Source organism: Pseudomonas sp. TUM25319 (assembly GCF_056388475.1).
Genome location: NZ_CM150751.1, coordinates 6,678,483 through 6,788,933, shown reverse-complemented (window position 1 = coordinate 6,788,933; position 110,451 = coordinate 6,678,483). Strand labels below are relative to the sequence as shown.

Below are 110,451 nucleotides of genomic sequence, written 5' to 3'. Positions count from 1 at the left end.
CGGCGGCGGGCTGATCGCCGGCATCGCCGCCTACGTCAAATACCTGCGCCCGGAAATCCGCGTGATCGGCGTCGAGCCGGACGACTCCAACTGCCTGCAGGCCGCCATGGCCGCCGGTGAGCGCGTGGTATTGCCGCAGGTCGGGCTGTTCGCCGACGGCGTGGCGGTGGCGCAGATCGGCCAGCACACCTTCGATATCTGCAAGGACCATGTCGACGAGGTGATCACCGTCAGCACCGACGAGATCTGTGCGGCGATCAAGGATATCTACGACGACACCCGCTCCATCACCGAGCCTGCCGGCGCCCTGGGCGTGGCCGGGATCAAGAAGTACGTGGAGCAGCGTGGCGTCAGCGGCCAGACCCTGGTGGCGATCGACTCCGGCGCAAACGTCAATTTCGACCGCCTGCGTCACGTGGCCGAGCGCGCCGAGCTGGGCGAGGGCCGCGAAGCCATCATCGCCGTGACCATTCCCGAGCAGCCGGGCAGCTTCAAGGCGTTCTGCGAAGCCATCGGCAAGCGCCAGATCACCGAATTCAACTACCGCTACCACGCGGACGGCGAAGCGCACATCTTCGTTGGCGTGCAGACCCACCCCGACACCGATCCGCGCAGCGCGCTGCTCCAGCACCTGAGCGAACAGGGTTTCCCGGTGCAGGACCTGACCGACAACGAACTGGCCAAGCTGCATATCCGTCATATGGTCGGCGGTCACGCGGCGCGGGTCAGCGACGAGCTGGTGCTGCGCTTCGAGTTCCCCGAGCGGCCGGGCGCGCTGTTCAACTTCCTCAACAAGCTGGGCGGGCGCTGGAACATCTCCATGTTCCACTACCGCAACCACGGCGCGGCGGATGGTCGCGTGGTGGCCGGGCTGCAAGTGCCGGAGGACGAGCGTCACCTGGTGCCAGCGGCCCTGGCCAAGATCGGCTACCCGTACTGGGACGAAACCGACAACCCGGCCTACCGGCTGTTCCTCGCCTGAACGGCTACGCTTTGAGCAACGCCTGAGGAGCTGATGCCATGGAACCGCTGATTAGCCTGAAGATCGCCCACGTGGCGGCCACCGTGTTGTTGCTGGGCAGTGCCCTGGGACTGGCGTGGTGGACGGTGCGGGCGCGACGGGCGGGGGATGCGGCGGTCTACGGGCGTCTGCTCTCGCGGCCGCTGGGGGTCGTCTGGTTGCTGATGGGCGTGTGCCTTGTGAGCATGCCGTTCACCGGCTGGTGGCTGGTGCACCTGGTGGGCTGGCCGCTGGGGCAGACCTGGGTGCTGGGCTCCAGCCTGCTCTATACCGTCGGCGCGCTGGCCTGGTTCTGGCTGGTGGCCCGCCTCAATCGTCTGCGAACCGCGCCGGGCGCGGGTAAACCGGGGTTTACCCTGGCCCTGGCGCTGTTCAGCGGCGTCTGTTTCATCGCCATCGCCGGCCTGATGGGGGCCAAGCCGGTCTGAGGCCGGTCAGCTGCGCAGGTCGAGGATCGGCCAGCCGCGTTTCTCGGCTTCGGCGCGCAGGTTCGGGTCGGGGTTGACCGCAACCGGGTGGTCAACCTCCTCCAGCAGCGGCAAGTCGTTCATCGAGTCGCTGTAGAAGTAGCTGCCTTCCAGATTCAGGTCATTCTCTTCCAGCCAGCGGCGCAGGCGGGTCACCTTGCCTTCGCGGAAGCACGGCACGTCGACGCTGCGACCGGTGTAGCGGCCTTCCACCAGCTCGCATTCGGTGGCCAGCAGGTGTTCCACGTCCAGGCGCTTGGCGATAGGGCCTGTGATAAAGCGGTTGGTAGCGGTGATGATCACCAGCTTGTCGCCTGCGTCACGGTGCTGCTTCAGCAAGGCCAGGGCCTTGGGCAGAATGATCGGCTCGACGCAGTCGCGCATGAAGTCGGCGTGCCATTCGTCGAGCTGGGCCATCTCGGTGGTGGCCAGGATTTCCAGGCTGAAGTTCAGGTAGGCCTGCAGGTCCAGCTTGCCGGCCAGGTAGTCCTGATAAAACGCATCGTTGCGGTTCTGGTACTCCACCGGGTCGAGGATGCCACGGGCGCACAGGTAGTCGCCCCACGCGTGGTCGCTGTCGCCGCCGAGGAGGGTGTTGTCCAGATCGAATAAAGCCAGGCGCATTGAAGAGTCACTCGCATAACATCTGAAAAGTCCCACAGAATACGGACTTTTCACAACGCTGCACATAAGGTATGGCCGGCGCGTTGCTGGCCTTGCTGGCTTTGTGGAACAATGCGGCGACATGCGTTTGCGAGGTTGCTGCCGTGATCGACCCCGATGGTTTTCGCCCCAATGTCGGGATCATTCTCACGAATGATCTTGGACAGGTGCTATGGGCTCGACGGATCAACCAGGATGCCTGGCAGTTTCCCCAGGGGGGCATCAACCCCGACGAGACGCCAGAAGATGCCTTGTACCGCGAGCTCAACGAAGAAGTAGGTCTGGAGCGGCAAGACGTTGAAATTCTTGCCTGCACCCGTGGCTGGTTGCGTTATCGTTTACCGCAACGCCTGGTCCGCACCCACAGCCAGCCGCTGTGCATCGGCCAGAAACAGAAGTGGTTCCTGCTGCGTCTGGTATCCAACGAGCAGCGGGTACGGATGGACTTGACCGGTAAACCGGAATTCGACGGCTGGCGTTGGGTCAGCTATTGGTATCCGCTGGGCCAGGTGGTGACATTCAAGCGCGAAGTGTACCGCCGCGCGCTCAAAGAGCTTGCCCCGCGCCTTCTGGCGCGCGACTGACGACGGAGTTCGACCCCGAGCCATGCTCAATACGCTGCGCAAGATCGTCCAGGAAGTTAACTCCGCCAAGGATCTCAAGACGGCGTTGGGGATCATTGTCTTGCGTGTCAAAGAGGCCATGGGCAGCCAGGTCTGCTCGGTCTATCTGCTCGACCCGGAAACCAACCGTTTCGTCCTGATGGCCACCGAGGGTCTGAACAAACGGTCCATCGGCAAGGTCAGCATGGCGCCGAACGAGGGCCTGGTCGGCCTGGTCGGCACCCGGGAAGAACCGCTGAACCTGGAAAACGCTGCCGACCACCCCCGTTATCGCTATTTCGCCGAGACCGGCGAAGAACGCTTCGCTTCTTTCCTTGGTGCGCCGATCATCCACCACCGCCGCGTGGTCGGGGTTCTGGTCATCCAGCAAAAGGAGCGTCGTCAGTTCGACGAGGGCGAAGAAGCCTTCCTCGTCACCATGAGCGCGCAGCTCGCCGGCGTTATCGCCCATGCCGAGGCCACCGGCTCGATCCGCGGCCTGGGTCGCCAGGGCAAGGGCATCCAGGAGGCCAAGTTCGTCGGCGTGCCGGGCTCGCCGGGTGCTGCGGTGGGTACCGCCGTGGTGATGCTGCCGCCAGCCGATCTGGATGTGGTGCCGGACAAGACCGTCACCGATATCGATGCCGAACTGAAACTCTTCAACAACGCCCTCGAAGGCGTGCGCAGCGACATGCGCACCCTCTCGGCCAAGCTCGCGACCCAGTTGCGGCCGGAAGAGCGGGCGTTGTTCGATGTCTACCTGATGATGCTCGACGACGCCGCGCTGGGCGGCGAGGTGGTCCAGGTCATCAAGACCGGCCAGTGGGCGCAGGGCGCCCTGCGCCAGGTGGTGGGCGAGCACGTCAACCGCTTCGAACTGATGGACGACGCCTACCTGCGCGAGCGTGCGTCCGATGTGAAGGACCTCGGCCGGCGTCTGCTGGCCTATCTGCAGGAGGCCCGCCAGCTCTCGCTGGTCTACCCCGACAACACCATCCTGGTCAGTGAAGAGCTGACCCCGGCCATGCTCGGCGAAGTGCCGGAAGGCAAGCTGGTCGGCCTGGTGTCGGTGCTGGGTTCGGGCAACTCCCATGTGGCGATCCTCGCCCGCGCCATGGGCATTCCCACGGTGATGGGCCTGGTCGATCTGCCGTATTCCAAGGTCGACGGCATCCAGATGATCGTCGACGGCTACAAGGGTGATGTCTACACCAACCCCAGCGAGGTGCTGCGCAAGCAGTACGCCGATGTGGTCGAGGAAGAGCGCCAGTTGGCCCAGGGCCTCGATGCCCTGCGCGAGCTTCCCTGCGAAACCACCGACGGCCATCGTATGCCGCTGTGGGTCAACACCGGCCTGCTGGCCGATGTGGCGCGGGCGCAACAGCGTGGCGCCGAGGGTGTCGGCCTGTACCGTACCGAAGTGCCGTTCATGATCAACCAGCGCTTCCCCAGCGAAAAGGAACAGCTGGCGATCTACCGCGAGCAACTGGCGGCGTTCCATCCGCTGCCGGTGACCATGCGCAGCCTGGATATCGGCGGTGACAAGGCGCTGTCCTACTTCCCGATCAAGGAAGACAACCCGTTCCTGGGCTGGCGCGGCATTCGCGTTACCCTCGACCATCCGGAAATCTTCCTGGTCCAGACCCGCGCCATGCTCAAGGCCAGCGAGGGCTTGAACAACCTGCGCATTCTCCTGCCGATGATCTCCGGCATCCACGAACTGGAAGAAGCCCTGCACCTGATCCACCGGGCCTGGGGCGAAGTGCGCGACGAAGGCACCGACGTACCCATGCCGCCAGTGGGCGTGATGGTGGAGATTCCGGCGGCGGTGTACCAGACCAAGGAACTGGCGCGGCAGGTGGACTTCCTGTCGGTCGGCTCCAACGACCTGACCCAGTACCTGCTGGCGGTGGACCGCAACAACCCGCGGGTCGCCGACCTCTACGACTACCTGCACCCGGCGGTGCTGCAGGCGCTGCAGCACGTCGTTACCGCGGCCCATGCCGAAGGCAAGCCGGTGAGTATCTGCGGCGAGATGGCCGGTGACCCGGCGGCGGCGGTGCTGCTGATGGCGATGGGCTTCGACAGCCTGTCGATGAACGCCACCAACCTGCCGAAAGTGAAATGGATGCTGCGCCAGATCAGCATGGGCAAGGCCAAGGAAATGCTGGCCCAGGCCATGGATATCGACAACCCGCAGGTTATCCACAGCACCTTGCAGCTGGCCCTGAAGAACCTGGGCCTGTCGCGGATGATCAACCCGGGGCCGACGCAGAATCTCTGAAGCATCCGATCAGTCAGGCATCGCGTTGTTCCTGCTGGCCTCATCGCCAGCAAGGCTGGCTCCCACAGGTATCGAGTCAGGCCTTGGTGCTGCGGCTGGCTCAAACTTTGTGGGAGCTGGCCTTGCCAGCGATGAGGCCCTGAGTCTTTCAGAGCACCCGTTCAACTTCTCCCAGGCGCCCGCCAAGCGGCCCGAAACTCCGCTCGACCAGCCTGCGCCTGCCATCCGCCTCGACGATCAGCACCGTACTCGCCCGCGTCCCATAGTTCTGGCTGGCAATGAACACGCTCGACAGCAGCCGCTCGGTCGCAAGACCCACGCCGGTGCTTGGCAGTTCGCTGTCCGCCGCCTGTGTGTTGTCGGCCAGTAGTGCAAAGAGCTGTTCCGGCTCTGGGTCGTCCAGTTGCTCCCGCAACCCCTCGCGGGCCTTGAGCAGCTTGGGCCATGGCGTATCCAGCGCGGCATTCGACAGGCCGTAGACCCCCGCCCCGAGCAGCTTCGGCACTGCGTCTGCGCCGTGCAGGTAACCCAGCCGCTGGCCGTCGCCCACCAGCAGGTTGAAGCCGGAATAGTGCTGCGCCTCGCTGGCCACCTTCTCCAGATAAGCCTCCACCGACAGCTCGCCACGCAGATAGCCCGCCACCAGTTCGCCCCGTGAGCGGGCACCCGGCGGCTGGCCGGGGTCGCGGATATTGGTCAGCGCGGCGAAGCGCCCGTTGGGGCCGACCCCCAGCCAGCTGCCGCCGGCTTCCAGGTCGCGTCCGGCATGCACGCCGGGCGCCTCGTCCCAAGGCGCCAGCGCCAGGGTCGGGCGGGCGTAGAACTCGTCACGGTTGGCCGCGACGATCAGCGGTCGGGCATGCCCCGGCCGCCAGGCGAAAACGATCAGGCACATCGTGGTTCCCGTCGATCTTGTCGGTAGTAGCGCCACTGTACCTCAGACGACCCTGACAAGGTCTTCATCCTCCATGAGTAGAGGCAAAGGCCCACCTTCCGTTACCATGCCGGACTGAATTTTCCGGGGGCGACAATGGAATTCGTGCTCTATCTGCTGCTGGGCGCCTGTGCGGGCGTGCTGGCCGGGCTGTTCGGCGTGGGGGGTGGCATCATCATCGTGCCGGTGCTGGTCTTCAGCTTCACCCTGCAAGGCTTCGATGCATCCGTCCTGACTCACCTGGCGGTGGGCACTTCGCTGGCGACCATCGTCTTCACCTCGATCAATGCTGTGCGCGAGCACCATCGCAAGGGCGCGGTGCAGTGGCCGATCTTTGCCTGGATGACCCTGGGCATCCTGATCGGCGCCGGAATCGGGGCCAAGACTGCCTCGCTGATCCAGGGCCCGCACCTGCAGAAGATCATCGGCACCTTCGCGCTGATCATCGCCGTGCAGATGGCCCTGGACCTCAAGCCCAAAGCCAGTCGCAGTGTTCCTGGCAAGGCTGGCTTGACCGCCGCCGGCGGCGTGGTCGGCTGGGCATCGGCGATCTTCGGCATCGGCGGCGGCTCGCTGACCGTGCCGTTCCTGACCTGGCGCAGCCTGCCGATGCAGCAGGCGGTCGCCACCTCGTCGGCCTGCGGGCTGCCGATTGCCCTGGTCAGCGCCCTGAGCTTCATGATCCTGGGCTGGCATGACGAGCACCTGCCGCCCCATAGCCTGGGCTTCGTGTACTTGCCGGCAATGATCGGCATTGCCGCGACCAGCATGTTCTTTGCCCGCTTCGGCGCACGCCTGGCGCACAGACTGTCGCCGCGCCTGCTCAAACGCCTGTTCGCCGCGCTGCTGTTCTGCGTCGGCCTGAGCTTTTTGCTTTAACGAGAGGAGTCACCATGCTGCCTTACCCGCAGATCGATCCCGTGGCACTGGCCATCGGGCCACTGAAAATCCATTGGTATGGCCTGATGTACCTGGTCGGCATCGGTGGTGCCTGGCTGCTGGCCTCGCGCCGGCTGAACCGCTTCGACCCGACCTGGAGCCGCGAAAAGCTCTCGGACCTGGTGTTCTGGCTGTCGATGGGCGTGATCGTCGGCGGACGGCTCGGCTACGTGCTGTTCTACGACCTGAGCGCCTACCTCGCCAACCCGACGCTGATCTTCGAGGTGTGGAAGGGCGGCATGTCGTTCCACGGCGGGTTCATCGGCGTGATGCTGGCGGCCTTGTGGTTCGGCAAACGCAATAACAAGTCGTTCTTCCAGCTGATGGATTTCGTCGCGCCGATGGTGCCGATCGGCCTGGGTGCCGGCCGCATCGGCAACTTCATCAACGCCGAGCTGTGGGGCAAGGCCACCGACGTACCGTGGGCCATGGTCTTCCCGCCGTTCAGCGACCCGGCGCAACTGCCGCGTCACCCGTCGCAGCTGTACCAGTTCGCCCTGGAAGGCGTGGCGCTGTTCCTGATCCTCTGGCTGTACTCGCGCAAGCCGCGGCCAACCATGGCGGTATCGGGGATGTTCGCGCTGTTCTACGGCATCTTCCGCTTCATCGTCGAGTTCGTCCGCGTGCCGGACGCCCAGCTCGGTTACCTCGCCTGGGGCTGGCTGACCATGGGTCAGATTCTCTGCGTCCCGATGATCGCCGGTGGCCTCGCCCTGATCTGGTGGGCCTATAATCGCAAGCCGACGGCCACACCCGCCGTCTGATTTTCCACGGCAGGGGCGATCCCCCTGCCGTCTTCGTTACAGGAACGCTATGAAACAGTATCTGGATCTGGTCCGCGACGTTATCGAGAACGGCACCCTGCAGGAAAACCGCACCGGCGTGCGCACCATCAGCCTGCCGGGTGCCATGCTGCGTTTCGATCTGCAGAAAGGCTTCCCGGCCATCACCACGCGCAAGCTGGCGTTCAAGTCGGCCATCGGCGAGATGGTCGGTTTCCTGCGTGGCGTGAAGAATGCCGCGCAGTTCCGCGAGCTGGGCTGCAAGGTCTGGGACCAGAACGCCAACGAAAACGCCCAGTGGCTGGCCAACCCGTTCCGCCAGGGGCCTGACGACCTCGGCGAGATCTATGGCGTGCAATGGCGCCAGTGGCCGGCCTACAAGCGCATTCCCCTGAGCAACCCTGCCGCCATCGAGCTGGCGCAGAGCCAGGGTTTCGCGAAGATTGCCGAGGCCGAGGAAGACGGCGAAGCCTTCGTCGTGCTGTACAAGGCCATTGACCAGATCCGCCAGTGCGTTGACACCATCGTCAAGGACCCGGGCAGCCGCCGCATCCTGTTCCACGGCTGGAACTGCGCCCAGCTCGACGAAATGGCCTTGCCGCCGTGCCACCTGCTGTACCAGTTCCACCCGAATGTCGAGACGAAGGAAATTTCCCTGACCCTCTACATCCGCTCCAACGACCTGGGCCTGGGCACGCCGTTCAACCTCACCGAAGGTGCTGCGTTGCTGTCGCTGGTGGGCCGCCTGACCGGCTACACACCGCGCTGGTTCACCTATTTCATCGGTGACGCCCACGTCTACGAAAACCACCTGGACATGCTCAACGAGCAACTGCGCCGCGAGCCGCTGGACGCGCCAAAGCTGGTGATCAGCGACCGCGTGCCGGAGTTTGCGAAGACGGGTGTTTACGAACCGGAGTGGCTGGAGAAGATCGAGCCGAGTGATTTCAGCCTGGAAGGGTACGAGCACCATCCGCCGATGACGGCGCCGATGGCGGTGTGATATTTGCCCGGGAGAGGTGCTCATCTGCCTTCCCTGGCTTCCAGTGCCAAGGCTTTATAGGGCTGCCTGGTGCCTCTGTGCTCCAGGCCGCTACAGGGTAGGGCCACTTCTGCAACTCGGGCCGAGAAGTACGTGTCAAACGGCACCCAGTCCTGAAACTCTTGAGGTGCGGCGCTCAGTGCCGAAAGCCGGCCAATCAGACCGCATATCCAGTCGGCGCACTGAAGGGTTTGAAACAGGTGGCTTTCGCCTTGCAGGGGTGGCTCTATCAACGTCCTGCATTTTTCCGAAGCGTCTTCGAACATGGCCAGCGTGCAGGCCTCGACGTTCTTTTCTCGCCACTCGTTACCGGCTTTCTGTTCATCCAGCATCAGGATGAAGGTGTCGCCATTTTCAGTACAGAACCGGTCAATCTTCCGCACGGACTGAAGCAACTGGCGTTGAAAGGTCTCGGTGGCATTGTGGATGTCGGGGTCTTTGGCTTTGTGCTCGCCGGTGTAGAAAATGAACCCGCCAATTCTTCTGATGTGGTTCAGCAGGCGAAATGTGGATCTGCGCAACTGCGCGTAGTTTGTTATGTTGCGTAGAGAATAGAGTTGAGAGCCCTTTTTCTCCCACTGGTAGGCCGGTAGCTTCTTCGGGTTGCTATTGGCGAGATCCCAGGCCAGGAGTTGGCACTTGAGTTTGTAGAAGTAGATCGCGAACTCTCGGATTTCCTGGGTTGGCAGGATGACGCCACCGAGTCCGAAAACCGGGCTGGTTTTGTAGGTGGGGTGGCTTCGGGCTATGTACTGCCCGACATGTCCAAACTCATCGAGATACGCGATGTAATGCGTCATGAAAACCTGTTCCCTGGCTCAAAAAACACGAAAGCCCGCGTGCTTTCGCACTGCGGGCCTCGGAAGGTAGGCACAAGAGTCAGCTCTCATGCGTTGAGGGCAATGCTATGGCGAGGCGGTACCTGCGTCAATCCCGCCTGTTCTGGTGGCGGCCAGTCCGGGAGATATGCTCAGGTTTCCCTGATTCCCGAAGCCCCGGGGAATGGGACTCGTTGAGGTCGTCGAGATGTAATCCTTCAATGGCCGTGGCTTCTTCCTACATGCGAATGCTCCGCCTCCGGCACTGAAACCGCCCCATTTACCTCCAGCCTCTCCAGAATCGCGCAGTGCTCGCCCTCGGCCCGGCAGCGCCGGCGTAGTTCCACCAGTTGCCTCTGCAACGCCATCAAGCCATCGATTCTTGCCTGGACATGCTCGATATGCTCGTCGATCAGCGCATTGACGCTCTCGCACTGGTCCTGCGGGCTGTCCCGTAGCCGCAGCAGGCTGCGGATTTCCTCGAGGGTCATGTCCAGCGTGCGGCAGTTGCGGATGAACGTCAGCCGCTCGGCATGGGCCTGGGTGTAGACCCGGTAGTTGCCTTCACTGCGCGCCGGTTCCGGCAGCAGGTTCTCCCGCTCGTAGTAACGGATCGTCTCCACCGCGCAATCGGTGGCCTTGGCCAGTTCGCCGATCTTCATGTGTAACATCCTCCACAGGGTGCTTGACCCTATAGTGGCTACAGGGTGTTCACTTGGCAACAGGACATTTAGGGACGAGCCCTCATGAATCAGCCTGTCAGCTACGATCCAAGCAAAAAGCCACACGATCACGACCATAGCCACCACGATCATTCCCATGAGCACGAACAAGGCTGCTGCGCGCCCAAGCCGGCTGCCCATGCCCATGGTCATGGCTGCTGCTCGGCTGCCGAGGCGCCCGCGCTGATTCAACTGCGCGAAAGCCCCAGCGCCGACGCCCGTCTCAGCCGTTTCCGCATCGAGGCCATGGACTGCCCGACCGAGCAGACGCTGATCCAGAACAAGCTGGGCAAGCTTGAGGGCATCGAGCAACTGGAATTCAACCTGATCAACCGCATCCTCGGCGTGCGTCACACCCTGGGCGACACCCAGGCGATCGAGCAGGCGATCGCCTCGCTCGGCATGCAGGCCGAGCCGCTGAGCGCCGATGCCCCGGACACGGCGCCGGCGCCGGCCCCGGCAAAGAAATCCTGGTGGCCGCTGGCGCTGTCCGGGGTTGCCGCGCTGGCCGCGGAAATCGTTCATTTCACCAGCGCTGCACCGGAATGGGTGGTGGCGGCACTGGCGCTGGTGGCGATCCTCGGCTGTGGCCTGGGCACCTACAAGAAGGGCTGGATCGCCCTGAAGAACCGCAACCTCAACATCAATGCGCTGATGAGCATCGCCGTGACCGGTGCCGTGCTGATCGGCCAGTGGCCGGAAGCGGCCATGGTAATGGTGCTGTTCACCCTCGCCGAAGTGATCGAGGCGCGTTCGCTGGACCGCGCGCGCAATGCCATCGGCGGGCTGATGCAACTGAGTCCGGACGTGGCGACCGTGCAGCAGGCCGATGGCCAGTGGCGTGAAGTCGAAGTCGCCCAGGTAGCCCTCGGTGCACGGGTGCGGGTACGGCCGGGCGAGCGGGTCGGGCTGGATGGCGAAGTCTTGAGCGGCCAGTCCACCATCGACCAGGCACCGATTACCGGTGAAAGCCTGCCGGTGGAAAAAGGCCCTGGCGACAAAGTGTTCGCCGGCACCATCAACCAGTCGGGCGAACTGGAGTTCCGTGTCACCGCCGCTGCGGGCCAGTCGACGCTGGCGCGGATCATCCACGCTGTCGAGGAAGCCCAGGGCGCTCGGGCGCCGACCCAGCGTTTCGTCGATCGCTTCTCGCGCATCTACACCCCGGCAGTGTTCGCGTTCGCCCTGGCAGTGGCGGTGATTCCGCCGCTGTTCATGGCCGGTGCCTGGTTCGACTGGATCTACCGTGCCCTGGTGCTGCTGGTCGTCGCCTGTCCGTGCGCATTGGTGATTTCCACGCCGGTGACCATCGTCAGCGGCCTCGCTGCGGCGGCGCGCAAAGGCATTCTGATCAAGGGCGGCGTGTACCTGGAAGGCGGGCGCAAGCTGGACTTCCTCGCCCTCGACAAGACCGGCACCCTGACCCACGGCAAGCCGGTGCAGACCGACATGCAGGTGCTCGACCCGCTGTTCGCCGACCGTGCCCAGCGCCTCGCCGCCAGCCTCGCCGCGCGCTCCGATCATCCAGTGTCCATGGCGATCGCGCGTTACGCGGCAGAACAGAGCCTGGCCCTCGACGCTGTGGATAACTTCCAGGCCCTGATGGGGCGTGGTGTCAGCGGTGATATCGACGGGGTCAGCTATCACCTGGGCAACCACCGCCTGGTGGAAGAACTGGGCTTGTGCTCGCCGCAACTGGAAGAACAACTCGACACCCTGGAGCGTCAGGGCAAGACTGTGGTTCTGCTGCTTGACCGCTCCGGCCCGCTGGCACTGTTCGCCGTGGCCGATACCGTCAAGCAGAGCAGCCGCGAGGCGATTGCCGAGCTGCATGAACTGGGCATCCGCACGGTCATGCTGACCGGCGACAACCCGCACACCGCCGATGCCATCGCTGCTCAGGTCGGTATCGACGAAGCCCGTGGCAATCTGCTGCCCGCCGACAAGCTAGCCGCCATCGAAGACCTCTACGCCAAGGGCCACCGGGTCGGCATGGTCGGCGACGGCATCAACGACGCGCCGGCGCTGGCCCGCGCCGAGATCGGCTTCGCCATGGCCGCCGCCGGCACCGACACCGCCATCGAGACCGCTGACGTGGCGCTGATGGATGATGACTTGCGCAAAATCCCGGCCTTCGTCAGGCTCTCGCGGCAAAGCGCGGCGATCCTGGTGCAGAACATCGTTCTGGCCCTGGGCATCAAGGCGATTTTCCTGGCGATCACCTTCGCAGGCCTCGCCACCATGTGGATGGCGGTGTTCGCCGACATGGGCGTGAGCCTGCTGGTGGTCTTCAACGGCCTGCGCCTGCTGAGAAAGTAAGAGGGTTTATGCTGAGTTCCGAGTTGAAGGCGTTCTACATGGTGGCCCGCCTGGGCAGCATCACCCTCGCCGCGAAGAAACTCGGGCTCAGCCAACCCACTGTCACCACTCAGATCCGCAACCTGGAGAGCAGCTACGGCGTCGAGCTGTTCCATCGCGGCGGCCGGCGCCTGGCCTTGAGCGAGGAGGGCGTGCGGCTGCTGCCGATGGTCAAGGGGCTGCTGCAGCAAGAGTCGGATATCGAGTTCTTCCTGCGCAACAGTGGTCTGGGGCAGGGCACTCTGCGGGTCGCAGCGACGGCGCCGTACTACATCCTCGACCTGGTGAAGATCTTCCGCGAACGCCTGCCGCAGGTGGAGGTGTCGGTGGAAATCGGCAACTCGCAGCAGGTGCTGGAGTGGCTGGAAGACTACCGGGTGGATGTGGCGGCGTCCTCGCAATTGCTGGAAGACACCCGGCTGATTCGCCGGGTGCTAGGCACCGACCCGCTGGTGCTGGCGGTGCACCGCAGCCATCCGCTCGCGACGCGGGCGTCGGTGCCGCTGGCGGCGCTGACCGGGCATTGCCTGCTGATGCGCGAACAGGGTTCGACCACCCGCAAGCTCACCGAGCAGATGCTCGAAGAGGCTGGGGTCAAGGTCGGGGCGTTGCTGGAGATCGGCAGCCGCGAGTCGATCCGCGAGGCGGTACTCAGGAACATCGGCATCAGCATCATCGCCCGGCATGAAGTGCCGCATAACCCGGAACTGCGGGTGATCAGCCTCGAAGGGGCGCCGGTGATGCACGAGTACCTGTATTGCCTGAAGGAGCGGCGCCAGGCGCGGTTGCCGGCGGCGTTCCTGGGGTTGGCGCAGGAAGTGTCGGCTATCGGCTCCTGACGTGAGGGCGCTTGCCAGCGATGAGGCCCGGAAGAGCACCAACAAAAATCTGCCAATACCACTATCACCAGCTTTTGCCTCGACGCCACAGAAGGTTCTTAAACCCTCCCTAGCATGACCCTCATCTGTACGGTGAGGTCCTGTCATGCACAACACGCTCGCAACTCCCGGCGCCCAATTGCGCGTTCGCGGTATCCACAAGCGCTTCGGCGCGTTCACGGCACTGAACGACGTCTCTCTCGATGTCGCCGCCGGCGAACTGGTCTGCCTGCTCGGCCCCTCCGGTTGTGGAAAGACCACGCTGCTGCGCTGCATTGCCGGGCTGGAACGCCAGGACCGCGGCGAGCTGAGCATCGGCGAGCGCGACATTTCCGACCTGCCGCCCCAGGCCCGTGACTACGGCATCCTGTTCCAGTCCTACGCGCTGTTCCCCAACCTCACCGTCGAAGCCAATATCGCCTACGGTCTGGCCGGCAGCGGCCGCAACGAGGTGCGCCAACGGGTCGGGCAGATGCTCGAACTGGTGGGCCTGAGCGGCAGCGAGAAGAAATATCCGGGCCAGCTCTCCGGCGGCCAGCAACAGCGCGTCGCCCTGGCCCGTGCCCTGGCGCCGGCGCCGTCGCTGCTGCTGCTCGACGAGCCGATGTCGGCCCTCGACGCCCGGGTCCGCGAGCACCTGTGCACCGAGCTGCGCCAACTGCAGCGCCAGCTCGGCATCACCACCCTGATGGTCACCCACAATCAGGACGAAGCCATGCTGATGGCCGACCGCATCGCCGTGATGAACAACGGCCAGGTCGAGCAGTACGCCATCGCCCAGGAAATCTATGACAAGCCGGCCACGCCCTTTGTCGCCGAGTTCATCGGCCAGGGCAACTGGCTGCCGTTCCAGCGCTGCAGCGACAGCCATGCCCAGGTCGGCGGCCTCAATCTGCGCCTGGCTCCCGGCGCCAAGGCCAACGGTAGCGGCCGCCTGTTCTGCCGGCCGGAGGCGATCAGCGTCAATCCCATCGTGCATGAAGAAAACCTGTTCCCGGCCCGTCTGCAAACCATCACCTTCCTCGGCAACCGTTGCCGCATGAGCTTCGAGCTGCACCAGTTGCCCGGCCACAGCCTGCTCGCCGAAGTGGCGCCGGAGGCCATGCCGCAACTGGGCTCCCAGGACATCTGGGTGGCCCTGCCGCCGCGCAGCCTCCAGGTGTTTGCCTGAGATGGCCGCGCCAATCGCCGTGCCGATCGCTCACGCGAAGGCCAAACCGCGCAGTGGTGTCGCGCTGGGCGACCGTCTGTTCGTGGTCGGCGGCAAATGGCTGCTGCTGATGTTCCTGGTGGTGTCGGTGCTGTTGCCGCTGCTGGCCATCTTCTGGCGTGGTTTCAGCGGCGAAGCCGGGCAGGGCGGTGGCCTGGCGGCGGCGCACGAACTGTTCGCCAGCGACAACTTCCACTGGCTGCTGGGCAACAGCCTGAAGGTATCGGTCAGCGTGGCGGCCATCGTTGTGCCGCTGGCCTACCTGTTCGCCTATGCCCTGCAACGCACGCTGATTCCGGGCAAGGCGGTATGGCGCGGGATTTCCCTGCTGCCGCTGCTGGCGCCGTCGATGCTGCCGGCCATCGCGCTGGTCTATCTGTTCGGCAACCAGGGGCTGTTGCGCGGTCTGCTCAGCGACAACATCTACGGCTTCTGGGGCATCGTTCTCGGCGAGGCGATCTACACCTTCCCCCATGCGCTGATGATTCTGCTGTCGGCCCTGTCGCTGGCCGATGCGCGGCTGTTCGACGCCGCTTCCAGCATGGGCGCCAGTTCCTGGCGGGCGTTCCACAGCATCACCTGGCCAGCCACGCGGCAGGCGGTGTTCGCCGCCTTCTGCCTGGTGTTCACCCTGACCATCACTGATTTCGGCGTGCCCGTGGTGGTGGGCGGTGACTATCAGGTGCTGGCGCTGGAAGCCTACAAGGCGGTGGTCGGCCAGCAGCAGTTCGGTCGCGGTGCGCTGATCGGCATGGTGTTGTTGATTCCGGCGCTGCTCAGCTTCGGTGTCGATGCCTGGTTGCGCCGTCGCCAGGGTGAAGCCATGAGCGGTCGGGCCCAGGTGTTCGAGCCGGCGGTGTCGCGGCGCCGTGATGCCTGCTTCCTCGCCATCGTGCTGCTGGTCTGCGCCATCCTGCTGCTGGTGGTGGGTATGGCGGTGTATTCGTCGCTGGTGAAGTTCTGGCCGTACAACCTGTCGCTGTCGCTCAAGCACTACCAGTTCGACGAAACCGCCGGCGGCGGCTGGCTGGCCTATCGCAACAGCCTGACCATGGCCCTGGGCACCGCGCTGATCGGCAGCGTGGCGATCTTCACCGGCGCCTACCTGATGGAGAAAACCAGCGGCCAACGCAGCCTCAACCTGGCGCTGCGCCTGCTCAGCTTCGTGCCGATGGCGGTGCCGGGGTTGGTGCTGGGCCTGGGCTACGTCTTCTTCTTCAACCTTCCGGGCAACCCGCTGCATGTGTTCTACGGGACCATGGCGCTGCTGGTGGTGTGCACCGTCGCCCACTACCTGACCACCGCGCAGATGACCGCCACCACCGCCCTGCGCCAGCTCGACGGCGAGTTCGAAGCCGCCGCGCTGTCGCTCAAGGCGCCGCTGTACCGGCACTTCATGCGCGTCACCGTGCCGATCTGCCTGCCGGCACTGCTGGACATCATCCGCTACCTGTTCGTCTCGGCGATGACCACGGTATCGGCGGCGATCTTCCTCTACAGCCCCGACACCATCCTCGCCGCCGTCGCCGTGCTGAACATGGATGACGCCGGCAACGTCGGCGGTGCTGCCGCGATGTCGACCCTGATCCTGCTGACCAGCGCGGCGGTATCGCTGCTGCTGGCCTGGGCCTCCCACGGCCTGCTCAACCGCTCCCAGGCCTGGCGCCAGCGCGCGCCGGCCCACTGATTGCGCCAACCCAACCTGACCAACGTCCCTTCAAAGGAACCGCATCATGTTCAAGCCACTTGCTCTTGCCGCTGCCGTCCTCTCTGCGTTCAGCCTGCAGGCCAGCGCCGCCCAGACCTCGCTGACGGTCTACACCGCGCTGGAAGCCGAACAGCTCAAGAGCTACAAGCAGGCGTTCGAAAAGGCCAACCCGGACATCGAGATCAAGTGGGTACGTGACTCCACCGGGATCATCACCGCCAAACTGCTCGCCGAGAAAGAGCGTCCGCAGGCCGACGCCGTATGGGGACTGGCCGCGTCCAGCCTGGCGATCCTCGACCAGCAAGGCCTGCTGCAAAGCTACGCGCCGAAGGACCTGGGCAAGATCGGCGCCAACTACCGCGACGCCGCCAACCCGCCAGCCTGGGTCGGCATGGACGTGTGGGCCGCGACCATCTGCTTCAACACCGTCGAAGCCGAGAAACAGGGGCTGAGCAAACCGGTGAGCTGGCAGGACCTGACCAAGCCCGAGTACAAGGGCAAGATCGTCATGCCCAACCCGGCCTCGTCCGGCACCGGCTTCCTCGATGTCAGCGCCTGGCTGCAGACCTTTGGCGAGCCGCAGGGCTGGGCCTACATGGACGCCCTGCACCAGAACATCGGCCAGTACGTCCACTCCGGCTCCAAGCCTTGCAAGCTGGCGGCCGCCGGTGAATTCCCGATCGGCATCTCCTTCGAGTACCCGGCCGTGCAGCTCAAGCGCCAGGGCGCGCCGCTGGACATCGTCCTGCCGAAGGAAGGCCTGGGCTGGGAGATCGAAGCCACCGCAGTGATCAAGGGCACCCCGCACGAAGAGGCGGCCAAGCGTCTGGCCGACTTCTCCGCCAGCCCGGCGGCGATGGAACTGTACAAGGAAAACTTCGCCGTGCTGGCCCAGCCAGGCATCGCCAAGCCGCAGACCGAACTGCCGGCGGACTACGAGCAGCGCCTGATCAAGAACGACTTTGGCTGGGCGTCGAAGCACCGCGACCAGATTCTGGCCGAGTGGCGCAAGCGCTATGACGGCAAGTCCGAGAAGGTTGCGCAGCAGTAACGGCCTCATCGCTGGCAAGCCAGCTCCCACAGGTCGAATCCATGCAGCCCTTGTGGGAGCTGGCTTGCCAGCGATGCTCTTGAAACCTGTCTCAACACAGGACCTGAAATGACCGATTTCCTGATTGTCGGCGCCGGCATCCTCGGCCTCTCCCACGCCTACGCCGCTGCCCGTCGTGGCCTGCGGGTCAAGGTGTTCGAGCGCAGCGCCACACCGCTGGGCGCCTCGGTACGCAATTTCGGCCAGGCGCTGGTCAGCGGCCAGCCTCCCGGCCCGATGCTCGACCTGGCCCGCGCCAGCCGCCCGCTCTGGGCCCATTGGGCGCAGCACGCCGGCTTCGCCCTCAAGCGCAACGGCTCGCTGCTGCTGGCCCGTACCGGGCAGGAGCGTGATCTGCTGGCCGCCTTCCTCGACCGTCGCGCGGTTGAGCACGACTACCCCGCACGGCTACTCGAAGGCGCCGAGCTGAACGCTCTCTACGATGGCCGCTTCAGCCACCACGCCGCTGCCTTGCACGGCCTTGACGACCAGCAGCTGTATTCCCGCGAAGCCCTGCCTGCGCTGGTCAACTGGCTGCGCGGACAAGGCGTGGAATTCCACTTTTCCACCCTGGTCCGCGACATCGAACCGGGCCGTCTGCACACCACCGCCGGCACCTTCAGCGGCGGGCAGATCGTGGTCTGCTCCGGACATGACTACCAGACCTTGCTGGCCGAGCCGATCGCCGCGCTCAAGCCACAGGTCTGCCGCCTGCAGATGCTCCGCGCCAGGCCGCGTTTCGCCCTGGACCTGCAGCACTCGCTGCTCACTGGCTTGAGCTGCCTGCACTACGGCGCCTATGCCGACCTGCCACAGGCCGTGGCCCTGCGTGAACATGTCCAGGCCCATACACCGCATTTACTGGAGCACGGTATTCACCTGCTGATCAGCCCCACGCCCTACGGCGAGTTGATCATCGGCGACTCCCACGCCTACGGCAGCGATGCCTCGCCGTTCAATGGCGAGCAGGTGGACAACTGGATGATCGAACTGGCCGAGCACACTCTCGGCGGGCGCATCGAGGTGGTCGAGCGCTGGCAGGGTGTTTATGGTTCGGGCGGGCCGGGGCGGCCGTTCTCGTTGTTGCCGGTGACAGAGGGCATCAGTGCGGCGCTGATGCATACCGGGGTTGGCATGAGTGTGGGACCGGCGCTGGCGGAGCGGCATGTGGCGCGGTTGTTGGGGGAGGCTTCGTGAGGCCTCCGGAGCAGCCTAGATTTCCATCACCAGCGCTTCGATCTGCTCAAGCCGCTCCGCCTGGCTCACCCGTGCCCCCGGGTTCAGCGACGACCACTGCGGGTAGGCGCGCGCCTTGCTCAGCGCCAGCGGCAGCTTGCCTTCGCGCCACACCGTATCGGGCGGGGTGTCGAGCTTTATCCGGTTGACCGCCGCATGCCCGCGGCTGTCCAGCGCCTGCAGCAACTGCTTCTGCCGCACCGCCAGCAGGCGCAGCACGGCGTCGTCCACGGTCAGTTCCTGTTGGCCCTTCAATTTGCCCAGCAGGCGCGAGCCATAACTGCGCGCCGTGCCCAGCGCGCCGCCGGCAATGGCGCCGGCCAGCGCTGCGGCGCCGAGGGTCAGGCCGCCGACGGCGAGGTCGATCCCGGCACCGGCCGCTGCACCGGCCATGGCGCCGCCGCCCAGGCGGATACCCACCTGCTTGAGGGTTTCCGGGTTGAACAGGTCGTCGCCCCAGCGTCCGTCCAGTAATGGCAGATCACCGGCGTTGGCGTCTTCGCGGCGGAAGGCATAGAGCTTGAGCAGCGCCTCGACACAGCGCTGCTCACGCTGGCGCACGGCTTCGCGCAGTTCGCGCACGGCGGCGGCTTCTTCGTCCGGCCTGGCGACCACGCTGCGCCGACAGGCGGCGCAATCCACCAACAGTTCGGCGATCAGACGCCTGGCGCTGTGCTGGCGGGCCTGGCGCTGCGCCTGCTGGTCGTCGATCAGCCGTTGCAGTGCCGGGCGGGCGTTTTCCAGCATCAGGGCGAGGCTTTCATACAAGCGCCGCTCGCCGTCCTCCGGCGGGGCGACGCTGTCGAAACGCACCAGTGCATGCAGCCCCAGCCGGGCCAGGGCCTCGCGCCAGTCGGGCTCGCGGTGGTCGCTGCTGGCGACGAAATTCAGCACCGGCAGCAGCGGTTTGCCGCAACCGGCCAGCACTTCCAGCTCGTCGCGGTACTTGGCCAACACCGGCTCACGGGCATCGATCACGTAGAGCCCGGCATCGCTGGCGAGCAACTGGCGCAGTACCTTGGCTTCCTGTTCAAAACGCTGGCGGGCCTCGGCGCTCTGCAGAAAACGCTCCATCCGGGCCGGGCCGTCGAGGCGCTCGCCGGGCCGCTCCAGGCGCTCCAGGTAGTCCAGCAGGGCAATGGCGTCCTCCAGGCCGGGCGTGTCGTACAACTCCAGCAGCGGTTCACCCTCCACCGACAGGCGTGCACCTTCGACGTGGCGGGTGGTGCTGGGGCGATGGGACACCTCGCCAAAGCCCACGTCGCGGGTCAGGGTGCGCAGCAGCGACGTCTTGCCGACGTTGGTGTGGCCGACGACGGCCAGTTTCAGTGGCTTAGTCATGACCGTGCTCCAGCCAGTTCATCGGCGCCGTGTCGGCGTAGGGCAGTGCCAGCTGTTCCAGGGCCTGATGCCAGTCGCCGAGGCGTTCGGCGTCCAGCGCCTGGCCCGGTGGTGGCTGCATCAGCCAGATGCGCGTGGCCGCGGCGCTGCGGGCCAGTTCGGCGAGCAGCGCGAGGCTGCCGCGATCCGGCGAGCGTCGCGGATCGCAGGCGACGGCCAGTCGCGCCGGCGGGAAGTGGCTGAGCTGGTCCAGCAGGCGCCTGCGGGATTCGCGGCTGTCCAGCACCCCGGCGTTCTTCACCGAGGCCGGTAACGCGGGCGGCCAGGGGCGTTGATCGTCCAGTTCCAGGCCCACCAGCAAGGCGCCTTCGTGTTGCACGTTGTCCTGGCTGCGTTCGATCTGCGGCAACTGCTCGGGGGCCGCGTCGTTCACGCCCAATCGCTCGCTGCTGGGCATCAGTGCCTCGCGCAGGGCGCTGTAGCCGGGGAGCTTGAGGTCCAGGGAGAGCCGCGTGCGGCCCTGGCGCCAGCGCCACAGGCACAGCGCCGCCAGCAGCAAGCGCGGGAGGATGCCGTAGACCATTAGCACTCCGAGCAGCCAGCCGGCCCAGGCCTGGCGGCTGAGGTCCAGCGCCGGCAGGCTGTCGCCGCTGGCGCGGATCATGGCGATATCGGGCGTGCTGAAGCCGAGCAGCGACGGCAGGGCGCCGAGCGCCTGGGTCAGCCCGACGAAGGTATCGGGCTGGAGCAGGGTGGTTTCCCAGACAAAGCCGTAGCGGCGGGTGGACAGCAGCATCAACAGCAGCACCAGCGCCGCGAGCAGGGCCAGCAGCCAGAGACCGTGGACCAGCGTGCCGAGCAGCCAGCGGGTCAGGCGCTGGCGTTGCAACAGCACCAGCAGGGCGGGGGCGAGGTGAGCGGCCCCGGCGTCGCGGGCGAGCTTTTCGCTGAGCCAGAGCCAGAGTCGGCCGAGCGTAGCGCCCTGGTCGCCCGCCAGCACCAGGCCGGCGGCCCAGCCCAGCAACAGCAGCAGGTTGAGCCCGAGCAGGCTGCCCAGGGCCCAGAACACATTGACCGGGCGCTGGCCGTCGCCGAGGGCTGCGAACGCGAGCCCGGCGCCGCTGACCACGGCCAGCACCAGCAGGGCGATCAGCGCCAGGCGGGCGCCGCGTTTGTAATGCTCCAGCGCCTGGCGCAGGCCGTCGCGTTCGGCCAGGAACAGCGCACGGTGTTCGATGCGTTGGCCGAGGTCGCCGCCCTGCTGGCGGGCGCGGCGATTGGCTTCCTGGTCTTCCAGGGGGCCGGTGTGTTCTTCGCGCAGGCGTACCGCTTCGGTCAGCCAGCGTTTGTCCAGGTTGGTCAGTCCAGTCACGTACAGCTTCCTTGAACCATTCACCGGGGAAGCATAACCCAGGCGTCCTTTGCTATTCTCGCCGCCATGAAAACACCACTCCCCCTCAGCCTGATCGTGGCTCTCGCCGAGAACCGCGTCATCGGCCTCGACAACCGCATGCCCTGGCACCTGCCGGGGGACTTCAAGTACTTCAAGGCCACTACCCTGGGCAAGCCGATCATCATGGGTCGCAAGACCTGGGATTCGCTCGGTCGCCCGCTGCCGGGGCGCCTGAACCTGGTGGTCAGCCGCCAGCCGGGGCTGCAACTGGAAGGCGCCGAGGTATTCGCCTCGCTGGAAGATGCCATCGTCCGCGCTGAGCAATGGGCGCGGGAGCAGGGCGTTGACGAGCTGATGCTGATCGGCGGCGCGCAGTTGTACGCGCAGGGGCTGGAGAAGGGGCTGGTGGATCGGCTGTACCTGACCCGGGTGGAGATGAATCCGGAAGGCGATGCCTGGTTCCCCGAGGTGGATCAGGGCGTCTGGAAGAAGGTGTCGAGCCAGCAGGGGCCGGTTGAAGAAGGCAAGCCGGTGTATCACTTCGAGGTGTGGGAAAAGGCTTGAGATTGTGGGGCCGCTTTGCGGCCCTTTCGCCGGCAACGCCGGCTCCCACGCGTTCTGTGGCTACCCCGGAACTGGGAGCTGGCTTGCCAGCGATGAGGCCCTGAAGGCTTACGAATGACTCAACTGCACCTGCTCATCCCCCGCCAGCACCGCCTTGTCGGTCTGACCCATCATCTGGCTGGTAATAGTCCCTGCGGTCATCGAGCCACTGACGTTCAACGCCGTGCGGCCCATGTCGATCAGCGGCTCCACCGAGATCAGCAGCGCTACCAGTTCCACCGGCAAGCCCATGGCCGGCAGCACGATCAGCGCGGCGAAGGTCGCGCCACCGCCCACCCCGGCCACGCCGGCCGAACTCAAGGTCACCACCGCTACCAGCGTCGCGATCCACAGCGGATCGAGCGGGTCGATGCCGACGGCCGGTGCGACCATCACTGCCAGCATCGCCGGATACAGCCCGGCACAGCCGTTCTGGCCGATGGTGGCGCCGAACGAGGCGGCGAAGCTGGCGATGGCCTGTGGCACGCCCAGGCGACGAGTCTGCGCTTCGATGCTCAGCGGGATGCTGGCGGCGCTGGAGCGGCTGGTGAAGGCGAAGGTCAGCACCGGCCAGACCTTGCGCAGAAAGCGCAGCGGGTTGACGCCGCTCAGGGCCAGCAGCACGCCATGTACGCCGAACATCAGCGCCAGGCCGATATAGGACACCACCACGAAACTGCCGAGCTTGAGGATGTCGTCCAGGTTCGAGCTGGCGACCACCTTGGTCATCAGCGCCAGCACGCCGTACGGGGTCAGCTTCATCACCAGGCGCACCAGGCGCATCACCCAGGCTTGCAGGGTTTCGATGGCGGCCAGGGCGCGGTTGCCCTTCTCGGGTTCGTCCTTGAGCAGTTGCAGGGCGGCCACGCCGAGGAAGGCGGCGAAGATCACCACGCCGATGATCGAGGTCGGCCGCGCCCGGGCGAGGTCCCCCACGGGGTTGCTCGGGATGAACGAGAGCAGCAGTTGCGGGATGTTCAGGTCGGCGACCTTGCCCGCGTAGTCGCTCTGGATCACCTGCAAACGCGCGGTTTCCTGGGTGCCGGCCACCAGTCCTTCGGCGCTCAGGCCGAACAGGTTGGTCAGGGCGATGCCGATCAGCGCGGCGATGGCGGTGGTGAACAGCAGCGTGCCGATGGTCAGCACGCTGATGCGGCCCAGGGACGACGCATTGTGCAGCCGTGCCACGGCGCCGAGGATCGAGACGAAGATCAGCGGCATGACGATCATCTGCAGCAACTGCACATAGCCGTTGCCGACCAGATCGAGCCAGCCGATGGTGGCCTTGAGCACTGGATTGCCGGCACCGTAGAGGGCGTGCAGCGCGGCGCCGAACAGCACGCCCAGCACCAGGCCGACCAGCACCTTTTTCGCCAGGCTCCAGTTCAGGTTGCGGGTTTGCGCCAGGCCCAGCAGCAACGCCAGGAACACCAGCAGGTTGAGAAACAGCGGCAGGTTCATTGAAGCTCCAGAAGAATTACGACGCGCACCGCCTCTGTGGGCGGTAGCTGAATCGAAAATGCTAACAGTCTGAAAACAAAGAACTTTAGAACGATATGGAATGGCATGTGTCGTTTTTGGAATAAACACGGGTCGTTTTCAGGCAGGTGGCTGCCGTTGAGGCCCTTGCCGGGGTCGTTGTGAGAGCGGGGCGCAATCAACGGACTGCTTAGGGTTGAACGGCCCCTTTTTCCAGGAGACCCGCACATGACGTTCGCTCCGAAAATGCTCGCCGCCGGCCTGGCCCTGCTGTTCGCCGGCCAGACCCTGGCGGTGGAACTGAAACACTGGCCGGCGCCGGCCGCCAGGCAGCTCGATACGATGATCGCCGCCAATGCCCACAAGGGTAACTACGCGGTGTTCGACATGGACAACACCAGCTATCGCTTCGACCTCGAAGAGTCGCTGCTGCCGTTCATGGAAAACAAAGGCGTGCTGACCCGCGACAAGCTTGACCCTTCGCTCAAGCTGATCCCGTTCAAGGACACCGCCGAGCACAAGGAAAGCCTGTTCAGCTACTACTACCGCCTCTGCGAAATCGACGACATGGTCTGCTACCCGTGGGTGGCGCAGGTGTTCTCCGGCTTCACCCTCAAGGAGCTCAAGGGCTACGTCGACGAACTGATGGCTTCCGGCAAGCCGGTGCCGAGCACCTATTTCGATGGCGACCAGGTCAAGCCCATCGAAGTGCAGCCGCCGAAGGTCTTCACTGGCCAGACCGAACTGTTCAACAAGCTGATGGAGAACGGTATCGAGGTCTATGTCATGACTGCCGCCTCCGAAGAACTGGTGCGCATGGTCGCGTCCGATCCCAAGTACGGCTACAACGTCAAACCGCAGAACGTCATCGGTGTCAGCCTGCTGCTCAAGGACCGCGCCAGCGGCGCCCTGACCACCGCCCGCAAGCAGATCAGCGCCGGCCACTACGACCCGGCCGCCAACCTCGGCCTTGAGCTGACACCGTACCTGTGGACCCCGGCCACCTGGATGGCAGGCAAGCAGGCGGCGATCCTCACCTACATCGACGAGTGGAAGAAACCGGTGCTGGTGGGCGGCGACACCCCGAGCAGCGACGGCTACATGCTGTTCCACAGCGTTGATGTGGCGAAGGGCGGGGTTCACCTGTGGATCAACCGCAAGGCCAAGTACATGGACCAGATCAACGGCATGATGGCCAAGCATGCGGCGGCCCAGGCAAAAGAAGGCTTGCCGGTGACCGCGGACAAGAACTGGGTGGTGGTGACGCCGGAGGAGATCCAGTAGCGCTTTACGGGTGTGTGGGAGCGGCTTCAGCCGCTCCCACTTGGGGTTGTGTTCCCAGTCAACAAAAAACAATACCAATTGCGAATTAATATCATCTTCTGCTAGCGTGCGCTTCCTCTCGAACCCGCCCACCAGGAAGTGCCCGTGTCTTTGTGGAACACGCAGATTGCCCGGCTGTTCGCCGAGCAGAAGAAAGCACTGGAAGCCTTCGTCGCCCGGCGCACTGGCAGCAGCCAGGTGGCCGCGGACCTGACCCAGGAGTCGTTCCTGCGCCTGGCACGGCTGCCCGCCGACAAGAAGGTCGACAACCTGCCGGCCTTTCTCTTCACCATCGCCAGCAACCTGGTGCGCGACCACCAGCGCCAGACGATCCGCCGCGAACGCCTGGACGGCGGCGAGCCCAGCGAAGACCTGCCCTGCGCGGCACCCGGCGCCGAAGAGCAGCTCGCCAGCCAGCAGGATCAACAGTTGATGCACGAAGCCATCGCGGCTTTGCCCGAGGCGACCCGGCATATCTTCCTGCTCTATCATGTCGACGAGCTTTCCTACCGGGAGATCGGCGAACGCCTGAAGATCTCGCCGCGTAGCGTCGAATACCAACTGCGTCGAGCGCTGACCGATTGCCGGGCCTTCATCAAGGCGCGCCTGCTCAACGACACGCCGGGGGCCCGATGACCGATCCCCGTGCTGCCATGGACACACCAATGACCCCAGCCGACGTCCCCGATGACGACGCCCTGTTCGACGAAGCCAGCGGCTGGTACTACCGCCTGCGAGCCGAGGACGTCAGTGCGGCGGACCAGGAAGGTTTCGCCGCCTGGCTGGACCGCGGTCCGGCGCAGGCCCGGGCCTGGGACGAAGTACTGGCGCTGCTCGGCGCCCTGCGTGAGCCGGCCCGGCAGGTACGCGAGGCCGAACGGGCGCGCTGGCGCAAACCGCGCGTGCGGGTCTGGGCCACTGCCGCTGCGGTGCTGCTGGCGGTGGGCGTGCTCACCCTGCAAAGCCCGTGGCCGGACCGCTGGCGCGCGGACTACACCACCGCCACCGGCGAGTCCCGCACCCTGAGCCTGGCCGATGGCTCGCAGATCCAGCTCAACACCGACACCGCCGTGCAGATCGACCTTGGCCAGAACGAGCGCCGGGTCAGGTTGCTGCGGGGCGAGGCCTGGTTCGAGGTCAGCGCCGATGCCGCACGGCCCTTCGTGATCCGCTCCGGCGACGGCTGGGTCAAGGTGGTCGGTACCCGTTTCAGCGTGTCCCGCGAGGGCGACCGCACCCGGGTGCGGGTCGCTCAGGGCAAGGTGCAGGTCAGCGCAGGCGGCAAGCAGACCGTGCTGCTGGAGCCGGGCTTCGGCGTTGACTACCGCGCCGACCATCTGGAGCCCCTGGCCGGTTTCGACGGCGCCGCCGAATTCGCCTGGCGCCAGCGGCAACTGGTGTTCCGCCAGCAGGCGCTGGGTGAGGTGGTGGATGAGCTGAACCGCTACTGGCCGGGACAGACCCTGGTGCTCGGCGAGGCACTGCGCCAGCGCAAGGTGTCCGGGGTGTTCGAGATCGACAAGCCCGACGCCGTGCTCAAGGCGCTCAAGCACACCCTCGGCCTGCAGGCCACGCAGTACACGCCTTATCTGCGGGTGTTGCGCGAAGGCTGAAGAAAAAATTCAGAAAGTTTCAGGGTTTCCCCAAACCCCGTCGTCCTTGAACTCGAAGGCGCAAATAACAAGCACTCTCAGATAGTGCGGCGCCGCGAGACGACTTCGACGATTTTGGGGGAGCACCACGGATGAAACACACCACCAGCCACCACCTGCCGACGCTGCTCAGCCTGGCGATCGCCCTGGGCAGCGGCATCTGCGTGCTGCCGGCGCAGGCCGCCAGCGAGGCCCAGCACCAGGTCTACCGCTTCGATATTCCGGCCCAGTCCCTCGACGGCGCGCTGGCGGCGTTCAGTGCGGTGACCCGGGTGCAGGTGCTGGTGACTTCCGAGGTGACCCAGGGCCTGCGCTCGCCGGGCCTGAGCGGCAGTTATCCACAGAGCGAAGCGCTGGGCCGCCTGCTGGCGGGCAGCGGGCTGGCGGCGACTTACATCGACAACGATAGCGTGACCCTGGAAAAGCGCGTCGCCGGCGATGACACCGTGCAACTGGGCGCCACCCGGATCAATTCCGAGGTGCTTGGCGCCACCACCGAAGGCAGCCGGTCCTACACCACGGGCGCACTGACCATCGGCAAGGGCGAGCAGAAGCTCAAGGACATCCCCCAGTCGGTTTCGGTCGTCACCCGCCAGCGGATGAACGACCAGAACATGAACAACCTGCAGGACGCCATGCGCCAGGTGACCGGCGTCACCATCAAGTCCTACAACTCCGGCTCCAGCCTGAATGACGTGTACATGCGCGGCTTCCTGGTAGACCAGGTGCAGGTCGATGGCGTGTCGCAGGCCACCGGCCAGGGCGATCTGGCCACCAGCTTCGACCTCGCCATGTACGACCGCGTCGAAGTGCTGCGCGGCCCCAGCGGCCTGTACCAGGGCTCGGGCGAACCCGGCGGGACCATCAACGTGGTGCGCAAGCGGGCCCTCGGCACCTTTGGCCTGAACGGCGAGATCTCGGCGGGCTCGTGGGACAACTACCACTCCAGCATCGACGTCACCGGCCCGCTCAACAGCGATGGCAGCCTGCGCGGACGCTTCGTCACCGCCTACGAAGACAACCAGTCCTGGGTCGACTACGCGAAGAACGAGCGACCGATGGTCTACGGCCGCCTGGAATACGACATCACTCCGTCCACCACCCTTTCGCTGGGCGGCACCTACCAGAAAAACCGCACCACACCGGCCTTCGGCCTGCCAGCCTACGCCGATGGCAAGCTGCTGGATGTGAGCCGCTCCACCTTCGTCGATGCCAAGTGGAACGAGCTGGACGAGCGGGTCTGGGAAGGCTTCGCCGAGGTCGATCACGCCCTGGACAACGGCGGCCAGTTCAAGACCTCGCTGACCTACCGTGACGCCGAGACGCCGACCCGCAACTTCACCTGGTCCGACGATGCCGTGGACCCCGCCACCGGCGACAGCTGGGCGGTGGCCTGGTCGTACTACACCCATATCAAGAGCCTCGGCCTGGACAGCTTCGTCACCCTGCCGGTGGAAGCCTTCGGCCGGACCCACGAGGTCACCGCCGGTGTCGAGTACCAGCACCTGAACAAGGACTTCACCTACGGCGGGGGCGAGTACTTTCCGATCAACGTCTTCGACCCGGGCAGCATCGACATTCCCAAGCGCGAGTTCGACATGAACTACGGCACCTGGTCCACCTCCCACCAGTACGGGGTCTATGGTCGTACCAAAATTGCCGCCACCGACGAACTGGACGTGATCCTCGGCAGCCGCGTGACCTGGTTCGAAAGCGAAGGCAAGAACGCCAACGCCTACTTCTCCCAGTTCAAACCGACCGAGACCGACATCAACCGCAAGTTCATCCCCTATGGCGCGCTGGTCTACAAGCTGACCCCGGAACTGTCGGCCTACGGCAGCTACACCAAGGTCTTCAAGCCGCAGACCGACGTCAATGCCAGTGGCGAAGTCATTGCCCCGCGCGAAGGCGAGCAGTACGAACTGGGGCTCAAGCGCGAGTTCTTCGACGGCCGCCTGAATGGCAGCGTGGCGGTGTTCCGCATCTACGACGAGAACCGTGCCGAACTGGTCTCCGGCGGCCAGTACTATCGGGCTCAGGGCAAGGTGCGTAGCCAGGGCTGGGAAACCGAGCTGAGCGGCAACATCACCGACAACTGGAGTGTGGTCACCGGTTACGCCTACACCATGACCAAGTCGCTGACCGGCGCCGATGACGGCACCACCTTCAGCACCATCACGCCCAAGCACAACCTGAACCTCTGGACCGCCTACGAATTCACCGACGGCCCGCTGCAGGACTTCAGCGTCGGGGGCGGCGTGCGGGCGGTGAGCGCGACCTACTACCGTCGCAACGTCGACTTCGAGCAGGGCGGCTACGCCATTACCACGGCGCAGATCGGCTACAAGATCAACAAGCACCTGTCGGTGAAGCTGACCGGCAACAACCTGTTCGATCGCAAGTACTACGAGCGGGTGGACAGTCCGTGGGGTTCGAACTTCTATGGCGAGCCGCGCAACTTCATCTTTACCGTGCGGGCCAGTTATTGAGTGACGGCCTCATCGCCGGCAACGCCGGCTCCCACGAGGTCGGAGGCGATCTCACACCCTGTGGGAGCTGGCGTTGCCAGCGATGAGGCCCCTGAAGGCCCCATAAAAAACCGGCACCCAAGGGCGCCGGTTTTTTTATTCAGCAGACCAACTCACAGCCCGTCAAGCAGGGCCTTGTTGCGTACCGCACCCTTGTCGGCGCTGGTGGCCAGCAGGGCGTAGGCTTTCAGGGCGGTGGTCACTTTGCGCGGACGCTGTTCCACCGGCTTCCAGCCCTTCTGGTCCTGGACGATGCGGCGTGCCGCCAGTTCTTCGTCGCTGACCAGCAGGTTGATCGAACGGTTCGGGATGTCGATCAGCACCTTGTCGCCGTCCTGCACCAGGCCGATGGCGCCGCCAGCAGCGGCTTCCGGCGAGGCGTGGCCGATGGACAGGCCCGAGGTACCACCCGAGAAACGACCGTCGGTCAGCAGGGCGCAGGCTTTGCCCAGGCCCTTGGACTTCAGGTAGGAGGTCGGGTACAGCATTTCCTGCATGCCCGGGCCGCCTTTCGGGCCTTCGTAACGGATGATGACGATGTCGCCTTCCTTCACTTCGTCGGCGAGGATGCCGCGCACGGCGCTGTCCTGGCTCTCGAAGATCTTCGCGTTGCCTTCGAACACGTGAATCGACTCATCGACGCCGGCGGTCTTCACCACGCAGCCGTCCAGGGCGATGTTGCCGTACAGCACGGCCAGGCCGCCTTCTTGCGAGTAGGCGTGCTCGACGCTGCGGATGCAGCCGTTTTCACGGTCGTCATCAACGGTGTCCCAGCGGGTCGACTGGCTGAACGCGGTCTGGGTCGGGATGCCGGCCGGGCCCGCCTTGAAGAAGTGGTGCACCGCTTCGTCGCTGGTCTGGGTGATGTCCCACTTGGCGATGGCTTCTTCCAGGCTCGGCGAGTGCACGGTCGGCACGTCGGTGTGCAGCAGGCCGCCACGGGCCAGCTCACCGAGGATGCTGATGATGCCGCCAGCGCGGTGAACGTCTTCCATGTGGTACTTCTGGATGTTCGGCGCCACCTTGCACAGCTGCGGCACCTTGCGCGACAGGCGATCGATGTCGCGCAGGTCGAACGCCAGCTCCGCTTCCTGGGCCGCGGCCAGCAGGTGCAGGATGGTGTTGGTCGAACCGCCCATGGCGATGTCCAGGGTCATGGCGTTTTCGAACGCCTTGAAGTTGGCGATGTTGCGCGGCAGGACGCTGGCGTCGTTGTCGCCGTAGTAGCGCTTGCACAGCTCGACGATGGTGCGGCCGGCGGTGAGGAACAGTTGCTCGCGGTCGGCGTGGGTCGCCAGGGTCGAGCCGTTGCCCGGCAGGGACAGGCCCAAGGCTTCGGTCAGGCAGTTCATCGAGTTGGCGGTGAACATGCCGGAGCACGAACCGCAGGTCGGGCAGGCGCTGCGCTCGTACTCGGCGACTTTCTCGTCGCTGGCGCTGGAGTCGGCGGCGATGACCATCGCGTCCACCAGGTCCAGGCCGTGGCTGGCCAGCTTGGTCTTGCCGGCTTCCATCGGGCCGCCGGAGACGAAGATCACCGGGATGTTCAGGCGCAGGGCGGCCATCAGCATGCCGGGGGTGATCTTGTCGCAGTTGGAGATGCAGACGATGGCGTCGGCGCAGTGGGCGTTGACCATGTACTCGACGGAGTCGGCGATGATCTCGCGGCTCGGCAGCGAATAGAGCATGCCGTCGTGACCCATGGCGATGCCGTCATCCACCGCGATGGTGTTGAATTCCTTGGCCACGCCACCGGCGCGTTCGACTTCGCGGGCGACCAGCTGACCCAGGTCCTTCAGGTGCACGTGGCCCGGGACGAACTGGGTGAACGAGTTGGCGATGGCGATGATCGGCTTCTTGAAGTCCTCGTCCTTCATGCCGGTGGCGCGCCACAGCGCGCGGGCACCGGCCATGTTGCGGCCGTGGGTGGACGTTTTGGAACGGTAATCAGGCATGAAGCACTCCTGGCGGCTAATCAGGTAACAAATGAGGGGAGTGAGCTTCTCTTCTCCTTTGTACCGCAAGGCAGGTGGCCGCTGGTACGGATGAAGCCGAAGACGCCGCGGGATCGCCGTGCGCTCGGCCAGAGCTCATAAACCCGCCGGGGGATGACTGGCGATGAATAGGCCCGATTCTACACCGCTGGCGGCCTTAGGGAATGGCGCAATAGACAGTTGGCGCGGGGCAAGTCGTTTTTTGGTCGGGCTCGCTTTCCGGGCGCGGGGCGGCTACCGTGATCGGCTTCCCGCTTTGGACTTCCATGGAGGAGCTATGGTCCACCCTGCCGATGTGCCTGCCAGCAGCGCCCTGCGCATGCTTTCCACCACTGCCTGGTTCTTCGACTGCTTCGCCCGCCGGGTCGCTCCGGAACAGAATCTGACCGCGCTCGATGCCTACCAGCGCATGAGCCGTGCGGTGCCGGGCTGGATCAACCAGGCGCTGCGGGTGCGCGACTTCCTGGTCCGTCCGTTCGGCCTCAAGCCTGTGGCGGGCTTCAACCTGCGCGAGCAGAAAACCGCGCGGGTGGGCGACAACCTCGACTTCTTCGAAGTCGCCGCCGTCACCGACAGGGAACTGGTGCTGACCATCCGCGACAGCCATCTGGACGTGCTGATCTCCGTGCACCTGGACCCGGGCAAGCAAGTCAGCCTGACCTCCATCGTCGAACCGCACAATGCGCTGGGGCGGGTCTATATGTGGCTGATCGCGCCGATTCACCGGCGGGTGGTGAAGTCGATGTTGGGCGGGATCTAGATCAACTGAACGCTGCTGAAAGATAACTCTGGACACATCTTTTTTAGGGTGCTCTGATGGGTTTGGCGCGTATGTTTGCTCCTTCGCTCATCAGGGGGATGTGGAGGTGCAAAGCAGACTGTTGATCAAAGAGCTTGAGGCGGCTGGTTGGTTCTTGAAGCGTGTCACGGGAAGCCATCACATTTTCAAGCACCCAAGCAATCCAAACTCAATACCCGTTCCCCATCCTAAAAAGGATTTGCCGCTGGGCACGGTCAAGAGCATCAGGGAGCGGGCAGGGCTGACGTAGGTCGGTCTTATCCTTGGCACCTTGCAGGAGATAACCATGCAATACCCGATCTGCATTGAGTGGGGCGATGAAAATACCGCCACCGGCATCCAGATTCCCGATATCCCCGGTGCGGTAACTGCGGGCGATACCTTTGAGGACGCCTACGCCGCAGCAGTGGAAGTCGCGCACATCATGCTGGAGGAAATTGTCGGTAGCGGTCAGCCCATCCCGATGCCTACCAGCGCAGCTACCCATCGCAACAATCCCGATTTCGCGGACATGGGCTGGGGCATGCTCGAAATCGACATTACGCCTTATCTGGGCAAGACCGAGAAGGTGAATGTCACCCTTCCGGGTTTTGTGATTCAGCGCATTGATCGCTATGTGCGCGACCACAATGTGAAAAGCCGCTCTTCCTTCCTCGCCGATGCCGCGCTGGAAAAACTGGGGCGATAAAAAATCCCGGCACTCAGGCCGGGATTATTCCTTCCATCACCGCACTCAGCTGTTCGGCAGCAAGCGGCAGGTGATGCTCTTGATGTAGCGGGTTTCCGGGATCGCCGGGTGCACCGGGTGGTCCGGGCCCTGGCCGCCGCGTTCCAGCAGCTGGATATTGCGGTCCAGGTGGCGGGCGCTGGTGAGCAGGATGTTCTGCAGGTCGTCTTCGGGCAGGTGCATCGAGCACGAGGCGCTGACCAGGATGCCGTCCTTGCTCAGCAGGCGCATGGCCTGCTCGTTCAGGCGGCGGTAGGCGCCTTCGCCGTTTTTCAGGTCTTTCTTGCGCTTGATGAAGGCGGGCGGGTCGGCGACGATCACGTCGAAGCGCTCTTCAGCCGCCTTCAGCTCGCGCAGGGCGGCGAACACGTCGCCTTCGATGCAGGTCACTTTCTCGGCAAAGCCGTTCAGCGTGGCATTGCGCTCGACGCCGTCCAGGGCGAAGCCCGAAGCATCGACGCAGAACACTTCGCTGGCGCCGAAGGCACCGGCCTGCACGCCCCAGCCACCGATGTAGCTGAACAGGTCGAGCACGCGCTTGCCCTTGACGTACGGTGCCAGGCGGGCGCGGTTCATGCGGTGGTCGTAGAACCAGCCGGTCTTCTGGCCTTCCATCACCGGCGCTTCGAACTTCACGCCGTTCTCTTCCAGGGCCACCCACTCCGGCACTTCGCCGTAGACGGTCTCGACGTAACGCTCCAAGCCCTCGGCATCGCGGGCGGAGGAGTCGTTCTTGAACAGCACGCCACTGGGCTTGAGCACCTGGATCAGTGCGGCCAGTACGTCGTCACGGTGACGTTCCATGGTCGGCGAGGCGATCTGTACCACGAGAATGTGGTCAAAGCGGTCCACCACCAGGCCCGGCAGCAGGTCGGAATCGCCGTAGACCAGGCGGTAGAACGGCTTGTCGAACAGGCGCTCGCGCAGCGACAGGGCGACGTTGAGGCGGTGCACCAGCAGCGATTTGTCCAGCGACAGCTTGATGTCGCGGGACAGCAGGCGGGCGCAGATCAGGTTGTTCGGGCTCAGGGCAACGATGCCCAGCGGCTTGCCGCCGGCGGCTTCGAGGATCGCCTGGTCACCGGCCTTGAAGCCGTGCAGCGGGGTGGCGGCGACGTCGATTTCGTTGCTGTAGACCCACAGGTGGCCGGCGCGCAGGCGGCGGTCGGCGTTGGCTTTGAGGCGAAGGCTGGGCAGGGACATGACGTCGCTCCGGGAAAAAAGAGCGGGAGTATACCGTGTCGGCCCCGCCAGCACCGCGCCGGTGCGACAAATTGCAGGCCCGGCGCCGGCATTTTGGGTTGCCACCTTGCTGTACTGATCAGGTTAGAATTCGCCGTCCGCCGCGAGTAAGAAATCAATGACCCAGGAACTCTCTTCCGAACAGATCCAGCAAGCCCTGCAAGGTATCAGCGTCCCGCCGCAGCCGCAGATCATGGTCGACCTGCAGATGGAGCAGTACATGCCCGACCCTGACCTGGAGACGATCGCCAAGCTGATCTCCCAGGACCCAGGCCTGTCCGGCGCCTTGCTGAAGATCGTCAACTCGCCGTACTACGGACTGACCAACAAGATCGCCTCGATCCAGCGGGCGGTGAACCTGTTGGGCAGCCGTTCGATCATCAACCTGATCAACGCCCAGTCGATCAAGGGCGAGATGAGCGATGAAACCATCGTCACCCTCAATCGCTTCTGGGACACCGCCCAGGACGTGGCCATGACCTGCCTGACCCTGGCCAAGCGCCTCGGCTCCCAGGCGGTGGATGAGGCGTATGCCCTCGGCCTGTTCCACGACTGCGGCGTGCCGCTGATGCTCAAGCGCTTCCCCGACTACATGAGCGTGCTGGAAGACGCCTACGCCAGCGCCAACGACCGCCAGCGCGTGGTGGACACCGAGAATCAGGTGTTCAACACCAACCATGCGGTGGTGGGTTACTACACCGCCAAGTCGTGGCGCCTGCCGGAGCACGTCAGTAACGCCATCGCCAACCACCACAACGCCCTCGCGGTGTTCAGCGACGAGTCGCCGCGCACGGCGCCGCTGAAGAACCTGCTGGCGATCCTGAAGATGGCCGAGCACATCTGTGCCTCGCACCGGGTGCTGGGCAACCAGGGCGTCGACCATGAATGGAATACCGTCGGGCATCTGGTGCTGGACTATGTCGGCCTCTCGGATTACGACTTCGAGAACCTCAAGCAAACCATTCGCGAACTGGGCAGCCACTGATCCATGCCTGAATTACCTGAAGTCGAAACCACCCGCCGCGGCATTGCGCCGTACCTCGAAGGCCAGCGCGTCAGCCGCGTGATCGTGCGCGACCGCCGCCTGCGCTGGCCGATCCCCGAAGACCTCGACGTGCGCCTGTCCGGGCAGCGCTTCGTCTCGGTGGAGCGGCGCGCCAAGTACTTGCTGCTCAACGCCGAGGTGGGGACGCTGATCAGCCACCTGGGCATGTCGGGCAACCTGCGGCTGGTGGAAATCGGCTTGCCGGCGGAAAAGCACGAGCATGTGGATATCGAGCTGGAGTCGGGCCTGGCGCTGCGCTACACCGACCCGCGGCGCTTCGGCGCGATGCTCTGGAGCCTGACGCCGCTGGAGCATGAATTGCTGGTACGCCTGGGGCCTGAGCCCTTGACCGATCTGTTCGATGGCGAGCGGCTGTTCCAGCTTTCCCGTGGCCGGGCGATGGCGGTGAAGCCGTTCATCATGGACAACGCGGTGGTGGTGGGCGTGGGCAATATCTACGCGACCGAAGCGCTGTTCGCGGCCGGCATCGACCCGCGGCGGGCGGCGGGGAGCATTTCCCGGGCCCGTTACCTGCGGCTGGCGATCGAGATCAAGCGCATTTTGGCGGCGGCCATCGAGCGCGGCGGTACCACGCTGCGGGACTTCATCGGTGGTGATGGTCAGCCGGGGTATTTCCAGCAGGAGCTGTTCGTCTACGGGCGGGGCGAGGAGCCTTGCAAGCTGTGTGGCACGATCTTGCGGGAAGTGAAGCTGGGGCAGCGGGCGAGTGTGTTTTGCCCGCGGTGCCAGACATAACGTTTTTGCTGGATTCGAAGGCCTCATCGCTGGCAAGGCCAGCTCCCACAGGGTTTGTGTGCACCGCCACACCTTGTGGGAGCTGGCCTTGCCAGCGATGAGGCCAGTCAATACAGCGACACGCTCAGGGCTTCTCCACCTCTGAGCTACCCACCCCACGCGGATCGCTCTCCGCCTCCAGCCGCCCATCCCGCTTGTCCCAGAACAGCACCTGCTGGTTGCCATAGCTGCGCCCGACATCCTTGAGTTCATACCCGCGAGCCCGCAGCGCCTGCTGCTCGGTGTCACTGAACGCGCCCGGCTCATGTTCCACCACATCCGGCAGGTACTGGTGGTGATAACGCGGCACTGCCGGCCAGGTGTTCACCGGTCGGCCATCCAGGTACTCCAGCATCGACAGTAGCACCATGCTCGGAATCCGGCTGCCGCCCGGCGTGCCGAAGGCGGCGAACGCCGTCGGGCTTTCGATGAAGCTTGGGCTCATGCTCGACAGCGGCCGCTTGCCCGCCGCCACGGCATTGGCCTGGCTGCCGCTGAGGCCATAGCTGTTGCTGCCTTGCGGGTCGGCCGCGAAATCGTCCATTTCGTTGTTCAGTACCACGCCAGTCGTGGGCGCGGTGAAGGCTGCGCCGAACGGCAGGTTGACCGACAGGGTCGCCGCCACGGCGTTGCCGTTGGCGTCGATCACGGCGAAGTGGGTGGTGTGGTCGCCTTCGCGCCAGGGCGGCGAAGGCGGCAACTGGCTGCTGGGGGTGGCGTCGCGCACGTCGATGCTGTCGGCCAGGGCAACCAGGTGCGCGCGCGACAGCAGTTGCGGTACCGGGTTGGTGACATGGTCCGGGTCGCCCAGCAGGCCTCGGTCACGGTAGGCGCGGCGCAGCACTTCCAGCACGTAATGAGCGCGCTGCACGGTGTCGGCGCTCTGCCAGGGCAGGCGCTGCAGCATCGCCAGGCTTTGGGCGATGGCGACGCCGCCGGCGGACGGCGGCGGGGCGCTGATCAGTTCGCGCTGGTCGGCAAGGCGATAACGCAGCGGCTCGCGCTCGGCGACACGATAGTTGGCGAGATCACCGAGGCTCCAGATGCCGCCAGCGGCCTTCACTTCCCGGACCAGCGTGTCGGCCACGGGCCCGCGATAGAAGCCGTCGCGGCCTTTTTCCGCCAGTTGCTGCAAGGTGGCGGCCAGCGCCGGCTGGCGGATCAGTTTGCCAAGGGCCGGGACCTCGTTGCCGTCGAGAAACAGCCGGGCGCTTTCGGCGTCATCGCGCAGGGCGTTCAGGCGCAGGGTGGCGCGGTCGCGGTAGATCCGATCAACGGCAAAGCCCTGGTTGGCCAGACGAATGGCCGGGGCCAGGCTGCTGCGCAGAGGAAGTTTGCCGTAGCGGGCGGCCAGTTCGTCCAGCGCGGCCGGCAGGCCGGGAATGGCGGAGGCCAGTGGGCCGTTGATCGACAGACCGGGCTGGGCCTTGCCGTCCTTGAGGTACATATCGGCCGTGGCCTTGCCGGGGGCCTTTTCGCGGGCATCGACAAAGCGGTAGCGGGCAGGGTCGCCGGGCTGGCGCAGGAGGAAGAAACCGCCGCCGCCAAGCCCTGAACCGTAGGGCTCGACCACGGCCAGTGCGGCGCTCACGGCAATGGCCGCGTCGAAGGCATTACCGCCTTGGCGCAGGACTTCCCGCGCCGCAGCGGTGGCTTCGGGGTGGGGTGTGGCGATGGCCGCGCGCCCCGGTCCTTCGGCCAGGGCGGCCACGCTGAAGAGCGCCAGGCTGGCGCCGAGGAACAGCGATCGGAGCGCGGCGACGCCCGTCATCAGGCCTTGCCGGTGATACGGCGGTACTTGGCCATCAGTTCGTCTTCGGTCTCCGGATGGGCTTCATCCAGCGGGATGCAGTCGACCGGGCAGACCTGCTGGCACTGCGGTTCGTCATAGTGGCCGACACACTGGGTGCACAGGTTCGGGTCGATCACGTAGATCTCTTCGCCCTGGGAGATGGCGGCGTTCGGGCACTCGGGTTCGCAGACGTCGCAGTTGATGCAATCGTCGGTGATGATCAGGGACATGGGGACTCCGGCCAGGCTCTCGCGCACTGGCAATTGAAAACCAATGGGCGCAATTGTGCCGGATTAGCGCCCGCAGTGCACGCGGACGCCGGTTTTCCTGGCCAGATGAGATTACTTCTTGAAACGCTCGGTGAGTGCGTCGGCCACCGCCGGGTGGACGAACTTGGTGATATCGCCGCCCAGGGCCGCGATCTCGCGCACCAATGTGGAGGAGATGAACGAATAACGTTCCGACGGGGTGAGGAACAGGCTTTCGACGTCGGGCGCCAGTTGCCGGTTCATGTTGGCCAGCTGGAATTCGTACTCGAAGTCCGAGACCGCGCGCAGGCCGCGCAGGAAGACATTGGCCTGCTGCTCCTTGGCAAAGTGCGCCAGCAGCGTCGAGAAGCCGAGGACTTCGACGTTGGGCAGGTGCTTGGTCACTTCACGCGCCAGTTCCACCCGTTGTTCCAGCGGGAACAGCGGGTTTTTCTTGGGGCTGGCGGCAACCGCGATGATCACATGATCGAACAGACGCGAGGCGCGTTCGACCAGATCGCCATGGCCCTTGGTAATAGGGTCGAAAGTACCCGGGTACAACACTCGGTTCATCGCGTCGTCCTGGCAGGAGTGCGTTAGGGAGTCGGATGGTAGCGCAGCCGATACGGTCGGGCCAAGTCGCCATCACCGGCCCAACGGACTATAGACAGCGCCGCCCGCTGTTGTCATGGCGCTGTTTTTCAGGCGTTCGGCGAGCTGCTGGCTGAGCCGGGCACTGATGGCGTAGACCGACAATTGCGGGTTGGCGCCGATGCTGGTGGGAAACAGCGAGCCGTCGTGGATCGACAGGTTTTCCAGTTGATGATGCCGGCCAAGGCTGTCGCAGACGCTCTGGCGCGGGTCTTCGCCGAAGGCGCAGCCACCCATGACGTGGGCGCTGCCCAGGCGCGTGAGGAACAGTTCCAGGGGCAGGCCGTCGATCATGGCTTTCGCCTCGGTGAGGGTTTTCGCCGGACGGGCGGCGGCGTGCAGCGGCAGTACATGTTCTGCTCCGGCGGCGAACTGGATTTCGGCCATGCTGTGGAACGCCCGGCGCACGCCGTCCCAGGCGTAGGGCGAAAGCGGGTAATCGAGCACCGGCGAGCCATCGCCACGCAGTTGTACGCTGCCGCCGGAGCTGTCCGGGTGAAAACCGTCCCGTAGGAGGGCCAGCATCACATGAGTGTGGGGCAACTCGGTCATGCGCCCGGCGTTGTCTTCGCCGAAACCGCCCAGCAGGGTAGCGGCCAGTGCCGGGTGCAGCGGCGGCACTTCCAACTTGTAGCCCATGGGCCCGGTGACGCCGCCGCGCCACTGGAAATGGTCGCTGTAGATGGACTGTGGTGCACCGTAGAACGGGTTCACCGCGTCGGCGAAGCGCGCCGCGCTGAAGTTCACCAGGTGCAGGAAGGTGCGTTTGCCCAGCCGCCGGTGCGGGTCCGGGGCGTCCGAGCGCATCAGCAGCGCCGGGCTGTTGATGCCGCCGCCGGCCAGCAGGTAATGCCGCGCACGAACGCGGATGCGCCGACCGGTGGGCGTGACGCAACGCGGGTCCAGGGCCGTGCAGTGCAGTTCGCGGATGCGCTGGCCGTCGTGCTCGAAGCGTTCGGCACGGGCCAGGTAGAGCAGTTCGCCGCCGCGTTCCAGGGTCGCCGGGATACTGGTCACCAGCATCGACTGCTTGGCGTTGAGCGGACAACCCATGCCGCAATAGCCGAGGTTGCCGCAGCCGCGCACGTTGCGCGGGATGACCTTCCAGTCCAGGTCGAGGGCTGTGCAGCCACGGCGCAGCACGTCGTTGTTGGCATTGGGTGGCACCGGCCAGGGCGCGATGTTCAGGCGTTGCTCGATGTGCTCGAACCAGGGCGTCAGGTCGTCGGCGCCCAGGCCGACCACGCCATGCTCGGCGGCCCAGTGACGCAGGGTCGGCTCCGGGGTGCGGAAGCTGGAGGTCCAGTTGATCAGGGTGGTGCCACCCACGGCACGGCCCTGGAGGATGGTGATGGCGCCGTCCTTGCTCATGCGGCCGATGCCTTCCTGATAGAGGCGGGCGTAGGCCTGATGCTCCAGCATCTTGAAGTCGCTGCTGGTCTGCAGCGGGCCTTCTTCGATCAGCAGCACGCGGTAGCCGGCAGCGCTGAGCCGTTCGGCACTGGTGGCGCCGCCGGCGCCGCTGCCGATGATGGCGATATCGGTTTCCAGCGTGAGGTCCTGGCTCAGGACGGAGCCGTCATGGGTTTTCCAGCCGCGGGCGAGGCCGTCGCGGAACAGGTCGGGTACGGGCATGGGCGAGCTCTTGTCGGGTCAGAAGGTCGGCGGGCCGGGGTAACCGCAGGCGCCCCAGGACGCGGGCATGCTGTACCAGGCCATCAGCAACAGTTGCAGCAGCGAGCAGTAGCCCTGGCGCAGCAGGTTCAGCGAGCTGTCCTGCCAGCGCCGCAGAAAGGCGCCGATCTGCTCCGGCCCTGCCTGCTCCCAGGCGCCCCAGATGCCGGTGAGCGGGCCGCGGGTCAGCGGCAAGGTCAGCACGTCGAACAATTGCCGGGTGAGTTTGAGCATTTCGCCGGAAAGGCTGGCGAGCGTGTCGTCGAGGCGCGCCAGCACCGCGTCGGTGGCCGAGGCGGGCGCGGCCCCGGCGAGAATTACCGGGGTGATGGCCCGCAGCAGCGGCAGGTCGTCCTGGCGCAGGATGCGAAAACCGCTGGCCGGGGTTTCGGCGGAGCAGCCGACCAGGCTGGCGCCGCCGAGAAACAGCGTGGCGCCTAGGCTGAACTTGAGCAGGCCGCGCCGGTTCAGCGCGGCGGTGGATACCAGGCGTGTTGTCATTGTTGTGGCCCGTGCAGCGATCAGCGGATGAAGAAGCGGTACACCAGGTGTTGCAGGCGCTTGCCGTAGGGCGGGTAGATCAGCCGCGCCAGGTTCAGACGCTGCTTGGCCAGCACACCCTTGGCCTTGCTAAAGGTCTGGAAGCCCTCGTAGCCGTGGTAATGACCCATGCCGGACGGGCCGACGCCGCCGAACGGCAGGTCGTCCTGGGCCACGTGCAGCAGGGTGTCGTTGAGGCAGGCGCCGCCGGAGTGGGTGGTGTCCAGCACCCGCCGTTGTTCGCCGCGCTCGTAGCCGAAGTAGTAGAGCGCCAGCGGACGCGGGCGCTGGTTGATGTAGGCAATGGCGTCGTCGATCTGGTCGTAGGGCACCACTGGCAGTAGCGGGCCGAAGATCTCGTCCTGCATGACCTGCATGGCGTCGGTCACGTTTTCCAGCACCAGCGGTGGCAGGCGGCGGTCGGGTGGGGTTTCGTCCGGATACAGGCTGGTGACCCGCGCGCCCTGGCGGCGGGCGTCGTCGAGGTAGCCGTTGAGCCTGGCCAGGTGCCGCGGGCTGATGATCGCGGTGTAGTCCGGGTTGCCGGTGATCTGTGGATAAAAGCGCCGCACTGCATCGCGATAGGCGTCGATGAAACCGGAGATACGCGCGCGGGGCACCAGCACGTAGTCCGGGGCGACACAGGTCTGGCCGGCGTTGAGGGTCTTGCCGAAGGCGATGCGCTCGGCGGCGTCGGCCAGGGGCACGCTGGCGGACACGATCGCCGGCGACTTGCCGCCCAGTTCCAGGGTCACCGGGGTCAGGTTGTCGGCGGCGGCGCGCATCACATGACGGCCGATACTGGTGGCGCCGGTGAACAGCAGGTGGTCGAACGGCAGGCGGGAGAAGGCTTCGCCGACATCGGCCTCGCCGAGCACCACGCAGACCATGTCGGTGGGGAACACCGATTCCAGCAGGTCCTTGAGCAACCGGCCGGTGGCCGGGGTGGTCTCGCTGAGCTTGAGCATCACCCGGTTGCCGGCGGCCAGGGCGCCGGTAAGCGGGCCGATGGCGAGGAACAGCGGGTAGTTCCACGGCACGATCACCCCGACCACGCCCAGCGGCTGGTAGTGCACCCGTGCGCTGGCCGGCTGGAACGCGAGGCCGACACTGCGCCGACGCGACTTCATCCACTGGCCCAGGTGTTTTTCCGCGTGGACAAGGCCCTGAACGCTGGGCATCAGTTCGGCGAGGCGGGTTTCGTCGGCGCTGCGGCCGTTGAAGTCCTGGTCGATGGCGGCCACCAGCTCGTCCTGCCGCACCAGCAATGCCTGGCGCAGGGCCTTGAGCCATTGCCGGCGCTGGGCCAAGGGCGGCATGGGCAGGCGGTTGAAGGCCGCACGTTGCTGTTCGAACAGGGTGTCGAGCCAATCCAGTGAAGACATCGGGGCGCTCCATGACCAATTGTTTCGACTAGAGCATATGCTCTAATCCGGTGTGGCCGCTGTAAAGATTTGTAGGTCGGCACAGCGGTATCCATTCAGCGGATGCAACCGGGGAAGTGAGGCCGTAAGATTAACCAAACATTTCAGGCTCACGCATTTGGAGCTGGCGTCATGGCCCCGCGCATCAAGACCCGCGAGCGCATCGTGCAAAACAGCCTGGAGCTGTTCAACCAGCAGGGCGAACGCAGCGTCAGCACCAACCACATCGCCGCGCACATGGAAATCTCGCCCGGCAATCTGTACTACCACTTCGCCAACAAGCAGGAAATCATCGCCGAGCTGTTCAGCCAGTATGAGGAACAGGTCGAGAGCTTCCTGCGCCCGCCCAAGGGCCGGCTGGCTACGGTCGAGGACAAGCGCTTCTACCTGAAGGCGATCCTCGCGGCGATGTGGGATTTTCGTTTCCTGCACCGCGATCTGGAGCACCTGCTCGACAGCGACCGGGAACTGGCCGCCCGTTACCGGCGCTTTTCCCAGCGTTGCCTGCTGCAAGGCCAGGCCATCTACAGCGGTTTCGTCGAGGCCGGCATCCTGGCGATGAGCCCGGTGCAGATCGAATCGCTGACCCTCAATACCTGGATCGTGCTGACCTCCTGGGTGCGCTTCCTGTGCACCACCCGGGAAAACTCCGCGCACCTGAGCGAAGAGGCCATCAAGCGGGGTGTCTATCAGGTGCTGGTGCTGGAACTGGGTTTCGTCACCGCCACGGCCCAGCCGGCGGTGGACGCGCTGTGTGAAGAATTCTATGTACCGCTGCAGCAGGCGCTGGAGCAGTAACGCCCCTTTCAATCGATATGGAGACTGCCATGCCCCTTGCGCAACTGATTGCACCCCAGCAACTGGCGGAACGCCTCGGCGACCCGAAGCTGGTGATTCTCGATTGTCGTTTTGCCCTGGAAGATCCGGATTACGGCCAGCGCAGCTATGCCGAGGGGCATATTGCAGGGGCACATTTCGCCGACCTGGAGCGAGACCTCAGTGGGCCGGTGACCAAGGGCGTGACCGGTCGCCATCCGCTGCCGGATGCCAGCCGGTTGATCGAACGTCTGCAGCAGTGGGGCATCAACAACGACAGCGATATCGTGCTGTACGACGACGGCCCCGGTGCCTTTGCCGCCCGTGCCTGGTGGTTGCTGGCGTGGCTCGGCAAGCGCAGTGGCGTTGCCATTCTCGATGGCGGCCTGAAGGCCTGGCACGCGGCGGGCCTGCCCCTGAGCCTGGACCCGGCGGACAAGCGCGAAGGCCGTTTCAGCGGTGAGCCCGACCCGGCGCTGCTGATCGACGCCGAGCAACTGCGCAAGCGTCTCGGTGATCCGGCCCTGACCCTGCTCGACGCCCGTGCCCAGCCGCGTTTCCGTGGCGAGGTGGAGCCGATCGACCCGGTCGCCGGGCATATCCCCGGTGCGCAGTGCGCGGCCTTCACCGACAACCTCGGGGCGGACGGCCGTTTCCTGCCAGCCGAGCAACTCAAGGCGCGTTTTTCCACGCTGATCGGTACGCGCAAGCCGGAAGCGCTGGTGGCGTATTGCGGTTCTGGCGTCACCGCCTGCCACAACCTGTTTGCCCTGAGCCTGGCCGGTTATCCGCTGGCGCCGCTGTACGCCGGCTCCTGGAGTGAGTGGATCACCGACCCGCAACGCCAGATCGCCACCGGCGACTGAGCCTCAAACCTGCTGCGCCAGCCACTCGGGGATACGCCGCTCCAGGTAATACCCCGGCTGGCGCAGGCTGCCCTCGACGAACCCGACATGACCACCGCGAGCGTGCAACTCGAGGGTGGTACTGCTCGCCAGTTCGCTGGCGTCGGGGAGGCTGTGGCGAAACACGAACGGGTCGTCGCTGGACTGGATGATCAGTGTCGGCGTGCGGTTCTCGCCCAGGTAATAACGGCTGGACGAGCGCTTGTAGTAGTCGTGGGCATCGCTGAAGCCGTTGAGCGGCGCGGTAATGCGGCCGTCGAAGTCCCAGAAGGTGCGCATCCGGGTCAGCGGCCCGAGGCGGGCCAGGGCTTCGAGGCCTTCATGGTGGCCGCGGTACAGGAAGTCGCGCTCCTTGTTCTTCACGTAGCTGATCATCTCGCGGATGAAATGCGCCTGGTAGACTCGCGAAAAGCCCAGGCCAATGCGGTCGGCGCACTGGTCCAGGCGAAACGGCACCGACACCGCCACGGCCGCCTGCAGCTGGCTGGCCGAGCCGGCTTCACCCAGATACTTGAGCAGTACGTTACCGCCCAGTGAATAACCCACCGCATAGAGCGGCGCCAACGGACGTTGGGCGCGCAGGTGGGCGACCACTTCGGCCAGGTCTTCGCTGGCGCCGGAGTGATAGCTGCGTGGCAACAGGTTCGGCTCGCCCGAGCAGCCGCGCCAGTTCACCGCGACGCTGGCCCAGCCGCGAGCCTGCAAGGCGTGTTGCAGGCCGAGCACATAATGGGAGGACGACGAGCCCGTCAGGCCGTGCAGCACCAGCACCAGCGGCGCGTCGCTCTGGTGCGGGCCGCTCCAGTCCAGGTCGAGAAAGTCGCCGTCGGCCAGCCACAGGCGCTCGCGTTGGTGATCCAACGGCGTCGAGGTGCGCCACAGCGGGCCCCAGAGAGTCTGGAGGTGAGGATTGCGAAGTCCTGTCGCGGGCTTGAAGGTTGGGGCGAGGGAGATGGACATCCTGGGTTCACTCGGGAACTGCGCGACGGGCCTGATTACCAGTGTAAGTGCTGGTCACCCTGCCTGCCGCGCCATATGACGTGCAGATGACGATCAGCCGCGTTCCCAGAGGGCGTAGTACACCTGGCCGGCCTTTTTCTCCCGATGCAGGCGCCAGTTGCCTGGCAGGCTCAGGGAGGACGGTGCGGTTTCGCTTTCGGTGTAGATCCAGGCGTGATCGGCCAGCCAGCCGCGCTCTTCGAGCAGGGCGCAGGTGGCGGGCAGCAGGTCCTGGTGGAACGGCGGGTCGAGGAACACCAGGTCGAAGGTCTGCCTGGGCTCACCTTGCAGATAACGCTGGACATCGCTCTGGATGATCTGGCCGCGTGGGCAGCGCAGCAGTTCGAGGTTCTGCCGCAGGCTGGCGATGGCTGCCGGGTTGCTGTCCACGGCCACGGCCTCGGCCGCCCCGCGGGACAGGGCTTCCAGGTACAGGGCGCCGCTGCCGGTGAAGGCATCCAGCACCTTGGCGCCTTCGATGTGGGCGGCGAGCCAGTTGAACAGGGTTTCCCGCACCCGGTCCGGCGTCGGGCGCAGGCCGGGGGCGTCAGGGAAACTCAGGCGGCGGCTGCGCCATTCGCCGGCGATGATGCGCAACTGGCCTTGGCCTGCATGCGGCTTGGATGGACTGGCCATTAATGCTCCGGTACACCGAGCGGCTGCTCGGCGGGTTTGTCGAGGGGCGGTGGCAGCGGCTGCTGCGGCACGTTCGGCCCGGCGGTGACGATCACCAGTTTGTCGGCGGACAGGTGGCGGTTCAGGGCATCACGCACCTGCTCCACGGTCAGCGCCTGGGATTGATGCATGTAGTCTTCGAGGTAGGTCAGCGGCAGGTCGTAGAAGCCGATGGCACCCAACTGGCCGACGATGCTGGCGTTGCTGGCGTTGGACAGCGGGAAGCTGCCGGCCAGTTCGCGCTTGGCGTCGTCCAGTTCCTGCTGGGTCGGGCCGGTTTTCAGGTAGTCGCGCAGGATGTCCTGAACCAGCTTGAGGGTGCCTTCGCTCAGCTCGGCACGGGTCTGCAGGTTGATCATGAACGGCCCTTGCGCCTGCATCGGCACGAAGGTGGAGTAGACGCCGTAGGTCAGGCCGCGTTTTTCCCGGACTTCGCTCATCAGGCGGGTACCGAAGGAGCCACCGCCGAGGATCTGGTTACCCAGCGACAGGGCCGCGTAGTCCGGATCATTACGGTCGATACCCAGCTCGGCCAGCATCAGGTGGGTCTGCTTGGACGGGAAGTCGATATGGGTCGCGCCGGGCTTGGGCTCGGCGGGTGCCGTCACCTTGGCCAGGGCCGGGCCTTTCGGCAGTGCGACGGAGACCTGCGCGGCGATGGCCTCGGCCTCGGCGCGGCTGAGGTCGCCGACCAGGGCGATCACCGTGTTGCTGGCGGTGTAGGCCTTGGCGTGGAAGGCGCGCAGTTGTTCCAGGGTGATGGGGGGAACGGTCTTGGCTGTACCGTCGCTCGGGTGGCCATACGGGTGCTGCCCGTACAGGCGCTCGAACAGCTCGAGGCTGGCGAGCTTGCCGGGGTTCTGCTTCTGGTATTCGAAGCCGGCGAGGATCTGGTTCTTGATCCGTACCAGCGCGTCTTTCGGGAAGGTCGGCTTGCCCACCACGTCGGCGAACAGCTTCAGGGCCGGCTCGCGTTTGTCGGTGGCGCTCAGGCTGCGCAGCGAGGCGACGGCCATGTCGCGGTAGGCGCCGTTGCCGAAGTCGGCACCCAGGCCCTCGAAGCCCTGGGCGATGGCGTTGACGTCCTTGCCGGCCACGCCTTCGTTGAGCATGGCGTTGGTCAGCGAAGCGATGCCCGGGACGGTGTCATGGCTGCTGCCGGCGGCGAAGGTCAGGCGCAGGTCGAACATCGGCAGCTCGTGGGCTTCGACGAACAGTACCCGCGCGCCTTCGGCGGTGTTCCAGCTCTGGATGTTCAGGGTGCGATGGCTCGGCGCCTTGCCGTCCAGTTCGGCCAGCGATTGCAGGGTGTTGGTCGGCTTGGCTGCCGGCGATGCGGTGCCTTCGGCGAACGCCGGGCTGGCCAGGGTCACCGCCAGGGCGAGGACGCCGAGCCCCTTGAGAATGAAGCGGGGAGTGGTCTGGCTCATTGGGCGCGCTCCTCGGGCAGTACATGGGCGATGCTCAGGCGCTCGCGGGTGAAATAGGTGCGCGCGGCGTTCTGGATGTCGGCCGGGGTCACGTTCTTCAGCTCGTCCAGTTCGTTGTCGATCAGTTTCCACGACAGCCCGACGGTCTCCAGCTGGCCGATGGTGGTGGCCTGGCTGCTGATGGAGTCGCGGTCGTAGACCAGGCCGGCGATGACCTGGGCGCGCACGCGCTCCAGTTCCTCGGCGCTGGGCGGCGTGGTCTTGAGTTCGTCGAGCAGTTTCCAGATGCCGGTCTCGACCTGGGCGAGGGTCTTTTTCTTCTGCACGTTGGGTGTTGCCGAGAGCACGAACAGGCTGTCGCCGCGGGTGAACGGGTCGTAGCGGGTCGAGGCGCCGGCCACCAGTTCTTCGCCGCGCTCAAGGCGGGCGGCCATGCGGGCGCTGTAGCCACCGTCGAGCAGGGCCGAAATCAGGCGCAGGGCGTGGACTTCACGGGGGTTCGTGGCGGTTGCCAGGCCCGGCACGTTGAAGCCATAGATCAGGCTTGGCAGTTGCGTGCGCACATGCACGGTCAACTGGCGCTGGCCCGGTTCGGCCAGTTCCAGCGGCAGCTTGGTCGGCGGCAGGGTGCGTTTCGGGATGCCGGCGAACCAGCGCTCGGCCAGCTTGCGCACCTCGTCGACGGTCACGTCACCGACCACCACCAGGGTGGCGTTGTTTGGCGCGTACCAGGACTCGTACCAGTGGCGCAGTTCCTCGACCTTCATGCGCTGCAGGTCGGCCATCCAGCCGATGGTCGGGGTGTGGTAGCCGCTGGCCGGATAGGCCATGGCCTTGAACAGTTCGAAGGCTTTGGAACCGGGGTTGTCGTCGGTGCGCAGGCGACGTTCTTCCTTGATGACCTCGATTTCGCGGCTGAACTCGTCGGCCGGCAGGCGCAGGCTGGCCATGCGGTCGGCTTCCAGCTCCAGGGCGACGTTCAGGCGGTCGCGGGCCAGCACCTGGTAATAGGCGGTGTAGTCGTCGCTGGTGAAGGCGTTCTCTTCGGCACCGATGTCCCGCAGGATGCGCGAGGCTTCGCCGGGGCCGACCTTCTCGCTGCCCTTGAACATCATGTGCTCCAGCGCATGGGACAACCCGGTCTGGCCCGGTGTCTCGTAGCTGGAACCGACCTTGTACCAGACCTGCGACACCACCACGGGCGCGCGGTGATCTTCGCGCACGACCACTTTCAGGCCGTTGTCGAGGATGAATTCGTGGGTGGGTTGCGGGGCGGCGGCGAAGGCCGCGAGGGGCAGACAAATCGTGCCGAGCAGCAGGCCGGCGGCGCGGCGGGCTAGAGCATTCATTCTTGATTCAACCTGTTGGGCTGCCCGCTTGGCCTTAGCGTCGGCGGGCTAGGAGGTGCTAGGATACTGATCCGGTTGCCTGGCGACCATGCCTGTCGAGGATGTCGCCGCAAAGGCCCCCCGACAAAATAGACGATGCGCAAGAACGAGCCGGATTAAAAAGAGTCTGTTCTGCGTGAAAAGAATTCTGAAGCGCCAAGCTGGCGCATCGCCACCCTGAGATAGCCGTCTTCCATGTTTGGTTCCAACGACGACAAAAAAACGCCGGCCGCGCCCGGTGAAAAGAAAGGCCTGTTCGGCTGGCTGCGCAAGAAGCCCCAGCAACCTGTTGTCGAACAGCCCGAAACGCTTGCTCCAGAGGCGCCGCAAGCTGCTCCGGCGATCGCGCCCGAGCCGCCCGTCAGCACGCCTGAGCCGGTTGCCCCTGCGGCTGCCGAAGCGCCTGTGCATGCGCCATCCAGCAACCTGGTGCTGCCGGTGCCGGAAGAGCCCGTTGCATTGGTGCCCGACCTCGAGCCACAGCAGCCGCCGGTGATTCCCGAGCAGCCTGCTGCGCAGGCCCAGCCCGAACCCGAGCCGCAACCTGCGGCGGTGTCGCAGCCAGCGCCGGTTCAGGTCGCGCCGGTGGTGCAGCCGCCGGTCGTCGTACCGCCGCCTGCGGTGGTCGCTCCGGCGCCAGTGGTCCAGGTGCCTGTCGAGCCGGCGCCTGCTCCTGCTCCGGTCGAGGAAAACAAGGTTGGTTTCTTCGCTCGCCTGAAACAGGGCCTGTCAAAGACCAGTGCCAGCATCGGCGAAGGCATGGCCAGCCTGTTCCTCGGCAAGAAAGCCATTGACGATGACCTGCTCGACGAAATCGAGACCCGCCTGCTGACTGCCGACGTGGGTGTCGAGGCCACTTCGCTGATCGTGCAGAACCTCACCCAGAAAGTCGCCCGCAAGCAATTGGCCGACGCCGACGCGCTGTACAAGTCGCTGCAGGACGAGCTGGCCGGGTTGCTCAAGCCGGTGGAACAGCCGCTGCGCGTGCAGTCGCAGAACAAGCCCTTCGTGATCCTGGTGGTTGGCGTCAACGGCGCCGGCAAGACCACCACCATCGGCAAGCTGGCCAAGAAGCTGCAGCTCGAAGGCAAGAAAGTCATGCTGGCGGCCGGCGACACCTTCCGCGCCGCGGCGGTGGAGCAGTTGCAGGTCTGGGGTGAGCGCAACCACATCCCGGTCATCGCCCAGCACACCGGCGCCGACTCGGCGTCGGTGATCTTCGACGCCGTGCAGGCCGCCAAGGCCCGCGGCATCGATGTGCTGATCGCCGACACCGCCGGCCGGCTGCACACCAAAGACAACCTGATGGAAGAGCTGAAGAAGGTTCGCCGGGTGATCGGCAAGCTCGACGCCGATGCGCCGCACGAAGTGCTGCTGGTGCTCGATGCCGGCACTGGCCAGAACGCCATCAACCAGGCCAAGCACTTCAACCAGAGCGTCGAACTGACCGGTCTGGCCCTGACCAAGCTGGACGGCACTGCCAAGGGCGGGGTGATCTTCGCCCTGGCCAAGCAGTTCGGCCTGCCCATTCGCTATATTGGGGTGGGAGAGGGGATCGACGACCTGCGCACCTTCGAGGCAGAACCCTTCGTTAAAGCACTGTTTGCCGAGCGGGAGCATCCATGATCCGATTCGAACAGGTCGCCAAGCGCTATCCGAATGGTCACGTTGGCCTGCATGAGTTGAGTTTTCGGGTACGGCGGGGCGAGTTTCTGTTCGTGACCGGTCACTCCGGCGCAGGCAAGAGCACGCTGCTGCGCCTGTTGCTGGCGATGGAGCGCCCGACCAGTGGCAAGCTGCTGCTGGCCGGCCAGGACCTGGGCCAGATCAGCAACGCGCAGATTCCGTTCCTGCGCCGGCAGATCGGTGTGGTGTTCCAGAATCACCAGTTGCTGTTTGATCGTACCGTGTTCAATAACGTCGCCCTGCCGCTGCAGATCCTCGGCCTGTCCAAGGCCGAGATCGCCAAGAAGGTCGACTCGGCGCTGGAGCGCGTGGCCCTGTCGGACAAGGCCGAGCTGTTTCCCGGCGACCTGTCCACCGGGCAGCAGCAGCGCGTCGGTATTGCCCGCGCCATCGTGCACCGTCCGGCCCTGTTGCTGGCGGACGAGCCTACCGGCAACCTCGACCCGCGCCTGGCTGCGGAGATCATGGGTGTTTTCGAAGATATCAACCGCCTGGGCACCAGCGTGCTGATCGCCAGTCACGACCTGGCCCTGATCGCGCGCATGCGCCATCGCATGCTGACGCTGCAGCGCGGACGCCTGATCGGCGATGGGGAGGCCGGGCAATGAGTGCCACGCGCAAAGTATCCGAACGGGTGGCGCCGAAGCCGGCGGACCCGCAACCGCAAAAGAAGAAGGGCCACGACGAAGACGATGGCCCGGATTTCAGCACCCTGTTCCACGCCTGGCTGGAAAGCCATCGCGCCAGCCTGCTGGACAGCCTGCGCCGCCTGGGCAAACAGCCGATCGGCAGTTTTTTCACCTGCCTGGTGATGGCCGTGGCGCTGAGCCTGCCCATGGGGTTGTCGCTGATCCTCAGCAATATCGAGCGCCTGGGCGGCTCCTGGCAGCGTGCGGCGCAGATTTCCCTGTACCTCAAGCTGGACGCCAGTGCACGTGACGGCGAGGCGCTGCGCGACCAGATCAAGGCCCTGCCCGGTGTGGCCGAGGCCGAATATGTCAGCCGCGAGCAGGCGCTCAACGAGTTCCAGCAACAGTCCGGGCTCGGCGAGGCCTTGCGCGAACTGCCGGAAAACCCGCTGCCTGGCGTGGTGGTTGTGACCCCGACCGAGGTCGACAAGCCGGCACTCGAGGCGTTGCGCCAGCGTCTGGCGGAGCTGCCGCGGGTCGAACTGGCCCAGCTGGACCTGGTATGGGTGGAGCGTCTGGCGGCGATCCTCAAGCTGGGCGACCGCTTCGTCTTTGGTCTGACGGTGTTGTTGGTGTCGGCGCTGCTGCTGGTAATTGGTAACACCATACGACTGCACATCGAAAACCGCCGCACCGAAATCGAAGTCATCAAGCTGGTGGGCGGAACCGACAGCTATGTGCGCCGCCCCTTCCTTTATATGGGCGCGCTGTATGGCCTGGGGGCGGGGATCCTGTCCTGGGGCGTGCTGGCGTTCGGCCTGAACTGGCTGAACGACGCCGTGGTCGACCTGTCGGGACTGTATGGCAGTGACTTTGCCCTGGCCGGGGTGCCATCAGCCGATGGTCTATCGCTCTTGCTTGGGGCGGTGCTGTTAGGGTATATCGGTGCATGGATCGCAGTGGCCCGCCACCTGAGTGAGCTGGCGCCGCGATAGTGTCTTTTTGCTGGTATTGACGTTTTGAGTTCAAAGGGAACTTGTTTCGCGGTTCCCGGTCAATGTTGGCAGTGCCTACGGGCACGAGTTCAGTGAGTCGGAGGTTTTTTCGTATGACCACTTCGTTGCAGCCTGCTTATGCGTTGGTCCCGGGTGCGAACCTGGAGGCTTACGTACACACGGTGAACAGCATTCCCCTGCTGACCGCCGAGCAGGAGCGTGAACTGGCCGAGAGTCTCTACTATGAGCAGAACCTTGAGTCCGCTCGGCAAATGGTGCTCGCGCACCTGCGCTTCGTCGTACATATCGCCCGCAGCTACTCCGGCTACGGGCTGGCCCAGGCCGACCTGATCCAGGAAGGCAACGTTGGCCTGATGAAAGCGGTAAAACGCTTCAACCCGGAAATGGGCGTGCGTCTGGTGTCCTTCGCGGTGCACTGGATCAAGGCCGAGATCCACGAATTCATCCTGCGCAACTGGCGCATCGTCAAGGTGGCGACCACCAAGGCCCAGCGCAAGCTGTTCTTCAACCTGCGCAGCCAGAAGAAACGCCTGGCCTGGCTGAACAACGACGAAGTGCATCGCGTCGCCGAAAGCCTGGGTGTGGAACCGCGGGAAGTCCGCGAGATGGAAAGTCGCCTGACTGGCCAGGACATGGCCTTCGACCCGGCCGCCGAGGCCGATGACGACAGCGCCTTCCAGTCGCCGGCCAACTATCTGGAAGACCACCGCTACGACCCGGCGCGCCAACTGGAGGATGCCGACTGGAACGACAGTTCCTCGAGCAACCTGCACGAGGCGCTGCAAGGCCTGGACGAGCGTAGTCGTGACATCCTCTACCAGCGCTGGCTGGCGGAAGAAAAGGCCACCCTGCATGACCTGGCGGCCAAGTACAGCGTTTCGGCGGAGCGTATTCGCCAGTTGGAAAAGAATGCGATGAACAAGGTGAAAGCCCTGATCGCCGCCTGATCTTCCAGCAGCCAGAAACAGGAAACCCGACTCGAAAGGTCGGGTTTTTTATTGGCTGTCAGGCGCTCTCACCGGCCCTGCAATTGCTCCAGATAGCTGTCCCCACCCAACTGGCTCATCTGCTGCCGAATCCACCCGGCCCGTCGCGCCACATAGCTGCTTGGCCGGCTGGCGCTCCAGTTGCGCGGGTTGGGCAGTACGGCGGCCAGCAGGCTGGCCTGCTGGCGCGACAGGCGGCTGGCATCCACGCCGAAGTGATGACGGGCCGCCGCCTGGGCGCCAAAGACCCCTTCGTCCCACTCCGCACTGTTGAGATAGACCTCAAGGATCCGCTCCTTCGACCAGAGCAGCTCGATCAGCGCGGTAAACCAGGCTTCCAGGCCCTTGCGCAGCCAACTGCGACCCGACCACAGGAACTGGTTCTTCGCGACCTGCTGGCTGAGGGTGCTGGCGCCGCGAATCGTGCCGCCGCGTTCGTTATGGGCCAGGGCGGCCTGGATGGCCGTGAAGTCGAAGCCCCAGTGACTGGCGAACTTCTGGTCTTCGCCGGCGATCACTGCGACTTTCAGGTCGTCGGAGATCCGTTCCCACGGCTCCCAGTCCCGCTGCAGGTCGATGGGCTGGCCGTCGAACCAGGATTCGACCTTGCGCTCGACCATCAGCGCCGTGCCCGGCGGCGGGACCCAGCGGAAGATCAGCACCAGCAGCACGCTGCCGCCGGCAAACCAGAGCAGGGCGCGAGCAAGGCGTCGAAGAACGAGTGACAGCATGATGATGGCTTGGCCGCGACGGATGAGCGGGCCATTATACAGGCCCTGTGCCCCAGGATGCCCTCAAGGAGTCGTTCCATGCTTCGCAGTTTCCTCTTGCTTGCCGCGTTCTTCGGTTTCACTGGCGTGGCCCTCGGTGCCTTCGCGGCCCACGGACTCAAGGCGCGCCTCAGCGCCGAGTACCTGGCGATCTTCCACACCGGCGTTACCTACCAGCTGATCCATGCCCTGGCCCTGTTCGGTGTCGCCATCCTCAGCGTGCACCTGCCGGGCAAACTGGTGACCTGGGCTGGCGCGCTGTTCATCCTCGGCATCCTGCTGTTCTCCGGCAGCCTGTACGTCCTGACGCTCACGGGTATCGGCAAGCTCGGCATGATCACGCCGCTGGGCGGCACGGCGTTCCTTGCCGGCTGGCTTTGCCTGGGCCTGACGGCCTGGCGGATGAACTGACTCACGGGTCGAAAATCGTGACGAATGGTGTTGGCCGGCCTTGGGTTCGGCCACGGATCGGCGCTAGAATGCGGGCCCCTAAAAATAATGGCGGCCGTGCGCATGCGCATTCAATTGAACGGTGAACCCTTCGAATTGCCCGATGGCGAGAGCGTCGCGGCCCTGCTGAGCCGGCTCGATCTGGCCGGGCGCCGGGTAGCGGTCGAACTGAACCTGGACATCGTGCCGCGCAGCCAGCACAACAGCACTGCCTTGAACGAGGGCGATCAGGTCGAAGTCGTCCACGCGATCGGCGGCGGCTGACGCCTCGCGCTTCACCTGCAAGTCCCTCAACCTTCAAGAGGATTACCGATGAGCAACGTTCGTAGCGACAAGCCCTTCACCCTGGCCGGTCGTACCTTCCAGTCGCGCCTGCTGGTCGGCACCGGCAAGTACCGTGATCTGGAAGAAACCCGCCTGGCCATCGAGGCTTCGGGTGCCGAGATCGTCACCGTCGCCGTGCGCCGGACCAACATCGGCCAGAACCCGGGCGAGCCGAACCTGCTCGACGTGCTGCCGCCAGACCGTTACACCATCCTGCCGAACACTGCGGGCTGCTACGACGCGGTCGAGGCCGTGCGCACCTGCCGCCTGGCCCGTGAGCTGCTGGACGGCCACAATCTGGTCAAGCTGGAAGTCCTGGCCGACCAGAAGACCCTGTTCCCTAACGTGATCGAGACCCTCAAGGCCGCCGAAGTGCTGGTCAAGGACGGTTTCGACGTAATGGTCTACACCAGCGATGACCCGATCATCGCCCGTCAGCTGGCCGAAGCCGGCTGCATCGCGGTCATGCCGCTGGCCGGCCTGATCGGTACTGGCCTGGGGATCTGCAACCCGTACAACCTGCAGATCATCCTCGAAGAAGCCAAAGTGCCCGTGCTGGTGGACGCCGGTGTCGGTACTGCCTCCGATGCCACCATCGCCATGGAACTGGGCTGCGAGGCCGTACTGATGAACTCGGCCATCGCCCACGCCCAGCAGCCGATCCTGATGGCCGAAGCGATGAAGCACGCCATCGTTGCTGGTCGCATGGCCTATCTGGCCGGCCGCATGCCGAAAAAACTCTATGCCAGCGCCTCGTCGCCGCTGGATGGCCTGATCAAGTAAGAGCGTCTGATGACTGAATCGCAAGAAACGCCGAACGCCGCCGAAGGCGAAGAGCGCCAATACCGCCGTATCAAGAGTTTCGTGATGCGCGCTGGCCGCATGACCGAAGGCCAGCAACGCGGCCTCGACCAGGGTGGCCCGATGTACATCCTGAAGCTGGCGGACAGCCCGGTGGACTACGACCAGGTGTTCGGTCGCTCGGCGCCGCGTACCCTGGAAATCGGCTTCGGCATGGGCCATTCCCTGCTGGAAATGGCTGCTGCTGCGCCGGAGCAGGACTTCATCGGTGTCGAAGTGCACCGTCCGGGTGTTGGTGCGCTGCTCAACGGCGTGCTGACCCAGGGACTGAAGAACCTGCGGGTGTACGACTGCGATGCCATCGAAGTGCTGAACAAGTGCGTGGCCGACGGCAGCCTCGACCGCCTGATGCTGTTCTTCCCCGACCCGTGGCACAAGAGTCGCCATCACAAGCGCCGCATCGTCCAGCCGGAGTTCGCCGAGCTGGTGCGGCGCAAGCTGAAGGTGGGCGGCGTATTCCATATGGCCACCGACTGGGAGCCCTATGCCGAGTACATGCTGGAAGTGATGAGCGTCGCGCCGGGTTACCGTAACCAGGCGGCGGATGGCACCTACGTGCCGCGTCCTGAAGAGCGCCCGATCACCAAGTTCGAACGCCGCGGCGAGCGGCTGGGACATGGGGTGTGGGACCTGAAGTACGAGAAGCTGGCTGATTGATGGCGTGATCTTGGGGCCCCATCGCTTGCCAGCGATGGGGCCTTCAGGTTTTTACCCCCGCCGATCAGCCACCACGCCGATCAACACCAGCACCACCAGCAACACCGGCGCCAGCGCGTAGTTGTTGAACTGGCTCAGGCCCTTCACCACCCACGGCGTTGCGTAGATCAGCGCCGCGCCGCTGCCGATCAGTACCAGCAGGGCCATGAACGGCACCCGCAAGGCGCCGGCCAGACCGCCGAGGCGGCCTTCGACCCAGCTTTTGATATCGGTGCCGAACAGCACCAGCAGGCAGCCGACCAGGGCCAGCGAGATTTCCGAAAGATTGCCACGGCTCCAGCGGGAGACGGTCGAGAGCAGGTCGAGTACCAGGTCCATGCGCTTTCCTTAGGTCAAGAAGTACTGCAACAGGTCATTGAGGAACAACTGGCCGCGCGGCGTCGCGACCAGTCGCGTCGGTTCGACTTGCAAAAGACCCTTTTGTTCGGCCTCGCGACGCGCTTGCGCCAGTTGCTCCATTGGCAGCCCGGTACGCTGGGTGAACAGCCTGGCCTCGACGCCGTCGGTGAGGCGCAGGGCGTTCATCAGGAATTCGAAGGGCAGCTCGTCCAGCGGCAGCAGCTTTTCCCCGGCCTTGAAGGCCTTGGCCGGGTTCAGGTAGTCCTTCGGCAGCCGGGTCTTCCAGGTGCGCAGGATACGGCCGTCGGGATGGCTGAGCTTGCCGTGGGCACCGGCACCAATGCCGATGAAATCGCCGAAGCTCCAGTAATTCAGATTGTGTCGCGCCGCCCGGCCGGGCTGCGCGTAGGCCGAGATCTCGTACTGGTGATAACCGTGGCGGGCCATCAGGGCCTGGCCGGCTTCCTGGATGTCCCAGAGGATGTCGTCCTCCGGCAACTCCGGTGGCTGGTTCCAGAACACGGTGTTCGGCTCCAGGGTCAGTTGGTACCAGGACAGGTGCGTCGGGCCGAGGTCGATGGCCTGTTGCAGGTCGCCCACTGCCTCTTCCAGCGATTGGTCGGGCAGGCCGTGCATCAGGTCGAGGTTGAAGTTGTCGAACCCGGCGTTGCGCGCCATGCCGGCGGCGCGGACCGCTTCGTCACCGTTGTGGATACGCCCCAGCGCTTCCAGCTTGGCTTGCTGGAAGCTCTGGATGCCGATGGACAGGCGATTGATGCCCAGTTGGCGGTACGCCTTGAATTTTTCCTGTTCGAAGGTGCCCGGGTTGGCTTCCAGGGTGATTTCGATATCGCTGGCGAACGGAATCCGCTGTTCCACCCCGGCCAGCAAACGCCCGAGGGCCTTGGCGCTGAACAGGCTGGGCGTGCCGCCGCCGAAGAAGATCGAGCTGATCGGCCGGCCATGAACGGCTGGCAGTTCCTGGTCGAGGTCGGCCAGCAGCGCGTCGACGTAAGCCTCTTCAGGCAGCTCGGGGGTGGCGGCGTGGGAGTTGAAATCGCAGTACGGGCATTTGCGCACGCACCACGGAATATGGATGTACAGCGCCAGGGGCGGCAGTTGCGGCAAGGCCGCCCGTGGTGCTTGGGATGTGAAGCCAGCCTCGCCCAGATGCAGTGGCTGTGCCGGCGATTTTTCGGTCATGCCAGGCCCAGACGTTGACGCAACAGGCTCATGGCGCGGGCGCGATGACTCAATTGGTTCTTCTCGGCGGGTGCCAGTTCGGCGCTGGAACATTCACGCTCAGGTACCCAGAACAGCGGGTCGTAGCCGAAGCCGTGCTCGCCGCTGGCGGCGGTGAGGATGCGGCCGTGCCAGAGGCCTTCACAAAGAATCGGCAGTGGGTCGTCGGCGTGGCGAACCAGCGCCAGCACGCAGACGAACTGCGCACCGCGCTGGTCTTGCGGCACGTCTTTCAGGGCGTCGAGCAGCTTGGCGTTGTTCGCCGCGTCGCCCTTGCCGTCGGCGTAGCGTGCCGAATAGATGCCCGGCGCACCGCCGAGGAAGTCCACCGCCAGGCCCGAGTCGTCGGCCAGCGCCGGCAGGCCGGAGATGCGCGCGGCGTTGCGGGCCTTGAGGATGGCGTTCTCGACGAACGAGAGGCCGGTTTCTTCCGGTTCGACGTCGCTGAATTCACCGATGGAGCGCAGTTGCACGGACTCACCGAGCATGGCCTGCAGTTCCTTGAGTTTGCCAGCGTTGTGGCTGGCCAGTACGAGTTGCTGGATATTCATCATTCGCCTGGGAAAACGGTCTGAGTGAAGCTGAAGTTATTCGTGTTGTCGCCCGAGCCCACGGTAATCGCAAAGGTGCGCGACTCTTCCTGTTCGATCGGGAACTGGGCCAGGTAGTAAATGGCGCCCTGATCGGTGACCTGCCTGAACGACAGGGGCATCTGGCGGCTGGTCAGGTCGCTGACCGAACCACTGACATTGGCGACGCTCGGTTTGCCAGCCTTGAGCACGGTGATATTGACGATGCCCTGGTTCTTGCTGCGCGCCAGGCCCGCAGCCTGAGCCGTGGCCGGCTGCACGAAGGTGGAGTTGAAGACGCTGTAGTGCACGGTGATATCGCCGAAGACTTCCTTGCGATCGGGCTTTGCAGCATCGGCAGCCAGTACCGGCAAGGCCAGGCACAGGCTGAACAGAAACATCGTTAGGCGACGCATGATCGTATCCTCTGGTGGGCGGGTCAGACCGCGACCTTGTGCTCCTGCAGGCCGGGGCTGCTGACACGGTAAATACCGATTTCACCTAAAAGATTAGGCCAAAGCCGTCCGGCCCATCCGTTACGGTGACGATTGTCCACTGCCAGGCGGTCGAGCACCTGGGCGCGCCGCTCGCTGCACAGGGCTTCGAAGTCCTCGAAGGTGCAGAAGTGGATGTTCGGCGTGTTGTACCAGGTATACGGCATGAAGTCGGACACCGGCATGCGACCTTTGGTCGCCAGGTACCAGCGGCACCGCCAGTGGCCGAAGTTGGGGAAGGTGATGATGCACTGGCGCCCGACCCGCAGCATTTCGTCGAGGATCCGGTCCGGATACTCCACCGCCTGCAGCGCCTGGGTCATGACCACCACGTCGAAGCTGTTGCTGGCGAAGTTGCCCAGGCCCTTGTCCAGGTCCTGCTCGATGACGTTGACGCCCTTGGCCACGCACTGGGCGATGTTGTCGGCGTCGATCTCCAGGCCGTAGCCGGTGACCTGCTTGGTGTCGCGCAGCGAGGCGAGCAGCTCGCCATTGCCGCAGCCCAGGTCGAGCACACGGCTGCCGGCGGGGATCCAGTCCTGGATGATTTCCAAATCGGCTCTCATGGATTCCTCAGCAGACGATGCGGTTCATGTAGTTGGAGAAGCCCTGGATGTAGCGTGGGGTCGGGATCAGGAAGGCGTCGTGGCCATAGGGCGAGTCGATGTCCAGGTAGCAGACGTTCTTGCGCGCGGCGATCAGGGCATCGACGATTTCCCGCGAGCGGGCCGGCGAGAAGCGCCAGTCGGTGGTGAACGACATCACGCAGTAATCCGCCGTGACATGGGCCAGGGTCGCCGCCAGGTCGCCATTGTATTTGGCCGCCGGGTCGAAGTAGTCCAGCGCCTTGGTCATCAGCAGGTAGGTGTTGGCGTCGAAGCGCCCGGAGAACTCCTCGCCCTGGTAGCGCAGGTAGCTCTCGACCTGGAACTCGACGCTGTGGAAGTCGTAGTTGAGCTTGTCGCTCTTGAGCTCGCGGCCGAATTTCTCGCCCATGGAGTCATCGGACAGGTAGGTGATATGGCCCACCATCCGCGCCAGCATCAGGCCGCGCTTGGGGATCACGCCCTGTTCCTGGAACGAGCCGCCGTGGAATTCCGGGTCGGTGAGGATGGACTGGCGGGCGACTTCGTTGAAGGCGATGTTCTGCGCCGACAGCTTGGGCGCCGAGGCGATGTCCACGCAATGGCGCACGCGATCGGGATAGGTGATGGTCCACTGCAGCGCCTGCATGCCGCCGAGGCTGCCACCGACCACGGCCGCCCATTGCTGGATGCCCAGGCGGTCGGCCAGGCGCGCCTGGCTGTGCACCCAGTCTTCCACGGTCAGCACCGGGAAATCGGCGCCGTAGGGCTTGCCGGTGGCGGGATTGACGCTACTCGGCCCGGTACTGCCGTTGCAGCCGCCGAGGTTGTTCAGGCTGACCACGAAGAAACGGTTGGTGTCGATGGGCTTGCCGGGGCCGATGCAACTGTCCCACCAGCCGGGCTTGCGGTCATCGGGCTTGTGGTAGCCGGCGGCATGGTGATGGCCGGACAGCGCGTGACAGATGAGCACGGCGTTGCTGGCACTGCTGTTGAGCGTGCCGTAGGTTTCGTAGATCAGTTCGTAGGAGGCCAGCGAGCGGCCGCAGGCCAGGGCCAGGGGCTCGTCGAATTGCGCCAGTTGAGGTGTTACCAGACCGACCGAATCTTCGGGAAAGACAGTGGACATCGACCCTGCTCACATCTGAATGAGGCGTAAGTCTAAAGACCACCGGAGTGGGCGGCAAGCAATGTGCCGGGGGTTGTCGCACTCGCCTTCGGGCCCGGCGCCACGGGGGATCGTGGCGCGGGTCCGCAGGGTGTTGCTGACGGAGCGGTCAGACCAGTCGGCGCAGGACTTCCGGCATCAGGGTCATGGCTGCCAGGTTGTTGATGACCAGCATGTCCAGCAGCTTGAGCACCATGAATGCCAGGATCGGCGAGATGTCCAGGCCGCCGAGGTTTGGCAGCAAGCGGCGGAATGGCGCCAGGAACGGGTCGCAGATCTGGTTGATCAGTTCGGCACCCGGGTTGTGGCTGCCAGGCGCGACCCAGGACAGGATTACGCTGATGATCAGTGCGTAGAAGAAGATGTTCAGGAACAGCGCGGTGACGCCGATCAGCGACCAGATCAGCAGTTGTACCGGGTTGCCGATGGTGCCGTAGAGCAGCAGCAGGATCAGCGCCATCAGGGCCATCTGCACCAGGATCGCCAGCACCAGCGAAGACATGTCCAGGCCGAACAGGCTCGGGATCACCCGGCGCATCGGCTTGAGCAGCGGCTGGGTGGCGCGCACGGCGAACTGGCTCAGTGGGTTGTAGAAGTCCGCGCGGACCAGTTGCAGGATGAAGCGCAGCATGATGATCAGCAGGTAGAGGCTGCCGATGGTTTGCAAGATGAATACTGCGGCGGTACTCAGTCCAATCATTTCCGGCTCCTTAATTGCCCAGTTGTTCGGCCATTTCGGCCGAGCGGTGCGCCGCAGCGCCCAGCGCTTTCTCGACCAGTGCTTCAAAACCATTGGCCTGGAACGATTTGATCGCCGCTTCGGTGGTGCCGTTTGGCGAGGTCACCCGGCGACGTAGTTCGGCAGCGTCCACATCACTGGACACCGCCATGTGCGCGGCGCCCAGGGCGGTCTGCAGGGTCAGCTTCGAGGCGGTCTCGCGCGGCAGGCCGAGTTTCTCGCCGGCGGCGGTCATGGCCTCGATCAGCAGGAAGAAGTACGCCGGGCCGCTGCCGGAGACCGCAGTGACCGCGTCCAGTTGCTCTTCGCTGTCCAGCCACAGGGCGATGCCCACGGCGGACAACAGCTGCTCGGCCTGCTGGCGCTGCTCGGCGGACACTTCGGCAGTGGCGTACAGACCGCTGACGCCCTGGCGCAGCAGCGCCGGGGTGTTGGGCATGCAACGGACAATCGGCTGGGCGCCGAGCCAGTTGTTCATGCTGGCGCAAGTGATGCCGGCGGCGATGGAGACCACCAGTTGTTCGGGTTTCAGGCTTGGCTTGAGGGCTTCACAGACGGCTTTCATGGCCTGTGGCTTGACCGCCAGCACCACCACGTCGGCGCCTTCGACGGCCTGGGCGTTGTTTTCGAACATCTCGATGCCGTGTTCGGCGTGGATCTTGGCCCGTTGTTCGGCACCCGGGTCGCTGGCGCGGATCTGCGCGGCTTCCAGGCCCTGGGCGCGCAGGCCGCCGATCAGGCTGGCCGCCATGTTGCCGGCGCCGATAAAGGCAATACGAGTCTTGCTCATGTCAGGTCCTTGCGAGAAGAAGATGAAAGATGCATGGGTCAGGCTTGGCCATAGTCGCGGGCGCCGAACAGCGCGGTGCCGATGCGGACCCAGGTCGCGCCCTGGGCGATGGCGCTTTCCAGGTCGTGGCTCATGCCCATGGACAGGCTGTCGAGGCCCAGTCCGAGGCTGTCTTGCAGTTCGCGCACACGGGCGAACGCGGCGTCCTGGACGGAGCGGTCGTCGGTGGGTTCGGGGATCGCCATCAGGCCGCGCAGCCGCAGGTTCGGCAGGGCGGCGACGGCGGCGGCCAGGGCCGGGAGTTCTTCGGGGGTGCAGCCGGACTTGCTGGCTTCGCCGCTGACGTTGACCTGCAGGCACAGGTTGAGCGGCGGCAGCCCGGCGGGGCGTTGCTCGGAGAGGCGTTGTGCGATTTTCAGTCGATCCACCGAATGTACCCAGTCGAAATGTTCGGCAATGGCGCGCGTCTTGTTCGACTGAATGGGGCCGATGAAGTGCCAGGTCAAGGGCAGGTCGGACAATTGTGTCTGTTTGCCCAGGGCTTCCTGAAGGTAGTTCTCGCCGACATCGCGGACCCCGGCGGCAAAGGCTTCGCGCACGGCTTCGGCGGGCTTGGTCTTGCTCACGGCCAGCAGCTGGATGCTTGCCGGGTCGCGCCCGCACGCCTCGGCAGCGCCGCGGATGCGTCCGGCGAGCGTGGAAAGGTTGTCTGCTATGGCGGACATGGATTCGATGCCAGCGGGTCATTGGGTCCGGGGCATTCTACCCGCTTGTCGGCCTTTGGGGAGTCTTATGGAAATGACCGGGCTGTTGGCCCTGGCGCTCAGGGAGAGCGCTTCCGATCTGCATCTGGCCGCTGGCCGGGTGCCTGCCTTGCGCGTGGATGGGCGGATGCGCCCGCTGGACCTGCCGCCACTGGCGCCGGCGACGATGGGTTCGCTGCTGTCACAGGTCATGAGCGAGCAGCAACTGCGCGAATTCGACGAGCGCCGCGATCTGGACTTCGCTTTGGCCCTGCCCGGCGTGCCGCGTTGCCGGGTGAACGTGTTCGAGCAATTGCACGGCGCCGGCGCGGTACTGCGCCTGTTGCCACAGCGGGTACCCAGCCTCGGGGAGCTGGGGCTGGGCGAGGCATTCCGCCGCCTGCTGGATGCCGAGTCCGGGCTGCTGCTGGTCACCGGGCCCACCGGTTCGGGCAAGTCCACCACCCTGGCGGCGCTGGTGGACCACCTCAATCGTCAACGCGAGCTGCATATCCTCACCCTTGAAGACCCGCTGGAGTTCATCCATGCGCCGCAGCGCAGCCAGATCACTCAGCGCGAGGTGCCGCGCCACAGCCCCGGGTTCGCCCAGGCCCTGCGGGCGGCGCTGCGTCAGGACCCCGACGTGATCATGCTGGGCGAGCTGCGCGACCTGGAGACTATCCGTCTGGCCCTGACCGCTGCGGAAACCGGGCATCTGGTACTGGCGACGTTGCACACCTCGTCGGCGGTAAAGAGTATCGACCGTATCGTCGACGTCTTCGCCGGTGAAGAGAAAACCATGGTGCGCAGCCTGCTGGCGGAGTCGTTGCAGGCGGTGGTGTCGCAGGTGCTGGTACCGCGAACCGGTGGTGGCCGGGTGGCGGCCCATGAAATCCTGATAGCGACGCCGGCGGTTCGCACGCTGATTCGCGAAGGCAAGATGGCGCAGTTGTATTCGGCGATGCAGACCGGCGTAGGGCAAGGGATGCAGACCCTGGACAGCAACCTTCAGCGTCTGGTGGGGCAGGGGCAGATCAGTGCAGAAAGCGCGAGGGCGAACAGGCGTTCGCCCTCGGTGCCTTAGCGCTTGGCCACGCGCAGTTGCTGCGCTTGTTCCGGTGGCAGCACACGTTTGGCGACCACGTAGCGTTTCTGCCAGTACGGTTTGTTCAGCGTGTCGATGCTGACGCGCTTGCCGGTGCGCGGGGCATGGATGAAGCGGTCGTTGCCCAGGTAGATGGCCACATGGTTGACCCGGCGGCTCTTGATGTTGAAGAACAGCAGGTCGCCTGGCTTGAGGTCGCTGCGGGCGACTTTCACACCGTGGTCGCCCGTGGCCATGGCGTTGGACGTGCGAGGGAGATCGACTTCATCGATATCGTTGAAGGCGTACTTGACCAGGCCGCTGCAATCGAAGCCCTTGCCTGGTGTGCTGCCGCCCCAGCGGTACGGCGTACCGAGCTGGTTGACTGCGCGGCTGAGCACGTCGCTGCTCTGGCTGGGCGACATCTGCGCCACATGCTGCGCGGCCACAGCGACATGGCGGCTGTGTTGCGGCTTGCCGGTAACGCTCTTGCTGGAACGGACGGCGGTAGCGTGGGCGGTCGATCCGGAAAAGCCGTTGGGAAGACGTTGCTCACGGTTGGTGGCGTGGGCGGCCAGTGGCAATAATAGGCAAATAGTCAGCCATGTCTTGAAGAATGAATGCATTAGGCAAGGCTCTTATGGGTGTTGGCGCGCAACTTTATAACAGCTTTTTGGTCATTTTCTGATCCACTGGTCGTCTCAAAAGTGTCATACGTCGGCTCGATCGAAAAAAGTCACATATTTTCTTAGAAAATTTTTCTCTAACCCGCGGGGGCTATGAATGAACGGTTATCAACAGGACGGACGTCCCGACACTCACAGCAAGGTCATCGGTTACCTGCTGTGGATCTTCGGCTTCACGGGCTCGCACCGCTTCTACTACGGCAAGCCGGTGACCGGTACGATCTGGTTCTGCACCTTGGGATTGCTGGGGATTGGCTGGCTGATCGACCTGTTTCTGATTCCGGCCATGGACCGTGAGGCCGACCTTCGCTTCCACGCGGGGCCACTGGACTACAACATCGCTTGGGTGCTGCTGACGTTTCTTGGCGTTTTCGGTGTGCACCGCATGTACCAGGGCAAGTGGATTACCGGGGTTATCTACCTGTTCACCGGTGGGTTGTTCCTGGTGGGGGTGCTGTATGACTTCTGGACGCTGAATACGCAGGTTTCGATGAAGAATGCGCAGCGCTACTGACTAGAAGCAGCTGCAAGTTGCCAGCTTCAAGCTGCAAGGAAGAGCAGGTGCTGGGTGCGCCGTCTTCTTGCAGCTTGCAGCTTGCAGCTGCTTATTGCCGAGTTTGCCGCTGCTGCAACAGCAGGTTGTTGAATCCGCTGCCCGCCAACTGCTTCTGGGCCACAGTCAACTGCTCGCGGTTGCTGAACGGGCCGACCAGCACCCGGTACCAGGTCTCTTCCTTGACCGTCCCGGATTCCACCTGCACCGACTGGCCGAGCAGGATGATCTGCGCACGAACCTTGTCCGCATCCGCCTGTTTACGGAACGAGCCGGCCTGCAGGTAGAACTGCGTGGTGGCGGCCGGTTTGATCACTGGCGGTGCGGGCGGCGGGGTTTCGCCGTTGAGCGCGGCCTGGGCCCGGGCGGTATCGATTTTCGCCGCTTCGGCCGGGGTCACCGGAGGTTGCGCCGGCACCGGCGGGGTTTTCTCCGGCACGGCTTCGGGCGGCACGATCACCTCGGACTCCGGCAGCAGGGTGTAGAAGTCGTATTTCGGCTTCACCGGCTGCTGTGGGCTGGGTGGCGTCTTGTTGGCCTCGGCGGCTTTCTCCGCTTTTTGCTGCTGCTCGGGTTTTTCCCGCTTGATGTCATCCCGCCCGGGTTCGAGCTTCATCAGGAACACGATGAAGGCACCGACCGTCAGGCCGATCGCCATCCACAGCCAGCCCGGAATCGGCTTCTTCGCCGGCGGCTGGTAGCGGCTGGCGCCGCGCTTGGGGGCGGGTTTTTTCTTGGCAGCCAACTTACATGCGCTCCAGGGTTTCCAGGCCCAGCAGTTCCAGGCCCTGTTTCAAGGTGCGGCCGGTCAGGGCAGCCAGGCGCAGGCGGCTCTGCTGTTGCTTCGGGGTTTCGGCGGCGAGGATCGGGCAGTTCTCGTAGAAGCTGGAGAACAGGCCGGCAACGTCGTACAGGTAGGCGCACAGGATATGTGGCGTGCCCTTCTCGGCAACGTTGTTGAGGATCTCGGCGAACTGCGCCAGGCGCGCGGCCAGGTCTTGCTCCTGCGCGGCCTGCAGCACGATCTGGCCGTCGACTTCGCTGAAGTCCTTGCCCAGCTTGCGGAACACGCCGGCCACGCGGGTGTAGGCGTAGAGCAGGTAAGGCGCGGTGTTGCCTTCGAAGTTCAGCATCAGGTCGAAGTTGAAGCTGTAGTCGCTGGTGCGGTGCTTGGACAGGTCGGCATATTTCACCGCGCCGATGCCGACGACCTTGGCGATGGCGCGCAGTTCGTCTTCGGCAAGCTCCGGGTTCTTTTCCTTGACCAGCGCGTAGGCGCGTTCCTTGGCCTCGGTCAGCAGGTCGATCAGCTTCACGGTGCCGCCGTCGCGGGTCTTGAACGGACGACCGTCGGCACCGTTCATGGTGCCGAAGCCCATGTGCTCGGTCTGCATCGGGTGGCTGATGAAGCCGGCGCGGCGGGCCACTTCGAACACCTGCTGGAAGTGCAGGGCCTGGCGCTGGTCGACGAAGTAGAGGGCGCGATCAGCGTGCAGCACGTTGCTGCGGTAGCGCACGGCGGCGAGGTCGGTGGTGGCGTACAGGTAGCCGCCATCGGCCTTCTGCACGATCACTGGCAGCGGGTCGCCGTCGGCGGTCTTGAACTCCTCGAGGAATACGCACTGGGCGCCGTTGCTCTCCACCAGCAGGCCTTTGGCCTTGAGGTCGCTGACCACGTTGGCCAGGTCGTCGTTGTAGGCGCTTTCACCCATCACGTCGGCCATGGTCAGTTTGACGTTGAGCAGTTCGTAGGTCTTCTGGCAGTGGGACAGCGAGATGTCCTTGAAGCGGGTCCAAAGGGCCAGGCAGTCGGCGTCGCCGGCCTGCAGCTTGACCACCAGGCCGCGGGCGCGGTCGGCGAATGCTTCGGATTCGTCGAAGCGCTTCTTGGCGGCGCGGTAGAAGTTCTCCAGGTCCGACAGCTCGTCGCTGGTGATGGGGTTTTCTTCCAGGTAGGCCAGCAGCATGCCGAACTGGGTGCCCCAGTCGCCCACGTGGTTCTGGCGGATCACTTCGTCGCCGAGGAATTCCAGGACCCGCGCCACGGCGTCACCGATGATGGTGGAGCGCAGGTGGCCGACGTGCATTTCCTTGGCCAGGTTCGGCGCGGACAGGTCGATGACCACTTTCTGCTGCGGGCCGGCCTTGTGCACGCCCAGTTTGGCGTCGGCCAGGGCGGCGTCCAGGCGCGAGGCCAGGGCCTGGGTGTTCTGGAAGAAGTTGAGGAAACCGGGGCCGGCAATCTCGACCTTGCTGATCTGCGGATCGGCCGGCAGTGCGGCGATGAGCTTTTCGGCCAGGTCGCGTGGCTTCAGGCCGGCCGGCTTGGCCAGCATCATGGCGATATTGCTGGCGAAATCGCCGTGGGTTTTGTCGCGGGCGTTCTCCACCTGGATCGCCGGCGCCAGCCCTTCAGGCAGCACACCGTCGGCGGTGAGTTGGGTCAGGGCTTGCTGGATAAGCTGGCGAATGGTGTCTTTCATGGGGTTCTCTTTCGACCGCAAGCGCGGTGGCGCTTCGAGGCGCAGGTGGAAAAACTGGGCATTATCCGTTGCCGGGCACGGGTTGCCAACCTTGAGGCCGGGATCAGTACAGGTCTACCGGGTCTACATCCAGCGACCAGCGTACCTGGCGACCGCCGGGCAGCCCCTCCAACACTAGCAGCCAGGCGCTGATCAGCCGGTGCAACGGCGCTCTGGCGCTGGCCTGCAAGAGTAGCTGGGCACGATAGCGACCGGCGCGGCGCTCCATCGGCGCTGGCACCGGGCCGAGCAATTCGATGCCATGCAGACCCTGTTCGGCCAGCAATCGTTCGGCGGCGCTGCAGGCTTCGTCGAGAAAACCCTCGGCCTGGCCGGGTTTGTGCGCTTCGGCGCGCAGCAGGGCGAGGTGGGCGAACGGTGGCAGGCCGGCGGCGCGGCGCTCGCTCAGCGCTTGTTCGGCGAAGGCGAAATAGCCCTGTTCGGTCAGTTGCACCAATAAAGGATGGTCGGCCAGGTGGGTCTGGATGATCACCTTGCCCGGCTCCTCGGCCCGGCCGGCGCGACCGGCGACCTGCACGATCAATTGCGCCATGCGCTCGCTGGCGCGGAAGTCGCCGGAAAACAGCCCGCCGTCGGCGTCGAGGATCGCCACCAGGGTGACCCGCGGAAAGTGATGCCCTTTGGCGAGCATCTGCGTGCCCACCAGAATGCATGGCTGGCCGCGCTGGATGGTGGCGAACAACTGATTCATCGCGTCCTTGCGCGCGGTGCTGTCGCGGTCCACCCGCAGCACCGGAAAATCGGGAAACAGGATGTTCAGGCGTTCCTCGGCGCGCTCGGTGCCGGCGCCCACGGGGCGCAGATCGACATGGCTGCATTGCGGGCACTGGCGCGGCACGCGCTCGTCGTAGCCGCAGTGGTGGCAGCGCAGTTCGCCGGAACGTTGGTGCACGGTCATGCGAGCGTCGCAGCGCGGGCACTCCGACAGCCAGCCGCAGTCGTGGCAGAGCAGGGTCGGGGCGAAGCCGCGGCGGTTGAGGAACACCAGTACCTGCTGGCCGGCGGCAAGGGTCTGGGCGATGGCCTGTTGCATAGGCCCGCTGATACCGCTGTCCAGTGGCCGGCTCTTCACGTCCAGGCGCAAGAAGCGCGGGGCCTGGGCGCCCCCGGCGCGATGGTTCAGGCGCAGCAGGCCGTAGCGTCCGGAATGGGCGTTGTGCAGGCTTTCCAGCGAAGGCGTTGCCGACCCCAGCAGGATCGGAATGTTTTCCTGGCGCGCACGCACCAGTGCCAGGTCGCGGGCGTGGTAGCGCAGGCCTTCCTGCTGTTTATAGGAGCCGTCGTGTTCCTCGTCGATGATGATCAGGCCGGGGTTCTTCATCGGGGTGAACAGGGCCGAGCGGGTTCCGATGATGATATCGGCCTCGCCGTCGCGGGCGGCGAGCCAGGCGTCCAGGCGTTCGCGGTCATTGACCGCCGAGTGCAGCAGGGCGATGCGGGCGTTGAAGCGCTGCTCGAAGCGGGCCAGGGTCTGCGGACCGAGGTTGATCTCGGGAATCAGGATCAGCGCCTGCTTGCCGGCCTCGAGGGTCTCGCGGATCAGTTGCAGGTAGACCTCGGTCTTGCCACTGCCAGTGACCCCGGCCAGGAGGAAGGCGTGGAAACTGTCGAAGCCGGCGCGCACGGCGTGGAAAGCGGCGCGCTGCTCGTCGTTGAGCGGAAGCTCCGGCTGCGCCAGCCAGTGTTCGTGACGGACCTGCGGGGCGTGACGGCGGACTTCGACCTGCACCAGTTCCTTGGCCAGCAGCAGGTCGAGGCTGTCCTTGCTCAGCCCCAGCTTGCCCAGCAGGCCGTGGGCGACGCCATGAGGGTGCTGGGCCAGCGTGGTGAGGGCTTCGCGCTGGCGCGGGGCGCGAGCGATACGCGGGTCGTCGAAGCGTGCGCCGGGAGCGATCTGCCAGAAGCGTTCCTGTCGCGCCTCGGCTGGCTCGCCCTGGCGCAGCATCACCGGCAGCGCCCAGCTCAGGGTGTCGCCGAGGCTGTGCTGGTAGTACTGGGCTGTCCACAGGCAGAGCTTGAACAATGCCGGCGGCAGCGGTGACACCGGATCGAGCAGGGCGATGGCCGGCTTGAGCTTGTCGGCCGGAACTTCACTCTGTTCAGCGACCTCCACCAGGATGCCGATCATCTCGCGACGACCGAAGGGTACGCGCACCCGCATGCCCGGCGTCAGCGCCTGCCGGGCCATGCTTGCCGTAGCCCTGTAGTCGAACAGTCGCCGCAGGGGCGAGGGCAGGGCTAGGCGAAGAATGACGTCGGACACGCGGAGAATTCTCTGTAAGGGTAATTCCAGATGCCCGCGAGCCTAGCAGACGACGGTCGGTGTGAGCGACAACTTGCGTTGACGGCAGCCTCTGGTATTATTCGCCGCCTAATTACGTGCGGTATTCAACAATGGTGTTGGGTGGCGGCACGCAGTCGAGGAAATCACCATGAAACCAGATGTTCACCCGAATTACGTAGCTGTTGACGTCACCTGCTCGTGCGGCAACAAGTTCGAAACCCGTTCCACCTTCGGCAAAGCACTGCCGATCGACGTGTGCAACGAGTGCCACCCGTTCTACACCGGTAAGCAGAAAGTCCTGGACACCGGCGGCCGCGTTCAGAAGTTCGCAGACCGTTTCGGCGCGTTCAGCACCAAGAAGTAAGAATGCGCGAGGCTGGCCCTTTGGGTTTTGCCCTGTTGCTGAAGAAGGCGTCCCTTGTGGGCGCCTTTTTTGTGGGCGCGATCTGGCAATTGCCGGCCCTTGCCTTCTGTCCGGTACCGTCTGGCCTGGAGCCGGCGAGCGTGCGCAGCGTGGTCGATGGCGACACGTTGCGTCTGGATGACGGTCGCAGCGTGCGGCTGATCGGTATCAACGCGCCGGAAATCGGCCGCAAGGGGAAGCGCAGCGAGGCCTTTGCCGAGACGGCCCGTCGGCGCCTCGAATCCCTGGTGCGGCAGAGTGGCGGTCGCGTCGGCCTGTTGCCGGGCGTGGAGCCGCGGGACAAATATGGCCGCACCCTGGCCCATGTCTATGGCAGCTCTGGCGACAATTTCGAGGCGGTGCTGCTGGGCGAGGGGTTGGGCTACCGGGTGGCGGTGGCGCCCAATGTGCGCCTGCGCGACTGCCAGCAGCAGGCCGAACAGGCTGCGCGCCGGGCGGGCGCTGGTGTGTGGCGTCACTCGCCGGTAGCGGCTGCCGCCCGTCTGGAGCGCTCCGGGTTCGCTGTGGTGGGCGGTACTGTAAGGCGTATCGAACGCAATCGCGGTGGCATCTGGATCGAAGTCGACGATGCACTGGTGGTGCAGGTGCCGGCGAGACTGCAACGCAACTTCCCGGCCTCCTTCACCTCCGGCCTGGAAGGGCGGCGTATCGAAGTCCGTGGCTGGGTGCTGGATCGTTCCCGCAAGGGCGGGCTCAAACCGGGTCAGCGACGCTGGCTGTTGCCATTGACCGACCCAAGCATGCTGGAGAGGGTTCGATGATAAAAAATTGTGCACATTTTTAAAGTCGATTGTGCACACTCAAACCCTTATGCCACGCGGTTCTTGGCGGAAAGTCGTAGGTTAAAGCCCTTGACACAAGTGACCGGCCAGTCTTGTCGGCCCTTTGCTCTTTGCGTATCCTCGGCGGTCCGTCAGAACAGTAAACAAGCGGAATGCCCACCATGTCAGACCTGAAAACCGCCGCTCTCGAATATCATGCTCAGCCTCGTCCGGGGAAACTGAGCGTCGAGCTCACCAAACCAACCGCAACTGCACGTGACCTGGCGCTGGCCTACAGCCCGGGCGTCGCGGAGCCTGTGCGTGAAATTGGTCGCGATCCCGAGCTGGCGTACCAGTACACCGGCAAAGGCAACCTGGTAGCAGTGATCTCCGACGGTACCGCCATTCTGGGCCTGGGTAACCTCGGCCCACTGGCCTCCAAGCCGGTCATGGAAGGCAAGGGTGTTCTGTTCAAGCGTTTCGCCGGTATCGACGTATTCGACATCGAAGTCGACTCCGAAAGCCCGCAAGCCTTCATCGACACCGTCAAGCGCATCTCCATCACCTTCGGTGGCATCAACCTGGAAGACATCAAGGCGCCTGAGTGCTTCGAGATCGAGCGCGCCCTGATCGAGCAGTGCGACATCCCGGTCTTCCACGACGACCAGCACGGCACCGCCATCGTGACCGCCGCCGGCATGATCAACGCCCTGGAAATCGCGGGCAAAACCCTGGGCGAGGCCAAGATCGTCTGCCTGGGCGCCGGTGCTGCCGCCATCTCCTGCATGAAACTGCTGGTGAGCATGGGTGCCAAGGTCGAAAACATCTTCATGATCGACCGTACCGGCGTGATCCACGCTGGCCGTGACGACCTGAACCAGTACAAGGCCGTCTTCGCCCACGCCACCGACAAGCGCACCCTGGCTGACGCCCTGGAAGGCGCTGACGTGTTCGTCGGTCTGTCCGGTCCGAACCTGCTGAGCCCTGAAGGCCTGAAGTCCATGGCCGCCAACCCGATCGTGTTCGCCTGCTCCAACCCTGATCCGGAAATCTCCCCGGAACTGGCGCACGCGACCCGTAACGACGTGATCATGGCGACCGGTCGTTCCGACTACCCGAACCAGGTCAACAACGTTCTGGGCTTCCCGTTCATCTTCCGTGGTGCCCTGGACGTTCGCGCCAAGCGCATCAACGAAGAAATGAAGATTGCAGCCGCCAACGCCCTGAAAGACCTGGCCAAGCTGCCGGTTCCGAAGGAAGTGTGCGAAGCGTACAAAGTGGACGCGCTGGAATTTGGCCGTGGCTACATCATTCCGAAGCCACTGGACCCACGCCTGCTCAACGTCGTTTCCGATGCCGTGGCCAAGGCTGCCATCGAATCCGGCGTAGCGACCCTGCCGTATCCGAAGCACTACCCGCTGAACAGCGTGGACGAAGTGTTCAACGGTTGATCCGCTGAGCAAACAAAAAACCCGGCTCTGGTGAGTCGGGTTTTTTTTTAGCTGCAAGTTGCAAGCTGTAAGCGACAAGAGAAAGCGGTGGTGTTGCTGATGGCTCTTTCTTGCAGCTTGCAGCTCAGAAGCGCTCTGAGCCTCAAGCTGCAAGCCATAAGCGGCAAGAGAAGGCGGTAGGTGTTGCTGACGGCTCTTTCTTGCAGCTTGTAGCTTGAAGCTTGCAGCTCAGAAACGCTCTGAGCCTCAAGCTGCAAGCCATAAGCGGCAAGAGAAAGCGCTGGTGTTGCTGGCGGCTTTTTCTTGCAGCTTGCAGCTTGAAGCTTGCAACTCAGAAGAGGTCCATCGGTGCCGCTTCATCCGCCGGCAGCGGGCTGCCTGGCGCACTGCCGTTGCCCAGTTCATTCACCGAAGGCGGTGTGTCCTCGGCTTTGAACAGTTCGAAGTAGGCATTCGGTGTGCCGGGCGTCGCCGCTCGGCCACTGACCGGATCGATGCGCAGGCTGAGGATGCCTTCCGGCTCCGGCAGTTGATGCTCGGGCTTGCCCTTGAGCGCCGGTCCCATGAAGTTCATCCAGATCGGCAGCGACACGGTACCGCCGTATTCGCGGCGGCCCAGGGTCTCCGGCTGGTCGAATCCGGTCCAGACAGTCGTTACGTAGTCGGCGTTGTAGCCGGAGAACCAGGCGTCCTTGGACTCGTTGGTGGTCCCGGTCTTGCCGGCCAGGTCGCCACGACCCAGGGCCAGGGCCCGGCGTCCGGTACCGCGCTTGATCACGTCTTCCAGCATGCTGGTGAGGATATAGCTGGTGCGGCCATCGATGATCCGTTCGGCCATCACCGGCGCTTGCGGCAGGCCGCCTGTTGCTCCCGGCTGGTCCACAGAGATCGGCTGGGCCTGCGGCGCGGCGATACCGGCCTGGGCTTCGTGCCCGGACGGCGTGCGGGCAGGGTTGGCGGTGAACAGGGTCTCGCCGTTACGGCTTTCGATGCGCTCGATCAGGTAAGGGCTGATCTTGTAGCCGCCGTTGGCGAACGCACTCCAGCCGGTGGCAATCTCCATGGGCGTCAGGGTCGCGGTGCCCAGTGCCAGGGACAGGTTGCGCGGCAGGTCCTGCTTGTTGAAACCGAACTTGGCGATGTAATCGATGGTGCTGTCTACGCCCATGCTCTGCAGCAGGCGGATCGACACCAGGTTGCGCGACTTGTACAGCGCCTCGCGCATGCGGATCGGGCCAAGGAAGGTGTTGGTGTCGTTCTTCGGACGCCAGACCTTGTCCAGATACTCGTCGACGAACACGATCGGTGCGTCGTTCACCAGGCTGGCAGCGGTGTAGCCGTTGTCCAGGGCGGCGCTGTAGACGAACGGCTTGAAGCTCGAGCCCGGCTGGCGCTTGGCCTGCATGGCGCGGTTGTAGTTGCTCTGTTCGAAGGAGAAACCGCCGACCAGGGCACGGATTGCGCCGTTGTTCGGGTCAAGGGTTACCAGCGCGCTCTGCGCACCGGGTACCTGGCTGAAGGCCAGGGTGTTATCGGCCATGCGCCGGACGCGGATCAGGTCGCCGATCTGCGCCACGTCGGAAGGCTGCGCGGGGCTGCGGCCCTGGCTGTTGGTGTTGATGAACGGGCGGGCCCACTTCATGGTGTCCCAGGCCACGCTCGCTTCATCGCCGGAGCGGGTCAGCACGCGCAGGCCGGTCTTCTCCACCTGGGTGACGATGGCGGGTTCCAGGCCGCCCATGGTCCGTTGCTTGCTCAGCTCCTGCAGCCAGGCGGCACGGGTCTTGCCCGGCAGGCGCGACTCGGGGCCGCGATAGCCATGGCGATGGTCGTATTCGCTGAGTCCATCGAGCACCGCCTTGTTGGCGATTTCCTGCAGGTCGCTCGGAACGGTCGTGGTGACCCGGAAACCTTCGGTGTAGGCATCGCTGCCATAGCGACCGACCATTTCGGCACGGGCCATCTCGGCGATGTAGGGCGCATTCACTTCCGGCGTCGGTACGTGATAGCTGGCGTTCAACGGTTCGGCTAGCGCCGCCTGGTAGCTGGCTTCGTCGATCTTGCCCAGTTTGTACATGCGCCCGAGGATCCAGTCGCGGCGCTCCTTGGCGCGGGCCGGGTTGGCCAGCGGGTTGAAGCGCGACGGCGCCTTCGGCAGGCCGGCGATCATCGCCATCTGCGCCAGGCTGATGTCGCGGATCGACTTGCCGTAGTACACCTGCGCCGCGGCCTCGATGCCGTAGGCGCGGTTACCCAGGTAGATCTTGTTGACGTAGAGCTCGAGGATTTCGTCCTTGGTCAGCTCGCGCTCGATCTGCAGGGCCAGGAGGATCTCGTTGGTCTTGCGCGAGAAGCTGCGCTCGCTGGTCAGGAAGAAGTTCTTCGCCACCTGCATGGTGATGGTGCTGCCGCCGGTCTGGATGTGCCCGGACTTGAGCAGTTGAGTGGCAGCCCGCATCAGGCTGCTGGGGTCGACGCCGTAGTGATTGAGGAAATTATCGTCTTCGGCTGACAGCAACGCCTGAATGAAGTGTGGGGGAATATCCGCAAAACGGATGGGAGAGCGCCGCATTTCGCCAAACTCGGCGATCAGCTTGCCGTCACTGCTGTAGACCCTCAGCGGTATCTGCAACTGGATGCTTCGCAGCGCCTCGACCGACGGAAGGCTGGGACTAAGATACAGAAACGCACCGCTCAGACCGAGAACGGCTGCGCAAATGACTGCGACGAAAGACCACCAGAAGAACTTCAGCAGGCGTATCAAGGCTTTGGGATGTCCAGTAGGAAATTGGGGTTGAGCGCAGAGGCCGGGAGGGCCAAAAAACGCTGGGCATTATAAGCAATTTTCACTTCCCCGCGTGATTCGCGCCGGCTGTCAGGGCGCGGCATCGCTGCGGTCGCTTCCATGGAAACGGAAGCGCAGCGGGGATCGATCATGGAGGAAACAGGATGTTTGGACGTGTGGGCAGGGATGCCGGTTCACTGCTGGGGGTGGAAATTGCCTCCGGTTCCATCAGGGTGCTGCAACTGAAAGGCCGAGGGCGGCAGCCGGGGGTGCGTGGCTGGGCCGTGGAACCCTTGCCACCGGGGGCTTTGGTCGATGGTCGGGTGGTGGCCCACGAGGCGGTCGCCAGTGCGTTGCTGCGGGCGCTGGGCCGTAGCGGTGCGAACACCCGCGATGTGGCCCTTTCGGTGCCGGCTTCGGCGGTGATCCAGCGCACCGTGGCCATGCCGGCTGCGCTGGACGATGACGAAATCGACGAGCGGTTGCGTGCAGAAGCCGAGCAATTCGTGCCTTTTTCCATCGAGGAGGCGGCGCTGGATTATCAGGTCTGCTCGGTCGCTTCGGGCACCCTTGGCGTGGCGTTCACCGCCTGTCGCCAGGAGTGGCTCGACAGCCTCGAAGCCGTGATGGACCTGTCCGGCCTGCGGGCGCGGATCGTCGATATCGATACCCATGCCTGGCGGCGGGTTCTGCGGCGTGAGCCCATGGGCGACGCGGCGATTCTGCTGCTGGAGCACGACAACTGGGTTTTCCTGGCCTTCCGGGCCGATGGCGATCTGTCGTTCAGCGAGCGGCAGGCGCCCGGCGAGCCGCAGTCGCAACTGGAGCGGCTGGTGGACTTCGTCGACCTTTGCCTGCTGCGCGAGCCCGGCGCGATGCCTGATCACCTGTGGCTCGCGGGCGACCGCGCCGGCTGGGAAGGCTTGCCCGAACATCTCAGGCAGCGGCTCGGCATCACCGCTCGCGTGTTCGACCCGCTGGCATCGCTGCAGCTTCAGGGCGACGACCGGCTGGCCAGTGCCGCGCCTGTGCTTGGCGTAGCGTGCGGCCTGGCTCTGCGGGGGTATTGCTGATGCATGAGGTCAATCTGCTGCCCTGGCGTCAATGGGAGCACCGGCGCACGATTCGCCGTTGGCAAGGCAGCATGCTCGCCGCTGTGCTTTTCGGTGGGCTGTTGATGCTGGCGTGCACAGCCCAGCTCAAGGAAGGCCTGGCCGAGCAGTTGCGGGAGAGTGCCCGCCTCGACGAGCGCCTGGCCGGGCTCGAAGGGCCGCTGGCGCAAGGTGCGGCGCTCCAGGCTCAGGTGCAGGCGCTGGTCGAGCAGCGAAACGAGCTGGATGCCCTGCAAGCGCAGCGATTGGGGGCTGGAGACCTGTTGGCCGTGCTGGCCCGGGCGGTGCCGGCGCAGGTCAGGCTCGACGCGGTGCAACTGTCGGGCGTCGAGCTGAGCGTGTCCGGTGTGGCGCGTTCGGGCAGTGAGGTTGCGCAGCTGCTTTGGGCCCTGGATCAATCCCCCGGGATGGGGCCTGCCGAATTGCGGGATGTGGAGCGTTCTGCGGCGGGGGAGCGCTTTCAGATCACTGTCAGCCTCCGCCCGGTGGCGCCCAGGGAGGCTGCATGAACATCGCGCTGAATTGGTCGGATCTCGTCAAGTGTCGCTGGCCGATCAAGGCCTTGCTTTTGCTGGCGTGCCTGTTGCCGGGGCCGATCGTCGGCTATTTCTTTCACGGGCGCGCCCTGGTCGCGGAGTTCGAGCAGGCCAAGGCCCGGCACGAAAGGGTGCAGCGGCAATGGCAGGGCCTGGCGACGGAGACGGAAGGTCAGGGCGTGGAGGCTGACCTTCGTGGATTGCAGGCGGAGTTGGCGCAGCGTCGGGACGAACTGTTCGATGACGATGGGCTGGCGAGCCTGTTGCAAGGGTTGGCCAGGCTGGGCGCCGACCTGAGTTTCGAGCAGGTTCGGGTGGGCGAGCCCCTGGCGCGGTCACATTTTCTCGAAGTCCCGATCGATTTGCGGGTGTCGGGTCACTACCAGCCGTTGCAACGTTTTCTCGTCGAGCTTGCCGGGCTGGATCGTCTGGTCACCCTGAAGTCGCTGAGTCTGGGCGTGTCGAGTCAGCCGGTAGCCGGTCCGCTGAGCATGCAGTTGCAGATCCAGGCCTATCGCGCCCTTTCTCCGGCGCCGCTGGAGGCGGCGCTCGTACCTCTGTCCAACGGCGCGCGCGACCCGTTCGCGGCAGACGATTCGCTGGCCAACGCTGTGGTGCTGGACCAGGCGGCAATGGTCGGGTATCTGCGCGATCGCGCTGGTCAGGTGGCCGTGATCCGGGTGGGCGAAGTGGTTTATCCGTTGCGTGAAGGCGACTGGCTGGGGGCGGAACGGGTGGCGGCGATCGATGAGAAACGCGTTGAACTGATTGCGCCGGAGCGTCTCGGTGGAGTCGCCCGGGTCTTGCGTCTTGGGGCATTGGTCGAAGGATGAAAGGAAACTCCATGAACAGGATGTTCAGGTGGCTGGGTTTTTGCCTGCTGTGGATGTCGCCGTGGGCGAGCGCGCTGCCGGCACCGGGCGGGTACAGCGGCAAGCCGTTGTCGCTCAATTTTCAGGATGTCGAGATTCGCGCGGTGCTCCAGGTGCTGGCTGATTTCAACGGGGCCAACCTGGTGGTCAGTGATGCAGTGCAGGGCCGGGTGACCTTGCGTTTGCAGGAGGTGCCCTGGGATCAGGCGCTGGACACCGTGCTACGCAGCAAGGGGTTGGGCAAACGCCTGGACGGCAATGTACTGATGGTTGCGCCCCTGGCGGAACTGGGTGCGGTCGCAAGCGTGATGCCCGGCTATCGGGAGCAGGCGTTGTTGCAGGTCAGGCATGCCCGGGCCACGGATATCGCTGCGCTGTTCCAGCCGCTGCTGCAGGACAGCCCCGACGACGAGCCGTGGGGTGCCATCAGCGTGGACGAACGCACCAACATGCTGATTACCAGCCAGCGTCCAGAGCGGCTGGAAACCCTGCGGCGCCTGCTGGTGCAACTGGATGTGCCGGTTCGGCAGATCATGATCGAGGCGCGAATCGTCGAGGCCAATGTCGATTACGAACGTGGCCTGGGGGTTCGCTGGGGTGGTTCGCTGGCGGGAGGCCGACTGAAAGGCGCGGAGGAGGCGTCTCCGCTGTTCGTCGATCTCGGACTGGAAAACCCCAAGCCGGGGATCGGCTTCGGCCTGCTGGGGGATGGGCGCCTGCTCGACCTCGAGCTCAGCGCAATGGAGAAGTCTGGCAACGGCGAGATCATCTCGCAACCGAAGGTCATGACCGCTGACAAGGAGACCGCGCGCATTCTCAAGGGTAGCGAAGTGCCGTATCAGGAGTCGGGGGCCAACGGCAGCACATCGACCACGTTCCGCGAGGCGTCGCTGTCGCTGGAGGTCACGCCGCAGATACTGCCTGGCGGCCAGGTGAGCATGCAGGTCAAGGTCACCAAGGACGAACCCGACTACCTCAATACCCAGGCCGGGATTCCGCCGATTCGCAAGAACGAGGTCACCGCTCGGGTGCAAATCGCCGACGGCCAGACCATCGTCATCGGCGGCGTCTACTCGACCAGCAAAAGTAAAGTTGAGGATAAGGTGCCATTTTTCGGCGATGTGCCGTATGTTGGGCGGCTGTTTCGTCGCTCCACCGTCCAAGAGAAAAAATCCGAGCTGCTGGTCTTCCTGACTCCGCGTATCATGAATGACCAGGCGATTGCTGTGAGTCATTGATTCTGTGCGAAATTTGATACTTGTTGGGCCGATGGGTGCTGGCAAAAGCACCATCGGCCGCCTGCTTGCCAAAGAACTGCGCCTGCCATTCAAGGATTCCGACAAGGAAATTGAGTTGCGCACGGGTGCCAATATTCCGTGGATCTTCGATAAGGAAGGCGAGCCCGGTTTTCGTGACCGCGAGCAGGCCATGATCGCCGAGCTGTGCGCCGCCGACGGCGTGGTGCTGGCCACCGGTGGCGGCGCCGTGATGCGCGATGCCAACCGCAAGGCGCTGCACGATGGCGGCCGGGTCATTTACCTGCATGCCTCGGTGGAGCAGCAGGTCGGGCGCACCGCCCGTGACCGCAATCGCCCTCTGCTGCGTACCGCCAATCCCGAGGAAACCCTGCGCAACCTGCTGGCGCTTCGCGACCCGCTCTACCGGGAAATCGCCGACCTGGTGGTGGAAACCGACGAGCGGCCGCCGCGCATGGTGGTACTGGATATTCTCGAACGCTTGCAGAAGTTGCCGCCTCGTTAAGGCATGACTATCCTCGGCGACCAGTCATGCCGTGACAGGGCAATTCGTTATCGCGCGGGGCGAGCCTTCGATCCCGCGTCTTCGTTCTTTGTGGGGACACATGCAGACACTTAAGGTCGAACTGGGCGAACGCAGCTACCCGATCTACATCGGTGAGGGCCTGCTGGATCAGCCTGAACTGTTGGCACCGCATATCGCAGGCCGGCAGGTCGCCATCGTTTCCAACGAGACCGTCGCACCGCTGTATCTGGAACGCCTGCGTCGCACGCTCGGCGCGTATTCGGTGCTGCCGGTGGTGCTTCCCGATGGCGAAGCCTTCAAGAACTGGGAAACCCTGCAACTGATCTTCGATGCCCTGCTCACCGCCCGGCACGATCGCCGCACCACCGTCGTCGCCCTCGGCGGCGGCGTCATCGGTGACATGGCCGGCTTCGCAGCCGCCTGCTACCAGCGTGGTGTGGACTTCATCCAGGTGCCAACCACGTTGCTGTCCCAGGTCGATTCCTCCGTCGGCGGCAAGACCGGCATCAACCACCCGCTGGGCAAGAACATGGTGGGTGCCTTCTACCAGCCCAACGCCGTGGTGATCGATACCGCCAGCCTGCGCACCCTGCCGGCCCGCGAGTTGTCGGCGGGCCTTGCCGAAGTGATCAAGTACGGCCTGATCTGCGACGAGCCGTTCCTCGGCTGGCTGGAAGACAATGTCGACGCCTTGCGCGCGCTCGACGCTGTTGCCCTGACCGACGCCATCCATCGTTCCTGCGCGGCCAAGGCTGCCGTGGTCGGTGCCGACGAGCGCGAGACCGGCGTGCGGGCTACGCTGAACCTCGGTCATACCTTCGGCCACGCCATCGAAACCCAGATGGGCTACGGCGTGTGGCTGCATGGCGAGGCCGTGGCGGCGGGTACGGTGATGGCGCTGGAAATGTCCATGCGCCTGGGCTGGATCAGCCAGCAGGCGCGTGATCGCGGTATTCGCCTGCTGCAGCGCGCCGGCTTGCCGGTGGTGCCACCGCAGGACATGACCCCCGCGCAGTTCATGCAGCATATGTCGGTGGACAAGAAAGTCCTCGACGGCCGCATGCGTCTGGTGTTGCTGCGTCACCTGGGCGAGGCCGTGGTGACCGACGACTATCCGCAAGAGATTCTTCAGGCAACGCTGGCGGCGGATTACCGCGCCATCGTCGCCCAGCTTTGAGGTTGATGAGAGCCCGATGACCAGTTTGCATGCCGATGAGGCCTTTCTCGGCCACTACCAGTTGAACCACGACCCGTTCGCTGCCCGCGTTCCGGGGTTCAAGTTTTTCCCCGCCCAGCGCAAACCGGTGCTGGGGCAACTCCATCACCTCGCCCGTTACAGCCAGTTGCTGCTGGTGGTCACCGGGCCGCAGGGCGCCGGCAAGACGCTGCTGCGTCAGGCACTGGTTGCCAGCACCAACAAGCAGTCGGTGCAGAGCGTGGTGGTGTCCGCCCGTAGTGCCAACGATGCGGCCGGTGTCCTGGCTCAGGTTGCACAGTCGCTGAATGTGGCCAAGGCCGAAGTGCCGGCGATCCTGTCCCAGGTGGTGCAGCTGGGGCTCACCGGGCAGGAAGTGTATTTGCTGGTGGACGACGCGGAACAACTTGGCGAGTCGGCACTCCAAGCGTTGCTGGAACTGGCGGCAGGCACGGCGGAAGGCCGTCCTCATGTGTTCCTGTTCGGCGAGCCTTCGCTGATCGCTGGCCTGGATGCGCTGGAAACCGAAGAAGAGCGCTTCCATGTCATCGAGCTGCAGCCTTACACCGAGGAAGAAACCCGGGAATACCTGGAGCAGCGCCTGGAAGGCGCGGGCCGCGGCATCGAGGTGTTCACCGCTGAGCAGGTCGCCGATATCCATCAAAACTCCGAAGGCTGGCCCGGGAACATCAACCAGGTCGCCCGCGATACCTTGATCGAAGCCATGATCGCCAGCCGCTCGACGGCGAAGCGACCATCAGTGGGGTTCAAAATGCCGAAGAAACATGTGCTGGCTCTGTCTGCCGTCGTCGTGGTCGCTGTGGGCGCTGCGGTGCTGATGCCGAAGAAAGGCGATCAGCCTGCCACCGGCGCACCTGCCGAACAGGCGCAACTGCCGCTCGGTCAGGGCAAGCCGAGCAACGCACAATCGAACAATGGCGGGCCGGCAATCGAGTTTGCCGGCTCCTCGCAACCGATGCCGCTGCCGCTGGTGGGGCAATCCCAGCCGGTGATGCGGGGTCCGTTGGCGGAGTCCACCGGCATGAACGAAGGCGAAGAATCCGGTCCGGCCGGCAACACCGCGCTGCAGCCGCCGACGGTCACCACCATCGCACCGCCCGCGGGCGCCGAAGCCGGCCCGGCCCCGACACCGGCCCAGCCGATCCAGCCGTCCCAGACCCTCGCTTCCGCCCAGCCGGTTGCACCGGCTCATCAATCCGTCGCACCGGCTGCGAGCAAGCCGGTTGCACCTGCGACCAAGCCAGTGACCGAGGTCGCCACTGCCAAGCCGGCCGCTCCTGCGGCCAAGCCTGCGGAAAAACCGGCGACCAACCCTGCCGCCGCACCCGCAGGCGGAGGCTGGTATGCCTCGCAGGCACCGGGCAACTACGTGGTGCAGATCCTCGGCACCAGCTCCGAGGCAACGGCCCAGGCCTATGTCAAAGCCCAGGGTGGCGACTATCGCTACTTCAAGAAAAACCTGCAGGGCAAGCCGCTGTTCGTCATCACCTACGGCAACTTCTCCAGCCGCGATGCCGCACTGAATGCCATCAAAGCCTTGCCAGCCAAGGTCCAGGCTGGTAAACCTTGGCCTCGCACTGTCGCAAGCGTCCAACAAGAGCTCGCTGCGACGCGCTGATAACGCCTGATCCAGGTGGCACCTACCCCCGCCGCCTGATCAACCTCTGAATTCTCAGGCAGCCTGCTGTGCTTATGCGCGGCAGGCTTTTCTGTCCCAGACTGCCGGCCACAAGCCCGTCTTGCAGTCATGGCTGAAACGCTTCAGACTCAAGCATCGCCGTTACCACGGCACTCGCTTAAAAACATTCAAAAATGCGACATAAATTTTCACTGATGCGTCAGTAAATTTGTGAGCTTGTCTGTCGCTGTGCAACAATGGCACCCGTATTGCCCCCGCAAAGCTGGCGTTCGTTCGGCGTGGATGGTAAGTGGTGAATTAAAAGAGATTTGCCTACTTGAGAGGCGAACCTGGTGAGAAAGTGTCTATGAAAACAGGTCTGTACCATCCCGAAGAATTCAAGGACAACTGTGGTTTTGGCCTGATCGCCCATATGACGGGCGAACCCAGCCACCACCTTTTGACAACGGCTATCGAAGCCCTGACCTGCATGACCCACCGCGGCGGTATCAACGCCGACGGCAAGACCGGTGACGGTTGCGGTCTGCTGATGCAGAAGCCCGATCAGTTCCTGCGCGCCATTGCCAAGGAAACCTTCGGCAGCGAGCTGCCCAAGCAGTACGCCGTGGGCATGGTGTTCTTCAACCAGAACGACGCCAAGGCCGAAGCCGCTCGCGAAAACATGAACCGCGAAATCCTGGCTGCCGGGCTGCAACTGGTTGGCTGGCGCAAAGTGCCGATCGACACCAGCGTCCTCGGTCGCCTGGCCCTGGAGCGCCTGCCGCAGATCGAGCAGGTGTTCATCGGCGGTGAAGGCCTGAGCGATCAGGAGTTCGCCATCAAGCTGTTCAGTGCCCGTCGCCGTTCGTCGGTTGCCAACGCCGAAGACACCGACCACTACATCTGCAGCTTCTCGCACAAGACCATCATCTATAAGGGCCTGATGATGCCGGCGGACCTCGCCGCCTTCTATCCGGACCTCGGTGACGAGCGCCTGCAGACCGCGATCTGCGTGTTCCACCAGCGCTTCTCCACCAACACCCTGCCGAAGTGGCCGCTGGCGCAGCCTTTCCGCTTCCTCGCCCACAACGGCGAGATCAACACCATCACCGGTAACCGCAACTGGGCCCAGGCCCGTCGCACCAAGTTCGCGAACGAACTGATCCCGGACCTGGAAGAGCTCGGCCCGCTGGTCAACCGCGTAGGCTCCGACTCGTCCTCGATGGACAATATGCTCGAGCTGATGGTTACCGGCGGCATCGACCTGTTCCGTGGCGTGCGGATGATCATTCCGCCGGCGTGGCAGAACGTCGAGACCATGGACGCCGACCTGCGTGCCTTCTACGAATACAACTCCATGCACATGGAGCCGTGGGACGGCCCTGCCGGCGTGGTCATGACCGAAGGTCGCCACGCGGTCTGCCTGCTCGACCGCAACGGCCTGCGCCCGGCGCGCTGGGTCACCACCAAGAACGGCTACATCACCCTGGCGTCGGAAATCGGCGTGTGGGACTACAAGCCTGAAGACGTCATCGCCAAGGGCCGTGTCGGCCCGGGCCAGATCTTCGCCGTCGATACCGAGACCGGCCAGATCCTCGACACCGACGCCATCGACAACCGCCTCAAGTCGCGCCACCCGTACAAGCGCTGGCTGCGCCAGAATGCCCTGCGCATCCAGGCCGACCTGAGCGACGACCAGGGCGCGGCAAGCTACGACGCCGACCAGCTCAAGCAGTACATGAAGATGTTCCAGGTCACCTTCGAAGAGCGTGACCAGGTGCTGCGTCCGCTCGGCGAACAAGGCCAGGAAGCCGTGGGCTCCATGGGCGACGACACGCCGATGGCGATCCTGTCGCAGCGCGTGCGCTCGACCTACGACTACTTCCGCCAGCAGTTCGCGCAGGTGACCAACCCGCCGATCGACCCGCTGCGCGAAGCCATCGTCATGTCCCTGGAGATCTGCCTCGGTGCCGAGCGCAACATCTTCCAGGAATCGCCAGAGCACGCTTCGCGGGTGATCCTCAGCTCGCCTGTGATCTCGCCGGCCAAGTGGCGCTCGCTGATGAACCTCGAGCGTCCAGGCTTCGATCGTCATGTCATCGACCTCAACTACGTCGAGAGCGTCGGTCTGGAAGCGGCGGTGCGCAATATCGCCGACCAGGCCGAAGAAGCTGTGCGCGCCGGCAAGACCCAGCTGGTGCTGACCGACCGTCACATCGCGCCGGGCAAGCTGCCGGTCCACGCCTCGCTGGCTGTGGGCGCCGTGCACCACCGCCTGACCGAGAAAGGCCTGCGCTGCGACAGCAACATTCTGGTGGAAACCGCGACCGCCCGTGACCCGCACCACTTCGCCGTGCTGCTGGGCTTCGGTGCCTCGGCGGTCTACCCGTACCTGGCCTACGAAGTGCTGGCCGACCTGATCCGCACCGGCGAAGTGCTGGGCGATCTGGACGAAGTCTTCAAGTACTACCGCAAGGGCATCTCCAAGGGCCTGCTGAAGATCCTGTCGAAGATGGGCATCTCCACCATTGGCTCGTACCGCGGTGCGCAACTGTTCGAAGCGGTTGGCCTGTCCGAGGAAGTGGTCAACCTGAGCTTCCGTGGCGTTCCGAGCCGCCTGAAAGGTGCGCGCTTCGTCGACATCGAAAACGAGCAGAAGCTGCTCGCTGCCGAAGCCTGGAGCGCGCGCAAGCCGATCCAGCAGGGCGGTCTGCTGAAGTTCGTCCACGGTGGTGAGTACCACGCCTACAACCCGGACGTGGTCAACACCCTGCAAGCCGCCGTGCAGCAGGGCGACTACGAGAAGTTCAAGGAATACACCGCGCTGGTGGACAACCGTCCGGTGTCGATGATCCGCGACCTGCTCAAGGTCAAGACTGCCGACCAGGCACTGGACCTGAGCGAAGTCGAGCCGCTGGAAGCCATCCTGCAGCGCTTCGACTCCGCCGGTATCTCCCTGGGTGCACTGTCGCCGGAGGCTCACGAAGCCCTGGCCGAGGCAATGAACCGCCTGGGCGCACGCTCCAACTCCGGTGAGGGCGGCGAAGATCCATCCCGCTACGGCACCATCCGCAGCTCGAAAATCAAGCAGGTCGCCACCGGTCGCTTCGGGGTCACCCCCGAGTACCTGGTCAACGCCGAAGTGCTGCAGATCAAGGTGGCCCAAGGCGCCAAGCCGGGCGAAGGTGGTCAATTGCCAGGCGGCAAGGTCAACGGTCTGATCGCGCGTCTGCGTTACGCCGTGCCTGGTGTGACCCTGATCTCGCCTCCGCCGCACCACGACATCTACTCGATCGAAGACCTGTCGCAGTTGATCTTCGACCTCAAGCAGGTCAACCCGCAGGCACTGGTATCGGTCAAGCTGGTGGCCGAAGCCGGTGTCGGCACCATCGCCGCCGGCGTGGCCAAGGCCTACGCCGACCTCATCACCATCTCTGGTTATGACGGTGGTACCGGTGCCTCGCCACTGACCTCGATCAAGTACGCCGGCGCCCCGTGGGAACTGGGCCTGGCCGAAACCCACCAGACCCTGCGCGGCAACGACTTGCGCGGCAAGGTCCGGGTGCAGACCGACGGCGGCCTGAAAACCGGCCTCGACGTGATCAAGGCGGCAATCCTCGGTGCCGAGAGCTTTGGCTTCGGTACTGCGCCGATGATCGCCTTGGGCTGCAAATACCTGCGTATCTGCCACCTGAACAACTGCGCCACCGGCGTAGCCACCCAGAACGACAAGCTGCGCAAGGACCACTACATCGGTACCGTCGACATGGTGGTGAACTTCTTCACCTACATCGCCGAAGAAACCCGTGAGTGGCTGGCCAAGCTGGGCGTGCGCAGCCTCGGCGACCTGATCGGTCGTACCGACCTGCTGGAAATGCTGCCGGGCGAAACCGAGAAACAGAAACACCTCGACCTCAGCCCGCTGCTGGGCAGCTCGCACGTGCCGGCCGACAAGCCGCAGTTCTGTGAGGTCGACCGCAACCCGCCGTTCGACAAAGGCGTGCTGGCCGAGAAGATGGTGCAAATGGCCCTGCCGGCCATTCGCGACCTGAGCGGCGGCGAGTTCGAACTGGATATCTGCAACTGCGACCGTTCCATCGGCGCACGGATTTCCGGCGAGATCGCCCGCCTGCACGGCAACCAGGGCATGGCCAAGGCGCCGATCACCTTCCGCTTCAAGGGCACCGCTGGTCAGAGCTTCGGCGTGTGGAACGCCGGCGGCCTGAACATGCACCTGGAAGGCGACGCCAACGACTACGTCGGCAAGGGCATGACCGGTGGCAAGCTGACCATCGTGCCGCCAGCCGGCAGCCCGTTCGCGACCCAGCACAGCGCCATCGTCGGTAACACCTGCCTGTATGGCGCCACGGGCGGCAAGCTGTTCGCCGCCGGTACTGCAGGCGAGCGTTTCGCGGTGCGCAACTCGGGCGCCCACGCCATCGTCGAAGGCACGGGCGATCACTGCTGCGAATACATGACCGGCGGTTTTGTCTGCGTCCTGGGCAAGACCGGCTACAACTTCGGCTCCGGCATGACGGGCGGTTTCGCCTACGTGCTGGACATGGACAACAGCTTCGTCGACAAGCTGAACCATGAACTGGTGGAAATCCAGCGGATCACCGGCGAGGCGATGGAGGCTTACCGCAGCCATCTGCACCGCGTGCTGACCGAGTACGTCGAAGAGACCGGAAGTGAATGGGGCCGTGAGCTCTGGGAAAACCTGGACGACTACGTCCGTCGCTTCTGGCTGGTGAAGCCGAAGGCGGCGAACCTGAAGAACCTGCTGTCCAGCACCCGGGCCAACCCGCAATAAGCAGCTGCAAGTGGCAAGCCTCAAGCTGCAAGTGAAGCAGCGCGAGGTTTGCCGGGCATTAGTGATCGACTTGCGGCTTGCAGCTTATAGCTTGCGGCTGCTGTAAAGAGGTTTTGAAAAATGGCTGAACGTCTGAGTAATGACTTCCAGTTCATCGAAGTCGGGCGCAAGGATCCGAAGAAGAAGCTGCTGCGCCAGCGCAAGAAAGAGTTCGTGGAGATCTACGAACCCTTCAAACCCCAGCAATCGGCCGAGCAGGCCCACCGCTGCCTGGGTTGCGGCAACCCGTACTGCGAGTGGAAGTGCCCGGTGCACAACTTCATCCCCAACTGGCTGAAGCTGGTCTCCGAAGGCAACATCCTTGCCGCCGCGGAACTGTCGCACCAGACCAACACCCTGCCGGAAGTCTGCGGTCGCGTGTGCCCGCAAGACCGTCTCTGCGAAGGTGCCTGCACCCTCAATGACGGCTTCGGCGCCGTGACCATCGGCTCGGTGGAGAAGTACATCACCGATACCGCCTTCGCCATGGGCTGGCGTCCGGACATGTCCAAGGTCAAGCCGACCGGCAAGCGCGTCGCCATCATCGGTGCCGGCCCGGCTGGCCTCGGCTGCGCCGACATCCTGGTACGCGGTGGCGTGACCCCGGTGGTGTTCGACCGCAACCCGGAAATCGGCGGCCTGCTGACCTTCGGCATCCCCGAGTTCAAGCTGGAAAAGACCGTGCTGAGCAATCGCCGCGAAGTCTTCACCGGCATGGGCATCGAGTTCCGCCTGAACACCGAGGTGGGCAAGGACATCACCATGGACCAACTGCTCGAAGAATTCGACGCGGTGTTCATGGGCATGGGGACCTACACCTACATGAAGGGTGGCTTCCCGGGCGAAGACCTGCCGGGCGTGCACGACGCGCTGGACTTCCTGGTGGCCAACGTCAACCGCAACCTGGGCTTTGAAAAGTCGCCGGAAGACTTCGTCGACATGAAGGGCAAGAAGGTCGTGGTACTGGGCGGTGGCGACACCGCGATGGACTGCAACCGCACCTCCATCCGCCAGGGCGCCAAGGCCGTGACCTGCGCCTACCGCCGCGACGAAGCGAACATGCCGGGCTCGCGCAAAGAGGTGAAGAACGCCAAGGAAGAGGGCGTGAAGTTCCTCTACAACCGCCAGCCGATCGCCATCGTTGGTGAAGACAAGGTCGAAGGCGTGAAAGTGGTCGAGACCCGTCTCGGCGAGCCGGACGCCCGTGGCCGTCGCAGCCCCGAGCCGATCCCGGGCTCCGAAGAGATCATCCCGGCCGATGCCGTGGTCATCGCCTTCGGTTTCCGTCCGAGCCCGTCGCCGTGGTTCGAGCAGTTCGGCATCCAGACCGACAGCCAGGGCCGCGTGGTCGCTCCTGAAAAAGGCGCGTTCAAGCACCAGACCAGCAACCCGAAGATCTTCGCCGGTGGCGACATGGTCCGTGGTTCGGACCTGGTGGTGACGGCCATCTTCGAAGGCCGTAACGCTGCCGAAGGGATCCTCGACTACCTGGGCGTCTGATACGTCGCCACCCTGGGCGCAACAACAAAAACTATTGACCTGGGGCATCCTGATAGACAAAAGGCACGGTAACCACCGTGCCTTTTCTTTGTCCGTCTGAGAAAATGCCCGCACTTTTTTTCCGGATGCCGACATGACTGCCTTGAAGAATGATCGTTTCCTGCGCGCCCTGCTCAAGCAACCTGTAGACGTCACCCCGGTGTGGATGATGCGTCAGGCTGGCCGCTACCTGCCGGAATACCGCGCCAGTCGCGCCAAGGCCGGTGATTTCATGAGCCTGTGCATGAACCCGCAGTTCGCCTGCGAAGTCACCCTGCAGCCGCTGGACCGCTACCCGCTGGACGCCGCGATCCTCTTCTCCGACATCCTCACCATTCCCGACGCCATGGGCCAGGGGCTGTACTTCGAGACCGGCGAAGGTCCGCGCTTCAAGAAGGTGGTCAGCACCCTGGCCGATATCGAGGCGCTGCCGATCCCCGATCCGCAGAAAGACCTGGGCTATGTGATGGACGCCGTCAGCACCATCCGCCGCGAACTCAACGGTCGTGTGCCGCTGATCGGCTTCTCCGGCAGCCCCTGGACCCTGGCCACCTACATGGTCGAAGGCGGCTCGTCGAAAGACTTCCGCAAGACCAAGGCCATGCTCTACGACAACCCGCAGGCCATGCACCTGCTGCTGGACAAGCTGGCCCAGTCGGTCACCAGCTACCTCAACGGCCAGATCCTGGCCGGAGCGCAGGCGGTGCAGATCTTCGATACCTGGGGTGGCAACCTGTCGGCAGCGGCTTACCAGGAGTTCTCCCTGGCCTACATGCGCAAGATCGTCAGCGGCCTGATCCGCGAGCACGAAGGCCGCAAGGTGCCGGTGATCCTCTTCACCAAGAACGGCGGCCTGTGGCTGGAGAGCATCGCCGAGGCCGGCGCCGACGCCCTGGGCCTGGACTGGACCTGCGAGATCAGCGACGCCCGCCGCCGCGTCGGTGACAAGGTTGCGCTGCAAGGCAACATGGATCCGACCGTGCTCTACGCCAAGCCAGAAGCCATCCGCGCCGAAGTGGCGCGTATCCTCGCCAGCTACGGCAAGGGCTCGGGCCACGTCTTCAACCTAGGCCACGGCATCACCCCGGAAGTCGACCCCGAGCACGCGGGCGTCTTCATCAATGCGGTGCATGAGCTTTCGGCGCAGTACCACCAGTAAATGCGAAACGCCCGGCAAGAGCCGGTGGGAGCGGATTCACCGGAACGCCGGACCGCCGCGAACGGCGGCGAAGCCGTCGTAAAGCCTGAATCCCCAGTCTGACTGATACATCGGGGATACCGGTTTTGGGGCCGCGTTGCGGCCCTTCGCGGATGAATCCGCTCCCACAAGATCGCGCGTGATCCGGCAGATACCCATGCCTGTAGCACGGTGCGGATTAAGCTTCAATTCAGCGGCCAGCGCTAACCTGATCCCATCAACTCTTGAGAAGGATCAGTACCATGAAAGCCCGTTACCTCGCCTTTATCCTCGCCCCTCTGTTCAGCACCGCAGCCCTGGCGGCCGGCGCCGGCTACACCGGCCCGGGTGCGCAATCGGTGACTACCGTGGCTGCGGCCAATGACGCTGCCGACGACACGCCGGTGGTGCTCACCGGCTACGTGATCAAGAAGGTCAACAACGACGACAAGTACGAGTTCAAGGACAACACCGGCACCATCACCGTCGAGATCGACAACGAAGACCTGCCGCCGGTGGCGTTCAACGACAAGACCAAGGTGAAGCTGACCGGTGAGGTGGAGAAGCACCTGATGTCGCGGGAGATCGATGTGGATATCGTCGAGATCGTCAACTGATCCGAAGGCTTCATCGCTGGCGGCGCTCCGCTTGCCAGCGATGCTTTTCAGGCGGTTTTCGGCGGCAGCTTGCTCAGGTACACCGCCACGCCCAACGCCACCACCAGCAAGCTGCCGATGAACACCCCGATCCCGTTCCAGCCGGCGTAATGCCACGCCACCCCGCCCGCCGTCCCCGCCACGCTCGACCCCGCGTAGTAACTGAACAGGTACAGCGAAGAGGCCTGCCCCTTGGCCTTGAGTGCACGCCGGCCGATCCAGCTGCTGGCCACCGAGTGGGCGCCGAAGAAGCCGAAGGTGAACACCAGCATGCCGATGATCACCAGCGGCAGTGCGGTGAACAGGGTCAGCAACATGCCACTGAACATCAGCACGATGGTCGCCCAGAACACCCGGCGCCGGCCCAGCTTGTCGGCCAGGGCGCCGATCTGCGCCGAGCTGTAGATACCCGACAGATAGACGATCGACAGCAACCCCACCAGCGCCTGGCTCATGTGATACGGCTCGGCCAGCAGGCGGTAGCCGATGTAGTTGAACAGGGTGACGAAGGCGCCCATCAGCAGGAAGGCTTCGAGGAACAGCCACGGCAGGCCGGCGTCACGAAAGTGCAGGACGAAACCTTCCAGCAGGCTGCGCGGGTTCATCGAGCGCGAGCGGAAGTTGCGCGACTCCGGCAGGATCTTCCAGAACACCGCCGCCGCGATCAGGGCCAGGCCGCCGATGACCAGCATTGCCGTGTGCCAGCTGACGAAGTCGATCAGGACGCCGGTGATCAAACGCCCGCTCATCCCGCCAATGGCGTTGCCGCCGATGTACAGCCCCATGGCCAGGCCGATGTGCTGCGGGTGGATCTCTTCGCTCAGGTAGGTCATGGCCACCGCAGCCAGGCCGCTCAGTGACAGCCCTACCAGTGCACGCATCGCCAGAACGCCTTCCCAGGTCGGCATCAGGGCGCTGGCCAGGGTGCACAGCGCGGCACAGAACAGGGCGAAGACCATCACCGGCTTGCGGCCGATGCGGTCGGAAATCGGTCCGGTGATCAACAGCCCGAACGCAAGCAGCCCGGTGGACACCGACAGCACCAGGCTGCTCTGCGCCGCGTTGATCGAGAACTCCTTCGACAGCAACGGCATCATCGGCTGCACGCAGTAGAGCAGGGCGAAGGTGGCGAAGCCGCCGCAGAACAGCGCCAGCACCGTGCGCATGAAGGCCGGGGTGCCTTTCTCGATCCAGATGTCTTTCAGCGGAGCGGCAGCATCGGCCAGGGGCGCAGGGGGAATGTCGTGGGCATGTGGAGCGACAGCAGTTTTCACGGGAACCTCGGCGGGGTGCGGCCTTGGGGGCAACTGCAAAAAAGCATATAGCTGGCTAATGATCATTTCCAATATATTGTTCGACCTGTTTAAGAGGTTTTACGACCTATTGGAGCCGTCATGGAATTGCGTCACCTGCGTTACTTCATCGCCGTCGCCGAAGAGCTGCATTTTGGTCGGGCCGCGCAGGTGCTGGGGATCTCTCAGCCACCCCTCAGCCAGCAGATCCAGGCGCTGGAGCAGGAGTTGGGCGCACGGCTGTTCGAGCGCACCAACCGACGAGTGGCCCTGAGCGAGGCCGGCCGGCTGTTTCTCGAGGAGGCGCGGCAGGTGCTGGCCCAGGTGGACAAGGCCGCCGATGTCGCCCGGCGTGCGCAACTGGGCGAACTGGGCGAAATGAAGATCGGGTTCACCTCGTCGGCACCGTTCAATTCCAGCATTCCCAAGGCGATCTACAGCTTCCGTCAGCGCTTCCCGGCGGTGCATCTGAATCTCAAGGAAATGAGCAGCCGCGATGTGGCCGATGCGTTGCTGGACGAAAGCATTGAAGTGGGTCTGATGCGGCCTCTGCCACTGCCGGACAGCCTGATCGCCACCGAACTGCTGCGCGAGCCGCTGGTGGCGGTGCTCAATGCTGCCCATCCGTTGGCGCAGGGCAACGTGCCCGGCATCAACATGGCGGACCTGGCGCATGAGCCCTTCGTGTTCTTTCCCCGCAGCTACGGCAGCGGTCTGCACGCGCAGTTGTTGAGCCTGGCCCGGCAAGCCGGGTTCACCCCGCATTTCGCCCAGGAGGCGGCGGAGGTGATGACCATCATCGGTCTGGTGTCGGCGGGGTTGGGGGTGTCGGTGCTGCCGGCGTCGTTCCAGCGCATGCGCATCGATGGCGTGGTCTACCGCACCCTGCTGGATCCGGATGCGGTGACCGCGGTGTGGCTGGTACAGCGCAGGGAGCAGGCGTCGGCGATGGCCGGGGCGTTCGTCGAGCTGCTCACCCGCAAGGCGTGACCGGAATCAGTCGACGCGGGACAGGTCGCCCTTGATCGCGACACCGGCCATGACGGCGCCGGCGTGGCATTCGTAGGTGGTGGCGTCCTTGCGCTCGTTCTTCTTGTAGTAGCTGGCGATGTTGGTGACGGCGTTGGCATTCACCTTCTTCGCCGCGTCCTGCATGGTCAGCAGGGCCGATTGCAGGGCCCACTCGCAGGCCGCTTCGTCGCTCTTGTTGAAGGCGTTGGTCTTCTTGTTGGTGACCGCGTTCGGGCTCACCACGGTAACCTTGCCACGCGGCTGCACGCCGGCCAGGTAGAACTTCACCGAGCCGTCCAGTTTCTTCTCGGCGGTCATCTGCTGGACGACTTTCTCGAAGGGCAGGAACAGCGCAGTGTCCCGGGCCTGGCTGATGCCTGGCAGGGCGCAAAGCAGCAGGGCGGTGGTGGCGGTCCAGGTTTTCAGACGCATTCAGTTCTCTCCTTGATTATTGAGCGGTGCTCGATTGCTGTTCATTGACCGCGCGCTGGACCATTCGATCGGTCTCGATGCGTTTCAGCGCGCGCAGGATGCTCTTGTCCAGGTTCTTGACCCAACGGTTGTAGTTGCGGTGGATCTTGCCGTTCTTGTAGTCCATCTCGCGGCTGTCGCGGTAGTCGATGCGATAGTTGCTGAGGCTGTAGGTGATATCGACGCGGGCGTAGAAGGTGTTGCGCACCAGGATATCGGCCTGGATCACCTCGTCGCCGATATGGCGCACGGTCCAGCCGCGTTCGGCGGCGCCGGTCAGGATCGCTTTCTTGATCTCTTCATGGCTGTAGCTGTGGCCGACCACCAGGAGTTCCTTGGGGGTCAGCAGGGGTTTGGACGTGCAGCCGACGAGGCCGATCAGGACCAGGCCCATTAGGGCCGCGCGAATGAGTGAAGACATTCCTTTCTCTCCAGGGGTTTTCAGATGTTCAGGACCAGCGGCGGAAAATCAGCGAGGTATTGACCCCGCCAAAGGCGAAATTGTTGCTCATGACATAACCATGGCTCATGGAACGGAACTCGCCACACAGGTAGTCGAGTTCGCCACAGCGCGGGTCGATGTTTTCGAGGTTGAGGGTGTGCACGTAGCGGTCGCTGTTCATCATTTCGATGCTGAACCACGCCTCCAGCGCGCCGCAAGCACCCAGGGTGTGACCGAGGAAGCTTTTCTGTGAACTGATTGGCATCCGTGGCCCGAACAGGCTGCTGGTGGCCAGAGTCTCGGCGATATCGCCCTGTTCGGTGGCGGTGCCGTGGCCGTTGACGTAGCCGATCACCTCGGGCGTCAGTTGGGCGTCTTCCAGTGCCAGCTCCATGGCCCGGCGCATGGTCGCCTGCTCGGGACGGGTGGTGTGCTGGCCATCGGCGTTGCTGCCGAAACCGACGATCTCGGCGTAGATGTGCGCGCCACGAGCCAGGGCGTGCTCCAGCTCTTCCAGGACCAGCATGCCGGCGCCTTCACCGATCACCAGGCCGTCGCGGCCGCTGTCGTAGGGGCTTGGCGTGGTGTGCGGGGCGTCGTTCTTCAGGCTGGTGGCGTAGAGCGCGTCGAACACCATGGCTTCGGTCGGGCACAGCTCCTCGGCGCCGCCGGCGAGCATCAGCGGCAGACGGCCGAACTTGATCGCTTCATAGGCGTAGCCGATGCCCTGGCTGCCGCTGGTGCAGGCGCTGGACGTCGGGATCAGCCGCCCGGTGAGGCCGAAGAAGATGCTGATATTGGCCGCAGTGGTGTGCGGCATCATGCGCACATAGGAGTTGGCGTTGAGGCCCTCGGCCACCGAGTTGAGCAGCATGTTGCCGAACGCCTTGATCTCGTCGGTGCTGCCGGTGGACGAACCACAGGCCATACCCATGCGCCCGTCGCGGATCGACGGATCGTCCAGCAGGCCGGCATCGCGCAGGGCTTCCTGGGCCGATGCCACCGCCATGCGGGACACCCGGCCCATGCTGCGCAACTGCTTGCGGGTCCAGTTGGCGGGCACGGCGAAATCATCCACGGGTCCGGCCAGGCGGGTGTTGAGTTCTTCGAAGCGGTCCCACTCGTCCATGCGGCGGATGCCGCTGCGGTTGGCGGCGAAGTTGCCGGAAATGGTGTTCCAGTCGCTGCCCAGGGAGGTGATGCCGGCCATGCCGGTGACGACCACGCGTTTCATCAGCACAGCCCTCCATTGACGGCCAGCACCTGCCGCGTGATGTAGGCGGCTTCCGCCGACATCAGGAAATTCACCGCACCCGCGACTTCTTCCGGGGTGCCCATGCGCTGGGCCGGGATCATCTTCAGCAGTTCTTCCACCGGCACGTGTTCGTCGAGCATGGCCGTATCGATCAGCCCCGGCGCCACGCAGTTGACGGTGATCTTGCGCTTGCCCAGCTCGATGGCCAGGGCCTTGGCGGCACCGATGACGCCGGCCTTGGAGGCGCTGTAGTTGACCTGCCCGCGGTTGCCGATCAGCCCCGACACCGAGGTGATGCAGACGATGCGGCCCGGCGCGCGGCGGCGGATCATCGGCATCATCAGCGGATGCAGGACGTTGTAGAAACCGTCGAGGTTGGTGCGCAGCACCTGGTCCCAGTCGTCGTCGGTCAGTGCCGGGAAGGCGCCGTCGCGGGTCAGGCCGGCGTTGCACACCACGCCGTAATAGGCACCGTGGGTTTCCACGTCGTCGGCGAGGATGCTGGCGCAGGCAGCGCGGTCGGCGACATCGAACTGCAGTACGCGGGCCTGCTGGCCAAGGGCGCGGACGTCTTCGGCGACGGCCTCGGCTTCGGCGCGGCCGCTGCGGCAGTGCAGGACCAGGTCGTAGCCGGCGCGCGCCAGGCGCAGGGCGATGGCCCGGCCGATGCCACGGCTGGAGCCGGTGACCAGGATGGTGTCAGTCATTGCGGGGACTCCTCGGAGCCTGCCTCGGCCAGATAAGCGGCGGCCTGGGGCGGGCGAAAAACGTTCAGGCGGGCCGTGGCGTGCAGACCAGGACCGTGCAGATGGCACTCGAACACACCCATGCCGTTCTCGTCTTCCAGCGAGCGCAGGGCATGGATGCGCAGGTGCGCATCGGCGGGGAAGTGCTCGACATCGCATTCGAATTTGCGGGTGCCGAGCAGAAAGCCCAGCTCCACCGACTTGCCCTGCTGGCGCGCGCGGCAACCGGCATAGGCGGCCACGGTCTGGGCCATCAGCTCGATACCGACCCAGGCCGGCAGGCTGCCGTCGGGGCGGTTGAACAGGCCGCCGGGGCGGACGGTGAGGTGGGCGTGGATCTGCTCCTCGTCGAACGAGTCGATACCGTCGATGAGGATCATGTCACCGGCGTGGGGCAGCAGTTCGGCCAGTGGCCAGGCAATCATTGCGTGTCTCCGAGAATCAGGCTGACGTTGTTGCCACCGAAGGCGAACGAGTTGCTCATCAGGTGCCGCGGACCTTGCAGCGGCAGGCGCTGGTCGGCGTCCACCAGGTTCAGCGGCGCCAGTTCCGGGTCCTGGGCGCCGTCCCAGACGTGGGGCGGCAGGCGGCCTTCGCGGTTGCCGGCGTCCAGCGCCAGCCAGCAGAAGGCGGCTTCCAGGGCACCGGCGGCGCCGAGGGTATGGCCGGTCATGGACTTGCTCGACGAGCACGCCAGGCCTTCGCCGAACAAGGCGTTCACCGCCAGGCTCTCCATGGCGTCGTTGTGCCGGGTGGCGGTGCCGTGGAGGTTCAGGTAGTGGATCTGCGCCGGGCTCAGGCGGGCATTTTCCAGCGCCTTGCGCATGGCCTGCAAGGCGCCAGTGCCGGACGGGTCCGGTGCGGAAATGTGGTGGGCGTCGGAGCTGGCGCCGGCACCGAGCAGGGCGACTGTCGCGCCCGCTGCGTTGGCCTCGCGGGTCATCAGGAACACCGCCGCGCCTTCGCCGATATTGATGCCGTCGCGGTTGGCCGAGAATGGATTGCAGCGCTTTGCGCTGACCGCCTCCAGGGCGCTGAAGCCGTTGAGGGTCAGCTTGCACAGGCTGTCGACACCGCCGCAGATCACGGCGTCGCACAGGCCCAGGTCAAGCAGGCGACGGGCGCTCATCAGCGCACGGGCACCGGAGGTGCAGGCGGTGGAGATCACGTAGGCCGGGCCGCTCAGTTGCAGCCAGCTGGCGAGGAACGCCGCCGGGGCGGCGAGTTCCTGCTGGCTGTAGTTGTAGTCCGGCGGGAAGTGCCCTTCGCGCAGGTAATCGGCGATACCCTGGCTGGCTTCCTCGATGCCTGAGGTGCTGGTGCCGAGCACCACGCCGACCCGCTGTGGGCCAAAGCGCTCGACCGCCTCGCGCAGCGGCGCCTCGATCTGCAGGCAGGCGGCATACAGCAGTTGGTTGTTGCGGCTGTGCTGCGCGGCCAGCTGCGGTGGCAACACTGGCAGTTCACCAGCGACCGCAGCCACCGGAATGCTGCGCCCGGCCACCCACTGGTCGCTGTCGCGCACGCCTGCGCAGTCGCCGGCAAACAGGCGGCGGGAGACTTCAGCCTGATCGCGGCCAAGGGCACAGACCAGACCCAGGGCGTTCAGATATGCGGTCATGGCGTGTTCTCGCTGGGCAGGGGGCTGACTAGATAACGCAGGCCCTGCCCAAGGTTCAAGGTGAAGTCGTCGGACTGGCGGTAATCGACCCGCCAGCGGGTATCCAGCCAGCGTTGGCTGCCTTGCTGGCGAGCGGCAGGATAGAGGCGTTGCAACTGCTGCTCCGGGGTCAGGGCGAACAGCAGCGCGGCGAACAGTTCACGGGCCGCCGGGTTGGGCGGCAACAGGCCGTCGGCCTGCCATTGGCCCTGATCCAGCAGTTGCCGCGCCTGGGGAATGCCCAGCAGGTCCAGCAGCGACCAGCGCAGGCGCTGGTCTTCGCGCTGGATCACCAGCAGCCAGTCCTGGCGCTCGCCGGCCTGCTCGCGCTGCACGTGCAATTGCATCGGCAGCGTCAGCGGCGGCAACTGCTCCGGCAGCGGCGGCTTGCTTGCGCAGGCCGTCAGCAAAAGGCAGGCACCGAGGACGAAGGCGGACCACAGGGCTTTCATGAGTCGGACGGCTCCGGGTTCAGCGGTTTGCGTGCTACCACGTTGACCAGGGTTTCCTCGCGCTGACCCACGGGCGGTGGCTTGCGCAGGCCGAAGCGCTCCAGCAGGCCGAAGTCGCTGGAGCGGCTCCACCACAGGTACGGGTAGGAGACGTTCCTGTCGGTGAACTCGAAGCCCTGCTCGCGCAGCATCTGCAGGTAGCCGGCGGCACTCTTCTGCACATGCATCGGATGACGGAACAGCCAGCGGATCACCCAGGTATCGATATAGGCCTCGGTGGACTCGGCGAACAACAGGTAGCCGCCCGGCTTGAGCACCCGCCAGAACTCGGCGAGGGCCTTTTCCTGCTCCACCAGGTGATGGAAGGTCTGGTGGCAGAACAGCAGGTCGACGCTGGCGTCGGGGAATTCCAGGGCGGCGCAGTCGCTGCCACGCAGGTCCACCGAGAGCCCGAGGTTCACCGCCTCGGCTTTGCTCAGCTCCAGGCTGTGAGGGTCGGCGTCGGTGCCCAGCAGCTTGCCGGGCTTGAACACCTGGGCCAGGTGCTTGAACGAACGGCCCTGGCCACAGCCGACGTCCAGCAGGACCGGCGCCTGCGGTGGCTCGCCATCGAACAGGCGGCGCAGATCGTTGATCGCCACCCGCAGCACATGGTGCTGCCAGGTGTGGCTGCGCAGGAACCAGAAGCCGAAGCGGGTTTCCTCGACGTAGGTGTCGCTGAAGAACCGTTGCTCGCTCATGCCTCTTCCCTCGCGCAGACTTCCGCCAGCATGCGCAGGCGGCGCTTGGGTTCGCTGACGAAGGGGTTGCGCTCATCCCAGGCGTAGCCGGCGAGGATCGAACTGATCATGGCGCGGATTTCGTCCGAGGCTTCCGGATGGTAGATGACGTCCTGGAAGCTGCCGTTGTACCAGCCTTCGACGTAGGCGCGGAAGGTGTCCACGCCGCGTTTGAGCGGGGTGGCGAACTCGCTTTCCCAGTCCACCGCCTCGCCCTGCAACTGCCGGTGCAGTACACCGGCGGCCATGCTCGCCGAGCGCATGGCGATGGTCACGCCGGAAGAGAACACCGGGTCGAGGAATTCGGCGGCGTTGCCCAGCAGGGCGAAGCCCGGGCCGTGCAGGGTCTTCACGTTGGCCGAGTAACCGCCGATGGTGCGCGCCGGGGTGTCCCACACGGCGTTGCACAGCACCTTGGACAGGCTCGGGGTCTGTTCGACGAAGCCTTTCAGGCAAGCGTCCAGATCGGCTGGTGCATCGGCGTAGTGCTCAGTCGCGGCGACCACGCCGAGGGAGCAGCGACCGTCGCTGAACGGAATGGTCCAGAACCAGATGTCGCGGTGTTCCGGGTGGGTGGTGATGAGGATCTTGTTGCGGTCGAAACCTGGGTGGTCGATGCGGTCTTCGATATGGGTGAACACGGCCTGGCGCACCGGAAAGCTGGACGGCGCTTCCAGGTCGAGCAAGCGCGGCAGCACCCGGCCGTAGCCGCTGGCGTCGAGGACGAACGCGGCTTCCACCCGATACTCGCTGCCGTCCAGGCGCCGGATGCGCACCTGCGGGCGCTCGCGCTCGAAGTCGGCGGCGATGATTTCTTCCTCGTAGCGGATCTCCACGCCCTGGCGGGCGGCTTCATCGGCCAGCAACTGGTCGAAGCGCGCACGCTGCACCTGGAAGGTGGTCGGGCGGCCCTTGCTGAAGGTGTCACCGAAGTCGAAGGCGCTGTATTCCTCGCCCCAGGCGAAGGCAGCGCCGTTCTTCAACTGGAAGCCGGCGGCTTCGAGGGCGTCGAGCATGCCGGCTTCCTCGACGAAGTCGATGCAGTGCGACAGCAGGCTTTCGCCGATGGAGAAGCGCGGGAAGCGCTGGCGTTCGACGATCAGCACGTCATGGCCCTGGCGCTTGAGCAGTGCCGCGGCGATGGCGCCGGACGGGCCCGCGCCAATGACCAGGACCTGGCGGTGTTGCAGTTCAGTGTTCGGCATATGGCCTCCTTGCCGTCTGGAGAGTCTTCAAAGGGATTCGGTGCAGCCCGGCGAGTGCGGGCATCAATGTGGCGACCAGGCTCATCAGCATCAGCGCGAAGTACAGCGCCGGGCTGATCAACTGCTGTTGCAGGAGCAGGTTGAGAAAGACGATTTCACTGAGGCCGCGGATGTTCAGCAGCAGCGTTTCGCGCCATTTGCTCGCCCCCGCGAACGAAGGCCCTGCCCAGCTCAGGCCGAGCCAGTTGCCCAGCAGTTTGCTGACAATCGGCAGCAACAGCAGGGCGGCCAGATGTAGCGCATTGAAGCCCTGCAGGACGTGATGGATATCAATCTGAACGATGCCGAAGGTGAGAATCAGCGGAATTGCCACGCCGTTTCGCAGGTGCTTGAGCCAGGCCTCGGGCAGCGGCACCTTCAGCCAGGCCAGGCAGCACAGGTAGGCGATGCCGAAGATCAGTGCATTGAGCCGGTAGTGCTCGGCGATGAACAGCAGCACCAGGAACAGCAGGCCATAGACGCCAGGGCGGCGCAGGCCCAGGGCGTACAGCGGCAGCGGCAGACAGGCGCCCAGCAGCGGCAGGACCAGGCTCAGCGGCTGCAGGCTGCCCTTGCCCAGGCCGAACAGCAGCCAGCAGGCGACGTCGATCATGATCGCCGCCTGCATCAGTCGGCGCGTGGCGGCGGGCGGGTAGTCGATGCTGCTCAGGTACAGGTACAGCACCGGGATGGCGGTGATGGCGAACACCAGGCCCAGTGCCAGCGACGTCAGCCAGGGCTGCTGTGGCAGCAGCAACAGGCCGCAGGCCAGCCCGCAGGCGAAGGGCACGAGGAAGCTGGGCAGGGCGATCTTCAGGCTCTGGCGGTCGAACTTCAGGTCTACCACATCGCCAAGGATGTGCCCCAGCAGCAGGGCGAAGCTCATGCCGTAGAGGGTCTTCACCCAGGTCGGCGCCACCAGCGCGGCGCCGCCGAGCTGCCAGTGCGGTTCGATCCAGAACAGCATCAGCAGCGGCAGGCCGAGGGTCGCCAGCAGCAACTGGCTGACGATGCCGATCAGACCCAGGCGCCGGCCGATTTCGCTGGCGATGAGAAACGCCAACAGGGCCAGGACCCAGAACAGCAGGATGCTCATGCCGACGTCTCCCTGTGACGGCTGGCGGCCCAGGGGGCCAGGATGAAACTGAAGGCCAGGCCCAGGCTCACCGCCAGGCCGAAGTTGCTCACTGCCGGCGTGTTCGACACCGCCAGCAGGCCGAACGACAGCCAGGTGGTGGTGGCCGCCAGCAGGGTGCCGAGCAGGCTCACGGCGCTGCCGCCGATGCGCTCGTGCATGAGGATCGAGTAATCGACGCTGATGGCGGTGACCAGCAGCAGCCCGAACAGGCTGAACAGGGTCAGCGGTTGGCCCAGCCAGCCGAGGCTGGCGAGGCTGCACAGTGCCGCCAGCAGCGGCAGGGCGACGATGCGCAGGGCACCGCCGAAGCCGAACGGCCAGATCAGCAGCAGCGCGATCAGCACGCAGGACAGCAGCTTGAGTTCGGCGGCGCTGATCTGGGTGGCGGCGAACAGGCGATTGAGATCGCCCAGGCGGTCCACCAGTTGCACGCCGTCGAGGTCCGCCACTTGCTGGCGCAGCAGCGCCGAGTCGCTCAGGCCTTGCAGGCTGACGATGGCCGCCACGCCCTGTTCATCGGCGCCGAGCCACAGCGGGCGCCAGGCTTCGCCCAGCGGCCCGGCCAGGACCTGATCGATATCCAGAACCGGCAGTGCCCGCAGTTGCGCCACTTCGTTTTCCAGTGCGCTTTGCGGCACGCCGACCTCCAGCAGTGGCTGCCAGTGCTGCGGCAGGCGTGTCAGGGCTTCGCGCAGGCGCTGCTGTTCGACGGTGCTGGCGAGGGTCTGGCTCAGGGCCATGTAGCCTTTCAGGGTGCCGGCCTGCACCTGCTGATCGAGGCGCACGCTCAGCGTTTGCAGACGATCGAGCAACTGACCCTGGTCGGCGCCGCGCACCAGGTAGAACTGGCTGGTGGGCTGGTAGCCGGTGATGCGGGCCACTTCTTTGGCCTCTTCCAGCAGCGTTGGCGAACTGCCGACCCACTGGCGGATGTCGTTGCGGGTTTCCAGGTGCCACAGCCCGCCGAGGCAGAACAGCAGCACCAGCCCCAGCAGCGCCGGGCTCGGCACCCGTTGCAGCAGGCGCTCGCGCAGGTTGACCAGCGCGGTGGCAACGCTCAGCGGCCACGGTGCCGGTTGCAGTTGGGTGTTTCTGAGCAGCGCTGGCAGCAGGCACACCGCGCTCAGGTAGGCGCCCACCAGGCCGGCGGCGGAGAACGCGGCGATCTGGGTCAGCGCCGGGAAGGGGGTGAAGCCAAGGGCGAGGTAGCCGATGCAACTGGTGGCCAGGCTCAGGCTCATGCCGGGCAGGGTCAGGCGTACCGCCGGCCAGCTCTGCCAGGGACGCAGGCTCCAGCTCTTCGACAGGTAGTGCAGCGGGTAATCCACCGCTACGCCGATCAGGCTGGACCCCAGCACCAGGGTCATCACATGCATCTGGCCGAACAGGGCGACGCAGGCGGTGGTGCCGAACAGCATGCCCACCAGCACCGGGACCAGTGCCAGCAGGGCTCGCCAGCGGCGGAAGGCCAGCAACAACAAAAGGATGATGCCCAGTGTGGCGCCGCCGCCGACCCAGGTCATCTCGCGCCGGGCCTGTTGCTGGCCGTCGGCAGCGTACAGCAGGCCACTGGCGGCCAGCAGGTGAGCGCCTTGCTCGCCGGCGACAACACGGCTGTCGGCCAACAGGCTGGCCACCTGCAACGGCAGTTGCATGTCGAAGGCGTTGCCCTGGGTACGGGCCCGCAGCAGCACCCAGTACTGGCCGTCGGCCTCGGCGATCAGGCTGCCGCTGGCGGTATCCAGTTGCACGGCTGCCGGGCGCGGCTGGCTGTTCTGGATGCGCCCGGCCAGGCCCAGCCAATCGTCCTGGCTCGGCACCAGGCTGAAGCCGGAAAAGGGATCGAACAGGCTTTGCACCCGTTGCTGGATGAAGGCTTGCGGGGTATCCGTCAGCGCCTTGCGGTCCGCCGCCGAGAGCATTGCCAGCCGGCCTTGCAGCAGTTGTGCGCGCAGGGCGCCGAGGTCGGTCTGCAGGCTCCACTGGACCTTTTCGAACAGGCCGCTGGCCTGCCATTGCTCGCCCAGGCGGGCGGCCAGGGCGATGGCCTGGTCGCGCTCGGAATGGCCCACCAGCACCAGGATCTCGCGGTTCAGCGGCTCCTGGGTGCGTTGCTCGGCGCGCTTGACCAGCGGGTCTTCGGTGGCGCCGGGCACCAGGGTCATCAAGTCGGCGGACAGCGGCGCACCGCGATGCCACTGCCAGCCCGCCAGCAGCAGGACGCCGGCGAGAATCAGCAGAAACAGGCGCGGCAGCAGACGCTCAATCGACAAGGTCGTGGCGCTCCGCGTCGGTCAGGCTGGCGCTGCTGCTCGATGGCATGCGCAGTACGGTGCTGTCGCCCTGGGTTTCCTGCAACTGGATGCGCTCGACATAGCGGCCGCCATCGATATCGATCTGGTTGAAGATCTGCTTGATCAGCAGCGACTTCGGCACCAGGCGCAATTGCCAGTGCCCGGCATCGCCTTGCAGGTGCAGCTCGAAGTCCCGCTCCAGGCCGCTGCTGTCGCCCTGCAGCACGGCGAAGAACAGCTTGTTCTGCTCGCTGCCGGCGGTGCGGGTCGGCAGCGTTTGCCAGCCGGAGGCATCGCGGCGGGCAATGCCGTTGGCGTTGAGTCGGTAGTCCTGTTGCAGCGGCGTCTGCAGCAACCACAGCAGGCCGTGGTCGCGGGCCAGGACAAAGCGGCCCTTGCTCAGCAGCGGTTGCGGCAGGGCGCGCAGGTGTTTCTCCTGGACGAACTCGCCCTTGATCACGTCCGGCTCGCTCAATTGCTGGCGCAGGTCTTTCAGGTCGAAGGCCTGGGCCAGGCTGCTGGCGGCCAGCAGGCCGAGGCACAACAGGCGTTTGAGCAGCGGCTTCATGGCAGCACCCGGTTGACGGCATCGAGCATCACCTGGGGCGACGCCAGTTGCATTTCGCCGCTGTCGATGTGCACGGCGACCTGCACGGAGCTGGCGCGGGTCATGCGCTCGCCGGTGACGGCATCGCTGATCAGGTAATTGATCTTCAGCCGGTTCTCCCATTCCACCAGGCTGGCGCGGACCTTGAGGCGCTGGCCGAACACCGCGCCGCGCACATAGCGCAGTTGCAGGTCGATCACCGGCCAGGCATAACCCGAGGCCTTCATCTGCAGGTAGTTGTGGTCGAGGTGGTCGAGCAGCGCGCAGCGCGCCACTTCCAGGTACTTGACGTAGTGCCCGTGCCAGACCACCAGCATGCTGTCGACGTCGAAGAACGGCACCAGCACTTCGGTATCGACGTGAAGTACGCCCTGACTACGCATGCAGCCTCCAGTGTTGTGCGGCGATGCGTTGCAGGCACAGGCGCAGGTCGCTTTCCAGCGCGCGGTCTTCGGTGACCGGGGCGAAGTCGCCGAGCAACTGGTCGTGCATCGCCGCCAGAGCAGGTGGCAGATCGCGGGCATCGGCCTCGCGACCGCGCAGCCAGACACCCTGGCTGGCCGCCAGCAAGGTGGCGGCGGCGACCTGTTCGGTCAGCTCCAGCACACGCAGGGCATCGCGGGCGGCGATGGTGCCCATGCTCACCTTGTCCTGGTTGTGGCATTCGGTGGAGCGCGAGAACACGCTGGCCGGCATAGTGTTTTTCAGGGCTTCGGCGGTCCAGGCGCTGGCGCCGATCTGCACGGCCTTGAAACCGTGGTTGAGCATGGCGCGCTCGGCGCTGGCGCCGGACAGGTTGCTCGGCAGGCCGTGGTTGTAGCGCACGTCCACCAGCAGGGCGAGCTGGCGGTCGAGCAGGTCGGCGACGTTGGCCACCAGGTTCTTCAGGCTGTCCATGGCGAAGGCGATATGACCGCCGTAGAAATGCCCGCCGTGCAGCACGCGCTCGGCTTCGGCGTCGATGATCGGGTTGTCGTTGGCGCTGTTGAGCTCGGTTTCGATGAAGCTGCGCAGCCAGCCCAGGGAGTCGGCCAGCACGCCCAGCACATGGGGTGCGCAACGCAGCGAATAACGGTCCTGCAGGCGGTGCAGCGGTGCGGTCGGCGCGTCGATGGCGAGGTCCTGGCGGATCCACGCCGCCACCTGGGTCTGGCCCGGATGCGGCTTGGCGGCGAACAGGCGTTCGTCGAAGTGTTCCGGGTTGCCTTGCAGGGCGACCACGTTGAGCGCGGTGATGCGGGTCGCCAGCTTGAGCAGGTAGTCGGCGCGGGCGAACGCCTGGCAGGCCAGGCCGGTCATCACGGCGGTGCCGTTCATCAGCGCCAGGGCTTCCTTGGGCCGCAGCACCAGCGGCTCCCAGCCCAGCTCGCGGTGCACGTCGGCGGCCAGGCGGCGCTCGCCGCGGAACATCACTTCGCGCTCGCCGGACAGGGTTGCGGCCACATAGGACAGCGGCGTCAGGTCGCCGCTGGCGCCCACCGAGCCTTCTTCCGGGATCAGGGGCAGGATGTCGTGGGCGAGGAACGCCTGCAGGCGCTCCAGCAGTTCCACGCGCACCCCGGACACGCCGTGGCACAGCGACTGCAAACGGGCGGCAAGCACGGCGCGGGTGGCCGGCGCGTCCAGCAGACGACCGAGGCCACAGCCGTGGAAGGTGTACAGGTGACGCGGCAGGGCTTCGACGTGCTCCAGCGGTACGGCCACCACGCAGGAGTCGCCGTAGCCGGTGGTCACGCCGTAGATCACCCCTTCCTTGTCCAGCAGGGTGTCGAGGAACTGCGCGCCACGGGCGATGCGGGCGCGGTAGTCGGCATCATCCTGCAGGCGCGATTCGGCCTGGCGCTGGCTCAGGGCCTGGATGTCTTCGATGGAAAGCGGCGATTCGCCGAACGTTACAGGCTCATGCGGATGCATCGTCTTCGGTCTTCCAGAAAGGGTAGAAGTTGAACCACTGCCGGGGTGCTTGCAGGCAGTAGTGGCCGAGGCGTTCGGCGTAGCGCCCGGCCCAGTCGGCGATCACCTGATCGCGCTGGCCGCGGCGCCATTCGACGGCCGGGGCGAAGGGTTCGAGGGTGACCTGGTAACGGCCCTCGCGTTTGAGGCAGAAAAACAGGTTGGCCGGGCATTTGAGCAGCCCCGCCAGCAGCCACGGGCCTTGTGGGAAGGGTGCCGGATGGCCGAGGAAATCCGCGTTCACGGTACGTCCCCCATGCAATGGCACGCGGTCGCCGGCGATCGCCAGCCATTCGCCGCGCTCCAGGCGCTGGCTCAGTTGCAGCATGATCGCCGGGTCCAGCTCGCTGACCTGGATCAGCCGCAGGTTGGTGGCGCCGGCCTCGCCCAGCAGGCGGTTGAAGCGCTCGGCGTGCTTGGTGTGCACCAGCACATTCATCGTTACCTGCTCGCCCAGTTCGGCCAGCGCCCGGCACACTTCCAGGTTGCCCAGGTGCGCGCCCACCAGCATCTGCCCGCGCTCGGCGCGCAACTGGCTGCGCAGATTGCCGGGGTCGACGATATCGATCTGCTCGATACCCAGGCGGCCGTTCCACACGTCGAGCTTGTCCAGCAGTGCGTCGGCGAAGGCCATGAACTGGCCGAACACCCGGCGCAGAGTGGGGCGCAGTGCGGGCTGGCTGCTCCACTGCGCCAGCCGCTGCTGGTACTGCCAGGCGCTGCGGCGGGCGCGGCGGCCGAACAGGAAGAAGTACAGGACGATGCCATACAGGATCGGGCTCAGCAGGCGCCGGCCCAGCACTTTCACGCCAAAGGCGGTGAGCTTCATCAGCAGGAAGCTGCCGCGCTCCTCATGAGCGGCCCAGTGGCGCTCGCTCATGCCGACCACCGCCGCCAGAGGATCGCCGGCGCACGCAGCAACATGCCGAAGAACAGCTTGGTGTGCATCTTCGAGATCAGCGCGTTGTCGTGGAACAGGCGGAAATGCGACAGGCCATCCTGCGGGTAATGCACCCGGGTCGGCAGCCAGCGCATCGGCTGGTTGCGCCAGGCCAGGCGCACGAGGATCTCCGGGTCGAAGTCCATGCGCCGGCCGAGGCTGACCGAGTCGATCAGCTTCAGCACCGGTGGCAGCGGGTAGACGCGAAAGCCGCACATGGAGTCGGGAATCCGCAGCGACAGGCTGTTGATCCACACCCACACGTGGGTCAGGTAGCGGGCGTACAGCCGGCCCTTGGGCACGCTGTCGTCGTACTGCGGGAAACCACAGATCAGCGCGTCGGGATGCTCGCGGGACTGTTCGAGGAAGCGGCTGACGTCGGCCAGGTCGTGCTGGCCGTCGGCATCCACTTGCAGCGCATGGCTGAAGCCCAGTCGCGCCGCCTCGCGCAGGCCGGCCATGACCGCGCCGCCCTTGCCCTGGTTGACCGGCAGGCTGACCAGGAACACCTGCTCCTGTTCGGCCAGTTGTTGCAGCACGCGGGCGCAGGCCGGGCTGCTGGCGTCGTCCACCAGCACGCAGGGCAGGCCGGCGGCGCGCAGGTCGGCGACCACCGCCGGCACCGCGCCTTCGTGGTTGTACACCGGGATCACCGCGCAGGGCTTATGCATCGATGGCCTCCAGCAGAATGCGGCCGCTGGAGCAGGGCGCGCCGGCGTTGCTGTAGGCGAAGTAGAGCTTGCCCTTGTCGGTGTCGAAACGCAGGGTCAGCAGCAACTGGTCGCCGGGGCGTACCAGTTGCTGGAACTTCAGCACTTCCATGCCGGCAAAGCGCCGTGGCCGGTCCAGCAGCGCCTGGCCGAGGGCGATGGCCCAGTCCACCTGGACCACGCCGGGCAGCACCGGGGTCTGCGGGAAGTGGCCGTTGAAGTACACCAGGTCGCCGGAGATCGCCAGGTGCAGGTGGGTTTCACCGTCGTGCTGTTCCTGCGCCAGGACCTCCGGGCCATGGGGCCGGGGTGCTTGCAGCAAGGCATCGACGGTGGCCTGGGGCAGCTTGCCCTGGGCGGTGTAGGGCAGTTGCCGCAGCAGGCGCCAGCGCCGGGGCAGGGCGAGGGCTTCGCAATGCTGGCTGAGGTGGCTGCGCAGCGCTTCGGTGACACTGCGCCGGCCCTGGTTGCGCAGGGCGTGCAGGCCGGCAGCGCTGAGCTGCACCAGGGCGCCGAGGAAGGCGCGGCGTTCCTGGATCATGCCCAGGCGGCTGTCCTCGACCCACGGGTGCTCGGCCAGCGCCTGTTCCAGCATCGGCAGGGCGATGCGCTTTTCTTCCAGTTTGACGATACGGTCCATGCGCCCCAGCAGGCGGAAGCGGCCCTGTTCATCGAAGGCCACGGCGTCGGCGCTCTGTTCCACATGGCCTTCGGGCAGGTACGGCGACTCGATGCGCAGGGCGCCTTCGTCGTTCTGGCTCAGGTGGATGCCGGCGAACGGCTGCCACAGGCTGTCGCCCTGGCGCCAGGCGATGCCGCCGGTTTCCGAGCTGCCCAGGATTTCCGCCGGCCATTGGCCGAGGCGCTGGTGCAAGGCTTCGGCGGCGCTGGCGGACAGCTCGCCGCCAGAGGAAAACACCCGGCGGACCTGGCTCATTGCCGGCCAGTCGAGGTTGTCACCCATACGCTTGAGCAGTGCCGGGCTGGCGACCCAGGCGAATGCGGGATGCTCGCGACTGGCCCGTTGCAGGTCTTCGGGGAAGGGCAGTTGCCGGCGCACGAACGGACGCCCGGCGCACAGTGGCCAAAGTACCCGGAACAGCAAACCGTAGATGTGCTGGGTGGCGACGCTGCCGATGATGCAGGCAGGGCCCAGGTCGGCGCCCCAGAGGTCTTCCAGCACCTGCACTTCGATGGCCAGTTGGCGCAGTTGCTTGTCGATGCGCTTGGGCTCGCCACTGGAGCCGGAGGTGCACAGGCTGATGCGGCAGGCGCGCAGGTCCAGTTCGGCCGCCGGCAGGGGCGCGGCGTACAGCGATTCCGGGCTGTGGTCCTGGTCGCTGATCCACAGCTCGACCTGGTCGGCCCAGCGCTGGCGTGTCTGGGCCTGCAGGTCCGATGGCAACAGCACCTCGCCCCCTGCGCGCCAGGCGCCGAGCAGGGTGACAGCCAGTTTCGCGGCGTCTTCCAGGTGCACGGCGATGCGGCGGATGCCGCGTTCCTGCAGGCCGGCAGCCAGTTGCAGGGCGTGCCGAGCAAGCCCGGCGTGGTCCAGCGCGGGGGCGAAGCTGACCGGCCGCCCGTCTTCGGCCGGCAGCAGCAGGTGCTCAAGGTTGATCCATTTCATGAGCGTCCTCGCACACGTTGTCTTATCAGCCATTCGATGGCGAACAGCAGGCCCATCACGCCGTAGGCGATCAGGCCGTTGTACAGGGTCCACCAGCTCAGCGGGGCCCACAGGGTCAGGGCGGCGGCGATCAGGCCGTTGACCAGGAAGAAGCCGCTCCAGACCCAGGTCACCCGGCGGGTGTAGCGGATGGCGATGTCCGGCAACTGCGGCTCGGTGAGCCGCGCCAGGCGCTCGACCATCGACGGCCCGAACTTCAGGCTCAGGCCGAACAGGGCGAGCATGAAGGCGCTGACCAGCACCGGATACCAGCGCAACAGCGCCGGGTCGTCCACGGCCGCCAGCAACACGCAGAACGCGATCGCCACCAGCGCCATCCAGCGTCCGCCGCGATTCTCCGGTTGGGTCAGCGCCCGCGCCAGCCACAGGCCGCCGAGCAGCAGGCCGAACTGCCAGGGCGCGAAATGCTCCATGCCGAAATGCACCGCAAACGGGTAAAGCAGACCCGCCAGGACCAGCCCGAGGCCGATCAGTCGTTTCATGCTTGCTGGGCGACCAGGCGGTACACGGCTTCAACCACGTCGTTGACGGTACGCACGGCCTTGAATTCCTCGGCAGCGATTTTCTTGCCGGTCTGGCGCTTGATGTGGTCGATCAGGTCGACGGCATCGATGCTGTCGATTTCCAGGTCCTGGTACAGGTTGGCGTCCAGGGTGATGCGCGCGGCGTCCAGTTCGAACAGCTCGACCAGGGCGTCACGGAGGATGTTGAAGATGTCTTCGCGAGTTTGCATGGTCCGGTCTCAGGCAGCCTGTTTGGCGGTGACGAAAGCCGCGAGGCTGGCCACGCTGGTGAAATGGTTGCGGGTGTCCTTGGCGTCGGCGTCGATCTTGATGCCGTAGCGCTTCTGGATGGCCAGGCCCAGTTCCAGGGCGTCGACCGAATCCAGGCCCAGGCCTTCGCCGAACAGGGTCTGGTCGTCGCCGATATCCTCGGCGCCGATGTCTTCAAGGCCCAGGGCCTCGATGATCAACAGCTTGATGTCATGGTTCAGTTGGGTTGGATCGCTCATCTTGGGCGAGCTCCTTGATGAAGTGCTGGTGCAGATGGTCGTTGAGCCTGCGCGAGGCCTGGGGGGCCGGGCCAAGGCTTGCGAAATCGCTGATGGCGATGTCGCTGCCGACGCAGAGACTGAAATGCACCCGACGGGCGGGAATCCGGTACCAGGGTTCGGCCTTGGTCAGGGTGCTGGGATTGACCCGGATGGTCACCGGGGTGATGAACTGTGCGCCGCGCAAGGCGATGGCCGCGGCGCCACGGTGAAACGCCGGGGGCTGGCCGGGCACGGTGCGGGTGCCTTCGGGGAAGATGATCAGGGTCTGGCCGCTTTGCAGCGATTCGACGGCGGTGTCGAGCATCTCCATGCTGCCGTCGTTGCTGATGTACTGCGCCGAACTCACCGGACCACGGGTGAAGGTGTTGCGGAACAGGCTCTGCTTGACCACGCAGTTGGCCTGGCGCACCAGGCCGATGAGAAACACCACGTCGATCAGCGACGGGTGGTTGGCGATGATC

105 protein-coding genes and 2 pseudogenes (2 of these 107 running past the window's edge) are annotated in these 110,451 nt (G+C 65.0%); 50 read left to right on the top strand and 57 right to left on the bottom strand.

Annotated elements, in window-relative coordinates; translation table 11 throughout:
- Positions 1-982 carry the 3' portion of a threonine ammonia-lyase, biosynthetic gene (gene ilvA / locus AC05QJ_RS30780; protein ID WP_476744924.1) on the top strand. It extends 533 nt beyond the left edge of the window, so 982 of the gene's 1,515 nt are visible here — the last part of the coding sequence; its start codon lies beyond the left edge, outside the window; it ends in the stop codon at positions 980-982.
- A 38-nt stretch (positions 983-1,020) separates the two neighbouring features.
- Complete coding sequence (locus AC05QJ_RS30775; protein ID WP_476744923.1) at positions 1,021-1,449, top strand: DUF2269 family protein; 429 nt, start codon at positions 1,021-1,023, stop codon at positions 1,447-1,449.
- A 6-nt stretch (positions 1,450-1,455) separates the two neighbouring features.
- On the opposite strand, the gene AC05QJ_RS30770 is transcribed toward AC05QJ_RS30775, so the two are convergent.
- Positions 1,456-2,112, bottom strand: a complete 657-nt coding sequence (locus AC05QJ_RS30770; protein WP_476744922.1) for a histidinol-phosphatase — start codon at positions 2,110-2,112, stop codon at positions 1,456-1,458.
- A gap of 143 nt (positions 2,113-2,255) precedes the next feature.
- Here AC05QJ_RS30770 and AC05QJ_RS30765 point away from each other — a divergent pair, with 143 nt between their 5' ends.
- Positions 2,256-2,735 carry an RNA pyrophosphohydrolase gene (locus tag AC05QJ_RS30765; protein WP_009396722.1) on the top strand — a complete coding sequence of 160 codons (480 nt, stop codon included), beginning with the start codon at positions 2,256-2,258 and terminating at the stop codon, positions 2,733-2,735.
- 22 nt (positions 2,736-2,757) lie between these two features.
- A complete protein-coding gene (gene ptsP / locus AC05QJ_RS30760) occupies positions 2,758-5,037 on the top strand; it encodes a phosphoenolpyruvate--protein phosphotransferase (protein WP_476744920.1) in 2,280 nt (759 codons plus the stop codon).
- A gap of 148 nt (positions 5,038-5,185) precedes the next feature.
- On the opposite strand, the gene AC05QJ_RS30755 is transcribed toward ptsP, so the two are convergent.
- Positions 5,186-5,932: an NRDE family protein gene (locus tag AC05QJ_RS30755; protein WP_476744919.1), complete on the bottom strand. Its 747-nt coding sequence runs from the start codon at positions 5,930-5,932 to the stop codon at positions 5,186-5,188.
- Between the two features lie 135 nt (positions 5,933-6,067).
- Here AC05QJ_RS30755 and AC05QJ_RS30750 point away from each other — a divergent pair, with 135 nt between their 5' ends.
- From AC05QJ_RS30750 to AC05QJ_RS30740, 3 genes are read left to right on the top strand one after another with little or no spacing between them, the layout of a single operon-like run.
- Positions 6,068-6,850 (top strand): sulfite exporter TauE/SafE family protein, encoded by a 783-nt coding sequence (locus tag AC05QJ_RS30750; protein ID WP_476744918.1) that lies wholly within the window; start codon positions 6,068-6,070, stop codon positions 6,848-6,850.
- Between the two features lie 14 nt (positions 6,851-6,864).
- The gene (gene lgt / locus AC05QJ_RS30745; RefSeq protein WP_476744917.1) at positions 6,865-7,674 is read left to right on the top strand and encodes a prolipoprotein diacylglyceryl transferase; all 810 of its coding nucleotides are present in this window, start codon (positions 6,865-6,867) and stop codon (positions 7,672-7,674) included.
- A 49-nt stretch (positions 7,675-7,723) separates the two neighbouring features.
- Entirely contained in the window at positions 7,724-8,695 is a 972-nt protein-coding gene (locus tag AC05QJ_RS30740; protein WP_476744916.1) for a thymidylate synthase, read from the top strand.
- Positions 8,696-8,715: 20 nt separating this feature from the next.
- Here AC05QJ_RS30740 and AC05QJ_RS30735 read toward each other — a convergent pair whose 3' ends face one another.
- On the bottom strand, positions 8,716-9,534 hold the full coding sequence (locus tag AC05QJ_RS30735; protein ID WP_476744915.1) for a DUF3800 domain-containing protein: 819 nt from the start codon (positions 9,532-9,534) through the stop codon (positions 8,716-8,718).
- 236 nt (positions 9,535-9,770) lie between these two features.
- Positions 9,771-10,214, bottom strand: coding sequence for a Cd(II)/Pb(II)-responsive transcriptional regulator (gene cadR, locus AC05QJ_RS30730; RefSeq protein ID WP_476744914.1), 444 nt, complete (start codon positions 10,212-10,214; stop codon positions 9,771-9,773).
- Positions 10,215-10,298: 84 nt separating this feature from the next.
- Here cadR and AC05QJ_RS30725 point away from each other — a divergent pair, with 84 nt between their 5' ends.
- The 6 genes from AC05QJ_RS30725 to AC05QJ_RS30700 all read left to right on the top strand — a co-directional run bounded on the left by AC05QJ_RS30725 (position 10,299) and on the right by AC05QJ_RS30700 (position 18,715).
- Entirely contained in the window at positions 10,299-12,593 is a 2,295-nt protein-coding gene (locus AC05QJ_RS30725; protein ID WP_476744913.1) for a heavy metal translocating P-type ATPase, read from the top strand.
- 8 nt (positions 12,594-12,601) lie between these two features.
- Positions 12,602-13,471: a LysR family transcriptional regulator gene (locus AC05QJ_RS30720; protein ID WP_476744912.1), complete on the top strand. Its 870-nt coding sequence runs from the start codon at positions 12,602-12,604 to the stop codon at positions 13,469-13,471.
- 145 nt (positions 13,472-13,616) lie between these two features.
- On the top strand, positions 13,617-14,681 hold the full coding sequence (locus AC05QJ_RS30715) for a putative 2-aminoethylphosphonate ABC transporter ATP-binding protein (protein ID WP_476744911.1): 1,065 nt from the start codon (positions 13,617-13,619) through the stop codon (positions 14,679-14,681).
- Between the two features lies 1 nt (position 14,682).
- Positions 14,683-16,407, top strand: a complete 1,725-nt coding sequence (locus AC05QJ_RS30710) for a putative 2-aminoethylphosphonate ABC transporter permease subunit (protein ID WP_476744910.1) — start codon at positions 14,683-14,685, stop codon at positions 16,405-16,407.
- Between the two features lie 46 nt (positions 16,408-16,453).
- Positions 16,454-17,479 carry a putative 2-aminoethylphosphonate ABC transporter substrate-binding protein gene (locus tag AC05QJ_RS30705; protein ID WP_476744909.1) on the top strand — a complete coding sequence of 342 codons (1,026 nt, stop codon included), beginning with the start codon at positions 16,454-16,456 and terminating at the stop codon, positions 17,477-17,479.
- A 108-nt stretch (positions 17,480-17,587) separates the two neighbouring features.
- Positions 17,588-18,715: a TIGR03364 family FAD-dependent oxidoreductase gene (locus AC05QJ_RS30700; RefSeq protein ID WP_476744908.1), complete on the top strand. Its 1,128-nt coding sequence runs from the start codon at positions 17,588-17,590 to the stop codon at positions 18,713-18,715.
- 15 nt (positions 18,716-18,730) lie between these two features.
- Here AC05QJ_RS30700 and AC05QJ_RS30695 read toward each other — a convergent pair whose 3' ends face one another.
- Entirely contained in the window at positions 18,731-20,095 is a 1,365-nt protein-coding gene (locus AC05QJ_RS30695) for a GTPase/DUF3482 domain-containing protein (RefSeq protein WP_476744907.1), read from the bottom strand.
- A complete protein-coding gene (locus AC05QJ_RS30690) occupies positions 20,088-21,467 on the bottom strand; it encodes a DUF2868 domain-containing protein (protein ID WP_476744906.1) in 1,380 nt (459 codons plus the stop codon). The genes AC05QJ_RS30695 and AC05QJ_RS30690 overlap by 8 nt, the downstream gene beginning before the upstream one ends.
- 66 nt (positions 21,468-21,533) lie before the next feature.
- On the opposite strand from AC05QJ_RS30690, the gene AC05QJ_RS30685 reads away from it, so the two are divergent.
- Positions 21,534-22,052, top strand: coding sequence for a dihydrofolate reductase (locus tag AC05QJ_RS30685; RefSeq protein WP_476744905.1), 519 nt, complete (start codon positions 21,534-21,536; stop codon positions 22,050-22,052).
- 108 nt (positions 22,053-22,160) lie between these two features.
- Here AC05QJ_RS30685 and AC05QJ_RS30680 read toward each other — a convergent pair whose 3' ends face one another.
- Complete coding sequence (locus AC05QJ_RS30680; RefSeq protein ID WP_476744904.1) at positions 22,161-23,552, bottom strand: L-cystine transporter; 1,392 nt, start codon at positions 23,550-23,552, stop codon at positions 22,161-22,163.
- 246 nt (positions 23,553-23,798) lie between these two features.
- Here AC05QJ_RS30680 and AC05QJ_RS30675 point away from each other — a divergent pair, with 246 nt between their 5' ends.
- From AC05QJ_RS30675 to AC05QJ_RS30660, 4 genes are all read left to right on the top strand, one after another.
- Positions 23,799-24,854 (top strand): HAD family hydrolase, encoded by a 1,056-nt coding sequence (locus tag AC05QJ_RS30675; RefSeq protein WP_476744903.1) that lies wholly within the window; start codon positions 23,799-23,801, stop codon positions 24,852-24,854.
- 144 nt (positions 24,855-24,998) lie between these two features.
- Entirely contained in the window at positions 24,999-25,529 is a 531-nt protein-coding gene (locus tag AC05QJ_RS30670; RefSeq protein ID WP_476744902.1) for an RNA polymerase sigma factor, read from the top strand.
- Between the two features lie 29 nt (positions 25,530-25,558).
- A complete protein-coding gene (locus AC05QJ_RS30665; protein WP_476744901.1) occupies positions 25,559-26,506 on the top strand; it encodes a FecR family protein in 948 nt (315 codons plus the stop codon).
- Between the two features lie 131 nt (positions 26,507-26,637).
- A complete protein-coding gene (locus AC05QJ_RS30660; protein ID WP_476744900.1) occupies positions 26,638-29,034 on the top strand; it encodes a TonB-dependent siderophore receptor in 2,397 nt (798 codons plus the stop codon).
- Between the two features lie 152 nt (positions 29,035-29,186).
- Here AC05QJ_RS30660 and ilvD read toward each other — a convergent pair whose 3' ends face one another.
- The gene (gene ilvD / locus AC05QJ_RS30655; RefSeq protein WP_476744899.1) at positions 29,187-31,028 is read right to left on the bottom strand and encodes a dihydroxy-acid dehydratase; all 1,842 of its coding nucleotides are present in this window, start codon (positions 31,026-31,028) and stop codon (positions 29,187-29,189) included.
- A 316-nt stretch (positions 31,029-31,344) separates the two neighbouring features.
- Here ilvD and AC05QJ_RS30650 point away from each other — a divergent pair, with 316 nt between their 5' ends.
- The 3 genes from AC05QJ_RS30650 to AC05QJ_RS30640 all read left to right on the top strand — a co-directional run bounded on the left by AC05QJ_RS30650 (position 31,345) and on the right by AC05QJ_RS30640 (position 32,554).
- Positions 31,345-31,827, top strand: coding sequence for a DUF2867 domain-containing protein (locus AC05QJ_RS30650; protein ID WP_476744898.1), 483 nt, complete (start codon positions 31,345-31,347; stop codon positions 31,825-31,827).
- A 106-nt stretch (positions 31,828-31,933) separates the two neighbouring features.
- Positions 31,934-32,116 (top strand): type II toxin-antitoxin system HicA family toxin, encoded by a 183-nt coding sequence (locus AC05QJ_RS30645; protein ID WP_476744897.1) that lies wholly within the window; start codon positions 31,934-31,936, stop codon positions 32,114-32,116.
- A gap of 36 nt (positions 32,117-32,152) precedes the next feature.
- Positions 32,153-32,554 carry a type II toxin-antitoxin system HicB family antitoxin gene (locus AC05QJ_RS30640; protein WP_476744896.1) on the top strand — a complete coding sequence of 134 codons (402 nt, stop codon included), beginning with the start codon at positions 32,153-32,155 and terminating at the stop codon, positions 32,552-32,554.
- A gap of 45 nt (positions 32,555-32,599) precedes the next feature.
- Here AC05QJ_RS30640 and AC05QJ_RS30635 read toward each other — a convergent pair whose 3' ends face one another.
- Positions 32,600-33,796: a class I SAM-dependent rRNA methyltransferase gene (locus tag AC05QJ_RS30635; RefSeq protein WP_476744895.1), complete on the bottom strand. Its 1,197-nt coding sequence runs from the start codon at positions 33,794-33,796 to the stop codon at positions 32,600-32,602.
- 157 nt (positions 33,797-33,953) lie between these two features.
- On the opposite strand from AC05QJ_RS30635, the gene AC05QJ_RS30630 reads away from it, so the two are divergent.
- Together AC05QJ_RS30630 and mutM are read left to right on the top strand one after the other, a co-directional pair.
- Complete coding sequence (locus AC05QJ_RS30630) at positions 33,954-34,820, top strand: HDOD domain-containing protein (RefSeq protein ID WP_476744894.1); 867 nt, start codon at positions 33,954-33,956, stop codon at positions 34,818-34,820.
- Between the two features lie 3 nt (positions 34,821-34,823).
- On the top strand, positions 34,824-35,636 hold the full coding sequence (mutM, locus tag AC05QJ_RS30625; protein ID WP_476744893.1) for a bifunctional DNA-formamidopyrimidine glycosylase/DNA-(apurinic or apyrimidinic site) lyase: 813 nt from the start codon (positions 34,824-34,826) through the stop codon (positions 35,634-35,636).
- A gap of 124 nt (positions 35,637-35,760) precedes the next feature.
- Here mutM and ggt read toward each other — a convergent pair whose 3' ends face one another.
- From ggt to AC05QJ_RS30595, 6 genes are all read right to left on the bottom strand, one after another.
- Positions 35,761-37,446 carry a gamma-glutamyltransferase gene (gene ggt / locus AC05QJ_RS30620; protein WP_476744892.1) on the bottom strand — a complete coding sequence of 562 codons (1,686 nt, stop codon included), beginning with the start codon at positions 37,444-37,446 and terminating at the stop codon, positions 35,761-35,763.
- Positions 37,446-37,697 carry a YfhL family 4Fe-4S dicluster ferredoxin gene (locus tag AC05QJ_RS30615; protein WP_011531711.1) on the bottom strand — a complete coding sequence of 84 codons (252 nt, stop codon included), beginning with the start codon at positions 37,695-37,697 and terminating at the stop codon, positions 37,446-37,448. The genes ggt and AC05QJ_RS30615 overlap by 1 nt, the downstream gene beginning before the upstream one ends.
- A 111-nt stretch (positions 37,698-37,808) precedes the next feature.
- Positions 37,809-38,288, bottom strand: coding sequence for a pantetheine-phosphate adenylyltransferase (coaD, locus tag AC05QJ_RS30610; protein WP_476744891.1), 480 nt, complete (start codon positions 38,286-38,288; stop codon positions 37,809-37,811).
- 72 nt (positions 38,289-38,360) lie between these two features.
- The gene (locus tag AC05QJ_RS30605) at positions 38,361-40,001 is read right to left on the bottom strand and encodes a GMC family oxidoreductase (protein ID WP_476744890.1); all 1,641 of its coding nucleotides are present in this window, start codon (positions 39,999-40,001) and stop codon (positions 38,361-38,363) included.
- Positions 40,002-40,019: 18 nt separating this feature from the next.
- Positions 40,020-40,511, bottom strand: coding sequence for a twin-arginine translocation pathway signal protein (locus AC05QJ_RS30600; protein WP_476748042.1), 492 nt, complete (start codon positions 40,509-40,511; stop codon positions 40,020-40,022).
- A gap of 50 nt (positions 40,512-40,561) precedes the next feature.
- The gene (locus AC05QJ_RS30595) at positions 40,562-41,965 is read right to left on the bottom strand and encodes a coniferyl aldehyde dehydrogenase (protein WP_476744889.1); all 1,404 of its coding nucleotides are present in this window, start codon (positions 41,963-41,965) and stop codon (positions 40,562-40,564) included.
- Positions 41,966-42,136: 171 nt separating this feature from the next.
- Between AC05QJ_RS30595 and AC05QJ_RS30590 the strand changes: the two genes are divergently transcribed.
- Together AC05QJ_RS30590 and AC05QJ_RS30585 are read left to right on the top strand one after the other, a co-directional pair.
- Positions 42,137-42,802, top strand: a complete 666-nt coding sequence (locus tag AC05QJ_RS30590) for a TetR/AcrR family transcriptional regulator (RefSeq protein WP_476744888.1) — start codon at positions 42,137-42,139, stop codon at positions 42,800-42,802.
- Positions 42,803-42,831: 29 nt separating this feature from the next.
- A complete protein-coding gene (locus tag AC05QJ_RS30585; protein ID WP_476744887.1) occupies positions 42,832-43,686 on the top strand; it encodes a sulfurtransferase in 855 nt (284 codons plus the stop codon).
- A 3-nt stretch (positions 43,687-43,689) separates the two neighbouring features.
- Here AC05QJ_RS30585 and AC05QJ_RS30580 read toward each other — a convergent pair whose 3' ends face one another.
- The 4 genes from AC05QJ_RS30580 to AC05QJ_RS30565 all read right to left on the bottom strand — a co-directional run bounded on the left by AC05QJ_RS30580 (position 43,690) and on the right by AC05QJ_RS30565 (position 48,178).
- Positions 43,690-44,685 (bottom strand): hydrolase, encoded by a 996-nt coding sequence (locus AC05QJ_RS30580; protein WP_476744886.1) that lies wholly within the window; start codon positions 44,683-44,685, stop codon positions 43,690-43,692.
- 93 nt (positions 44,686-44,778) lie between these two features.
- Positions 44,779-45,360: a 16S rRNA (guanine(966)-N(2))-methyltransferase RsmD gene (rsmD, locus tag AC05QJ_RS30575; RefSeq protein ID WP_476744885.1), complete on the bottom strand. Its 582-nt coding sequence runs from the start codon at positions 45,358-45,360 to the stop codon at positions 44,779-44,781.
- Positions 45,360-46,829, bottom strand: coding sequence for a M16 family metallopeptidase (locus AC05QJ_RS30570; protein WP_476744884.1), 1,470 nt, complete (start codon positions 46,827-46,829; stop codon positions 45,360-45,362). Before AC05QJ_RS30570 ends, rsmD begins: the two co-directional genes overlap by 1 nt.
- Complete coding sequence (locus AC05QJ_RS30565; RefSeq protein WP_476744883.1) at positions 46,826-48,178, bottom strand: M16 family metallopeptidase; 1,353 nt, start codon at positions 48,176-48,178, stop codon at positions 46,826-46,828. The genes AC05QJ_RS30570 and AC05QJ_RS30565 overlap by 4 nt, the downstream gene beginning before the upstream one ends.
- 234 nt (positions 48,179-48,412) lie before the next feature.
- On the opposite strand from AC05QJ_RS30565, the gene ftsY reads away from it, so the two are divergent.
- The 4 genes from ftsY to rpoH all read left to right on the top strand — a co-directional run bounded on the left by ftsY (position 48,413) and on the right by rpoH (position 52,495).
- Positions 48,413-49,843, top strand: coding sequence for a signal recognition particle-docking protein FtsY (gene ftsY, locus AC05QJ_RS30560; RefSeq protein WP_476744882.1), 1,431 nt, complete (start codon positions 48,413-48,415; stop codon positions 49,841-49,843).
- Positions 49,840-50,511, top strand: coding sequence for a cell division ATP-binding protein FtsE (gene ftsE / locus AC05QJ_RS30555; RefSeq protein WP_476744881.1), 672 nt, complete (start codon positions 49,840-49,842; stop codon positions 50,509-50,511). The genes ftsY and ftsE overlap by 4 nt, the downstream gene beginning before the upstream one ends.
- Positions 50,508-51,527, top strand: a complete 1,020-nt coding sequence (gene ftsX / locus AC05QJ_RS30550) for a permease-like cell division protein FtsX (RefSeq protein ID WP_476744880.1) — start codon at positions 50,508-50,510, stop codon at positions 51,525-51,527. The genes ftsE and ftsX overlap by 4 nt, the downstream gene beginning before the upstream one ends.
- 113 nt (positions 51,528-51,640) lie before the next feature.
- The gene (gene rpoH, locus AC05QJ_RS30545) at positions 51,641-52,495 is read left to right on the top strand and encodes an RNA polymerase sigma factor RpoH (protein WP_476744879.1); all 855 of its coding nucleotides are present in this window, start codon (positions 51,641-51,643) and stop codon (positions 52,493-52,495) included.
- A gap of 68 nt (positions 52,496-52,563) precedes the next feature.
- Here rpoH and mtgA read toward each other — a convergent pair whose 3' ends face one another.
- A complete protein-coding gene (mtgA, locus tag AC05QJ_RS30540) occupies positions 52,564-53,265 on the bottom strand; it encodes a monofunctional biosynthetic peptidoglycan transglycosylase (protein ID WP_476744878.1) in 702 nt (233 codons plus the stop codon).
- A 78-nt stretch (positions 53,266-53,343) separates the two neighbouring features.
- Between mtgA and AC05QJ_RS30535 the strand changes: the two genes are divergently transcribed.
- The 4 genes from AC05QJ_RS30535 (at position 53,344) to trmB (ending at position 55,596) form a co-directional block, all read left to right on the top strand.
- Positions 53,344-53,715 carry a DUF423 domain-containing protein gene (locus AC05QJ_RS30535; protein WP_476744877.1) on the top strand — a complete coding sequence of 124 codons (372 nt, stop codon included), beginning with the start codon at positions 53,344-53,346 and terminating at the stop codon, positions 53,713-53,715.
- Positions 53,716-53,817: 102 nt separating this feature from the next.
- On the top strand, positions 53,818-54,018 hold the full coding sequence (thiS, locus tag AC05QJ_RS30530) for a sulfur carrier protein ThiS (protein ID WP_476744876.1): 201 nt from the start codon (positions 53,818-53,820) through the stop codon (positions 54,016-54,018).
- 48 nt (positions 54,019-54,066) lie between these two features.
- A complete protein-coding gene (locus AC05QJ_RS30525) occupies positions 54,067-54,861 on the top strand; it encodes a thiazole synthase (RefSeq protein ID WP_476744875.1) in 795 nt (264 codons plus the stop codon).
- 9 nt (positions 54,862-54,870) lie between these two features.
- A complete protein-coding gene (gene trmB / locus AC05QJ_RS30520; RefSeq protein ID WP_476744874.1) occupies positions 54,871-55,596 on the top strand; it encodes a tRNA (guanosine(46)-N7)-methyltransferase TrmB in 726 nt (241 codons plus the stop codon).
- Positions 55,597-55,647: 51 nt separating this feature from the next.
- Here trmB and AC05QJ_RS30515 read toward each other — a convergent pair whose 3' ends face one another.
- The 9 genes from AC05QJ_RS30515 to AC05QJ_RS30475 form a co-directional block, all read right to left on the bottom strand.
- Positions 55,648-55,974 carry a DUF3392 family protein gene (locus tag AC05QJ_RS30515; protein WP_476744873.1) on the bottom strand — a complete coding sequence of 109 codons (327 nt, stop codon included), beginning with the start codon at positions 55,972-55,974 and terminating at the stop codon, positions 55,648-55,650.
- Positions 55,975-55,983: 9 nt separating this feature from the next.
- Positions 55,984-57,198 carry a radical SAM family heme chaperone HemW gene (gene hemW / locus AC05QJ_RS30510; protein ID WP_476744872.1) on the bottom strand — a complete coding sequence of 405 codons (1,215 nt, stop codon included), beginning with the start codon at positions 57,196-57,198 and terminating at the stop codon, positions 55,984-55,986.
- Positions 57,195-57,791 carry an RdgB/HAM1 family non-canonical purine NTP pyrophosphatase gene (gene rdgB, locus AC05QJ_RS30505; RefSeq protein WP_476744871.1) on the bottom strand — a complete coding sequence of 199 codons (597 nt, stop codon included), beginning with the start codon at positions 57,789-57,791 and terminating at the stop codon, positions 57,195-57,197. Before rdgB ends, hemW begins: the two co-directional genes overlap by 4 nt.
- Positions 57,788-58,222, bottom strand: a complete 435-nt coding sequence (locus AC05QJ_RS30500) for a DUF4426 domain-containing protein (protein ID WP_476744870.1) — start codon at positions 58,220-58,222, stop codon at positions 57,788-57,790. The genes rdgB and AC05QJ_RS30500 overlap by 4 nt, the downstream gene beginning before the upstream one ends.
- Before the next feature lie 23 nt (positions 58,223-58,245).
- A complete protein-coding gene (gene metW, locus AC05QJ_RS30495) occupies positions 58,246-58,866 on the bottom strand; it encodes a methionine biosynthesis protein MetW (RefSeq protein WP_476744869.1) in 621 nt (206 codons plus the stop codon).
- A gap of 7 nt (positions 58,867-58,873) precedes the next feature.
- The gene (gene metX, locus AC05QJ_RS30490) at positions 58,874-60,013 is read right to left on the bottom strand and encodes a homoserine O-succinyltransferase MetX (RefSeq protein ID WP_476744868.1); all 1,140 of its coding nucleotides are present in this window, start codon (positions 60,011-60,013) and stop codon (positions 58,874-58,876) included.
- 148 nt (positions 60,014-60,161) lie between these two features.
- Entirely contained in the window at positions 60,162-60,752 is a 591-nt protein-coding gene (locus tag AC05QJ_RS30485) for a YggT family protein (protein ID WP_476744867.1), read from the bottom strand.
- A 10-nt stretch (positions 60,753-60,762) separates the two neighbouring features.
- A complete protein-coding gene (gene proC / locus AC05QJ_RS30480) occupies positions 60,763-61,581 on the bottom strand; it encodes a pyrroline-5-carboxylate reductase (RefSeq protein WP_476744866.1) in 819 nt (272 codons plus the stop codon).
- Positions 61,582-61,619: 38 nt separating this feature from the next.
- On the bottom strand, positions 61,620-62,306 hold the full coding sequence (locus AC05QJ_RS30475; RefSeq protein WP_476744865.1) for a YggS family pyridoxal phosphate-dependent enzyme: 687 nt from the start codon (positions 62,304-62,306) through the stop codon (positions 61,620-61,622).
- A 67-nt stretch (positions 62,307-62,373) separates the two neighbouring features.
- On the opposite strand from AC05QJ_RS30475, the gene AC05QJ_RS30470 reads away from it, so the two are divergent.
- On the top strand, positions 62,374-63,408 hold the full coding sequence (locus AC05QJ_RS30470) for a type IV pilus twitching motility protein PilT (RefSeq protein WP_476744864.1): 1,035 nt from the start codon (positions 62,374-62,376) through the stop codon (positions 63,406-63,408).
- On the opposite strand, the pseudogene AC05QJ_RS30465 reads toward AC05QJ_RS30470, so the two are convergent.
- Both AC05QJ_RS30465 and AC05QJ_RS30460 read right to left on the bottom strand, forming a co-directional pair.
- Positions 63,405-63,842: pseudogene (locus AC05QJ_RS30465) on the bottom strand (C40 family peptidase); the annotation flags it as partial. The gene AC05QJ_RS30470 and the pseudogene AC05QJ_RS30465 sit on opposite strands and share 4 nt — an antisense overlap.
- 80 nt (positions 63,843-63,922) lie before the next feature.
- Positions 63,923-64,034 (bottom strand): annotated as a pseudogene (locus AC05QJ_RS30460) (peptidase P60); the annotation flags it as partial.
- Between the two features lie 157 nt (positions 64,035-64,191).
- Here AC05QJ_RS30460 and AC05QJ_RS30455 point away from each other — a divergent pair.
- Positions 64,192-64,608 (top strand): NINE protein, encoded by a 417-nt coding sequence (locus AC05QJ_RS30455; RefSeq protein ID WP_476744863.1) that lies wholly within the window; start codon positions 64,192-64,194, stop codon positions 64,606-64,608.
- A gap of 91 nt (positions 64,609-64,699) precedes the next feature.
- Here AC05QJ_RS30455 and AC05QJ_RS30450 read toward each other — a convergent pair whose 3' ends face one another.
- The 3 genes from AC05QJ_RS30450 to AC05QJ_RS30440 all read right to left on the bottom strand — a co-directional run bounded on the left by AC05QJ_RS30450 (position 64,700) and on the right by AC05QJ_RS30440 (position 69,453).
- On the bottom strand, positions 64,700-65,392 hold the full coding sequence (locus AC05QJ_RS30450; RefSeq protein WP_476744862.1) for an SPOR domain-containing protein: 693 nt from the start codon (positions 65,390-65,392) through the stop codon (positions 64,700-64,702).
- A gap of 1 nt (position 65,393) precedes the next feature.
- Positions 65,394-67,130: an arginine--tRNA ligase gene (gene argS / locus AC05QJ_RS30445; protein WP_476744861.1), complete on the bottom strand. Its 1,737-nt coding sequence runs from the start codon at positions 67,128-67,130 to the stop codon at positions 65,394-65,396.
- Positions 67,131-67,233: 103 nt separating this feature from the next.
- Entirely contained in the window at positions 67,234-69,453 is a 2,220-nt protein-coding gene (locus AC05QJ_RS30440) for a primosomal protein N' (RefSeq protein ID WP_476744860.1), read from the bottom strand.
- Between the two features lie 169 nt (positions 69,454-69,622).
- On the opposite strand from AC05QJ_RS30440, the gene rpmE reads away from it, so the two are divergent.
- The 3 genes from rpmE to AC05QJ_RS30425 all read left to right on the top strand — a co-directional run bounded on the left by rpmE (position 69,623) and on the right by AC05QJ_RS30425 (position 72,110).
- Complete coding sequence (gene rpmE / locus AC05QJ_RS30435) at positions 69,623-69,838, top strand: 50S ribosomal protein L31 (RefSeq protein ID WP_476744859.1); 216 nt, start codon at positions 69,623-69,625, stop codon at positions 69,836-69,838.
- 2 nt (positions 69,839-69,840) lie between these two features.
- The gene (locus AC05QJ_RS30430) at positions 69,841-70,659 is read left to right on the top strand and encodes a thermonuclease family protein (protein WP_476744858.1); all 819 of its coding nucleotides are present in this window, start codon (positions 69,841-69,843) and stop codon (positions 70,657-70,659) included.
- Positions 70,660-70,841: 182 nt separating this feature from the next.
- Positions 70,842-72,110: a malic enzyme-like NAD(P)-binding protein gene (locus AC05QJ_RS30425; protein ID WP_476744857.1), complete on the top strand. Its 1,269-nt coding sequence runs from the start codon at positions 70,842-70,844 to the stop codon at positions 72,108-72,110.
- 331 nt (positions 72,111-72,441) lie between these two features.
- Here the strand turns inward: AC05QJ_RS30425 and AC05QJ_RS30420 are convergent, their stop codons facing one another.
- Positions 72,442-74,871, bottom strand: a complete 2,430-nt coding sequence (locus AC05QJ_RS30420; RefSeq protein ID WP_476748041.1) for a penicillin-binding protein 1A — start codon at positions 74,869-74,871, stop codon at positions 72,442-72,444.
- Positions 74,872-75,059: 188 nt separating this feature from the next.
- Between AC05QJ_RS30420 and pilM the strand changes: the two genes are divergently transcribed.
- The 11 genes from pilM (at position 75,060) to AC05QJ_RS30365 (ending at position 90,216) form a co-directional block, all read left to right on the top strand.
- Positions 75,060-75,968 (top strand): type IV pilus biogenesis protein PilM, encoded by a 909-nt coding sequence (gene pilM / locus AC05QJ_RS30415; RefSeq protein WP_476744856.1) that lies wholly within the window; start codon positions 75,060-75,062, stop codon positions 75,966-75,968.
- A complete protein-coding gene (locus tag AC05QJ_RS30410) occupies positions 75,968-76,516 on the top strand; it encodes a PilN domain-containing protein (protein ID WP_476744855.1) in 549 nt (182 codons plus the stop codon). Before pilM ends, AC05QJ_RS30410 begins: the two co-directional genes overlap by 1 nt.
- Positions 76,513-77,376: a type IV pilus inner membrane component PilO gene (locus AC05QJ_RS30405; RefSeq protein ID WP_476744854.1), complete on the top strand. Its 864-nt coding sequence runs from the start codon at positions 76,513-76,515 to the stop codon at positions 77,374-77,376. The genes AC05QJ_RS30410 and AC05QJ_RS30405 overlap by 4 nt, the downstream gene beginning before the upstream one ends.
- Before the next feature lie 20 nt (positions 77,377-77,396).
- Positions 77,397-78,653: a type IV pilus secretin PilQ gene (locus tag AC05QJ_RS30400; RefSeq protein ID WP_476748040.1), complete on the top strand. Its 1,257-nt coding sequence runs from the start codon at positions 77,397-77,399 to the stop codon at positions 78,651-78,653.
- 4 nt (positions 78,654-78,657) lie between these two features.
- Positions 78,658-79,176 (top strand): shikimate kinase AroK, encoded by a 519-nt coding sequence (gene aroK, locus AC05QJ_RS30395; protein ID WP_075802147.1) that lies wholly within the window; start codon positions 78,658-78,660, stop codon positions 79,174-79,176.
- A 100-nt stretch (positions 79,177-79,276) separates the two neighbouring features.
- Complete coding sequence (gene aroB, locus AC05QJ_RS30390; protein WP_476744853.1) at positions 79,277-80,374, top strand: 3-dehydroquinate synthase; 1,098 nt, start codon at positions 79,277-79,279, stop codon at positions 80,372-80,374.
- Positions 80,375-80,390: 16 nt separating this feature from the next.
- Entirely contained in the window at positions 80,391-82,031 is a 1,641-nt protein-coding gene (locus AC05QJ_RS30385) for an AAA family ATPase (RefSeq protein WP_476744852.1), read from the top strand.
- A 367-nt stretch (positions 82,032-82,398) separates the two neighbouring features.
- Positions 82,399-86,844, top strand: a complete 4,446-nt coding sequence (gene gltB, locus AC05QJ_RS30380; protein ID WP_476744851.1) for a glutamate synthase large subunit — start codon at positions 82,399-82,401, stop codon at positions 86,842-86,844.
- A 120-nt stretch (positions 86,845-86,964) separates the two neighbouring features.
- Complete coding sequence (locus AC05QJ_RS30375) at positions 86,965-88,383, top strand: FAD-dependent oxidoreductase (RefSeq protein ID WP_476744850.1); 1,419 nt, start codon at positions 86,965-86,967, stop codon at positions 88,381-88,383.
- A gap of 133 nt (positions 88,384-88,516) precedes the next feature.
- Positions 88,517-89,581, top strand: coding sequence for a uroporphyrinogen decarboxylase (hemE, locus tag AC05QJ_RS30370; protein ID WP_476744849.1), 1,065 nt, complete (start codon positions 88,517-88,519; stop codon positions 89,579-89,581).
- 281 nt (positions 89,582-89,862) lie between these two features.
- Positions 89,863-90,216 carry a NirD/YgiW/YdeI family stress tolerance protein gene (locus AC05QJ_RS30365; protein WP_476744848.1) on the top strand — a complete coding sequence of 118 codons (354 nt, stop codon included), beginning with the start codon at positions 89,863-89,865 and terminating at the stop codon, positions 90,214-90,216.
- 47 nt (positions 90,217-90,263) lie between these two features.
- On the opposite strand, the gene AC05QJ_RS30360 is transcribed toward AC05QJ_RS30365, so the two are convergent.
- On the bottom strand, positions 90,264-91,496 hold the full coding sequence (locus tag AC05QJ_RS30360) for an MFS transporter (protein ID WP_476748039.1): 1,233 nt from the start codon (positions 91,494-91,496) through the stop codon (positions 90,264-90,266).
- A gap of 153 nt (positions 91,497-91,649) precedes the next feature.
- Between AC05QJ_RS30360 and AC05QJ_RS30355 the strand changes: the two genes are divergently transcribed.
- Complete coding sequence (locus AC05QJ_RS30355) at positions 91,650-92,537, top strand: LysR family transcriptional regulator (RefSeq protein WP_476744847.1); 888 nt, start codon at positions 91,650-91,652, stop codon at positions 92,535-92,537.
- Between the two features lie 6 nt (positions 92,538-92,543).
- On the opposite strand, the gene AC05QJ_RS30350 is transcribed toward AC05QJ_RS30355, so the two are convergent.
- The 21 genes in view from AC05QJ_RS30350 to AC05QJ_RS30250 are tightly spaced (at most 28 nt apart) and all read right to left on the bottom strand, a layout consistent with a single transcriptional unit that may run on beyond the window.
- Positions 92,544-92,990: an excinuclease gene (locus AC05QJ_RS30350; protein ID WP_476744846.1), complete on the bottom strand. Its 447-nt coding sequence runs from the start codon at positions 92,988-92,990 to the stop codon at positions 92,544-92,546.
- Between the two features lie 16 nt (positions 92,991-93,006).
- A complete protein-coding gene (locus tag AC05QJ_RS30345; protein ID WP_476744845.1) occupies positions 93,007-93,450 on the bottom strand; it encodes a hypothetical protein in 444 nt (147 codons plus the stop codon).
- Positions 93,451-93,478: 28 nt separating this feature from the next.
- Positions 93,479-94,705: a beta-ketoacyl-ACP synthase gene (locus tag AC05QJ_RS30340; RefSeq protein WP_476744844.1), complete on the bottom strand. Its 1,227-nt coding sequence runs from the start codon at positions 94,703-94,705 to the stop codon at positions 93,479-93,481.
- Complete coding sequence (fabG, locus tag AC05QJ_RS30335) at positions 94,705-95,433, bottom strand: 3-oxoacyl-ACP reductase FabG (protein ID WP_476744843.1); 729 nt, start codon at positions 95,431-95,433, stop codon at positions 94,705-94,707. The genes AC05QJ_RS30340 and fabG overlap by 1 nt, the downstream gene beginning before the upstream one ends.
- Complete coding sequence (locus AC05QJ_RS30330; protein ID WP_476744842.1) at positions 95,430-95,897, bottom strand: hotdog family protein; 468 nt, start codon at positions 95,895-95,897, stop codon at positions 95,430-95,432. Before AC05QJ_RS30330 ends, fabG begins: the two co-directional genes overlap by 4 nt.
- The gene (locus AC05QJ_RS30325; RefSeq protein ID WP_476744841.1) at positions 95,894-97,093 is read right to left on the bottom strand and encodes a beta-ketoacyl-[acyl-carrier-protein] synthase family protein; all 1,200 of its coding nucleotides are present in this window, start codon (positions 97,091-97,093) and stop codon (positions 95,894-95,896) included. Before AC05QJ_RS30325 ends, AC05QJ_RS30330 begins: the two co-directional genes overlap by 4 nt.
- Positions 97,090-97,584 (bottom strand): hypothetical protein, encoded by a 495-nt coding sequence (locus AC05QJ_RS30320; protein ID WP_476744840.1) that lies wholly within the window; start codon positions 97,582-97,584, stop codon positions 97,090-97,092. The genes AC05QJ_RS30325 and AC05QJ_RS30320 overlap by 4 nt, the downstream gene beginning before the upstream one ends.
- Positions 97,581-98,324 (bottom strand): class I SAM-dependent methyltransferase, encoded by a 744-nt coding sequence (locus AC05QJ_RS30315; protein ID WP_476744839.1) that lies wholly within the window; start codon positions 98,322-98,324, stop codon positions 97,581-97,583. Before AC05QJ_RS30315 ends, AC05QJ_RS30320 begins: the two co-directional genes overlap by 4 nt.
- Positions 98,321-99,568, bottom strand: a complete 1,248-nt coding sequence (locus AC05QJ_RS30310) for an NAD(P)/FAD-dependent oxidoreductase (protein WP_476744838.1) — start codon at positions 99,566-99,568, stop codon at positions 98,321-98,323. The genes AC05QJ_RS30315 and AC05QJ_RS30310 overlap by 4 nt, the downstream gene beginning before the upstream one ends.
- Positions 99,555-100,703 (bottom strand): sodium:proton antiporter, encoded by a 1,149-nt coding sequence (locus AC05QJ_RS30305; protein WP_476744837.1) that lies wholly within the window; start codon positions 100,701-100,703, stop codon positions 99,555-99,557. Before AC05QJ_RS30305 ends, AC05QJ_RS30310 begins: the two co-directional genes overlap by 14 nt.
- Positions 100,700-103,018: an MMPL family transporter gene (locus tag AC05QJ_RS30300; protein ID WP_476744836.1), complete on the bottom strand. Its 2,319-nt coding sequence runs from the start codon at positions 103,016-103,018 to the stop codon at positions 100,700-100,702. The genes AC05QJ_RS30305 and AC05QJ_RS30300 overlap by 4 nt, the downstream gene beginning before the upstream one ends.
- A complete protein-coding gene (locus AC05QJ_RS30295) occupies positions 103,008-103,607 on the bottom strand; it encodes an outer membrane lipoprotein carrier protein LolA (RefSeq protein WP_476744835.1) in 600 nt (199 codons plus the stop codon). The genes AC05QJ_RS30300 and AC05QJ_RS30295 overlap by 11 nt, the downstream gene beginning before the upstream one ends.
- Complete coding sequence (locus AC05QJ_RS30290) at positions 103,604-104,029, bottom strand: acyl-CoA thioesterase (protein ID WP_476744834.1); 426 nt, start codon at positions 104,027-104,029, stop codon at positions 103,604-103,606. Before AC05QJ_RS30290 ends, AC05QJ_RS30295 begins: the two co-directional genes overlap by 4 nt.
- The gene (locus AC05QJ_RS30285; protein ID WP_476744833.1) at positions 104,022-105,560 is read right to left on the bottom strand and encodes an HAL/PAL/TAL family ammonia-lyase; all 1,539 of its coding nucleotides are present in this window, start codon (positions 105,558-105,560) and stop codon (positions 104,022-104,024) included. Before AC05QJ_RS30285 ends, AC05QJ_RS30290 begins: the two co-directional genes overlap by 8 nt.
- Entirely contained in the window at positions 105,547-106,479 is a 933-nt protein-coding gene (locus AC05QJ_RS30280) for an LpxL/LpxP family acyltransferase (protein ID WP_476744832.1), read from the bottom strand. The genes AC05QJ_RS30285 and AC05QJ_RS30280 overlap by 14 nt, the downstream gene beginning before the upstream one ends.
- Positions 106,476-107,210 carry a glycosyltransferase family 2 protein gene (locus AC05QJ_RS30275; protein ID WP_476744831.1) on the bottom strand — a complete coding sequence of 245 codons (735 nt, stop codon included), beginning with the start codon at positions 107,208-107,210 and terminating at the stop codon, positions 106,476-106,478. Before AC05QJ_RS30275 ends, AC05QJ_RS30280 begins: the two co-directional genes overlap by 4 nt.
- Entirely contained in the window at positions 107,203-108,876 is a 1,674-nt protein-coding gene (locus AC05QJ_RS30270) for an ApeI family dehydratase (protein WP_476744830.1), read from the bottom strand. Before AC05QJ_RS30270 ends, AC05QJ_RS30275 begins: the two co-directional genes overlap by 8 nt.
- Positions 108,873-109,418 (bottom strand): COG4648 family protein, encoded by a 546-nt coding sequence (locus AC05QJ_RS30265; protein WP_476744829.1) that lies wholly within the window; start codon positions 109,416-109,418, stop codon positions 108,873-108,875. The genes AC05QJ_RS30270 and AC05QJ_RS30265 overlap by 4 nt, the downstream gene beginning before the upstream one ends.
- Positions 109,415-109,669, bottom strand: a complete 255-nt coding sequence (locus tag AC05QJ_RS30260; RefSeq protein ID WP_476744828.1) for an acyl carrier protein — start codon at positions 109,667-109,669, stop codon at positions 109,415-109,417. The genes AC05QJ_RS30265 and AC05QJ_RS30260 overlap by 4 nt, the downstream gene beginning before the upstream one ends.
- Before the next feature lie 9 nt (positions 109,670-109,678).
- The gene (locus AC05QJ_RS30255) at positions 109,679-109,948 is read right to left on the bottom strand and encodes a phosphopantetheine-binding protein (RefSeq protein ID WP_476744827.1); all 270 of its coding nucleotides are present in this window, start codon (positions 109,946-109,948) and stop codon (positions 109,679-109,681) included.
- Positions 109,920-110,451, bottom strand: partial view of a lysophospholipid acyltransferase family protein gene (locus tag AC05QJ_RS30250; protein ID WP_476744826.1) — the 3' portion only. 284 nt of this gene lie beyond the right edge of the window; only the last 532 of its 816 coding nucleotides appear in the window; its start codon lies beyond the right edge, outside the window; it ends in the stop codon at positions 109,920-109,922. The genes AC05QJ_RS30255 and AC05QJ_RS30250 overlap by 29 nt, the downstream gene beginning before the upstream one ends.

Bases quoted from the DNA above. Each gene is read 5' to 3' on its own strand.
- AC05QJ_RS30405 (WP_476744854.1), top strand. From the start codon at position 76,513: ATGAACATCGCGCTGAATTGGTCGGATCTCGTCAAGTGTCGCTGGCCG.
- rpmE (WP_476744859.1), top strand. From the start codon at position 69,623: ATGAAACCAGATGTTCACCCGAATTACGTAGCTGTTGACGTCACCTGC.
- AC05QJ_RS30635 (WP_476744895.1), bottom strand. From the start codon at position 33,796: ATGTCCCTGCCCAGCCTTCGCCTCAAAGCCAACGCCGACCGCCGCCTG.
- argS (WP_476744861.1), bottom strand. From the start codon at position 67,130: ATGAAAGACACCATTCGCCAGCTTATCCAGCAAGCCCTGACCCAACTC.
- AC05QJ_RS30750 (WP_476744918.1), top strand. From the start codon at position 6,068: ATGGAATTCGTGCTCTATCTGCTGCTGGGCGCCTGTGCGGGCGTGCTG.
- ptsP (WP_476744920.1), top strand. From the start codon at position 2,758: ATGCTCAATACGCTGCGCAAGATCGTCCAGGAAGTTAACTCCGCCAAG.
- AC05QJ_RS30595 (WP_476744889.1), bottom strand. From the start codon at position 41,965: ATGTCTTCACTGGATTGGCTCGACACCCTGTTCGAACAGCAACGTGCG.
- AC05QJ_RS30320 (WP_476744840.1), bottom strand. From the start codon at position 97,584: ATGAAAGCCCTGTGGTCCGCCTTCGTCCTCGGTGCCTGCCTTTTGCTG.
- fabG (WP_476744843.1), bottom strand. From the start codon at position 95,433: ATGACTGACACCATCCTGGTCACCGGCTCCAGCCGTGGCATCGGCCGG.
- AC05QJ_RS30305 (WP_476744837.1), bottom strand. From the start codon at position 100,703: ATGAGCATCCTGCTGTTCTGGGTCCTGGCCCTGTTGGCGTTTCTCATC.
- AC05QJ_RS30315 (WP_476744839.1), bottom strand. From the start codon at position 98,324: ATGAGCGAGCAACGGTTCTTCAGCGACACCTACGTCGAGGAAACCCGC.
- AC05QJ_RS30375 (WP_476744850.1), top strand. From the start codon at position 86,965: ATGGCTGAACGTCTGAGTAATGACTTCCAGTTCATCGAAGTCGGGCGC.
- AC05QJ_RS30310 (WP_476744838.1), bottom strand. From the start codon at position 99,568: ATGCCGAACACTGAACTGCAACACCGCCAGGTCCTGGTCATTGGCGCG.
- AC05QJ_RS30590 (WP_476744888.1), top strand. From the start codon at position 42,137: ATGGCCCCGCGCATCAAGACCCGCGAGCGCATCGTGCAAAACAGCCTG.
- AC05QJ_RS30675 (WP_476744903.1), top strand. From the start codon at position 23,799: ATGACGTTCGCTCCGAAAATGCTCGCCGCCGGCCTGGCCCTGCTGTTC.
- ftsE (WP_476744881.1), top strand. From the start codon at position 49,840: ATGATCCGATTCGAACAGGTCGCCAAGCGCTATCCGAATGGTCACGTT.
- ftsY (WP_476744882.1), top strand. From the start codon at position 48,413: ATGTTTGGTTCCAACGACGACAAAAAAACGCCGGCCGCGCCCGGTGAA.
- metW (WP_476744869.1), bottom strand. From the start codon at position 58,866: ATGAGAGCCGATTTGGAAATCATCCAGGACTGGATCCCCGCCGGCAGC.
- AC05QJ_RS30345 (WP_476744845.1), bottom strand. From the start codon at position 93,450: ATGTCTTCACTCATTCGCGCGGCCCTAATGGGCCTGGTCCTGATCGGC.
- AC05QJ_RS30350 (WP_476744846.1), bottom strand. From the start codon at position 92,990: ATGCGTCTGAAAACCTGGACCGCCACCACCGCCCTGCTGCTTTGCGCC.
- AC05QJ_RS30685 (WP_476744905.1), top strand. From the start codon at position 21,534: ATGAAAACACCACTCCCCCTCAGCCTGATCGTGGCTCTCGCCGAGAAC.
- AC05QJ_RS30365 (WP_476744848.1), top strand. From the start codon at position 89,863: ATGAAAGCCCGTTACCTCGCCTTTATCCTCGCCCCTCTGTTCAGCACC.
- AC05QJ_RS30260 (WP_476744828.1), bottom strand. From the start codon at position 109,669: ATGCAAACTCGCGAAGACATCTTCAACATCCTCCGTGACGCCCTGGTC.
- metX (WP_476744868.1), bottom strand. From the start codon at position 60,013: ATGTCCACTGTCTTTCCCGAAGATTCGGTCGGTCTGGTAACACCTCAA.
- AC05QJ_RS30710 (WP_476744910.1), top strand. From the start codon at position 14,683: ATGGCCGCGCCAATCGCCGTGCCGATCGCTCACGCGAAGGCCAAACCG.
- AC05QJ_RS30700 (WP_476744908.1), top strand. From the start codon at position 17,588: ATGACCGATTTCCTGATTGTCGGCGCCGGCATCCTCGGCCTCTCCCAC.
- AC05QJ_RS30290 (WP_476744834.1), bottom strand. From the start codon at position 104,029: ATGCGTAGTCAGGGCGTACTTCACGTCGATACCGAAGTGCTGGTGCCG.
- mtgA (WP_476744878.1), bottom strand. From the start codon at position 53,265: ATGCTGTCACTCGTTCTTCGACGCCTTGCTCGCGCCCTGCTCTGGTTT.
- thiS (WP_476744876.1), top strand. From the start codon at position 53,818: ATGCGCATTCAATTGAACGGTGAACCCTTCGAATTGCCCGATGGCGAG.
- AC05QJ_RS30705 (WP_476744909.1), top strand. From the start codon at position 16,454: ATGTTCAAGCCACTTGCTCTTGCCGCTGCCGTCCTCTCTGCGTTCAGC.
- AC05QJ_RS30385 (WP_476744852.1), top strand. From the start codon at position 80,391: ATGACCAGTTTGCATGCCGATGAGGCCTTTCTCGGCCACTACCAGTTG.
- AC05QJ_RS30695 (WP_476744907.1), bottom strand. From the start codon at position 20,095: ATGACTAAGCCACTGAAACTGGCCGTCGTCGGCCACACCAACGTCGGC.
- hemE (WP_476744849.1), top strand. From the start codon at position 88,517: ATGACTGCCTTGAAGAATGATCGTTTCCTGCGCGCCCTGCTCAAGCAA.
- gltB (WP_476744851.1), top strand. From the start codon at position 82,399: ATGAAAACAGGTCTGTACCATCCCGAAGAATTCAAGGACAACTGTGGT.
- AC05QJ_RS30565 (WP_476744883.1), bottom strand. From the start codon at position 48,178: ATGAATGCTCTAGCCCGCCGCGCCGCCGGCCTGCTGCTCGGCACGATT.
- AC05QJ_RS30410 (WP_476744855.1), top strand. From the start codon at position 75,968: ATGCATGAGGTCAATCTGCTGCCCTGGCGTCAATGGGAGCACCGGCGC.
- AC05QJ_RS30425 (WP_476744857.1), top strand. From the start codon at position 70,842: ATGTCAGACCTGAAAACCGCCGCTCTCGAATATCATGCTCAGCCTCGT.
- ggt (WP_476744892.1), bottom strand. From the start codon at position 37,446: ATGACGGGCGTCGCCGCGCTCCGATCGCTGTTCCTCGGCGCCAGCCTG.
- AC05QJ_RS30355 (WP_476744847.1), top strand. From the start codon at position 91,650: ATGGAATTGCGTCACCTGCGTTACTTCATCGCCGTCGCCGAAGAGCTG.
- AC05QJ_RS30775 (WP_476744923.1), top strand. From the start codon at position 1,021: ATGGAACCGCTGATTAGCCTGAAGATCGCCCACGTGGCGGCCACCGTG.
- AC05QJ_RS30330 (WP_476744842.1), bottom strand. From the start codon at position 95,897: ATGATTGCCTGGCCACTGGCCGAACTGCTGCCCCACGCCGGTGACATG.
- AC05QJ_RS30295 (WP_476744835.1), bottom strand. From the start codon at position 103,607: ATGAAGCCGCTGCTCAAACGCCTGTTGTGCCTCGGCCTGCTGGCCGCC.
- pilM (WP_476744856.1), top strand. From the start codon at position 75,060: ATGTTTGGACGTGTGGGCAGGGATGCCGGTTCACTGCTGGGGGTGGAA.
- AC05QJ_RS30275 (WP_476744831.1), bottom strand. From the start codon at position 107,210: ATGCATAAGCCCTGCGCGGTGATCCCGGTGTACAACCACGAAGGCGCG.
- AC05QJ_RS30280 (WP_476744832.1), bottom strand. From the start codon at position 106,479: ATGAGCGAGCGCCACTGGGCCGCTCATGAGGAGCGCGGCAGCTTCCTG.
- AC05QJ_RS30640 (WP_476744896.1), top strand. From the start codon at position 32,153: ATGCAATACCCGATCTGCATTGAGTGGGGCGATGAAAATACCGCCACC.
- AC05QJ_RS30585 (WP_476744887.1), top strand. From the start codon at position 42,832: ATGCCCCTTGCGCAACTGATTGCACCCCAGCAACTGGCGGAACGCCTC.
- AC05QJ_RS30325 (WP_476744841.1), bottom strand. From the start codon at position 97,093: ATGACCGCATATCTGAACGCCCTGGGTCTGGTCTGTGCCCTTGGCCGC.
- AC05QJ_RS30340 (WP_476744844.1), bottom strand. From the start codon at position 94,705: ATGAAACGCGTGGTCGTCACCGGCATGGCCGGCATCACCTCCCTGGGC.
- AC05QJ_RS30770 (WP_476744922.1), bottom strand. From the start codon at position 2,112: ATGCGCCTGGCTTTATTCGATCTGGACAACACCCTCCTCGGCGGCGAC.
- AC05QJ_RS30500 (WP_476744870.1), bottom strand. From the start codon at position 58,222: ATGCGTCGCCTAACGATGTTTCTGTTCAGCCTGTGCCTGGCCTTGCCG.
- AC05QJ_RS30680 (WP_476744904.1), bottom strand. From the start codon at position 23,552: ATGAACCTGCCGCTGTTTCTCAACCTGCTGGTGTTCCTGGCGTTGCTG.
- rdgB (WP_476744871.1), bottom strand. From the start codon at position 57,791: ATGATGAATATCCAGCAACTCGTACTGGCCAGCCACAACGCTGGCAAA.
- rsmD (WP_476744885.1), bottom strand. From the start codon at position 45,360: ATGGCCAGTCCATCCAAGCCGCATGCAGGCCAAGGCCAGTTGCGCATC.
- AC05QJ_RS30485 (WP_476744867.1), bottom strand. From the start codon at position 60,752: ATGATTGGACTGAGTACCGCCGCAGTATTCATCTTGCAAACCATCGGC.
- lgt (WP_476744917.1), top strand. From the start codon at position 6,865: ATGCTGCCTTACCCGCAGATCGATCCCGTGGCACTGGCCATCGGGCCA.
- aroB (WP_476744853.1), top strand. From the start codon at position 79,277: ATGCAGACACTTAAGGTCGAACTGGGCGAACGCAGCTACCCGATCTAC.
- AC05QJ_RS30475 (WP_476744865.1), bottom strand. From the start codon at position 62,306: ATGTCCGCCATAGCAGACAACCTTTCCACGCTCGCCGGACGCATCCGC.
- coaD (WP_476744891.1), bottom strand. From the start codon at position 38,288: ATGAACCGAGTGTTGTACCCGGGTACTTTCGACCCTATTACCAAGGGC.
- ilvD (WP_476744899.1), bottom strand. From the start codon at position 31,028: ATGCCTGATTACCGTTCCAAAACGTCCACCCACGGCCGCAACATGGCC.
- AC05QJ_RS30665 (WP_476744901.1), top strand. From the start codon at position 25,559: ATGACCCCAGCCGACGTCCCCGATGACGACGCCCTGTTCGACGAAGCC.
- rpoH (WP_476744879.1), top strand. From the start codon at position 51,641: ATGACCACTTCGTTGCAGCCTGCTTATGCGTTGGTCCCGGGTGCGAAC.
- ftsX (WP_476744880.1), top strand. From the start codon at position 50,508: ATGAGTGCCACGCGCAAAGTATCCGAACGGGTGGCGCCGAAGCCGGCG.
- AC05QJ_RS30615 (WP_011531711.1), bottom strand. From the start codon at position 37,697: ATGTCCCTGATCATCACCGACGATTGCATCAACTGCGACGTCTGCGAA.
- AC05QJ_RS30400 (WP_476748040.1), top strand. From the start codon at position 77,397: ATGTTCAGGTGGCTGGGTTTTTGCCTGCTGTGGATGTCGCCGTGGGCG.
- AC05QJ_RS30285 (WP_476744833.1), bottom strand. From the start codon at position 105,560: ATGCATCCGCATGAGCCTGTAACGTTCGGCGAATCGCCGCTTTCCATC.
- mutM (WP_476744893.1), top strand. From the start codon at position 34,824: ATGCCTGAATTACCTGAAGTCGAAACCACCCGCCGCGGCATTGCGCCG.
- AC05QJ_RS30715 (WP_476744911.1), top strand. From the start codon at position 13,617: ATGCACAACACGCTCGCAACTCCCGGCGCCCAATTGCGCGTTCGCGGT.
- AC05QJ_RS30430 (WP_476744858.1), top strand. From the start codon at position 69,841: ATGCGCGAGGCTGGCCCTTTGGGTTTTGCCCTGTTGCTGAAGAAGGCG.
- cadR (WP_476744914.1), bottom strand. From the start codon at position 10,214: ATGAAGATCGGCGAACTGGCCAAGGCCACCGATTGCGCGGTGGAGACG.
- AC05QJ_RS30525 (WP_476744875.1), top strand. From the start codon at position 54,067: ATGAGCAACGTTCGTAGCGACAAGCCCTTCACCCTGGCCGGTCGTACC.
- AC05QJ_RS30255 (WP_476744827.1), bottom strand. From the start codon at position 109,948: ATGAGCGATCCAACCCAACTGAACCATGACATCAAGCTGTTGATCATC.
- proC (WP_476744866.1), bottom strand. From the start codon at position 61,581: ATGAGCAAGACTCGTATTGCCTTTATCGGCGCCGGCAACATGGCGGCC.
- AC05QJ_RS30755 (WP_476744919.1), bottom strand. From the start codon at position 5,932: ATGTGCCTGATCGTTTTCGCCTGGCGGCCGGGGCATGCCCGACCGCTG.
- AC05QJ_RS30270 (WP_476744830.1), bottom strand. From the start codon at position 108,876: ATGAAATGGATCAACCTTGAGCACCTGCTGCTGCCGGCCGAAGACGGG.
- AC05QJ_RS30725 (WP_476744913.1), top strand. From the start codon at position 10,299: ATGAATCAGCCTGTCAGCTACGATCCAAGCAAAAAGCCACACGATCAC.
- AC05QJ_RS30605 (WP_476744890.1), bottom strand. From the start codon at position 40,001: ATGCCCGTACCCGACCTGTTCCGCGACGGCCTCGCCCGCGGCTGGAAA.
- AC05QJ_RS30455 (WP_476744863.1), top strand. From the start codon at position 64,192: ATGAACGGTTATCAACAGGACGGACGTCCCGACACTCACAGCAAGGTC.
- AC05QJ_RS30740 (WP_476744916.1), top strand. From the start codon at position 7,724: ATGAAACAGTATCTGGATCTGGTCCGCGACGTTATCGAGAACGGCACC.
- trmB (WP_476744874.1), top strand. From the start codon at position 54,871: ATGACTGAATCGCAAGAAACGCCGAACGCCGCCGAAGGCGAAGAGCGC.
- AC05QJ_RS30570 (WP_476744884.1), bottom strand. From the start codon at position 46,829: ATGAGCCAGACCACTCCCCGCTTCATTCTCAAGGGGCTCGGCGTCCTC.
- hemW (WP_476744872.1), bottom strand. From the start codon at position 57,198: ATGACCGAAAAATCGCCGGCACAGCCACTGCATCTGGGCGAGGCTGGC.
- AC05QJ_RS30470 (WP_476744864.1), top strand. From the start codon at position 62,374: ATGGAAATGACCGGGCTGTTGGCCCTGGCGCTCAGGGAGAGCGCTTCC.
- AC05QJ_RS30735 (WP_476744915.1), bottom strand. From the start codon at position 9,534: ATGACGCATTACATCGCGTATCTCGATGAGTTTGGACATGTCGGGCAG.
- AC05QJ_RS30660 (WP_476744900.1), top strand. From the start codon at position 26,638: ATGAAACACACCACCAGCCACCACCTGCCGACGCTGCTCAGCCTGGCG.
- AC05QJ_RS30720 (WP_476744912.1), top strand. From the start codon at position 12,602: ATGCTGAGTTCCGAGTTGAAGGCGTTCTACATGGTGGCCCGCCTGGGC.
- AC05QJ_RS30535 (WP_476744877.1), top strand. From the start codon at position 53,344: ATGCTTCGCAGTTTCCTCTTGCTTGCCGCGTTCTTCGGTTTCACTGGC.
- AC05QJ_RS30580 (WP_476744886.1), bottom strand. From the start codon at position 44,685: ATGTCCATCTCCCTCGCCCCAACCTTCAAGCCCGCGACAGGACTTCGC.
- AC05QJ_RS30265 (WP_476744829.1), bottom strand. From the start codon at position 109,418: ATGAAACGACTGATCGGCCTCGGGCTGGTCCTGGCGGGTCTGCTTTAC.
- AC05QJ_RS30630 (WP_476744894.1), top strand. From the start codon at position 33,954: ATGACCCAGGAACTCTCTTCCGAACAGATCCAGCAAGCCCTGCAAGGT.
- AC05QJ_RS30650 (WP_476744898.1), top strand. From the start codon at position 31,345: ATGGTCCACCCTGCCGATGTGCCTGCCAGCAGCGCCCTGCGCATGCTT.
- AC05QJ_RS30515 (WP_476744873.1), bottom strand. From the start codon at position 55,974: ATGGACCTGGTACTCGACCTGCTCTCGACCGTCTCCCGCTGGAGCCGT.